We start from the raw sequence: 110,832 nt of genomic DNA, 5'->3' as shown, positions 1-110,832 counted from the left end.
TGAAGCGTGCCTTGTTCGCGGCTTCTGGCCGTTATATCGCACAACTAGCTGCCACACTTGTTTATGGGGAACCCATGCGCATCTCTGAAATGCAACTGACGAAACGCCAGCTTCTGGGCGGTGTCGCCGCCGCAACCGCATCCATGGCGGTATACGGTACGGCGCAGGCGCAGGCAGCAGTCGAAATCCCGAAGCCGGATGGCGATGTTGACATGGCCAAGGTCATGACCCCTGGCGCGCTGCCGGAAATGGCGCTCGGTAAGACCGATGCCCCGGTCAAGATCGTCGAATATATGTCGATGACCTGCCCGCACTGCGCCCACTTCCACAACACCACCTTCGATACGATCAAGCAGAAATACGTCGACACCGGCAAGGTCGAGTTCGTCCTGCGCGAATTCCCCTTCGATCCGCGCGCTGCCGCCGCCTTCATGCTCGCCCGCTGCAACCCGCAGAAGCCTGAAGAGCTCGCAACGCCCGAGCAGTATTTCCCGATGGTCGCCATGCTCTTCAAGCAGCAGCAGGTCTGGGCTGCCGCCGATGACGGCCGCGCCGCGCTGCTGCAAATGTCGAAGCTTGCCGGATTTACTGAGGATAGCTTCACGAAGTGCTTGACGAACCAGAAACTGCTGGATGAAGTGAATGCCACGCGGGAACGCGGTTCCAAGGACTTCGGCGTCAATGCCACGCCGACGTTCCTCATCAATGGCAAGCGCTACTCTGGAGACATGCCGGTTGACACCATGTCGGCCCTCATCGACAGCCTCCTCTGATCCGTACCGTTTTGCGAAGGCGGGCGACGGCGAAAGCCGTGCGCCCGTTTTTTGTTTTGTGCAGCGTGAGGCTGCGGCATGAAGTTCAACAAGCTCCGCCTTGTCGGCTTCAAGTCTTTCGTGGAACCGACCGAATTCTTCATCGAGCGCGGGCTGACGGGCGTGGTCGGGCCGAACGGTTGCGGCAAGTCCAATCTCGTCGAGGCCCTGCGCTGGGTCATGGGCGAGAATTCCTACAAGAATATGCGCGCGTCCGGCATGGACGACGTGATCTTCTCCGGCTCGGGAAACCGCCCTGCGCGCAACACTGCCGAAGTCGCGCTCTATCTCGACAACGGCGAGCGCACGGCGCCGGCCGCCTTCAACGACAGCGATGAAATCCAGGTCACCCGCCGCATCGAGCGCGAGCAGGGATCGATCTATCGCATCAACGGCAAGGAAAGCCGTGCCAAGGATGTACAGCTGCTTTTTGCCGATGCCTCCACCGGTGCGCGCTCGCCCTCCATGGTTGGGCAGGGGCGTATCGGCGAATTGATCGCCGCAAAGCCGCAGGCCCGCCGTCAGTTGCTGGAAGAGGCCGCGGGCATTTCCGGTCTGCATTCGCGCCGCCACGAGGCCGAGCTTCGCCTGCGTGCCGCCGAAAGCAATCTGGAGCGGCTGGATGACGTCACCTCGCAGCTCGAAAGCCAGATCGAGAGCTTGAAGCGCCAGGCCCGCCAGGCAAACCGCTTCAAGACGCTCTCTGCCGATATCCGCGCCCGCGAGGCGATGCTCTTACATATCCGCTGGGTGCAGGCGAAAGAGGCCGAAGCCGAGGCCGATAGCGCGCTCAACCAGGCAACCGTCGCCGTCGCCGAGAAGGCGCAGATCCAGATGGATGCGGCAAAGAATCAGGGCATCGCTGCCCTGAAGCTGCCCGAACTGCGCGAAGGCGAGGCGAGGGCGGCTGCCGCACTCCAGCGCCTGCAGATCGCCCGCAGCCAGCTCGAAGAGGATGCCAACCGCATCCTGCGACGCCGCGATGAACTCACTCGCCGTCTGGCGCAACTTGCCGAAGATATCAGGCGCGAGGAACGGCTTGTCGCCGACAATGCCACGATCCTTGCAAGACTCGACGCCGAAGAGGCCGATATTGCTGAAATTCTGGCCGATTCCGGCCGTTATGCCGAAGAGACACAACAGGCTTTCGAAGAGGCCGCCGCTAAGCTTGCCGACAGCGAGCGTATCTTCACCACCCTGACCGCCGAGCGCGCTGAAGCTGCTGCCGGACGCAATCAGCTGGAACGCGCCATTCGCGATCTCGCCGATCGCAAGCTGCGGCTCGAGCGCCAGATGGACGATGCTAATCGCGAACTTTCCGGCATCGAGCAGAAGATCGCAACGCTGCCCGACCCGGACGAGAAGCGGGCCATGGTCGAGGCGGGCGAAGTCGCCTTGGCCGAAGCCGAGGCGACAATCCAGTCCATCGAGCAGGCGCTTGCCAGGGCTCGCGAGACGGAGGCGCTTTCCCGTACCCCTGTCGAGCAGGCACGCAGCAAGCTCAACGCGCTGGAAACGGAAGCCCGTACCATCCAGCGCATGCTGGCAGGTGCTGCGGCAGGCGAATTTCCGCCGGTTGCCGAAGAGTTGAAGGTCGATCGCGGTTTCGAAACGGCGCTGGGTGCCGCACTCGGAGACGATCTCGAATCCCCGCTCGATCCGAATGCGCCTGCCCACTGGTCGGAAAACGGCGATGGCGCGGGCGATCCGCCACTTCCTGCCGGCGCCGAGGCACTGCTGAACCACGTCCGCGCACCCGCCGCGCTGATCCGCCGACTGCGCCAGATCGGCCTGGTGGCTGATGCCGACGCGCCACGTCTGGTGAAGGAACTCAAAGCTGGCCAGCGCCTGGTCACCAAGGAAGGCGCCGTCTATCGCTGGGATGGCCACGTCGCCGGCGCGGATGCCCCGAGTGCCGCGGCGTTGCGCCTTGCGCAGAAGAACCGCCTTGCCGAGCTGGAAGGTGAGGCGGAGCTTGCCCGCGACGTTCTGGCCGAGGCTGAGGAGCGTCTTGCCGCCGCCGCCGATACCATTCGCGAGCAGGAGCGCAGGCTCACTGAAGCCCGCGACATGAGCCGTTTGTCCGCCCGCCATCTGGCCGAGGCGCGGGAAGCGCTCGCCGCCGCCGAGCGTGCCTCCGGTGATCTCATTCGCCGCCGCGATGTCATTGCCGAAGCCGTCAGCCAGTTGCAGGCGCAGCTCGAGGATGTCGCTGTTCAGGAAGAAAATGCCCGTATCGAGCTGGAAGATGCCCCCGATCTGACCGCGCTCGACGAACGGTTGCGCTTTCAGCAGGCCGAGGTCGCGACGGATCGCGGTGCCCTTGCTGAAGCCCGCGCCCGCCACGAGAGCCTGAACCGTGAGAACGACGCGCGCCAGCGCCGCATCGTTGCCATCGGCCAGGAGCGCGAGACCTGGCGCCAGCGCGCTGCAAGTGCTGAGGATCACATTGCCACGCTGCGTGAGCGCGAGGAGGAGGCCCGCGAGGAGGCCGCCGAACTCGAAATGGCGCCTGATGAATTCGACGACAAGCGTCGCGCCTTGCTGACGGAGCTGCAGAAGGCCGAGGAAGCCCGCCGCGGCGCCGCCGATCTCCTGGCGCAGGCCGAACTGCTGCAGCGCGATGTCGACCACAAGGCAGCGACGGCGCTCTCCGAACTCGCCGAAAGCCGCGAGCGCCGCGGCCGCGCCGAGGAGCGCCTGGTCTCTGCACGCGAGAAACGGCAGGAGAGCGAACAGCGCATTCGTGAGACACTGAATGTGCAGCCCCATGAGGCGATGCGCCTTGCCGACCGGCCGGGACTGCAGACGCTGCCGGATCCGCGCGAGGTCGAACGCGAGGTGGAGCGGCTGCGGATCGAGCGCGAGCGATTGGGCGCCGTCAACCTGCGCGCCGACGAGGAACAGAAAGAGCTCAGCGAGAAGCTGGAAGCGCTTATCAAGGAACGTGACGACGTCATCGATGCTATCCGCAAGCTGCGCGGCGCGATCCAGAGCCTGAACCGTGAAGGCCGTGAGCGCCTGATCGCCGCCTTCGATGTCGTCAATGCCCAATTCCAGCGCCTCTTCACCCACCTCTTCGGCGGTGGCACAGCGGAATTGCAACTGATCGAATCCGATGATCCGCTGGAAGCTGGTCTCGAAATTCTTGCCCGCCCGCCCGGCAAGAAGCCACAAACCATGACGCTGCTCTCGGGCGGCGAGCAGGCGCTGACGGCAATGGCTTTGATCTTCGCCGTCTTCCTCACCAATCCCGCGCCGATCTGCGTGCTGGACGAGGTGGACGCGCCGCTCGACGACCACAATGTCGAGCGCTACTGCAATCTGATGGACGAGATGGCGGCCTCCACCGAGACCCGATTCGTCATCATTACCCACAACCCCATCACCATGGCCCGCATGAATCGCCTCTTTGGCGTCACGATGGCGGAGCAGGGTGTTTCGCAACTTGTCTCGGTCGATTTGCAGACCGCAGAGCGTCTCCGTGAGACGGCTTGAGGCAGCATTTTAATTAAAGACCAAAAAAGGTCACCCTGACATCGGGTACGTACCCCATTTGGGTGATGCTCTTTTGCGCGCATTGCATTAGAAGTTGTTTTATCGCAACCGCGCCGTTACGGATAAGTAGCAATCGGTCGTTGTGATCTGTTGAATTTGCAATGCTGTCTTCGGGTTGGGGATTGGCCCCGAAGATCACAAGGCATAAGTGGACCCCCCGTCCGGTTTTCCTGGCCGGACGGAAACAAGGCTTTGCGGGACCGTTGTTGCAGTCCCGCAAAGCTTTTTTTGTGCGCCTTCGCTGCGACCTATCAGTTTCAATCGTTTGATTTTGCATCCTGTTAGGGATTTATTGTGCGGCGCAACATTTCGCCGCATTTGTCGATTTTCATTTCAACACCAAGGGATTAAGCTGGTCCCCGAAATGGTGTTGGGGGGAAGATGACCAAGTGGGTCTATACGTTCGGCAATGGGCAGGCTGAAGGCCGGGCGCGAGACAAGGAGATCCTTGGCGGCAAGGGGGCTAATCTTGCCGAAATGTGCAGCCTCGGCCTCCCGGTTCCTCCCGGCCTCACCATCGTCAGCGAAGCCTGCAGCACCTATTACAAGAACGGCCGCAAGATCGATCGGGCACTGAAGGAGCAGGTGCTCGCAGGCATTGCGGGTATCGAGGAGATCACCGGCCGCCGTTTCGGTGCGGGCAACCAGCCTCTTTTGCTCTCCGTTCGCTCAGGTGCCCGTGTTTCCATGCCGGGCATGATGGATACGGTGCTCAACCTCGGCCTGAATGACGAGACGGTGCAGGCGCTCGGCCATGATGCCGGCGACGCGCGCTTCGCCTGGGACAGCTATCGCCGCTTCATCCAGATGTATGCCGATGTCGTCATGGGTCTCGGCAATGACCTCTTCGAGGAAATCCTCGAGGACGAGAAGGGGCGCCTCGGCCACGAGTTCGATACCGAACTCAACGCTTCCGAATGGCAGCATGTCGTTTCGCTCTACAAGGCGCTGATCGAGGAAGAGCTGGATGAGGCTTTCCCGCAGGACCCCGCGGTACAACTCTGGGGCGCTGTCGGCGCGGTGTTTTCCAGCTGGATGAGCGCACGCGCCGTTACTTACCGCCAGCTTCACAATATTCCGGAAGCCTGGGGTACGGCGGTCAACATCCAGGCGATGGTCTTCGGCAATCTCGGCAATGCGTCTGCCACGGGGGTCGCCTTCACGCGCAATCCCTCGACTGGGCAGAAGCTGCTTTACGGCGAGTTCCTTGTCAATGCACAGGGTGAAGACGTCGTCGCCGGTATCCGCACGCCGCAGAGCATCACCGAGGAGGGGCGTATAGCCTCAGGCTCCGAAAAGCCCTCGATGGAAAAGCTGATGCCGGAAGCCTTTGCCGAGTTCGGCCGCATCTGCAACGAGCTCGAAGCTCATTACCGCGATATGCAGGACATCGAATTCACCATCGAACGCGGCAAGCTCTGGATGCTGCAGACACGCTCCGGCAAGCGCTCGACACGGGCAGCCATGAAGATCGCCGTCGACATGGTGGACGAAGGTGTCATCACCGAGGACGAAGCCGTCCTGCGCATCGAGCCATCGTCACTCGACCAACTCCTGCATCCGACCATCGATCCGCGCGTCACCCGCCAGGTGATCGGCTCCGGCCTGCCGGCCTCGCCGGGGGCGGCCACCGGCGAGATCGTCTTCACGGCGGAAGAGGCCGTTGAGGCAGAGTCGGAAGGTCGTAAGGTGATCCTGCTGCGCGTCGAGACGAGCCCCGAAGACATTCACGGCATGCATGCCGCCGAAGGCATTCTCACGACGCGCGGCGGCATGACCAGCCACGCAGCCGTCGTTGCCCGCGGCATGGGCATCCCCTGCGTCGTCGGCGCCGGCACCATGCGTATCGACGCCCGCAATGAGCGGCTGATCGGCATTGGTGTGACGCTGAAGAGGGGCGATATCATCACTATCGACGGTTCCGCCGGTCAGGTGCTGAAGGGCGAGGTGCCCATGATCCAGCCGGAACTGTCGGGCGATTTTGGTCGCATCATGGGCTGGGCAGACCGCGCCCGCCGCATGACCGTGCGCACCAATGCCGACACGCCGGCCGATGCCCGTGCCGCCCGCTCCTTCGGTGCCGAAGGCATTGGGCTTTGCCGCACCGAGCATATGTTCTTCGAGGGTGAGCGCATCCATGCCATGCGCGAGATGATCCTGGCGGAAGACGAGAAGGGCAGACGCAGTGCGCTCGACAAGCTCCTGCCCATGCAGCGGGGTGATTTCACCGGCCTCTTCACCGTCATGCACGGCCTGCCGGTAACGATCCGTCTGCTCGATCCGCCGCTGCACGAATTTCTGCCGAAGAGTGATGAGGAGATCGCCGAGGTCGCCTATGCCATGGGCATGGAGCCTTCGGCCCTGCGTCAGCGCGTCGACGCACTGCACGAGTTCAATCCCATGCTCGGCCATCGCGGCTGCCGGCTTGCCATCTCCTATCCTGAAATCGTCGAGATGCAGGCTCGCGCCATCTTCGAGGCTGCGATTGCTGCAGCACAGGAAACGGGGGCCGCCGTCGTTCCCGAAATCATGGTGCCGCTTGTCGGTCTGCGCTCCGAGCTCGATTACGTGAAGGCGAAGATTGATGCTGTGGCACTGGATGTCATGTCGGAAGCCAGGATGCGCATCGATTATCTGGTTGGCACGATGATCGAGCTGCCGCGTGCCGCATTGCGCGCCCATGTCATTGCCGAGGCAGCCGAATTCTTCTCCTTCGGCACCAACGACCTGACGCAGACCACCTTCGGCATCTCGCGCGACGATGCCTCGGCCTTCATTCCGACCTACCAGCGCAAAGGCATCATCGAGCATGATCCCTTCATATCGCTGGATTTTGATGGAGTAGGCGAATTGATCCGCATCGCCGCCGAGCGCGGCCGGCGCACGCGAAACGACATGAAGCTCGGCATCTGCGGTGAACATGGCGGCGATCCCGCCTCGATCCATTTTTGTGAAACGATCGGCCTCGACTACGTCTCCTGCTCGCCCTTCCGCGTGCCGATTGCGCGGCTTGCAGCCGCGCAGGCGGTGATTTCAGGCGCTCAGTGACGGTAGCGATAGTAGCGCGGATAAACGTAGGGACCGTTCAGATTATAGGCCATGTCGGCCATCACCCAGTCGCTGTCGTAGCGGGCCTGGGCGCGGCGGTCGAGATCGATGCGCTGCAGGCAGTTGGCAAAGCCGTCCGTTCCGCGCTTGAAGCCGTAGCCGAAGCAGGTCTGTTCGTCACGTGCCCGGCGCTCCTCGGGCGTCAGGGTCTGGCAGGCGGCAAGTCCGGCGGCCAGAACGGCAAGAAGCGGCAGAACATATGGGCGCATCGGTCTATTCCTTGAGCATGAATGTGCGACCAAGAAAATCCATCTGCAAGGCATCGTCAACCTGACTGTGATATCAAGCCGCTCCCGCCGGGTCGCCAATCGGCAGCAGCGCCGGGTCAAGCGGCCGGCCTTCCGGCTTCTTCGTGTCGCTCGGGTCCTGTGCCGGCGCCAGCGGCGGTTTTTCCTGAATGCGGTCAGGAATATCAGGGGCCGGCTGCGGGCCAACCGGCGTCTCTGCGCCGGGCGTCTGAATCGGATCTTTGTTCGGCATGATTCGCCTCCTTCACTGAGGAAGGAACGGCAGGATGCATGCTTGGTTCCACTTTCGCAGCCATGCGTTCCTATGTAAGAGCAAAGACAGCAGCACTGGAAAGAGCACCATGGCGATCCGCGATCGATTCTCGAAGAAACTCACCTGTCCGCAATGTGGCAATAGCGGTTTTGCCGAAGCCTCCGAGATCGACGATGCCAAGCGCAAGAATCCCGACTTCAAGGTGGATCAGCTGCCGCGCGGTTTCTTCGTGCAGCGCTCCTCAGTCCATCAGGAAACATTCATGCTGAAATGCGAATGCGGCCGCAAGTTTCCTTTCCGCTCGCTGGCGGAAGCTGCAGCAGGCCGCGATTAAAGCAAGCCGCGCAAAAGTGTGCAGCGGTTTTGCGACAACGACATGCGCAAAACAAAGAGCTAAGGCGTGGCGAGCGAATCCTAGCGATCGCGGCGCGCTTTAGAATTCAGATCCGCTCGAGAACCTCGATGAAGGCATCGGCGAAACGCACCAGATGTTCGGTATCCTCATCGGGCGCCTGCATGCGGATTTCCGTGCCGTTCTGGTCGAGCAGAGCCAGAACCACCCGCATCTTCTTGTCCGATGTCGGGATGCGCAGAACCGCGATCCGCCGGCAATCCTCCACGAGCCCCGCCGCCGGCAGGTCGAAGAGAAATTCGCCACGGGTTTCGGTAGCCGCCTTGCGCACCACCTCGCAGAAGCCGGCTTCGCCATCGGCGTAGCCTTCCAGCGAAAGTTCGAGTTCGAGCAGTTCCAGTGGCAACAGCGGCTCGGCGCGGTCGATGCCGCCAAGCGAGGAAGCTCGCGGCCTTTCCATCGTCTCGGATGAGATCATCTGTCTCTCCTGTTTCGTGGGAAGTGCATGAGACTCCGGTAGAATGGCCTTTTTACGGCATATCAGCAATAGCTTATGGAGATCGTATGCTCTTTGATTTGGCCTTTGAAGTGGATTGCTTTGGCAATGCTCAGACAAGAGTTTCAATTTAAACGAATCTTGCACTAGAAAAGTCGTTGGCAGCAGGTGCATTCGATGCATCGCTGCCGACCAACTGGTAAGTTTGATGGCCATCCGTTTCGATCGTCCCGTTTCCAGCGCTGCCCGCTTTTCGCGGCATTTCGGGGCGTTTGCGCTTGTGCTTTCGGTGGCGGTGCTGATCGCTCATCGCTTCGGCGGGCTGGCGACACCCTATCTCGTTCTGGTGCTGCTCGTTTCCGTCGGCTGCGCGATTCTCGCGACCCTGTTGGCTGCTATCGGCCTTCGCAGCCTTTGGATGACCGGTGCTGAAGGCGGGTTGAATGCGCTGGCGGCACTCATTTACGCTGCCTTTCCGCTCGGTATCGGCGCCTTTGCAGCGGAGCGCTATTTCACTCTGCCGGCAATCTATGACGTGACCACGGATACTGCCACCGCACCCGACTGGCTGTCGACGCCGCAGGCAGACCAGATCTGGCTGCCGCGCGATCCCGTCGTCACACCCGCCGACCGCGAAAGGCAGCTTGTCGCCTATCCGGAACTCACGGGCCGCCGCTACGACGGTGCGCTCGACCGTGTTCTCGAAGCCGTCAAGAAGGTCGCCAAGCAGAACGGCATCACCATCACCAAAAGCCAAGGCGACACGACGCCGGGCCGCGAACTGGAAAACAAGCCCGTTCCGGCGCAGCCCGAAAGCGGTGTCGCCGATTCGCCCGATATTATCCCCGTGCCGACACCGCGCCCCTATGAGGACGATGTGGCGAAGCTGATCCGCGGCGCCAATGGCGTGATCCTGCAGGGCACGACGCGTACCTTCATCCTCGGTCTGCGTTTCGACTTCATCATCCGTCTGCGCGAAGAGGCCGAAACCACCTTCGTCGACGTGCGCGTCGCCTCCCGCTACGGCCAGCACGACCTCGGCTTCAGCGCCGAAGAGGCCGAGCAATATCTTGGTGCCCTCGATTCAGAACTTCTGGGGATCGCGGGTGGGTGAGGCCCGGTGCTGCGGAGCAGCAGCAATCGATCCAGTGAATCGATTGCAGGGCCGAACGCCCTGAGCCACGCGAAGGGCCGGGATACGGTGAGGCAAACGAAAACACTTACCGCAAAACTATCCGATAAAATGCGAAGAGCCGTAACCGCCAAACCTACCCCAGAAACCGCTCCCGCACCTCAGCCGTCGGCACCATGCAACTCTCCCGTCGCCCCGCTATCCTCAGCCTGTTCCGCGCAACAACGCCATAGGCGACATCCGCAATTCGCCGCGGCACGATCCGCAACATTCCTGCCAGAGCCCATGGCATGCCGAGCCCCTCCAGCATACGGATCGTCGCATCGGATTTGTAATAGGCGCGACCCCTGTCGAGCAGCAGGTTGGTCTCGTAGTCCCGCGTCTCCAGCCCGTAATGCCGGTAGAGCGCCTCGCCGAGCGGTGTCTGGGCGACGATGAAGCGGTAGCGTTTTTCCTTATCCCGCTTCAGCAGGAACTGCACCCAGCCGGAGCAGAAGACACATTCGCCATCGAAGAGGATCAGCGGCCTGTCGTCCGCGAAAGCGGGTACGGAAGGGTCGCCGCGATAGCTGTAATCCGAATGCGCGGCCATCCTCAGCCTCCTGCCAATCGATAATGCGCAACGAGGGAAGGCGGCCTGTCGGCTGTTACCTCGCCGCGCTCCATCAGGTCCTCGATATGTGCCAGCACCGAAAGGGCTGCCGCACCATGCAGCCGCTTATCGGTATCGCGGTAGATCACCTCGACCATCCTAGGGATGGTGCTGTCCCCCGCCCGGATGCGCCCGATGATAGAGCGCTCCCGCAGGCGCCGATGCGTCTTCAGCCCGCGCAGGAAAGGCGCAGGCGACGTCACCGGCCCTCCGTGGCCGGGCAGCAGCAGGTTGTCGTCACGGGCGATCAGCTTGTCGAGCGAGGCCATATAGTCGGCCATGGAGCCGTCCGGCGGCGCCACGATCGTCGTTGCCCAGGCCATCACATGGTCGGCCGAAAACAGGATGCCGCTGCCCTCAAGCGCGAAGGCCGCATGATTGGCGGTGTGGCCGGGCGTCAGCACCGCCGTCAGCGCCCAGCCATCGCCCGAAATCGTCTCTCCGTCGCCGATGGCGATGTCGGGTACGAAATCCGTATCCGAGCTCTCGGCAAAGGGATTGATCTCGCCCTCGCGCAGCGGCCGCGACGGACGGTGGGGTCCTTCGCCGACCGTCAGCGCCCCCGTTTTTTCTTTCAGCCGTTTTGCAAGCGGCGAGTGGTCTCGATGGGTGTGGCTGACGAAAATATGCGTCACTTGCCGGCCGGAAAGCGCTGCCATCAGCGCATCGAAATGCGCCTCATCCTCCGGCCCCGGATCGATGACGGCAACTGACGAGCCGCCGACGATATAGCTGTTCGTGCCGCGGAAGGTGAAGGGGCTCGGATTATTCGCCGTCAGGCGCTGGATGCCGGCTGTAACCGGAACCGCCCGGCCGTAAGCCGGATCGAAGAAAAGATCGAAGTTCGCGCCGGACATGTCTATTTATATTCGATCTCGATGAAGGACATGGGCTGGTCGCCCGCATTGACGACATTGTGCTCGGTGCCGGCCTCGCGGCGATAGGCAGCGCCCTTGGCAACATCCACCCGCCGGCTTCCCTCGGCATCCTCGATCAGGAACTGGCAGTCGGTCATCGGCACGACCACATAGCCGAACCCATGTGTATGAACGCCGGTATCGGCACCCGGCTCGAAATCCCATTGGGTGATGCGCACGACGGCATCATCAAGGATCAGCGTCGCAAGCGCCGGCGGACGGGCGCGATATTGGCTCAACGGTGTCTCCATTGGCTGTGTCGATGCTTCAAGTCCTACCATGCCGGCGTGACAGCGCATACAAATATGACGTCGCAGTGAACTTAGTGATTGTGGGGCAGACAGTCCTTTGCTAATCAGGCGACGTTTTGGCGAAGCGGCATTCGCTTCAGCTCTGGTGGGGCGTAGCCAAGCGGTAAGGCAGCGGTTTTTGGTACCGCCATCCCCTGGTTCGAATCCAGGCGCCCCAGCCACATCTCTCGGACAACCCGTTCACCTGTTCGCTGCCCCTGCGGCAATCGTCAGCACAAGCTCATCTACCTCGCGCGCAAGGCGCTCGGGGGGCAGGCCGACGAAGCGGCCTTCGAGACTGATGCTGACGACGCCGTGAACGGCGCCGAACAGGGTGCGGGCGCGGATGGCTCTGTCTTCCGCCGGCATATCGGGTTGCAGTTCGGCAAGCGGGTCGGCGATCACGTCCATCAGGAAGAGATGCTCATCGAGATGCCATTGCGGCGTCGGGCTGGTTTCGGGCGGAAAGTGGTCGAACAGCGCCTTCCAGAGATTTCGGTTTTCGACCGCAAAACTTAAATATCCCTGCGCCAGCTTACGCAGCCGGTCTGTCGGCGTCCTGTCCCTGGTTTCGGGTAGCGTCAGCCTTGCCTCCAGCGCCTTTAGCGTTGTGGAGTTCACGTGGATGACGAGTTCGGAGAGATCGGCGAAGACCGTATAGAGCCCACCGAGCGCACACCCGGCATCCTGTGTGATGTCGCGCGCCCTGAGATTGGTGAGCCCTTCCTGGGCAATCCGGTTTCGCGCCGCATCGATCAGCCGTGTCTTCAGATCCTCGCGTTTTTCTTCTCTTTTGCCGGCCATTAACCATCTCGCTTCGATTTTATGAACGGTGTTCAAAATTATTCTTGAACACCGTTCACGATTCTGCCATAACTCAACTCATGAACAACGTTCATAAACCGGAGGAAGGAAATGTTCAAACTGATTTCGACTTTGCTGCGGGGCAGGGCTCACGATGCCGAACAGGCCTTTGCCGATCGCAATGCTGTACCTCTGCTCGCCCAGCAGATCCGCGATGCCGCACAATCGATCCAGTCGGCCCGTCGCAGCGTGGCGATCGCCATTGCCCAGAACGAGCAGGAGCGGATCCAGCATGCGACGATCATCTCCCGGATCGATGACCTCGAAACCCGTGCCTCTGCTGCACTTACCAAGGGCAATGAAGCGCTGGCCCGGGAGGCCGCCGAAGCGATCGCTTATCTCGAAGCCGAGCGTGATCAATCCGAAAAGGCCCAGGCCCAGTTCACCACCGCAATCGATAAACTGAAGGGAATTGTCCGCGTCTCAGAAACGCGGCTGCAGGAACTCCAGCGTGGCGAGCGCCTGGCCCGCGCCACCGAAGAGGCCCAGAAGCTCGATGTCGCCGTGGCCAATCCAGGTCTTGCGACGCTTGACGATGCGGAGGAGACCCTTGCGCGCCTTCGCATCCGCCAGAACCAGAATGAGATGACTGCCTCGGCCCTGAAGGCGATGGAGACATCAACTGTTCCCGCCGGCATCATCGAGAAGCTTGCCAAGGCCGGATGCGGCGCGCCTCTGCGCTCCTCCGCCGACGATGTGCTCGCGCGTCTGCGCAGCCGCATCAATCCCGCCGCTTAAAGTCAACACCATCAAACCTGAGGGAATCACGACAATGAACGACAGTTTCCAGAAACATTCCGCCAGCTGGGTCAGCTTCTCCTACATCTCTTTCGGTGCAGCAGCCTTCATGCTGGCTCTCGGCCTCTATATGATGCCGCTCGATCTCTGGGGCAAAGGCTATCTGGCGATGGGCATTCTGATGCTGGTGCAGACGACGGTGAATATAACCAAGACGCTGCGCGACAATGCCGAATCCGAAAAGCTGATCCGTAAGGTTGAAGACGCCCGCACCGAGAAGCTGCTCGTCAAGTTCAATCGTAACGGTGAAGATTGATCTTCGTTAACTACACCATAGGGTTGTTATCGTGCTCAACTTTTGCGTAACAACTCTATGGCTTTGTCTGTGGATCGCACAAGGAGCCAGCCTATGCAACGCAGCCTGATGACTTCGAGGAAATTCGCGCCGTTGTTCTGGACGCAATTCCTGACCGCCTTCAATGACAACTTTCTCAAGAACACCCTTGTGTTCCTGATCCTGTTCCAGATGTCGGCCAATGAAGGTGCCGCACTCGTCACGCTAGCCGGCGTCATCCTCATCGTACCGTTTCTGCTGCTTTCGGCCATCGGCGGGGAACTCGCCGACAAGCACGACAAGGCACGGATCGCCGAACTTCTGAAACGATGCGAGATCGCGGTCGCCGCCCTTGCCGTCATCGGTCTTGCATTCTCGTCCATCTGGATACTGATGGCGGCGCTGTTTGGCTTTGGCGTCGTCTCTGCGCTTTTCGGACCGATCAAATATGGCATCCTGCCCGACCATCTGGAGCGCCGCGACCTGCCGAAGGCCAATGCCTGGATCGAAGGCGGCACCTTCATTGCCATCCTTGCCGGCACGATCGTTGCTGCATTCGCCTTTTCCGGCGGCGACAATGTCCTCGTCTTCGGCACGATGATGATAGGGCTTTCGGTGATCTGCTGGCTTGCCAGCCGGATGATCCCGGCGACCGGCTCCAAGGCTCCCGATCTCAAGATCGACACCAACGTCATCCGCTCCAGCTACAATCTCGTCATGGAAATCCGCAGCGACAAGCGCCTCTGGCGTTCGGCGCTGATGAATTGCTGGTTCTGGCTGGTTGGCGCCTTTGTCCTGTCCATCCTGCCGACCATGGTCACCGAGTTGCTTGGTGGTTCGGAAATCGTCGTGCCGGCCTATCTGACGGTCTTTGCCGTCGCTGTCGCTGTCGGTTCGGCAATCGCTGCCTGGATGTCATCGGGTCGCATCGTGTTGCTGCCGGCGCCGATCGGCACGGCCTTGCTCTCAATCGTCAGCCTCGATCTCGCCTGGAACCTCTGGGGTCTGCAGTCGACCAGCCATGCGACGACCATCCTCACCTTCTTCGCGGGCCAGAACACCATTCGAGTCGCAATCGATCTCGCCGGGATGGCGATCTCCGGCGCCTTCATTGCCGTACCGACCTTCGCTGCATTGCAGACCTGGGCGCATGAAGACCGCCGCGCCCGCGTCATCGGCGCTGCCAATGTCCTATCGGCGCTCTTCATCACCGTCGGCCTTGGTGTCGTTGCCGTCGTCCAGGCTCTGGGCGCCTCCATTCCTGAGATCCTGATCGGCCTCGGCATCATCAATTTCGCCGTTGCCTGGCTGATGCTTAAGACGCTGCCGACCAATGCCTTCCGCGATTTCGTCTCGATCCTCTTCCGCGCCTTCATGCGGCTGGAGGTCGAAGGGCTCGAAAACATCAAGAAGGCAGGTCGCGCACCGATCATCGCGCTCAATCACGTCAGCCTGCTTGATGGTGCGCTGGCACTCGCCATCACCGAGGAAGAACCGGTCTTTGCGGTCGACTACAAGATCGCCCAGGCGTGGTGGGTGAGACCCTTCCTAAAGATGTGCAAATTCCTGCCGCTCGATCCGACCAAGCCGATGGCGACGCGTTCGCTGATCAAGGTGGTACAGGACGGCAGCCCGATCGGCATCTTTCCCGAGGGACGCCTGACAGTGACCGGCACGCTGATGAAGGTCTATGACGGTGCCGCCATGGTCGCGGATAAGACAGGATCGATGGTCGTGCCTGTGCGGATCGACGGCCTGGAGAAGAGCTATCTCTCCTATCTTGACAACGGCAAGATCCGCCGCCGGCTGTTTCCCAAGGTCAAGGTCACCATTCTCGAACCGGTGAAGCTGGAAGTCCCGCCTGAACTCAAGGGTCGCAGGCGCCGCACGGCGGCGGGCGCTGCCCTCTATCAGGTCATGTCGAACCTGATGTTCAGGACCGCCGATACGTCCTCGACCGTCCTTGATCGCATCATTGAGGCAAGCCACGAATTCGGTATGAGCAAGCTCGCCGTCGAAGATCCGGTCACCGGCAAGCTCACCTACGGCAAGCTGCTGACGGGTGCTGCCGTTCTCGGCGCCAAGTTCCGCACCATGTTCCCGGAAAACAACCTCGGCGTCATGCTGCCGAACGCCAATGGCGCTGCCGCCACCCTTCTCGGCGTGATGACGGCGGGCAAGGTGCCGGCCATGCTGAATTTCACCGCCGGTGCGGCCAATATCCTGTCCGCGTGTAAGGCGGCGGAAGTGAAGCATGTCCTCACATCCCGCGCCTTCGTGACGCAGGCCAAGCTCGGCCCTGTTATCGAGGAGATGGAAAAGCAGTTGAAGATCGTCTGGCTTGATGATCTGCGCACCGAAATCGGTCTGGTCAGCAAGATCAGGGGCTATCTGCACAAGGCAAGGCCGCTGGTGAAACGCCAGCCTGATGATCCGGCCGTCATCCTGTTCACCTCGGGTTCCGAAGGCACGCCGAAGGGCGTGGTGCTGACCCATCGCAACATCCTGTCGAACGCCGCCCAAGCCGCCGCCCGCATCGATTTCCACAGCGGCGACAAGGTGTTCAATATCCTGCCGGTCTTCCACTCCTTCGGGCTGACGGCCGGCACCGTGCTGCCGCTGATCTCGGGCGTTCCGGTCTATTTCTATCCGTCGCCGCTGCATTACCGCATCGTGCCGGAACTGATCTATGTCTCGAACGCCACAATCATCTTCGGCACCGACACCTTCCTCAACGGCTATAGCCGGACAGCGCACCCTTATGACTTCCGCTCCATCCGCTACATTTTCTCCGGTGCCGAGCCGGTGAAAGCCTCGACGCGCGCCACCTATATGGAGAAATTCGGCTTGCGCATTCTAGAAGGCTACGGCGTCACCGAGACCGCGCCTGTCATCTCCATCAACACGCCGATGTACAACAGGTCGGGCACGGTCGGCAAAATCCTGCCGGGCATGGAATGGAAGCTCGAACCGGTACCCGGTATCGACGAGGGCGGCCGGCTCGTCGTCCGTGGCGCCAACGTCATGGCGGGTTATCTGCGCGCCGAAAATCCTGGTGTCCTCGAACCGCTCGTCGACGGCTGGCACGATACCGGCGACATCGTCACCATCGATGAGGACGGTTTCGTCAAGATCCGCGGCCGCGCCAAACGCTTTGCAAAGATCGGCGGCGAGATGATCTCGCTCGCAGCCGTCGAGACCCTTGCCGCAGAGCTGTGGCCAGGCGCGCTCTCGGTCGTCTCCTCGATACCCGACGCCAAGAAGGGCGAGCGGCTGGTCCTCCTGACCGATGCGCCGACCGCCACCCGCGCCGAATTCCTCGCTTTCGCCAAATCGAAGGGAGCGATGGACATGATGGTGCCGGCTGAGGTCAACATCGGTGCGGTGCCGGTGCTCGGCTCGGGCAAGGTGGATTTTGTGACGGCGCGAAAAATGGCCGAAAGCGCGGCCCAGCCGGAGCAGGCGGCGTAAAACCGGTCTTCACCGGTCGAACGGCAAGCGCGATGTCTCTGAAAATGAAAACAGGCGGCTCGAAGGCCGCCTGTTTCTGTGTCTCTGAGAGACCGCGCGTTACTTCTGGGCCGGAGCCAGGAATTCTGCGCAGTAGGAAGGACCGTCCACGCCCGGGATGTCGTTGACGGTGCGAATGTCGCGGATCGTGTAGTCGGAATTGGTGGTGATTTCGGCCTGGCAACGCAGGTAGAGCGAGCGGGCCGGGGCAATCTGCTTGCCGCGCTTGCCATCGGCGCCTTCGGCATATTTCGCGGGAACGCGCACCGTCTTGTAACCGCCCTTCCAGCTGTAGATCGTCGACGAGCCTTCGTCGCGATCGCTGAGCGGCGGGCCGTAGGCGGCAAAGAACTTGCCGGCAGACTGGCCGACCCAGCGTCCCTCGACCGGATCGCCGGGAGTGGGTATGGAGGTGCACCCGGCAAGCGCAACGGCAAGTGCCGCGGCCGCGGTCGTGATACGGAGTTTCATCGTGTCGTCCCTGATATCTAGCCAGTGGCTGCGAAGCCGCCTTCGCGACGGTTTCGCCTGTCCCGTCAAGCCCTTTAGCGCGTAACCCGGCAAAAGAAAATTGCCTGTTCGGCGCTTGTGAAGAATTTGCCGGAGGTGTGGCTTTTTGCTGCACGGCCGGCGGGAAGGCGCCGTCATTAGCCTGTCAAAAATTCAGACGACTTTTTGAATTTTGGCGCTTGCGCAACATGATAGGCCGGTCTATAGAGGCGCCGCTGGTCACGGAGTGTAGCGCAGTCTGGTAGCGCACCACGTTCGGGACGTGGGGGTCGAGTGTTCGAATCACTCCACTCCGACCAGCCGAAAAGCCCGCGAAAGCGGGCTTTTTTCTTTTCTGGCATTCTCTCCGCCTGGCACGTCTTTTTATTCCCTCCCTGGCAGCCCGCTCGCAGGAGCCTGACGGGTTCTGTTCCTTCCTTTGCCCACCGATTTGAAATAGCCAAAACGTTAAATTTTAGATGTTGCTAACGAACAAATTGGCGCTAAGCTGGTTTCCTTCGGAGGAGGAAGCATCAATGAAGAAGATGAACAATCGACAAGTTCGAATTCCCGGCCCGAAAGATCAGGATATCACGGAGCATTGCCGAAAATTCGGGATAGGCCCGGCCGAGGAGAAGAAGCTGAAGAAGCTCCTGGGCCATCGGGCGCCACTCCACGAGATCCAGGCGAACGCTTCCACGCCTCAGCCGAAGTGGCGTTAGAGCGAAAGCTTTTCCACCTGAGCTATGAATGTGATGTTGGCGTCAGCCCGCTCTGACACGGCCAAGAGATTTCCCAGATGCTTGAAATAAAAAGCCCCGCCGGTGGCTTTCGGCGGGGTAGATGGGGAAAGCTCTCCGAAAGGTGGCAGGAGAGCTTGGGCATTTCAGCAAGACTGGAAGAATGAGGCGAGGGCACTTTTGCCGGATTCGGTACAGTTCGCTTAAAAACCCATAATTTTTAGTGGGAAAATTTGCGATTTCGGCCTGGCGCCGTTTTTTGGCAAGGGCAGGCACGCCGTCGTAACGGCGAGCCTGCCTTTCTGATGTCGTCAGCCGGCTACCTGCAGCTTGTCCTGCGTCTTCGTGTCGAAGTCGCTGGCGTCATGGCGTTCGTGGAGCTGGCTGGAGGGCTCGCCGCTGAGGCGGTTGACCATGCGGCCGCGCTTGACGGCGGGACGCTCGCCGATCAGGTCGGTCCAGCGCTTCATGTTCTTGTATTCCTGCACCTGCAGGAATTCGGCGGAATCACCATACATCCAGCCCTTCACGAGGCCGCCATACCAGGGCCAGATCGCCATGTCGGCGATGGTGAACTCATCGCCGGCAATATATTCGCTTTCGGCCAGACGCCGGTCGAGCACGTCGAGCTGGCGCTTGGTCTCCATGGCGAAACGGTTGATCGCATATTCGATCTTCGTCGGCGCATAGGCATAGAAATGGCCGAAGCCGCCGCCGAGATAGGGCGCGCTGCCGACCTGCCAGAACAGCCAGGAGAAACACTCGGCGCGCTTGGCCGGGTCGGTCGGCAGGAAGGCGCCGAATTTTTCCGCGAGATAGGTGAGGATCGCGCCGGATTCGAAGATGCGCACCGGCTTTTCGCCGCTGCGGTCCATTAGCGCCGGGATCTTGGAGTTTGGGTTGACCTCGACGAAGCCGCTGCCGAACTGGTCGCCATCGCCGATCCTGATCAGCCAGGCATCATATTCCGCGCCGCTATGGCCAAGCGCCAGCAACTCCTCCAGCATGATCGTCACTTTCACGCCATTCGGTGTTCCAAGCGAATAAAGCTGCAGCGGGTGGCGGCCGACCGGCAACTCTTTTTCACGAGTCGGCCCAGCAATCGGGCGGTTGATGCTGGCGAACTGGCCGCCGCTTTCCTTGTCCCAGGTCCAGATCTTGGGGGGCGTATACTCGGACGAACTGGTCATATGAGCTCCTGACAGAATAACTTCGTGCTTTGCGTGAAAGGCCCAACCCTTAACCTCAATTGGGACCCATGAACATATTGGTAGCAATGAAGTTATTGTCATCGGGGCGGCGGCTTTTTAATTGCCGCCGCCAGAGCCGCGTTAGAAGCTGAGCTTGCTTTTTTGCTGTCCCTCGGCATCGAAGTTTTCGGGTGCCAGCCATGCCTCATAGCCGGCCTTCAGCTTCGGCCAATCGCCGTCCGTCATGGCAAACCAGGCGGTATCGCGATTGCGGCCCTTCTGCACCATATGGTGGCGGAAGATGCCTTCGAAGGCGAAGCCGAAGCGTTGTGCTGCGCGCTTGGACGGTTCGTTGAGATTGTTGCACTTCCATTCGAAACGCCGGTAGCCGAGCGTGTCGAAGACATAAGCGGCGCAGAGATAGAGCGCTTCGGTCGCAACGCGCTTGCGGGCGATCTCAGGTCCCCAGAGGATATTGCCGATCTCGATGACACCGTTGGCGGTATCGATGCGCATCAGTCCCTGTCGGCCCTCGGCGCGTCCCGTTGCCTTGTCGATGACGGCAAAGAACAGCGGGTCTTCGCTTGCGACGGACCTTTCCAGCCAGGGCGTGAAGGCTGCCATATCAGCAGGTGCTGCTTCGAAGAGATAGCGGAAGCGGTCCTCCGCGCCCGGCTGCTGCGCCGAGCGGAGCAGATCGGCGCCGTGCTTTGCGGCGTCCAGCGGTTCCAGGCGGGTGTAGCGGCCTTCAATCGGGGCGCGGGCGGGGCGGGCAACACCCTTCCAGTCGGCAAGATCTTTTGTCATATCCGTCATTCCATTGAACTTATGCATTGAACTCCGACTGCTCTTGCCTTGCAAATGGACTGGAGTAAAAGTCCAGTTCTGAACTTTCTGGCAGACCAGTTGACGCATGACATCGGCACCCACATGGCTGAGCCTCGATCGAAACGGCGGTGACCTGACCGGCCAGATCTATCGAAGCCTGCGCGACCGTATCCTGCTCGGCCAGCTTCCGGCCGGCCATAAGCTGCCATCGACCCGTGCCTTTGCGGCTTCGCTCGGTGTTGCACGCTCCACGGCGGTAGGGGCCTATGACCGCCTGAGATCCGAAGGTTATATCGAGGCGTCTGCCGGTGCTGCGACGCGGGTTGCCGCGCTTGAACGCATGCGGCCCGAGCACCAACGGGACGACCGTGCTCCCGTCGAGGAAAAAAGATCGGACCAGCCTTCCTATCGTGGCCTGTTCCGGCCCGGTGTGCCCGATGTATCAGATTTCCCGCATGCCGCCTGGAGCCGTCATCTTGCCGCACGCAGCCGCTCGCTGCGCATCCATCACCTCGGCTATGAGAACCCGACTGGTATCCGCGAGCTGCGCGAAGCCATCCTTGAGCATATTTCTGCGACGCGCGGCGTGCTCGCCGAGTCGGAGCAGGTCATGATCATGCCCTCCACGCGCGCGGCGATCGACATGCTGGCGAGAACCATGCTGAGAAGGAACGGGCGCAAGACCGCATGGATGGAAGATCCTGGCTACCCTGCTGCGCGCTTGCTGCTCGGCGATGCCGGCGCCGACATCGTGGCGGTTCCCTGCGATGAGCACGGCATTGACGTATCGAAGGCAGAAGGCCCGCAGCCGTCGCTGATCTATGTGACGCCATCCCATCAATATCCGACCGGCGCCACGCTCAGCCTACCGCGCCGGCTGGCGCTGCTGGAGGCGGCGCGCCGTCACGAAAGCCTTATCGTCGAGGATGATTACGACAGCGATTTTCAATATGGCTCCCGGCCGATCGCAGCCTTGCAGGGCATCGACAGGGCGGAGGTCGTGGCCTATGTCGGCACCTTCTCGAAGGTACTGGCACCCGGCCTGCGTGTCGCCTATGCCGTCGTGCCGCGCTGGCTGGTATCAGAGGCTTCGGAGGCGCTGCATCGCAGGGGCGTCGCCGTCTCCACCCATATCCAGGCAGCACTTGCCGATTTCATCAATGAGGGCCGTCTGCGCGCCTATTTGAGGCGCATGAACCAGCAATATGCCGAGCGCATGGCCCGGACGATCGGGATGCTGGAGGGTCATTTTGGCGGAAGGCTTGTCGTTTCGGGTGGCAATGGCGGACTGCAGCTTGCGGCCTGGTTTCGCGATGAGACGGTGGATGACCGGGCGGTCGTCGCGAAGGTGAATGCATCAGGATATGGTCTGATGCCGATGTCGGGTTTCTTTATCGGCAAATCTGCCCCCGGCATTCTCTTCGGTATCTCGCAAGCAGAAGCGGCTGCCGTTCAAAGATTAGCAACCGATCTCAGAGCGATGCTCTAGCCATTTGTTTTCACGCAATTCCGGACGCAAAACCGCTGCGCATTTTTGCCGGAATTACTCAGAAACGCATGCGCCCGGAACTGGTCCGGGCGCAGCGCTCACGTGGATGCCCTTCAAGCGGCGGCGAAGGGCACGGCCACGAAGGTCTTGTTGCCGCCACGTTCGATCAGGAGCAGCACCGACTTGCGGCCAGACTTGCCGGCATCGGCGACGGCGGTCTTGACGTCGTGGGCGTCATGCACCGGCTTGTCGTTGACCGAGACGATCACGTCACCGGGCTGGATGCCGGCCGCAGCGGCCGACTTGTCCGGGTTGACGTTGGCAACGACGGCACCGTTGACGCCGTGGGGCAGGTTGAGCTGCTGGCGGACATCAGGCGTCAGGTCGGCAAGGCCGATGCCGAGGCTCGGCTGGCCGGCAGCCTGGCCCTGGTCGTCGCTGCTTTCGGCGGCGGCCTGCTTCTGCGTGTCTTCATTGCCGCCGACGGTGACGTTGAGATCGACCGTCTTGCCGTCACGCCAGACAGCGAGCGTTTCCTTTGCACCTGGGGACAGATCGGCAACGAGGCGCGACAGGTCCTTCGGCGTCTTGACATTTTCGCTGCCGACGGCGGTTACGATGTCACCCGTCTTGATGCCTGCATGGGCAGCAGGCGTTCCGTTGGTAACGGCGGCAACCAGCGCACCTTCAGCCTTGGAGAGGCCGACAGCATCGGCGACATCCTGCGTGACCGGCTGGATCTGCACGCCGAGATAACCGTGATCGATCGAACCGTCCTTCTGCAGCTTGGCGACGATCGTCTTTGCTTCAGACGAAGGAATGGCGAAGCCGACGCCGACACTGCCGCCGTTCGGCGAATAGATGGCGGTATTGATGCCGACGACATTACCGTCACGATCGACCAGCGGACCGCCGGAATTGCCGTGGTTGATCGGTGCATCGATCTGGATGAAGTCGTCATAGGGGCCGCTATGCAGGTCGCGGCCGCGGGCCGAGACGATGCCGGCCGTCACCGTCGTGCCGATGCCGAACGGGTTGCCGATGGCAAGGATCTGGTCGCCGAGCTTCAGCTTGTCGGAATCGCCCCAGGCGACGGTCGCAAGCGGATGCGGAGCCTGAACCTTCAGAACCGCGAGGTCGGACTTGGCATCGGCGCCAAGCAGCTTGGCCGGCAGTTCGGTGCCGTCATCGAGTGTGACCTTGATGTCGATGGCATTATCGATGACGTGGTTGTTGGTGACGATCACGCCGTCGGGGCTGATGACGAAGCCGGAGCCGAGCGCCATGGCATGCTGCTGCGGTTGCTGCTGCTGTGGTGCCTGGTGCGGCAGAGGAATACCCTGCTGTTCGAAGAACTGGCGGAACTGCTCGTCCATCGGTGAACTGTCGGCGCTGGCGTTGGTCGCCTTCATCGTGGTGGTAATGGTCACCACGGCCGGCTTGTCGGCATCGACGATGGAAGCAAACGAGCCGCTGGAGGCAAGAACGCCGCCGGTCTCGGCCGGTGCAGCAAGAGCCGCCGAGGAAGAGGAGATGGCGAAGGGTAGGGAGGCCGCGCCGAGAACGATGGCCGCTCCGACAAGTGCTGCGGCCCGATGCTTGCGAAGAATGTTTGACATGGTGGAAGTCCCTTGCGAGAGCGTTGGCATTGAGTGGCGTCTTGGTTCCGTGCCATGGACCTTGGCGTCGATAAGTATTGCCGTCAGTTTTTACCGTATATTACCTGGGTTTCGCCTGTATGATGTGGCGAATACTGTGTTCGGGAAGAACTGGCGCTTGATACCTATATGACCCGTTCCTCGGGATTTACAAATTAAACATTGATCATGTTTGTGTTACGGTATTGTAAGACATTACTATAATTTAATCTTGGCTGACCAAGCATTGCCGCAATTCTCCCGGCGCCTGCTGTTGCCCGCACCGCGGGGTGCCAGAATAGTAAAATATATCCCACTTTCCCGTGATCCGCCGGCCGCCAGCCGCGTATTAAATCGAACCATTCGCAACGTTTGTTCATGTTTTTTCGCGGTTTGGTTGAGGCGGAACATTAAAATGTTAGTAGACTCTAAATTAATTTTTCTTCAGAAAGAGGAAACTGCGAATCGGCAGAGGGCCAGGCTCGCGGCGGCATGCGGGAAGCGATGAGGGATTCAGTGAAGCCGGGGCGGGAAACGAAGCGCGGTTCCCATGTAAAGCTGAGTGATGTTGCAAAGAGGGTAGGGGTCAGTCCGATCACCATCTCGCGTGCGCTTCGCAATCCCGAAATTGTCTCTGAAGAGCTGCGAGAGGTCATCCTGCGCACAGTCGACGAGATGGGCTACATCCCCAATCTTGCCGCCCGCGCGCTTGCCGGCCGCCACAGCGGCATCGTCGGCGTCATCACGCCGTCGCTTCATCATCCCTGCTTCACCGGTGTGATGATGGGCATCGAGGAGCGTTTGCGCGCTACGGATCTGCGGGTGCAATATGCCAACACGCTCAACGACGTCGATCAGGAGATCAACCAGTTCAAATCCTTCCTGGCGCAGAAGCCGGCCGGGATCATCCTCGTCAACGCGGAATATTACGACGGCCTTGCGACGCTGATGGATGCGGCCGCCTTTCCGGTCGCCCACGTCGCCGATCTCAGCCAGCCGCCGGAAACGCTGCTTGTCGGCATGTCGCATCATGTCGCCGCCGCTGCCGCCACCCGTTTCCTTCTGTCGAAAGAGTACAAGCGGATTGGTTTCATTGGCGGGCTCGGCGATATCCGCTCGCGCCGCAGTCGTGCGGGATATGAGGAGGCCATGCGCCAGGCCGGTCTCGACAATCCATCGCTGACACATGGCGAAGACGGTTCCACCAGCATCGGTCTTGGACGGCGCCTGTTCAGCGAATTGCTGGAGCGGGTTCCGGATCTCGATGCGATCCTTGCGCAAAATGATGATCTCGCCCTCGGCGCGCTGATCGAATGCAATGAACGCGGTATCAGCGTGCCCGATGATTTCGGTATCTGCGGCTTCAACGATCTGGAATTCGCGCAGTTCACCTCGCCATCTCTGACGACGGTGCATGTTCCGCGTCATGATCTTGGCCGCCGCGTCGCCGATTTGCTGCTACGCGCCATCCGCGAAGAGCCGGCAGAGGAACACAGGGTCGATCTCGGCTTTTCGATCATCGAGCGCGGATCGACGCGCTCGATGCCGAAGCAATAAAAAGGGGCCGATTGGCCCCTTTTTTTTTAGATATCGCTGGCCGCGCTCGACCAGAGCTCGGCTGCTTCCGAGGCCGTCATGCGGCGCACCTCCGCTTCGTGGCTACGCTTGGCGAACAACTCGCTTGCCATGATCTGCTCGGCAAGGTCCGCCGGAAGCGACAGGATCACGCGGGCATCATTGCCATGCAGGCCGCTGACATCGGCGCGCTTGCTGGTCACCATGCCGCCGGCGATGGTGTTGTTGGTCTCGGGGTCGATCAGGATGAAGGAACCGGTGGCGCGGTTCTGCTCGTAGGGATCGAAGATTGCGGCTTCGTCGAAAACGAGACGCACCTTGCCGATGGCATTCATATAAAGCCGCTGGGCGGAGTTCCACGCGCCGGTCTTCAGCTCCAGCTGGCTGACGGGCTCGACCTGAACACGCTGGCGGCGCGAGCCGCTCTTCAGCCAGTAGCGCTTGCCGGCTTCGATGCCTTCCGGCTGCAGGGCAACGACCTGCGCATCGAAGGAAAGGCCGGTCTGCGGCTGCGAGTCGATCGAAACGATCATGTCGCCGCGTGCCACGTCAACCTGACGGTCGAGCACGAGCGTGATCGCATCACCGGCAACAGCCGCATTGCGCACCAGATCGAAGGTGACGATCTTGGTGACATTGGCGACCATGCCCGAGGGCAGGATCATGACGCTGTCGCCCGGCTTCACAGAACCGCCGGCAACCGTGCCCTGATAGCCGCGGAAGCTTTCGCCCGGACGGGAGACGCGTTGTACCGAGAGGCGGAAGCCGGTCGTCTGGCCGGAGCGCACTGTCGCATGTTCCAGCGTCTCGACCAGCGTCGGGCCGCTGTACCAGGGCATTGCTGCCTGGCCGGAATAGACGACGTTTTCACCCTTCAGCGCAGACATCGGGATCGCGGTGATCTGCTTGACGCCGAGCGACAGAGCAAATTCCTTGAACTCGTGGGTGATCTTGTCGAAGCCGGCGCGGTCGTAATTCGTCAGGTCGATCTTGTTGACCGCGAGTACGAATTGCTTGATGCCGAGCAGCGAGGCGATCGTCGCGTGGCGGCGCGTCTGTTCGAGGATGCCGGCGCGGGCATCGACCAGCAGCACGGCGAGATCGGCTGTTGAAGCGCCGGTCGCCATGTTGCGGGTATACTGCTCATGGCCGGGCGTGTCGGCAACGATGAAGGAGCGCTTGTCGGTCGAGAAATAGCGATAGGCGACATCGATGGTAATGCCCTGTTCGCGCTCGGCCTGCAGACCATCGAGCAGCAGCGCGAAGTCGGGCAGGCCGAGATCGTTCTGCTTGCCAGTGGAATCGCGACGAAGCGTTGCCGCCTGGTCTTCCTTCACTGCCTTGGTGTCCCAGAGCAGGCGGCCGATCAGGGTGGACTTGCCGTCATCGACGCTGCCGCAGGTGATGAGGCGCAACGGGCGCGAGTCGCGCACGGCCTTCAGGGGCTCGGCGGCGGGCACGGCGACGACGTTTGCGGGAACTGCTGCAGTCATCTCAGAAATATCCTTCACGCTTCTTCTTTTCCATGGAACCGGACTGGTCACGGTCGATGGCGCGGCCCTGGCGCTCGGAAACCGTGGCGATCTCCAGCTCCGCGATAATCTCTTCAAGGGTGGTGGCGGTAGAGCGGATCGCGCCCGTCAGCGGGAAGCAGCCGAGCGTGCGGAAGCGGATGAAGTCTTCCTGCTTCGTTTCGCCGGGCAGCAATTCGAGGCGCGGATCGGAGGCCGCAATCATCATGCCGTCACGCTCGACATAGGGGCGCTTGGCCGCGAAATAGAGCGGCACGATTGGGATATCCTCGGCCTGAATGTAGCGCCAGATATCGACCTCGGTCCAGTTGGACAGCGGGAAGACGCGCACGCTTTCGCCCTTGCGGATTTGGCCGTTATAGACGTTCCAGAGCTCCGGGCGCTGGTTGCGCGGGTCCCAGCGATGGTCGGGCGTACGGAAGGAATAGATGCGCTCCTTGGCACGGGAGGCTTCCTCGTCGCGTCGCGCGCCGCCGAAGGCCGCATCGAACTGGCCGGCATCGAGCGCATTGCGCAGCGCTTCCGTCTTCATGATGTCGGTGTAGCGAGCAGAGCCATAGGTGAACGGCGTGATGTTTTCAGCCGCACCGCGCGGGTTGATGTGCTCGATCAGGTCGAGATCGTATTCCTTCACGATCTGGTCGCGGAAGGTGATCATCTCCGCGAACTTCCAGCCGGTGTTGACGTGCAGCAGCGGGAAGGGGATGCGGCCGGGATAGAAAGCCTTGCGGGCAAGGTGCAGCAGCACGGATGAATCCTTGCCGATCGAATAGAGCATCACGGGGCGCTCGAATTCGGCGGCAACTTCGCGGAAGATGTGGATCGCTTCGTTTTCCAGCGCCTTCAGATGCGGGTCGAGCGGCGGCTTGGCGCTCTGCGGATTGTTCAGTTCCGTATCCTGACGGGTATCGGGCATTTCGTACTCCAAACTTCTTATTGCTGCACGGCGATCGCGGCCGCCTCTTCGGCGACATGCAAACCGCATTCGCGCGTCTCATCCTGTTCCCACCACCAGCGGCCAGCGCGTTCCGGCTCACCGGGCTTGATGGCGCGGGTGCAGGGCTCGCAACCGATCGAGGGATAACCGCGGGCATGCATCGGGTTCACCGGCACGCCGTTGTCGGCGACGAAGACCTTGATCTTGTCGATGTCCCAGTCAGCGAGCGGGTTGACCTTCAACAGGTGGCGTTCGGCGTCATATTCGGCAAAGGGCGTCTCGGCGCGATTGGCCGACTGGCCGCGGCGCAGGCCGGTGATCCAGATCGTGGCACCTGCCAGCGCCCGCGCAAGCGGCTTCAGCTTGCGCACGCCGCAACAGGCATGTCTGGCTTCGACGCTCTCGTAGAAACCGTTCATGCCGTATTTCGCCGCGTAAGCGTCGATGTCGGCCTGCTCCGGTTCATAGCGGGTGATGTGAATGTCGTACTGGCTCTCGGTCTCGTCGATCAGCGCAAGCGTTTCAGGGAAAAGCCGCCCTGTCTGCAGCGTGACGACGTCGATCGGCAGGCGATGCGTGCCGATCTCGGCGGTGATGACCTGGTCCTCGATGCCGAGCGAGGTGGTGAAGACCACACGCCCGCCAAGGCCAGCGACAAACGAAAGCCGGCCGGCGAGGTCGAGACCCGAAAGCTTGTCAGCCAAAGCCTCGGCTTCTTCGATCGGATTGATAACAGTCATGGGGGATCCTGTCCTTGATATTGGCCGGAGTATTACAGCTGAAGGACGGATCGGACAGAAAAAGGGATTTCGAAAGGACTGCTTAGCGGAGCAAATATCTCTCCCATCCTGCCGCAATGCAGAAAAGCAGCCGCAGGCGCAGAAATGGCGCCTCGAACTTAATGTCTATAGAAATAGTAGTGTTACACGGCGCCTGTCAATTGGAAATCTGAATTGATGGCGGCGATGATGAAAATTGTCCTCTTTTGACATAGATTATCAGCTGTTGGCCGAGGGTGAAAAACAGGGCCAAAATACTTGTCTCTCAAGGCTTTTTCCGGCTTGTTCAAATTCCGTTCATGCTGGCCGTGCAATAGAGGCAATCAGCTTTTTTGGCGATGTCGGGATTCGACACCGCTCTGTGTGTGTCGACGGTCCGAGATGATTACGCAAAAGGCAAAATATGCGCTGCGGGCGCTGACGGTTCTGGCGGAAGCTGTGGCCGACGAACCCGTCATGATTTCCGACATTGCCGTGCAGCAAAAGATCCCGAAGAAGTTTCTGGAACAGATCCTGCTCGACCTCAAACATCACGGCATCGTCGTCAGCCGCCGCGGCAAGCAGGGTGGCTACCTGCTGCTGAAGCCGGCTCATAGCATCACCTTCGGCGAGATCCTGCGCATCATCGATGGCCCGATCGCGCCGCTGCCCTGCCTGTCGATCACCGCCTACCGCAAGTGCGATGATTGCGACGGCGAGCAGACCTGCCAAATTCGCCACGTCTTCGCCAAGGTAGCGGACGCCACCCGCAAGGTGCTGTTCTCCACGACGATTGCAGACGCCGTCAGCACCAAGCGTGGTGCGGAAGTCACCCGTCTGCTTGCCTGATCCCCTCTCACCGGCCCTCAAGATTCGGTGAGTGACCTTTCCATCTGTCTGACATGCTCCACCTGCCCGTGCATTCGGGTAGGGAGAAACATCATGTTCGCACCTTCGGGAAAGAGAGCGCTGGCGGCTGTCCTGCTGTCGGCTACAGTTGCAACCGGTGCTGCGGCCCATCACGGCTGGTCATGGGCGGAAGCCGACCAGATCGAGCTTCGCGGCATCATCCAGCAAATATCGATGGGCGGGCCGCATCCGACGCTCGATGTCGCAACCGTCGATGACGGTGTCTGGCGCGTCGAGCTCGGCAATCCGCGCCAGACAGAACGCGCAGGTTTCGTGGAAGGTGTCGCAAAGCCTGGCGATCAGGTCATGGCACTCGGAAACCGGTCGCAGGACCGCACAGAGAAACGGCTGAAGGCGGTGCGCATCACCATTGGTGAAAGGCGCTACGATATTTATCCGGAACGCATCCATACGAACTGACGCCTCGTCATGGAGCTTCTCGAATGGCTGGCTGCCATGACGCTTGCGGTCGAGCTTCGGGGCTCCGTGACGCTCTACATGTTCGTCAATGCCGCGCATATCCTGGCGATCGGTCTTCTGGTCGGCGCCATCCTGCCGCTTGATCTCAGGCTCGCCGGTTTTTTCGGTAAGGTGCCGGTGGAGGTCGTTGCGCCATTCCTGTCCCGTTCGGCCGGCATCGGCCTCGCCCTGGCTTTGCTCACCGGCTTCTGCCTCTTCAGCGTCCGCCCGGGCGAATATGCCGCCAATCCCGCCTTCCTTGCCAAGCTCGGACTGATCGCTTTCGGCATCCTCAATGTGCTCCTGGTTCATGCTGGGCAGGGATGGCGAACCGCAATCACGATCGGCATCGTTCATCCCGCCATGCGGTTCTCCGCAGCTCTTTCTGCGATGATATGGATCGCGGCCGTGGTGGCCGGCAGGTGGATCGGTTTTCTCTGACCTGATCGTCCGCCAGATGTCGCTCAGCCGCGCCCACGCACGAATTGCAGCGTTGTTTCGGCAACCCGCTGGCCGAGGTGGCGGGCAGTTGCGAGGTCCGCTTCAGGCGGCGCGATGTCAGGGGCTTCGTCGACATTCGATTGCGCGGCCGCACCGAGCCAGAAACCCAGCCGGTTGAGCTCTTCCTTCGAGCCGAAGGAGGAATTGTTGGCCGGCGGCAGGTCGAGATTGATCCAGTGCATGCCGTGTTGGGCGGCAAAAAGGGCGATCTGCATCAGGGTGGCGAGCTTGTCGCCCGCCTGGGAGCCCGAATTGGTGAAGCCGGCAGCGATCTTGTCCTTCCAGTGATAACCTCTCGCCATGACCGCGTGCGAGCTCGCCTCCTGAAAGGCCTTGAAGGCGGCAGACGGTCCGGCGACATAGGTCGGCGCGCCGAAGACGATCGCCTCCGCCGCGGCGAGATCGTCCCAACGGTTCGGCGCTTCCTCTACCGTCAGCAGCAGACAGCTAACGGCGGCGACCCGGTCAATACCGGCTTTCACTGCTTCTGCCTGCCGCGCCGTATGGCCGTATCCGCTGTGGTAGACGATGGCGATACGTATCTCTGTCATGGGTCGATCTCCTCTGATTTGAAATACAGATGCCCGCCTCCGCAGTGGGGCTGCGGATCGTGAAATGGGCGGGTTGTGAGTATGATGCGCCCTAGTGCAGGGCGTTCTGTTCCAGATGCGCGAGCTTTTCGGGATTGCGCGTCACATAGATCGCGGTGATCCTGCCATCTTCGATCTGGAGAGCCGTGGTCTGCAGCCAGCTGTCTTCCTCGATGCTGACAAAGCCCGGCAATCCGTTGATCAAGCCGTAATGCAGCAGTCGCGACATATGCGCGGTGAAGATCGGCGCCAGCGCTGCAAAGAGCTTGGTTACCTTGTCGCGACCGATGATCGGCCGCCTTGGCGCCACCGCCTTGCCGCCACCGTCCGTATAGACGGTTGCATCCTTAGCAAGCAGCGCCCGCAATGCCTCGATATTGCCGCTGCGCGACGCCGTGAAGAAGGCAGAGGCGATCTGCAGGCCGTGTTCCGGCGGTAGGGCATAGCGCGGCCGCGCGCTCCGAACATTGGCCCGTGCCCGGCTGGCAAGCTGACGGCAGGCCGCAGGTTTGCGTCCGATGGTGGCGGCGATCTCCTCGAAACCGACGCCGAAGACATCATGCAGCACGAAGACGGCTCGTTCGAGCGGCGAAAGCCGTTCCAGCGCCAGCATCAGCGGCAGCGTGACATCGTCGACTTCCTCTTCCGGCGCGACCACGATCGGCTCCGGCAGCCACGGTCCGATATAGGTCTCGCGCCGGCGCCGCGCCGATTTCAACTGATCGAGGCAAAGTCGCGTCACGATCCGGTGCAAAAAGGCGGCCGGCTCACGAACCTCATCGCGATCGGCATCGAGCCAGCGCAGGAAGGCCTCCTGCACGATATCTTCGGCTTCCGTGACTGATCCCAGCATGCGGTAAGCAATCCGCATGAGGCGCGGCCGTAGCGGATTGAAGACGGAGGCAGTGTCTGTTCCTACCGTCGCCGTCATCGCTCGGCCTTTCGCTGGTCCAGCTTCGCCATCGCCATCTCCTTCACCTCGTCCGTTCGAGAAGGCTGGACGAGATGAGGTGGTCATTTGTGACATGCTGTCCAGTTTTTTGTGCAGCCTTACCGGTCGCTCACCGCCGCGCGCGGATTGATCCACGGCTCCTGGTTGGATCGTGCCATCAGCTGTCTGCCGAGAATATGGTCTGCGGCCTTCTCGCCGGTCATGATCGACGGACCATTCAGATTGCCATAGGTGACATGCGGGAAGATCGAGCTGTCTGCGACCCGCAGGCCGTCCACACCGATCACCCGTGTATCGGGATCGACCACCGCCATCGGATCGTCCTTCGCCCCCATCCGGCAGGTGCCGCAGGGGTGGTAGGCGCTTTCCAGATGTTCGCGCAGGAAGGCGTCGATCTGTTCGTCCGTCTGAACCTTCTCGCCCGGCTGGATTTCCGGGCCGCGATAATGGTCGAAAGCCTTCTGGCCGAAGATCTCGCGCGTCAGGCGCACGCAGTGGCGGAATTTCTCCCAGTCTTCGGCATGGCTCATATAGTTGAAACGCAGCACCGGATCTGCCTTCGGATCGGCGGAGCGCAGCGTGACGTTGCCCCGTGATTTCGATAGATTGTAGCCGACATGCACCTGGAAGCCGTGCGTGTTGGCCGCCGCCTTGCCGTCATAGCTGATGGCGACCGGCAGGAAATGATACTGGATATCTGGCTGCTTCAGCCCCGGTGCAGAACGCAGAAAGGCGCAGGCCTCGAACTGGTTGGAAGCGCCAAGGCCGCCCTTAGAAAGCAGCCATTGTGCACCGGCGACACCCTGCCAGAACCATGGCAGCCAGGAATAGAGTGACACCGGCTTGGTCGAGATCTGCTGGAAATAGAATTCCATATGGTCCTGCAGATTGGCGCCGACGCCCGGCCGATCGACCTTTACCTCAATGCCCATGTCCTGCAGATGCCCGCCGGGGCCGATGCCGGAGAGCATCAAGAGTTTCGGAGAGTTGAAGGAGGAGGCCGAGACGATCACCTCGCGATTAGCCTTGACGATCTCGGTTGCGCCGCCGCGCTCGATTTCCACGCCCGTCGCGCGGCCGTTCTCGATGATGATCCTGCGCGCAAAGCCTTTGACGAGCTCAACGTTCGGCCGCTTTAGCGCCGGCTTCAGATAGGCGCTTGCCGCCGACCAGCGCCGGCCGCGATGGATGGTCTGTTCCATCAGCCCGAAGCCTTCCTGCTTGGAGCCGTTATAATCCTCGGTCGTCTCGAAGCCCGCTTGTTTTCCGGCATCGATGAAGGCGTGAAACAGCGGGTTCTTCACCACGCCGCGCTGCACATGCAGTGGGCCATCTGTACCGCGCCAGCCTTCCTCGCCGCCGTGCGAGTTCTCCATACGCTTGAAATAGGGCAGCACATCCGCGTAGGCCCAGCCATTCGCGCCGAGCTCTTCCCATCGATTGTAGTCTTCCGCATGGCCGCGCACATAGACCATGCCGTTGATCGAGGAGGAGCCGCCGATCACCTTGCCGCGCGGCGCGGTGATGCGCCGGTTGTTGAGATTCGCCTCGGGCTCGGAAAGATAGCCCCAGTTATAGCGCTTCATGCTCATCGGCCAGGCAAGGGCCGCCGGCATCTGGATGAACGGCCCGAAATCCGAGCCGCCCGCCTCGATGACGATGACCGTGTTCTTGCCGTCTTCCGAGAGCCGGTAGGCCAGCGCCGAACCTGCCGAGCCGGAGCCGACGATGACGAAATCTGCCTGTTGCATGCTGTTCCCTTTGGATTGTCGTGTGCAACGGATGCGTCGGTTTTGGATGGGCTCAGTAGGGCGAGGCGACCGGCCCCATGCCGACATAAACCGTCTTCAGCTCGCTATAGTGCTCAAGCGCTGCCAGCGAATTCTCCCGTCCGAAGCCCGATTGCTTCGATCCCCCGAAGGGGATTTCCACCGGGCAGAGATTGTAGGTGTTGATCCAGAGCGTGCCGGCCTCTAGCTGGTCGACGACGCGGTGAGCGCGTGTCAGATCGGCAGTGAAGACGCCGCCGGAGAGGCCGAACTCCGTCGTATTGGCGCGCTTGATCACCTCGGCTTCATCGTCGAAATCGAGCACACACATGACCGGGCCGAAGATCTCTTCGCGCGCGATCGTCATCCCGTCGGTCACATCGGCAAAGACGGTCGGCTGCACATAATAGCCTTCGCCCGTCACATGGTTCGGGATACCGCCGCCGGTCACCAACGTCGCACCCTCGGCCTTGCCCTTCTCGATATAGGCGAGCACCTTCTCGCGCTGTGCCCAGGAGACCATCGGACCGAGCTGCGTGGCCTCATCCATCGGGTCGCCGATGAGGATCGCTTCGGTCCGCGTCTTCAGCCGTTTCAGGAATTCACCCTTGATCTTCTTTTGTACGAAGACGCGCGTGCCGTTGGAGCAGACCTGGCCCGTCGAATAGAAATTGCCGAGCATCGCGCCGCCGACGGCGCTGTCGAGATCGGCGTCGTCGAAGACGATCAGCGGCGACTTGCCGCCAAGCTCCATCGTCACGTGCTTGAGCTGGCCTGCAGCCGCAGCAGCCACCTTGCGCCCGGTCGGGACCGAGCCGGTCAGCGAAACCTTGGCGACGTCGGGGTGGTTGACCAGCAGCGGCCCGGTATCCCGATCGCCCTGGATGACATTGTAGAGCCCCTTCGGCAGGCCGGCCTCGTGCAGGATCTCGGCAATCTTCAGCGCGCCGAGCGGCGTGGTTTCCGAGGGCTTGAAGACCATGGCATTCCCGGCAACCAGTGCCGGCGCGCCCTTCCAGCAGGCGATCTGCTGTGGATAATTCCAAGCGCCGATGCCGACGCACACACCGAGCGGCACGCGCTTCGTATAGGCGAAGTCCTGACCAAGCGGGATATGCGAACCGTTCAGTCCCGCCGGTGCGATACCACCAAAGAATTCGAGCGCATCGGCACCCGAAGTCGGGTCGGCGACAACAGTTTCCTGGATCGGCTTGCCGGTATCGAGCGTTTCCAGCTCTGAAAGCTCGCGGTTGCGCTCGCGCATGATCTCGGCCGCGCGCTTCAGGATGCGCCCGCGCGCCATCGGGCTCAAGGCCGCCCATTCCGGCTGCGCGCGCTTGGCAGCCGCGATTGCCTTTTCGACGATGGCAGGCGTTGCGGCATAGAGCCGGGCGATCACTTCACCGGTTGCCGGATAGATGCTCTCAATGAGGGTGCCGCTGTCATCCTCGACATATTCCCCGTCGATGAAGTGCGATGCTTTCGGCTGGGCTTTCATGTCGCTGGTCCCTGGCTGGTGGTGATGGTGTTGTTCATTTGCCGATGCGGGCAAGCTGCATCGTCACATAATCCTCCGTCAGCGCGATCGAGGCTGCAATGCCGATCGGCGCCGATTTCAGACTTTGCCGGATATAGAGCCCGTCGATCATCGCGGCCGCGCCCTCCGCGATGCGTTCTGCGGCATCGTCAGGGCAAAGCGCTTTGAGGGCCGCAAGCAGGTTGGAGCGCAGGCGCCGCGCATAGATGACGAGGAAACGCCGTGTCTCTTCGGATCGCTGCGCCTCGGCATAGAAGGCAAGCCAGGCGGCAATCGTCTGCGGCGCGAACTGGTCGGCGTTAAAGCTGACGCGGATGATGGCCGAGATCCGCTCTCGCGGCGTTGCCGCTTGCCCCAGTGCCGTCACCACGTCGTTGCGCAACTGGCGCAAAAGGAAACGGATTGTCTCGATCAGCAGCTGTTCCTTGCTGCCGAAATAGTGGTGGGCAAGGGCAGGCGACACCCCGGCCCGCCGGGCGATATCGGACATGGTGACGGTCAGCGAGCCGTGATCGCCGATCACCCGCAGCGCTGCATCCACAAGCGCCTTGCGGCGCACCGGTTCCATTCCGACCTTCGGCAAGCTCAGTTCTCCCGAGAATGCATTGAAGCGTATTTTTGATTGACTGATCAATCAACAAAAATCTTTCGCCGGATTGATCCGGATCACCTCTTTTCGCGAGAAATTGCTGCAGCATATCTCCAGCAATCAGGAGGTGCGCCAATGGCCAATATTTACGACGGAATGCCCGAATCCCCGTTGCGGTCGAAATGGGTATGGTTCGTCGGTCTCGGCGTGCTGCTTCTCATCTGCGGCCTCATCGCTCTCAGCAACCTGCTGATGGCGACCGTCGCTTCGGTCTTTTATGTCGGCATGCTGATGCTGGCAGGCGGTGTTATCTATCTGATCCACGCTTTCCAGGTGCGCGGCTGGGATCATGTGCTCTTCTGGGCGTTGAGCGGTGTGCTTTATGTGCTCGCCGGCATCTGCGCCTTTATCAACCCCATCCTTACGTCCGCTGCTTTGACCCTGTTTCTGGCCATAGCGCTGCTCATTGCCGGTGTCTTCCGCCTTTTCGTCGGCATGCGCATGCGGCCGCTTAAGGGTTGGGGCTGGATTGTTGCGAGCGGCCTCATTACCGCTCTCGCAGGTTTCGTGATCGCGCTTGGCTGGCCCGTCAACAGCCTCTGGATTCTCGGCCTCTTCCTGGCGGTCGATCTCGTCGTTCAGGGCTGGACAATGCTCGCCTTCGGCCTAGGTATCCGTTCTTGAAACTGTGGAGAGAGGCCGCCGGATGGTCCGTTTCGACCGTTTCTTTTTTGACAAGAACATGACGGGGTACTAAAATTCTGCGATTGAAGGCCGGCTCCGCAGAAGAGCCGCCTCCTGTGCTAAGGCACTTCGGCATTGGCGCTTGTCGCCCCAGAAGCCGAAAATAGACCCCCGAGGCAGTCTCTGCCGAATAGAATGGGAGGAGAATTCCATGCCGATGGTCACCGTTTCCATCTCACCGCTCCAGGCAGCCGGCATTCGCGATGCTGTTGATCAAGGCGGATATGCGTCGAGCAGCGAAGTCGTACGCGAGGCGCTGCGCCTGTGGGATGCCGCCCGCAAATTGGGCGAATATCGCAGCGAAGTCCTGGCCGATGAAAGCGCACCCAGCGGCGGCAGATGCGTCGCCGATATGTTCGCCGATCATGAAGCCGAGCATCGCCGTTCGGCCTGAATAAGCTGTTGATTGTAAACTCGAAAATCTAATAAGCGCTTGGCGTGCATGAGCGGTTGCGCGTTCATGAAAGTTTCATACTGAGGAAAGGGTTCGTTGACCCTTCTGCTCCATTGTCCGGCCGAAAAAGAAAAGGTCACAGTGGAGATTGGCATGTCTTTGGCTGCCAGCGTCGAACCGGGTGTCGTGCGTCGTTATGCCAGCGATCAGATCGTTACCCTCGCCAAACTTGTCGTTGAAAATGCGTTTCAGCCGATTGTCGAAGCCGGTACCGGCACGGTCTTCGGTTATGAATCCCTCATGCGCGGGCAGGAGCGTATCGGCTTCGAAACGCCGATCGAAATCCTCGACGAAGCCCATGAGACCGGCCAGCTCCTTCAGCTTGAGCAGATGGTCGCGAACCGCGCGCTCGCCAAATTCTCGACGCTCTCGAACTTCGCGACGGCCACGCTTTTCCTCAATCTCGACGTTCGCCTCATCCCGCATGGCAATCGTCTTGTCGAGAGCCTGCTGCTGCAGCTGAAAACGGCGAATATCCCGCCATCTTCCGTCTGTTTCGAGTTTTCCGAGCGCTTCGACAATACCAGCGTACCCGAATTCGCCGATCTCGTCTCGCGCCTGCGCAAGGCCGGCTTCAAGCTGGCGATCGACGATTTCGGCGTCGGCCATGGCGAGATGAAGCTGCTCTGCGACTATTCCGTCGATTACCTGAAGATCGACCGCCATTTCGTCGCCGATATCGACCGCAGCCCGCGTAAGCGCCACCTGCTGAAGAGCATCGTCAACATGGCCCACGTGCTCGGCACCCGTGTGATCGCCGAGGGCATCGAGACGGAAGCCGAATTCATCGTCTGCCGCGATTATGGCGTGGACCTCGTGCAGGGTTGGTTCATCTCGCGTCCGTCCACACATCTCTCCGAACTCGTGCCTGCCTTCCCGCACCTGCAGGAACTCGGCAAGAACAAGGGCAACAGCCAGTCGCTCGACGAGATCCTCATCCGCAAGCAGATCGAAATGCTGCCGACCGTCTATGAGAGCGATGGCATCGATACGGTCTTTGAACTGTTCCGCCGCAATCCGCGCCAGGCCTATTTCCCGGTTCTCAATGCCAATGGCGAGCCGCGTGGCATTATTCACGAGCATCACCTCAAGGAATATATCTATCAGCCCTTCGGCCGCGATCTTCTGAAGAACAAGGACTATGAGCGCACCATCTCGCATTTCGTCGAGCGTGCGCCGATCGTCGGCCTCGACAGCGATGCTGATCAGCTCATGGTGATCTTCGCCAATATGGAAGGTAGCAACTGCCTGATCCTCACCGACAACATGCGCTATGCCGGCGTCGTCTCCGCCGCCTCGCTGATCAAGGTCATCAATGAGAAGCAGCTGAAGACGGCACAGGACCAGAATCCGCTGACCGGCTTGCCGGGCAACCGTGCCATCCGCGATTTCATGCGCCATTCCGGCCGCGACGGCGATGAAGTGCGCCATTTCTGCTATTGCGACTTCGATAATTTCAAGCCCTTCAACGATGCCTACGGCTTTCATCTCGGCGACCATGCGATCTCGCTCTTTGCCGCGCTGATGCGCCGTTACTTCTTTGCCGAGCGTCACTTCCTCGGCCATGTCGGCGGCGACGATTTCTTCGTCGGTGTCGTCGGCTGGACGAAGGAGGAACTGACGGAAATCCTCGATCGTCTCATCAGCGATTTCCACGATGACGTGCTCGATCTCTATTCGGATGAGGACCGTGCCGCCGGCCGTATCCGCGGTCACGATCGCGCCGGCGCGGAAGCCTTCTTCCCGCTGATGCGCTGCTCGATCGGCGTTCTCGAACTGCCGGAAGGTCTCGTTATCGACGATATCAATCGCGTCAGCGCCGAAATCGCCCAGGTGAAGTCGAGCGCCAAGGAGAGCGACGAAGGCCTCGTATTCCATACGTTAGGCGAGGCGAATTGACGCCTCTGGCACTTCCGGCCTTCCCAAGTCCCAGACCCTGAATTATCTCCAATGCTTCGGAATAGGGAGAGCCGGGCCATGTCGTTGCCGTCGCATATGCGTTTTGTCGATCTGCCGTCTTTCGGCGGGCCGGAGGCGATGGTCATTGCAAGCGGACCGGTGCCGTCGCCCTCAGAAGGCCAGATCCTCGTCCGTACCGAAGCGGTTGGCGTCAACCGGCCCGATATTTCCCAGCGCCAGGGCAGCTATCCGCCGCCAAAGGATGCGAGCCCCATTCTCGGCCTGGAACTCGCGGGCGAGGTCGTCGCGATCGGCCCCGGCGTGACCGGCTATTCGCTGGGCGACAAGGTCTGTGGCCTCGCCAATGGCGGCGCCTATGCCGAATATTGCCTTCTGCCGGCCGGTCAGGCGCTGCCTTTCCCCAGGGGTTATGATGCAGTGAAGGCCGCAGCTCTTCCGGAGACCTTTTTCACCGTCTGGGCAAACCTCTTCCAGATGGCCGGCCTGACGGAAGGCGAGAAAGTGCTGATCCATGGCGGCTCCAGCGGCATCGGCACGACCGCTATCCAGCTCGCCAAGGCTTTCGGCGCCGAGGTCTATGCGACTGCCGGCTCGAAGGAAAAATGCGAGGCCTGCGAGAAGCTAGGCGCCAAGCGCGCCATCAACTACCGGGAAGAGGATTTCGCAGCCGTCATCAAGGAAGAGACCGGCCACGGCGTCGATATCGTCCTCGACATGATCGGCGCAGCCTATTTCGAGAAAAACCTCGCCTCGCTGGCGAAGGACGGCTGCCTCTCGATCATCGCCTTTCTGCAGGGCGCGGTTGCCGAAAAGGTCAATCTGACACCGATTATGGTCAAGCGCCTGACGGTGACCGGCTCCACCATGCGCCCGCGCACGGCGGAGGAGAAACGGGCGATCCGTGACGATCTCTTGTCCGAGGTCTGGCCGCTTCTGGAAGCCGGCACAGTCGCGCCCGTCATCTACGAGACCTTTGCCTTTGAAGACGTGGTAGCTGCCCATCGGCTGATGGAAAGCAGCAACCACATCGGCAAGATCATGCTGAAACTCAGCTAAAGCGCCGTGCGTCCGTTCGGACGCACAAAACACGCTCTAACTCTTTGAATCTACGCATCAGGCTTTCCGAAAATCGATTCCGATTTTCGGGCCGATGCTGTAAGCGACAGCGCCGCGCCGACGGCGATCAGCCCCGGCAAGGCCATGATCACATAGAGCCAGCTCGCCGCCGAAAGCGCGCCCGCAATGCCGCCCGGGTCGACCAGTCCCGCGCCGTTGGCGATGACGCCGGCAAAGGCCGCTCCGAAGGCGCTGCCGAGCGAGCTCATCGTCGGAATGGCTGCCGAAGCCTTGTCCTGCTCGCTGTCGGCCACCAGCTTCAGCACCTTGGCGACGAGATGCGCCCAGCCGAGGCCGACACCAAAACCCATCATGAACATGGCGACCGCTGCCGGTCCGAGGATGATAAGATGCGCTTCAGGGTTCTCGCGGCCAAGGAAGACGGCGAGCACGGCTGTCGCTGCGGCTTCGGTTGCACAGCCCGCAACGATCGCGGCGTTGGCTTTCCTGCCGGAGAAGGAGCCGCTGAAGAAGGCGGCCACCGTCCAGCCGAGGGCGACGAGAGCCACCAGATAGCCTGAAATCAGCGGCGTTATCCCGTGCAGAACCTGCAGGAAATAGGGAATGAAGATATCGCTGACGAGAACGAAGTTGAGGCCGATCATTGTCAGATAGACCCGTGATATCGGCTGGCTCAGCGTCACCGCGCCTAACGGCAGCAGCCGGTTGTTTCCCTTGCGTTCCAAAACGAGCATGACGCCGACGGCGACGACCGAAACGGCGATCAGCCCGATCTTGGCCGTCGTCATCTCGGTTGTCCCTGCGGTGCTGACCAACAGCACTGCCCCAAGCAGCAGGCAAATCTGCGCGACAGGCATCTTTGCCTGTTCGCGGTCGTCCTCGGCCTGCGGCAAAAGCCGCGGCGCCAGCACTGCCATCAACACGCTGAGCGGGACGAGCACGGCAAAGGCGTAGCGCCAGGCGCCGTCATGCGCGAAGAAGCCGCCAAGCGTCGGGCCGATGACGGTCGACACGCCCCAGATCGCCGCATAGAGCGTCGACGCCTTGGGCCAGAGCGGTTCGGGATAGACGAATCGGATGAAGGCGTAGCAGAGGGCGGCGAGTGCGCCCGTGCCGAAACCCTGCACCGTTCGGCCGATCAGCACGACAGGCATCGAGGGTGCTGCGGCGCAAAGCAGGCTGCCGACGCCGAAGATCACTGCCGCGATTACGTAAACACTGCGCAGCCCGATATTCCTCGGCCGCATCGCCATGAAGATCGAGCCCAGTATGGTCGCGGCGATATAAAGCGTCGTCACCAGTGAGAAAAGTTCCAGCCCGCCGACATCGCGCACGATGCTCGGCGCGATCGTCGCCGTGATGTAGCTTTCAACGGCAGAGATCGTCATGCCGCCGCCAAGCATCAATGTCGCCGGCAGCAGCGCAGGGGAAAACAACTGGAAGACGGAAGTTGAAGAGCCTGATGGCTCCAAGGCGGTCTCGGACATGATGAATCCTTGCGTTTTTCCTGACCCGTTATTATTTTCCAAGTTATGAATTGGAAAATTGCATGAGCGTCGGATTAAAACAAGAGGTAACTTGGAAAATTATGCGCCAGTCTCCTGTCAACCGCATCCTGATCCTGTTGAAGACCGAAGGGCCGCAGCTTGCCGCTGCGATCGGCGATGCGCTCAGCATATCAGGTGAGGCGGCCCGTCAGCAGCTTGCCAAAATGGCGGAAGAGGGACTTGTGGAACCCGCAACGGTCGCCCCCAAGGGCAGGGGACGTCCGAGGCAGCTCTGGCACCTGACGGCTGAGGGTAACAGCCATTTCCCGGATGGCCATGCCGAACTGACGGCCACCCTGCTGACGACTGTTGTCGCGCAACTCGGCCCCGCCGCGCTGGATACCGTCATCGCCGCCCGCGAAAACGAAACACTGCAGCGCTATCGCGCCGAACTCTCAGACAAGTCGGATCTGGCTGCCCGCGTCGAGGGGCTGGCCGCCATCCGCAGCCGTGAGGGCTATATGGCCGATAGCTGGCAGGAGGACGATGGATCATTGATGCTGGTCGAAAACCATTGTCCGATCTGTGCTGCGGCGACCGCCTGCGCCGGCTTCTGCCGTTCCGAGCTCGAAACCTTCCGCAGCGTGCTCTCGGCCAATGTCGAGCGTAGCGAGCATATCCTGCTTGGCGCGCGCCGCTGCGCCTATCGCATCACTCCAAGGTAATTTGGGCCGGCTGACGCATGCGGCTGCCGCTTTCCAGATAGAGCAGGATCACAATGGCGACGATGCCGACAGCGGCGCCGACGAAAGCCGTGCCGGAATAGTCCGTCACCGCCGTTCCAAGCGCAAAAACACCTGCGGCCACGCCGATGCCGATGAAAGTGTTGAGCGAGATCAGCGAGCTGCCGAGCCCCGGCCGGTCGGCGATGAGATCCTGCAGATAGGTGATCGGCAGGCTGAGGATCGCAGCCGCCCCGCAGGCGTTGAGACCGAGCAGCGCATAGAGCTGCCAGGGTGCTGTGGCAAAGCCGAGCAGCACCAGATAGAGGCAGTAGAGCACCGTGCCCGATGCCAGCACATGCACGGTATGGAAGCGCCGCTGCACCAGGCCCCACATCATCATGAAGGGCATTTCGAGGAAGGCCGTCAGGCCCGAGAGAAAGCCGACGTCAACGACGCTGCCGCCGATCGAGTGCACGACGATGAGCGGCGAAACCATGCCGTTCAGCCGCTGCAGGCCGAGCAGCAGAGACATGACGAAGACGCGGATGAAAACATCGGGCGCAAAGACCCGCTTCAGTGAGGCGAAGAAGCCCGGCTGGTTGGGGATAGTCTCGCGCAGCGGGCCGTTGCCGGGCGCGAAGAAGAAATAGAGGCAGAAGCAGATGAGGCTTGCCACCGCCGCCACCCCATAAGCCGGCCTCATCGAGGGCGAAGTGACCAGAGCAAGCCCGACCAGCCCCGGCGCCACCGCCCAGGAACCGGAATAGAGCGCGCGCACCGTCGAGGTGATGGCGACCGCTTCACTGCGGGCCAGTTGATTGGTGCGCGCCCGCACGCTGGCAAAGAGCAACGAATAGGTGGAATTGCTCATCGGCACGAGGAACAGCACCGAGAAGATGAAGATCGCGGGACTGTGGATGAGCGCGATCGATCCGAAGCCGATGATGCCTGCAATGGAAAGCGCAAGCACCAGTGGCCGTCTTTCCGTCAGCCTGTCCGACCATATGCCGAGCGTCAAACTGATCGCGACATTGACGACGGCAGCAAAGAAGACCAGCGCCGAATAGGCGCCGTCACTCATTCCAAGTTCGCTGATGCCGATTATCGACTGGTAGGGAACCGTGGAGGCGTAGGTAAAGGCGAGCGCCACCAGCGTGACGGTTGGAATGCGGATGCGGCTGTCGCGGATGATGGAAGAAAATGAGGATGGCATGAGTATGAGTCCTGACACACAACCTTTAGCCCCATCGCGCCTGCACGGAAAACGATAGTTTGCCGCACCAACAGTCACTTCATGTGATGGCTGTTTAGATGCGGTGATCGGCAGGCACGTGGCGCAAATTCCATTGGCTTTCAGAGAGCGAGAGGCTATGCCTGCAGTCTCCTTGCCCACAATCCGGATTATTGCCCATGTCCAATCCCGTCCTCGTCGAAGTCACCAGGGGCTCGCTTGTCGAAAGCCGCCACAGCGGTTCGGTTGCGGTCGTGGATGGCGATGGCCGTGTCGCCTTTTCGCTCGGCGATATCGCGGCAAATGTCTTCCCGCGCTCGGCCTGCAAGGCCATGCAGGCGTTGCCGCTGGTCGAAAGCGGTGCGGCGGATACCTACGGTTTCGGCAACAAGGAGTTGGCGCTCGCCTGTTCCTCGCACAATGGCGAGGATGAACATGTGGCGCTTGCCGCCTCCATGCTCTCGCGTGCCGGCCGTGACGTGGAGGCGCTGGAATGTGGCGCGCACTGGTCTTCGGACCAGAAGACGTTGATCCATCAGGCGCGCACGCTGGAGAAGCCGACCGCGCTTCACAACAATTGCTCCGGCAAACATTCCGGCTTCATCTGCGTCTGCTGCCATCAGGGCATCGATAGCAAGGGTTATGTCGGCTACGACCATCCGCTGCAGCAGCAGATCCGTGACGCCATGGAAAACCTGACGGGCGCCGCACTCGGTCATGACGTCTGCGGCACCGACGGCTGCTCCATTCCGACCTACGCCGTGCCGCTGAAGGCGCTCGCTCATGGCTTTGCGAAGATGGCGACCGGTAGTGGCCTCGGCCCCGAACGTGCGAAAGCTTCTCGCCGGCTCATCGAAGCCTGCATGGCCGAGCCCTTCTATGTGGCCGGCACCGGCCGTGCCTGCACCGAGCTGATGCAGATCGCCCCCGGACAGATCTTTTGCAAGACGGGCGCGGAAGGCGTCTTCTGTGCCGCCATCCCGGAACAGGGCATTGCGATCGCATTGAAGTGTGACGACGGCACCACCCGCGCTGCCGAAGCGATGGTTGCGGCGACACTTGCCCGCTACTTCGAGAAGGGCGGCAAGGAGCATGCCGCGCTGACCGCTCTGGCAAATAAATCGATGCGCAACTGGAACGGCATCCATGTCGGCGATATCAGCGTGACAGGCGCCTTTGCCTGATCGCTGCCCCGATCGCTGCATTGTTAGATATATAAGTTATAAAAAAATAAGAGTTGCCTAATATAAATGGAGGCGCGTCCGGCGATCGGTCATGTCTTTCGCCGTGACGGAGCGCGTGGATACGGTTCCTCCGAAGCTGCGAGGGCAGAACATGTTCGCAGGCCGCTATTTGTGGTGGATGCTGACTGGCATCACCCTCCTGATGTTCCTTACGATCTGCTTCGATTACTTCACCTGGCTTGCGGTGCAGCTCTCCAATTGTGTGGAGATGGCGGGCTCCTGCATGCCGGTGGTGCAATTCATGGCTGGTACGTTGAAAACTGCAGGCGTCTGGACTGCGATCGGCATTCTGTTTGGCGCTGCGGTGCTGCGGCTGAGCTACCTCTCGCTTCTGCGGCTTTGGGGGCTGCTGGTGGCCCTGTGGTTTATAGCCTCCACGCCCTTCCTGCTGTTCATCGCAACCGGCGAACGCCTGCAATGGGCCTCTATATCTGAAGCGCTTCCGCTTGCTTTCCTGTTTCTCGCCTCCCTGCTTGCCTATCTTGCCATTCCCTTCGAGGTCGATGACACGAGGCCCTTCGGCGCCTCCGCTATCCTTCGCGGGATTGTTTATGCCGCGGCCCTCTATGGCGCTCTCGCCGCCACCTCTGAAATGAATTGGCTCTCATCGATGGTGGCTAAGCTTCTAGGCATGCCGGCGCTCGCGGCCATCATTGCGAATGTCCAGCCACGCCTGCAGGAGGCGCTGACGCTTGGGCTCGGCAATGTCCTGCCCGGTATTTTCGTGCTTGTGGTTTTTATCGCCGCGCTGCTCCTCAGCCTGCTGCCGCCGGGCCTTGTTCCTCCGCTCCGCCGCAAGCGGGTCAAGCTGCGGCAATTGCGACATTGAGATCCGCGTAGGGCTGAAGCCGTTCCGCCGGCATTTCTGCGGGCACGATCAGTCCCGCCACTTCGCCTGCGGCAAGCACCGTGCAGGGTGAAACGAGATCGAATTTCTCCGCCGTCAGCAGCACGTGCGTCTCCGCCGAACACCGGGCGATATGCCGCTTGATCGCCGCCTCCTCGAAATCCCCGGTCGAAAATCCGTGCACCGGATGAACGGCCGTCACCCCGAGGAAGAAGATATCCGGCCGCAGAGCGGAGATCGTCGCCATCGCGACCGCGCCTGTCGCCACCATGGAATGCTTGTAGAGCCTGCCGCCGCAGAGGATCACCTCGGCCGTCGGGTGATGCTCCAGCTCGGCGGCGATCGTCGGGCTGTGGGTGGCGATCGTGAAGGCAATGTCGCGCGGCAGATGACGGGCAATTTCCGCCGTGGTCGTGCCGCCGTCGAGAAACACCATCTGGCCGGCCTTCACCATCTGCGCCGCCCTCGCGCCGAGCCGCGCCTTGACGTCAGAAGCGACGTCGCGGCGGGTCGTGAAGTCGGGCAGGTCAGGGGCAATGGGCAAGGCCCCGCCATGCACGCGCTTCAGCAGCCCTTCCGCGGCCATCTCCCGCAGATCGCGGCGGATCGTATCCTCCGAAAGTTCGAAATCCTCCGCCACACGCTTGGCGATGACCTGCCCGTCGCGGCGCAGGATGTCGAGGATGAGGGCCTTGCGTTGGCTGGTCAGCACGAATGCTCCTACACGATGATTTACGAAATATCGTGAATATGCACGAATTGACTCGACATTCAAGAAATATCGTGCATTTTCGCGAAATCCCGTGCATGAGGCCGGGAGTTGATGGAGTAGATCATGTTGATTTTGATTGCCGGGCCCTACAGGTCCGGAACGGGCGATGACCCGACAAAGATGGCTGCCAATCTCAAGCGCCTCGAGGCGCCGTCGCACGCGCTCTTCAAAGCTGGCCATGTGCCGATGATCGGCGAATGGGTGGCATTGCCGGTCTGGCATGCAGCCGGCGGCAAATCGGTGGGTGACGATCTCTACGAGGRGATCTTTCATCCTGTCGCCGGCCGCCTGCTGCAGCTTTGCGAAGGCGTGCTGCGCCTGCCGGGCGACTCCAAGGGGGCCGATAATGACGTGCGCATCGCCACCGAGCGTGGCATTCCCGTCTGGTACCGGCTGGAGGACGTTCCGGGTTGCGCTTGAGGCGCTGCCCGTTCTTTCCGGCGCAGAGAACGGAACACGCCGCGGTGTCTTTCGCTGGCCCTGAAACTCGCGCTATAAGGCTCCCCGAAAGGGGAGTCTCACCATGCTCACACTCTATTTCGCACCGGGAACCTGCGCGCTTGCAAGCCTGATTACCCTGGAGGAATCCGGCCTTTCCTTCGATACGACGAAGGTCAATACGCGGGAGAACGAGCAGCGCTCGGAAGCCTATCTGAAGATCAATCCGAAGGGCCGCGTTCCCGCACTCACCACCGATCGCGGCGTGCTGACAGAGTCGACGGCGATCCTCGCCTATATCGCCCAGGTGGCACCCGCCGCCAAGCTCGCCCCGCTGGACGACCCGTTCGAGTTTGCCCGGCTGCAGGCTTTCAACGGATATATCTCTTCCACCGTGCATGTGAACCATGCGCACCGCCCGCGCGGTTCCCGTTGGGCCGATGATCAAGCGGCGCTGGAATCCATGAAGGCCAAGGTGCCGCAGACCATGGGCGAAAGCTTCGAGCTGATCGAGGCAACCATGTTCAAGGGACCATGGGTGATGGGTGACAGCTATACGGTCGCTGATCCCTATCTCTTCGTCATGACCGGCTGGCTGCCATCCGATGGCGTCGATCCCGCGCGCTTCCCCAAGATCAGCGAGCATCACGCCCGCATGCTGGAGCGTCCTGCTGTTCAGCGTGCATTGGCACGCGAAAAAGCCTAAGCGCGGTAGGCGGATATCAGCTTCTTCGGCGCCCGGTAGGTCCAGGCGTCGATCAGCCGCTGCTTGAGTTCATCGTCGCCAACAGCTGCGATGCGGACCGGCAGATGCGGCCATCCGACATAATGGTTCGTCTGAAAGTAGATGTCGGGCGCCATCGTCAACAGGTGCTCCTTGTGGTCGATCGGGATCGAGATGACCACCGTTTCGTCGTCCTTGACCGCGACGAAACTTTTGCCCCCGACCTTCAGCGCCAGGTTGCCATAGGATGTACTTTCCTGGATGCCGGGCAAGCCGGCTTCCTTCGCCAGCCGCTTCAACCGAGCTAGAATGCCGTCCACGCTCTCCGTCATGTTATCCGCCCTGAGTGTTCCCCGGCGGAAAACCTATCATATATTCAGGCGCATTTCTCTAGTTGTCGTTGCAGAGGACGTTTTGGCGCCGTTACCGGCAGAGGCAGGTCCGCAAGCTCCCTCTGTGACATGGAGGCGATGTCGGGATGATCGAGAACATCTTCGTCCCTATCATACTCGCCCTGCGAAACCCCGGCGGCAGGGCTTGGTCGGCTTAAGAAAAACTTCAGCAGTGACATCTTGCTCTCGCTTTCTGAGGGCTCGGCTCGCTTTTGGCGCAAGGGATTTCAATTCTCCCCGGGCTTTGTTGCCTACTGCGCTATGAAGATCAGCGTCTTATGATGCCAATATCGGCGGCGAACGCTTGCTTTTCAATTGAGATTACCAGTTTCCTGCTGTAGGAAAACTATATGAGAAATCTCAACTCCGTGCATCTCAACGGCCTTCGCGCGCTGGAAGCCGTCGGCCGGCTTGGCTCGCTTCAGGCGGCGGCGGATGAACTTGGCGTTTCCGTCGGCGCCGTCAGCCAGCAGGTTATCAAGGCCGAAGCCCAGCTTGGTCGGCTGCTCTTCGAGCGCACGCCGAAGGGCATGCTGGTAACCGAAGCAGGCGCTCCCGTTCTTGCCGCCCTGAACGAAGGCTTCCTCCGTCTTGCGGAAGCCGTCTCGATGGCACAGCGCACGGACGAATGCATCCTCACCATTTCGGTAGCCCCCGTTCTCGCCGCCCGCTGGCTGGTCTGCCGGCTGGACCGTTTCATGGAGCGCCACCCGGAAATCAACCTGCGCCTCGACGCGACCACCAAGCTCGTCAATCTGGCCGCCTCCGATATCGATGTCGCCATCCGCGTCGGCAAGGGCCATTGGCCGGGCGTCAAGGTCGAGCATCTCCTGGATCAGCTGGTGTTTCCCGTCTGCTCTCCCGAGATGGCCGCGAAGCTGAAGAAGCCGGCCGACATCCTGAAGCTCCCGGCCGTCATCGATGCCCATGCCATGTTCACATGGGATGTCTGGATGCAGGCAGCGGGGCTTTCAGGCGCTCCGCCTGCCATACGCCACAGCTTCAACGATGCCTCGCTTTGCCTCGATGCGGCGATTGCCGGGCAGGGCGTGATGCTTGCCTGGCAGACGCTCGCGGGCTTTTCGTTGCAGGAAGGCCGGCTGGTCGCACCCTTCGGCATCCGCGCCAATACAGGCGACGGCTATTATTTCGTGAGTGCCGAAGGCGGCCGCGAGCCGAAGAAGGTACGCGACTTCAAGGCCTGGATCCGCGAGGAAATGGCTGAAACGGCCGCGATCTTCGGCTGATCCTCAAATCTCGATCGGCTCCAGTGAGCGCTTGCGCTGCATCTCCAGATAGGCCGGGCGTGACTGGCAACGCTTGATCCAGGCATCGATGTTCGGATGTGCCTCGAAGAGCGAGGCTTCGCTCTGGGCGTAACGCAGCACTTCCGCGATGTTGAGGTCGACGACCGTGAAGCGTCCGCCGACGATCCAGTCCTTGCCGTCAAGATGCTTTTCGAGAACCGAAAGCGGACGCTTCATGGTACGGCAGGCGACATCGATCACCGCGCGCCCCTCTTCGGTGTTTCCCTTGCCGTCATCATAGGTCGAGACGATCTTGCCGGTGTTGCCGTCGAGCTCGGAAATCGCCCAGATCGTCCACATCGTCATCAAACCGTCTTCTTCGACGGTATTGCCGCCGAGGTCGCCACCATACTTGCGTGCAAGGTAGAGGTTGATCGCCAGAGACTCGTTCAACACGAGATCGCCATCCTTTATGGCGGGGATCAGCGCCATCGGATTAAGCGCAAGGAAATCCGGCGAGAGCGTGTTAACAGGCGCATCCGGCGAGAGCGGGTTGGCAAGCCGCTTGGCCTGCAGCACCGGCACCGACTGGAATTCGATCCCCAGCTCCTCGGCCATCCAGTAAACGCGTGCGGCACGCGAGCGATAAACCCCGTAGATTGTCAGCATGGCATGTCCCCTTCCGTTTCGCGCCGACCCTAAAGCCAGCTCAGGCGTGAAGAAAGCACCTGCGGATGATATGTCGATGAAAGCTTTTGATAGCGCTCAGGAAATCCGGTTCCGGCCGACGGTCAGTTGTCCGTAGCGGGAGCTATCGTCCRCAAGTTCATCCGAGACCTGTTTCTCCCACTCGAAGCCTAGCACTGCGCCCCTGCCCATCTCCTGGAAGATGTTGTCGGTGATGACGGCTGAACCTGCACCTTCGGCAACCGAGACCGCGCAGCCGACTGGGGACTTGCGCACGACATTGCCGTTGACGACGACATTGCGCAGATAAGGACCCCATCCGATCTGCAGCCCCCAGCGCGGCGCATCCTCGATGACATTGCCTGACACCAGCGTATCGGCCTCCGCCGCAATGCCGATACCGAAGCCGACCTCGTGTTTGTAAGGCCCTTTGAGCGTCAAGTTGCGGATGATGTTGCCCGTCACACTTGCCAGCCTGCCGCCCTGGTCGAAATTGGCAATCGATATGCCGTTTGCCGCCCCGTCGATCACGTTGCCTGACACGACCGCGCCGACGAATTCGAACTCCACATAGATTGCCGTCTCGCCGGAGCGGCGGCACTGGTTATTGTTGATCAGGATGTTGGAGCCGGAATTGGCACGAACCGCGGTAAAGGCGCAGTCGGAGATCTGGTTATCAGTCACCGTCACGCCATCGGCGCGGAAGATATTGATGCCGTTGCCGTTTTCACCGGTGCCGCCGTCATTGGCACGGATATTGAAAACACGGTTCCCCGAAACAATCGTGCCATCCTCGGCCTTCTTCCAGCGATGCACCAGAATGCCGCCATTGCCGCAGTCCGAAACCGTATTGCCTGATATCGAAAGCCCCGCAGATTCCACCGCATAAATACCGGACTGCCCTGCGCCGGAGATCTTGCTGCGCTCGATCCGCCCGCCGCAGCGCTCGAGCTGCAGCGCGTGCTTGCGGCTGCCGACGATCTCACAATTGTCGAGCAGCACCTCACCGACACCGGTGAACTGGACGAGGGCGCCGGCATAGTCGGCGAGCCAGCGGTTCGATCCGTCGATCACGAGATTGGAAAGCTCGATACGGCCGACATTGTCAGCTGCAAAGAGGTGGCCTTCACCGGTATAGACGATCCGCGTCGCACCGGGCACGCCTGATATGCGCGTATTGTCCGGCAACGTCAGGTTGGAGATGCGATAGGTGCCAGGCGGCAGAAAGACCGGCACGTTCTCGCGCGCCGCTTTCTCGATCATCTGCTGCAGGTTGCGGTTTTTCTTGTCGCCGCTTCCGGGAATGGCGCGGTACTGCACCGCATCGATCGGGCCGCGCAGGTCGGGCTGCTCCGCACTGACGGGACCCGCAAAACTGCGCGGCGCAATCAGGGCCGCTGCAGAAGCGGCTGCTATGCCAAGTATATCCCGCCGGGAGACTTTGCTGAAATCCTTCTTCATAGCGGTGTCCACGCAGGATTCATGCCAGCAGAAATGCCTCTTTTCGACACATATCCGCAGAAAAAGAAGAACCATCGGTCGAGTAGCAAACGCAACCTCTCGAATATTGTCGTCTCGTTCACCTTTCCATTTAAACACCCCGAAGGAAATGCTCGCTATTTTAGAAAGCGGTTTCAATTATGACTATTGTGGGCAGGCCTGCGGTTACCGGGAGAGAACAGCGTCATGAATGGAATGGGTGTCCGACGTTGGGAATCTGGTGATAACTTCAGTGCCGAGACACAACGTATCGTAGCTGCCACGGAGGCAATGATGGCGGCGACTGCCCATCATCTTTCCGAAGGCATTGAGAACCTCCGCCTCAAGGCGATCGTCCACGAGCTTCCCGATTTTCTTTACGTCAAGGACCGCGACGGCCGCTTCGTCTTCGCCAATGCTGTCATGGCACGCAGCCACGGGCTGGAGAACGCTGCCGAGGTCGCCGGCAAGCGTGACTTCGACCTGTTCGATTTTGAGACGGCACGCCGGTATTTCGATGTCGAGCAGGAGATCATGTCGAGCGGCGAGCCCCGCATCGACATGGAAGAACTCGTGCCGCAGCCGGATGGCGGCATCATGTGCCGCCTGACCTCCAAGATACCGCTGCGCAACGATCGCGGCGAGGTTGTCGGCCTCATCGGTGTGTCCCGCGATATTACCGAGCGCAAGCGGCAGGAGGAGCTCTATCGCGGCCAGGCGAACCTGCTGGAAATGATCGCCCGCAATGAACCTCTGCCGATGATCCTGGAGGCGCTGGTGCTGATGATCGAGCGCCAGATGACCGGCATTTCCGGCTCCGTGCTGCTGCTCGACAGCGAGGGCACGCGGCTTTACCACGGCGCGGCTCCCAATTTGCCCGGCGCCTACAGCCGCATGATCGACGGTGTTGCCATCGGCCCGAAGGTGGGCTCCTGTGGCACGGCAGCCTGGCGTAGCGAAACCATCATCGTCGAGGACGTCATGGCCGATCCGCTCTGGGAGGATTTCCGGGCGATGGTCAGCCAGTTCGGCTTCCGCTCCTGCTGGTCCACGCCGATCTGCACCTCGCAGAAGAATGTGCTCGGCACCTTCGCGCTTTATTCGAAAGAGACGCGACGCCCGACTGAACACGAGATGAAGCTGGTGGCGCTCGCCACCCATATCGCCGGCATCGCCATCGAGCGTAAGCGCGTCGACGACCGCATCCATTTCATGGCCCATCACGACGATCTTACGGGCCTGCCGAACCGCGCCTTCCTGAAAGAGCGCATGGCGAAGATCCTCGATCAGGCCCGGCGCAACAACCGCAAGGTCACGGTCGCCTATATCGATCTCGATAATTTCAAGGAGATCAACGATACGAGCGGCCACGCCGCCGGCGACGAGGTGCTCAAGGAGACCGCTGCCCGCATGGCGAACTGCGTGCGCGCCTCTGATATGGTCGTGAGGCTCGGCGGCGATGAATTCCTCGTCGTGCTCGTCCACCAGTCCGGCCACGATGCCGGCATCATGCGGCGCCTGCGTGACCTGCAGAAGGCAATTTCCAAGCCAGTGCGTTTCGAGGTCAGCGAGATCGCCGTCACCTCGAGCATCGGCATTGCAGCCTTCCCGTGGGATGGTGCGACGCCTGAAGAGTTGCTCGCCAATGCCGACCGCGCCATGTACCGTGCCAAGCAGCTCGGCCGGAACACGCTGCAATATCACGACGGCGTCGTCAGCAGTTCCGTCGACCTGCCGCTCAGCGAACAGGAGGAGCTGCGCCAGGCGATCATCGCCAATCAGCTTTTCCTGCTCTACCAGCCGCAGGTGGATGTGGCCACCGGTCGCATCACCGGCCTCGAAGCCCTGGTGCGCTGGAACCATCCGATGAAGGGCGTGATACCGCCCGTCAATTTCATTCCGCTTGCGGAAGAAACCGGTCTCATCGTGCCACTCGGCCTCTGGGTGCTGAACGAGGCCTGTCGCCAAGCTCGTGCCTGGCAGGACATGGGCCTGACGCCACTGACCATTGCCGTCAATGTCTCGCCCAAGCAGTTTGCCGATCCGGATTTCGCCTCCCACGTCGCCGAAGCGATCGGTAGCCATAGGCTCGATGCGCGCTGGCTGGAGCTGGAAGTGACCGAAAGCGTCATCATGCATGATGCCGCCCGTGCGCTCGCCATCATGCTGTCGCTGCGTGCGCTCGGCGTGCGCCTGTCGATCGATGATTTCGGCTCCGGCTATTCCTCGCTTGCAGCGCTGAAAACCTTTCCTTTCGACCGGTTGAAGATGGACCGCTCATTGGTCGAGGCATTGCCTGCCGATAAGACCGCCGTCGCCATTGCGTCCGCCGTCATTTCGCTCGCCCAGACTTTGAAGCTCTCGGTGCTCGCCGAAGGGGTGGAAACCGATGCGCAACTGGAATTCCTGCGCCATGCCAGATGCGAGGAGGCGCAGGGCTATCGCTTCTCGAGGCCTGTCGCGCCGGAAGAGATCGTCGTCATGCTGCTGGCGCGAGGCGCCTGATCACTTCGCCAGGTCGGCGATCGTCTCGATCTCGTTCGTCCATATGCCGCCGGAATAATTGGCGGGCAGTTGCGCGAAGCGTTCGGCATTGTCGATACCGGTTGAGAAGCCGCCGCCGTGATAGGGGCCGATGACGAAGACCTGCGTATTTGCGTCCTGCATGCGGTTGAGGAACCTGTCCGGCCAGCCCCACAGCCATGGCGCATAATTGATCGGAACCAGCATCATCACATTCTTGCAATCATCAGGCAGAATGCCCGTCCAACCGTAGCCGATATAGCCGGTTAGGCAGCCCATCAGGCTGGCGCGTGAAGCCGTGCGGATATCGGGCGCCAGCTGCCGGATCCGGTCGATCGGCTCATCGCCGCCATAGACGATGATCTTCGCGCGCCGTTCAGCCGGCAGGCCGTTCAGCACGACCGCGAGCTTTTCGCCTTCCGAGGGGTCGCGGCTTTTGACGTTGATGAGCAGATGTTTGTCCGGGAAGGTGGAAAACACCTCATCCAGGGTCGGCATCTGACCGATGCCTTTGCCGCGGAATGGGAAACTCTTGCCACCGTCGGCGGTATAGCCGTAGCCGATGTCGAGTGTCTTCATCTCGGCCATCGAATGTTGGCGCGTGACGCCATGTCCATCCGTGCGGCAATCGAGCGTCCAGTCGTGGAAGACGGCGAATTGCCCGTCGGTTGTCGGATGCACGTCGACCTCCACCACATCGGCACCTGCATCGAATCCCGCACGCATGGAGCGGATCGTATTCTCCAGAAAATCATGCTTCGGTGGCAGCATGCGCGTGGCCGTGCAGGTATCGTTCTTCAGATCCGTCTCGTCGAAACGCTGGGCGATGCCGCGATGCGCCAGAAGCAGAGGCTTGCCCTCGCGATGTTCGGCTAAAAAGCTGGTATTATTGAGATAAACTGCGGCGGCAAAGGCGAGAACCGCCACGCCTGCATATGTGAGCTTCCGTCCCATCATCCCCTCCGGTCATGCCTCGGCAAATGGCTAGAAAGCGATTCTGGTGGTTCTTTGGCTCATTTGGGGCTTTTGTGCGTTAAGGCTCGCCTTCACGTTGCAGAAACCCTATGTTGACCCCGCAAAACAGGGAGGTAGCGATGGCGGCGATTGCACTTTTTCATTCGGTCTATGGATTTCGGTCTCTTGAACGAAGTGCCGCGGAACTTCTGCGCGCAGCGGGCCATCAGGTCGTAACGCCCGATCTCTACGGAGGCAGGGTAGGGCAGACGCTTGAGGAAGGGTTCTCCATTCGCAAGGAGATTGGCTGGGCCGAACTTTGCAGGCGCGCCGAAAAGGCGGTCGCCGACTTGCCGGCATCCGCCGTCCTCGGCGGCTTCTCCATGGGCGCGGGCATCGCCGCAAGCCTCTGGCCGGGCCGACCGCAAGCAGCCGGCATTCTCTTGCTGCACGGTATTGCAGACATTCCGGCCAATGCGCGCGAAGGCATTCCCCTTCAGGTCCATCTGGCAGAGCCCGACGAGTTCGCGCCAGCGGACGAGATGTCGGCATGGCGTGCGCATGCTGCGAGAGCCAATATCAGCCCGGAGGTCTTCCTCTATCCCGGCGTCGGTCATCTCTATACCGATCCGTCGCTGCCTGACTACGATGCAAAGGCGGCGGAGGCCACCTGGAGCCGCGTCGACGCTTTCCTCGCCGCGCTCTGAACCGGTCAGGGACCGTTCACCAGCTTCAGGATGAGCTGCTGGATGTTGCCGCCCTCGCTCATTTCCACGCGGTCGAAATCCCGGCCGCGTTGGCGCTGCTTGTTGGAGAGCTCCCCGAGCCGTACCGTCAGTTCAGGCCTGATCTTCTTGCAGCCGGGGTCATCGGCCACGGAGAAGCCATTGCTCAGCGTCTCGATCTCCTTGACCATCTCGATGATCGTCTCGCCATGCCAGCGCTCATGAATGCGCACGCCGGCGATGAAGCTATCCCAGCTTGCCTTGGTAGCCGTCGGCAGGTCATTCGGCGCTTTCGGCAGCGTGTAGATGATGGTGAGCTTCGGCTTTGCGAAAGTCAGCGTGCAGGCACTGCCCCGCTGTTCATATTTGCGCGTCCAGGTCAGCTTGAAAGTCGTATGCGCGATCACCCGACCCGGCCCAGCCTGCGGCCCGCGTTCGCCGATGGACCGGTAAAGTTCCATGCCGGTGCGGCCGGTAATTGCGTAAGCCTTCACTTCCTCGCTTGGCTGCCAGCCGGTTGCCGAGGCCGCGGCAGGCAGCATCAGCCCCAGCGCCGCCAATGCATATCCGAAAATAGTCCTCATACGCCTCTCATTTGCTTCCTTGCTGCAGCGCGGGCGAAGCTAACGAGGCTTGTGGGCGGATGCAATGGACGGAGGCTCGCATAGCCCGCCTTCACTGCTGAATTTGGCGCTGTGTATCCCTCTGGCGCAAAACACATTTCCCACTATCTTTGCTGTCATGAGACCAGACGCGCTGCTCTATCCCGCCCCCGAGGGGCTCTATTGCCCGGAAGGCGGCTTCTATGTCGATCCGGTGCGGCCGGTGGAGCGGGCGCTGATTACCCACGGCCATTCAGATCACGCGCGCCCAGGCCATGTGAATGTGCTCGCCACCCGCCAGACGCTCGACATCATGCGCATCCGTTACGGCGACGGCTTCTCAGCCAGCGAACAGCCGGTCGCTTTCGGGGAGGAACTCGTCGTCAACGGCGTGAAGGTGAGCTTCCATCCAGCCGGCCATGTGCTCGGTTCGGCTCAGATCGCCATCGAGAAGAATGGCACACGCATCGTCGTATCGGGCGATTACAAGCGCCGCCCCGACCCGACCTGCGAAGCCTATGTGCCGGTGCCCTGCGATGTCTTCATCACCGAGGCGACCTTCGGCCTGCCGGTCTTCCACCATCCCGATCCGATCGACGAGACCGGCAAGCTTCTCGCCTCGCTGCGCCAGTTCCCCGAACGCACGCACCTGGTCGGCGCCTATGCACTCGGCAAGGCGCAGCGCGTCATCCGCCTGTTGCGCGATACAGGTTATGGCGAGCCGATCTATATCCACGGCGCCATGGAACGGCTCTGCGATTATTATATCAGCCAGGGCATCGATCTTGGCGAACTGTTGCCGGCCACCATCGAAAGCCGCGACAAGTCCATCTTCAAGGGCGCCGTCGTCATCGGCCCGTCCTCTGCCTTCGCCGACCGCTGGGCCCGCCGCTTCAACGATCCGCTGCCGTCCTTCGCCTCCGGCTGGATGATGGTGCGCCAGCGCGCCAAGCAGCTCGGCGTTGAACTGCCGCTCGTCATTTCCGATCATTGCGACTGGCCGGAACTGACCGAGACGATCACCGAGCTCGCCCCGCAGGAGGTCTGGGTTACCCACGGCCGCGAGGAGGCGCTGGTGCGCTGGTGCGAGCTGCAGGGCATCAAGGCCAAGCCGCTGCATCTGGTGGGCTATGAGGATGAGGGGGATTGAAGCATGAAAGCCTTCGCCGACCTCCTGGACCGCCTGGTTCTCACCCCCAGCCGCAACGGCAAACTGAAGCTCCTGACCGACTATTTCCGCGACACACCGGACCCGGACCGCGGCTATGGCCTTGCCGCCATTGCCGGCACGCTGGAGGTACGCAACGTCAAGCCCGCCATGCTGCGCGAGCTGGTGCTGGAGCGCATGGACGACGTACTCTTCCGTTACTCCTACGACTATGTCGGTGACCTCGCCGAAACCATCTCGCTCGTCTGGGACAATGAGCGCGATATCGACCGCTCCGCACTCGCCCAGCCGCGTCTCGGCGAAGTCGTCGTCAGGATGAATTCGCTTGGCCGCACCGAGGTGCGCAGCTTCGTGCGCGACCTGCTCGACCGCTTAGATTCTTCCGGCCGTTTCGCCTTCATCAAGCTTGCGACCGGGGCGCTGCGTATCGGCGTGTCTGCGCGCCTTGCCAAGCAGGCGCTCGCCGATCTCGGCGGCAAGGACGTCACCGAGATCGAGACCCTGTGGCACGGCCTGCAGCCGCCTTATGAATCGCTCTTCAAATGGCTGGAGGGCGGCGAGGAAAAGCCGGTGCTTGCAACGCCTGCCATCTTCCATTCCGTCATGCTTGCCAATCCGGTGGAGGAGGGTGATCTTGATAGTCTCGACCCCGCCGATTATGCCGCCGAATGGAAATGGGACGGCATCCGCGTGCAGCTGTCCCGCTCCGGCGAGACGCGCAGGATCTATTCCCGTTCGGGCGATGATATCTCCGGCGCCTTTCCTGATATTCTGGATTCCATCAGCTTTTCCGGTGTCATCGATGGCGAGCTTCTGGTCGGCGGCACGGCGCGTTCGAATAATCCGACCCGCACCTTCTCCGACCTGCAGCAGCGTCTGAACCGCAAGACGGTGACGGCAAGGATGCTGGAGGAATATCCGGCTTTCATCCGCGCTTACGACATGCTTTTCGACGGCGAGCGGGACGTGCGCGGCAAGAACTATGTCGAGCGTCGCGATCGGCTCTCGGAAATCATCGACCGCGCTCCGCATGACCGCTTCGACCTTTCGCCTCTGGTGCCTTTCTCCACCTGGGAGCAGCTAGACGATCTGCGCGCCGCCCCGCCTGATGCCGTTATCGAAGGCGTGATGATCAAGCGCCGCGACAGCATCTATCAGGCCGGCCGCATGAAGGGGCCGTGGTTCAAGTGGAAGCGCAATCCCTACAATGTCGATGCGGTGCTGATGTATGCCCAGCGCGGCCACGGCAAGCGCTCCAGCTATTATTCGGATTTCACCTTCGGCGTCTGGGCGGATGACGAGGATGGCGAACAGCTCGTCCCCGTCGGCAAGGCCTATTTCGGCTTCACCGATGCCGAGCTCGAAGTGCTGGACAAGTTCGTGCGTAACAACACGACCGAGCGTTTCGGTCCGGTCAGGGCAGTGCGGGCGGATAAGGAGTTCGGCTTCGTGGTGGAGGTCGCCTTCGAGGGAATCAATCGCTCCACTCGCCACAAGTCGGGCGTCGCCATGCGCTTCCCTCGCATTGCGAGATTGCGCCCCGACAAGCCCTCCTACGAGGCCGATCGGCTGCGGACGCTCATTGCTATGATCGACGCCAAAGCGGGTTGACGATATCTGCCTGCGCAAAAATGACGCAGGCCCCCCGTTTTCAACAGCATGTGTATTGGCGGCAACGCTCTTCCGGTGCAGATTTTTTGAGCCGGGGAAATGATGGGTGCCGCGTATGAGCTCGCAAGAACGAAATGCCTTTTTCCGTCAACGCCGCGGCCTGCTTGCAGGCATGGCAGGCTCTCTTATGCTGCCTCGCCTTGCGAATGCCTTCGATGTTCCCGATGTTCCGAGGCTCGCCAAGCATGACTATGCCGGTGTCCGCCATCACTTCCGCACCAAGCTGCTGCAGAAGGGGCCGGCGCCGGACAATTACGAGCCGCTGACAGCACCCGCCGATGCCGACCGGATCTTCTACCGCTCCGGCTATGGCGGCGAGCTGGAACTGACGGCCTGGGTGTCCAAATTCAAGCGCGAGAGCAAGCCAAAGCCCGGCATCCTCTTCCTTCACGGCGGCAATGCCATGGGCATGGGCCACTGGCAGCTCATGAAGCCCTACATCGATGCCGGTTATGTGGTCATGATGCCGTCCATGCGCGGCGAAAACGGCCAGATGGGCAATTTCTCAGGCTTCTATGACGAGGTGGACGACGTGCTCGCCGCGACCGAGCGCCTGCGCCATCTGCCGGGCGTCGATCCCGAGCGCCTCTTCATCGCCGGCCACAGCGTCGGCGGCACGCTGACCATGCTGACGGCGATGAGTACGCATCATTTTCGGGCGGCCGTGCCGATTTCAGGTAATGCAGATGCCTTCCGTTTCTTCAACCGCTATCCTGAAGACATCCGCTTCGACGATTCCAACACGCATGAATTCGAGGTGCGCACGGCGCTTTGCTACGCGCACAGCTTCAAATGCCCGGTGCGCGTACTGCACGGCACGGAAGAGTCTCACTTCAACGACCGCGCCGATCTGCTCGTCTCGCGCGCCCGTGCGGCAGGCACGCATATTGAAGCAGATACGGTCGCCGGCAACCATACCTCGGCGCTGCCGGCCGAGATCGAACAGAGCATCCAGTTCTTCCACGGTGTGGCGGCCTGATGGCTGCCGGATGCGGGTCCGGCAAGGACCTGCATCATCAGTCTTTTTCAGCCGATTTCAGCTTCGGCCACCAGCCTCGCGCCAGCCGCGAATGCCATCTTGCGAGCAGATAATGCTGTCTCTGTTGTCGCTGATGAGGGTGGTTTCATGAATTTTCTGCGCCGGGCTTTCCCGTTTGCCGGGCTCGCGGCTGCCGCAATGACGCTCAGCGGCTGCAACATTCTCGTGCCCGATGTCGCAGCCGATTCGCCTGCGCGCTTCGTGCAGGAAATCTCGCCGGTCTTCTACGAGCCACCCGGCGTCGATCCGCGCCGCGTCAAGCCGATCCCAGATCAGCCGGTGCCGCAGACGCGCGAACTCTACAAGACGCAGTTCCACCAGACTTACGGTCTGCCGGTCAGCAACCCGCTGAACCTCGACATGGGCATGTATGGCCAGTTGAAGGACGGCGATTTCACGTTACCGGCTATCCCCGCCACTCGCATCCATCCGGAATATCTGCGCCAGGAGGTCGATTACCAGACCAACGAGCGCCCGGGCACGATCGTCGTCGATACCAAGGACCGCTTCCTCTATTTCGTCGAGGGCAATGGCAGGGCGATGCGCTACGGTGTTGGCCTCGGCCGCGAGGGTTTCGCCTGGAAGGGCCGCGGCGTCATCCAGTGGAAGCAGAAGTGGCCGCGCTGGACGCCGCCGGTCGAAATGGTCTCCCGCCAGCCGGAAGTTCGTCCCTTCTCTGCGGAAAATGGCGGCATGAATCCGGGCCTCGCAAATCCCCTCGGCGCCCGCGCCATGTATATTTTCAAGGACGGCCAGGACACGCTCTATCGTATTCACGGCACGCCTGATTGGCAGTCGATCGGCAAGGCGGTTTCCTCCGGCTGCGTGCGTATGCTCAATCAGGATGTGGTCGACCTCTACGACCGCGTGCCGGCCAAGTCCGAGATCGTGGTGATGTAGGGCTGCAACAGGGCAGGCGAGATCGTCTGCCTGGAGTTGGACACGTCTGCGTGATGCTATGGTTTATTTAGTATAAGCCGATAGATTTTTTCCTTGTCGATTTCGGCATTGGACGAATCAGGGGTGAGCTGCATTTATGGCAAGCCCCGTATCACGAAGGAAATCAGTCCCGCGTCATGAGCCTCGATAAACCCCTCTCCCGTCGTAGCTTTCTTTCCTTTTCGGCTTTGACAGCGGCTTCCGCGCTGGCAGGCTGTGCCTCCACTTCGAATACGGTCGAAAATGGCGGCATGTCGATCAGCTACCGTTCGCCCTTCCGCGCGTTCCAGACGACGAGCGTGCCCGGCGAAGCAGAACTTGCCGTCATGTACGGCCCAATCGAAGACGGCGGTTTCCTCATCCCCGCCGTTCCCTATCAGCAGATCGATCCGCGCTACTATCGCCAGCAGGTCGTGGATCCGACGGGTCAGCCGCCCGGCACCATCGTCGTCGATACGCCCTCGCGCTTCCTCTATCTCGTCCAGCCCGGCGGCATGGCGATGCGCTACGGCGTCGGCATCGGCCGCGAAGGCTTCGCCTGGTCGGGTAACGGCGTGATCCAGTGGAAGCAGAAATGGCCGCGCTGGAAGCCGCCGAATGAGATGGTTGCCCGCCAGCCGGAGCTTGCGAAATATTCGATCGACCGCGGCGGTATGGAGCCAGGCCTCCTGAACCCGCTCGGTGCGCGCGCCCTCTACATCTTCTCGAACAACGAAGATACGCTCTACCGCCTGCACGGCAATCCGGAATGGCGCTCCATCGGCAAGGCGGTCTCGTCGGGCTGCGTGCGCCTGCTCAATCAGGATATCATTGACCTCTACGATCGCGTTCCCAACAAAACCCCGATCGTTGTTTGGCAGTGAGGAGAGGTGCCGCGCAGCGGCAACAATCGATCCAGTGAATCGATTGTAACGACGAACGCCCGAAGCGTAAGCGCAGGGCTGGAGTGGTGCCTAGCCCAAAACAAAAACCGCCCGATCGGGCGGTTTTCCTTTTTCATTTGGGGAATTCTCAAGCCGCCTCAGCGCAAATCCCAGCTCTGCATCCCGAAGCAAGCAGCGCCTTATCCGCCACCTCGACAAACAATCGCCGAAACCACGACGCCCGCTCGTCCGCCCTGTCCACCCGCCGATACAGCATCGACACCGGATCGGCCGGCAGCTCGATCGGCGGCATCGACACCTCGAGATTGTGAAGCTGCGCCATGCAACGGCCCAGCGATTCCGGCACGACGGCGATCGACGGCATGGCTCTCAGCGCCGGCGGCACGGCCGAATAGCGGGGAACGGTCGCCACCACGTTGCGGCTCAGACCCACTTTGTCGAGCGCGGCATCGACCGCCGTTGTCGCGCTGCCGACAAAGGAGATGGCGATATGCGGCGCGGCGATGAAATCCTCGACGCTGATCGGCGGCTTCAGCTTCAACTGCTGCGGATCGTAGATGGCGATCGAGCACTGCTCGAACAACGGCATGCGGATATGCCAGGAGGCCGGTTCGCCATGAACGGAGATGCTGAATTCATACGCGCCGTCATCGAGCATCTGCGCCGCATCGCGCTTGTCGGCAGCGACACCCACGAGCCGTGCGCCCGGCGCAAGCTGGCGCAGCCGCGCGACCAGAGGGCCGAAGAAGGCCGTTTCCAGATTGTCGCACATGCCGACGCGGAATTCGCCCTGCCAGGTTGATGGATCGAAGCCAGTGGGCGGGCGGATCGCCCGTTCGATGCCGGAGAGCGCATCCTCGATTGCCGGTGCGATGGCCAGCGCCCGCGCCGTTGGCTGCAGGCCGCGGCCGACGCGCACGAACAACTCATCATCAAGTGCCTCGCGCAGCCGCTTGAGAGCGGCCGAAAGTCCGGGCTGGCCGAGCAGCAGCCTTTCGGCAGCACGGCTGACATTGCGCTCCTGCATCAACACCGAGAAGGCGAGCAGAAGGTTGAGATCGATTTTGCGAAGGATAGCGTCATTCATCATTATCAGTAATACCTGACATGGGTACTATCAATTTGCAATAGGGTCGGAAGCTGTACATTTTCTCGTTCCCTGCCGCCCGCCAGCCTCCCGGCGAAGGCGTCAGCAAAGAAGGAACTGAGATCGATGACAAATTCCCCATCTCCACGCGGAGCCGGCCTGGCGTTGCTGCTGCTCTGCGCTGCGAATTTCCTTGACGCCATGGATGTGTCCACCATCGGGGTCGCCCTGCCTGCCATCCAGACCGAACTTGGTATGCCGGCAACCTCGCTTCAATGGGCCGTCAGCGCCTATGTGCTGGGTTACGGCGGATTCCTGCTGCTCGGCGGCCGTGTCGCCGACCTCTTCGGCCACCGCCGCGTCTTCCTCTGGTCGCTCGGCATCTTCGCGGCCGCCAGCATTGCCGGCGGCTTCGTGGATAGCGGGCCGACGCTGATCGCTGCCCGCCTGGTGAAGGGCATCGCCGCAGCCTTCACCGCCCCGGCGGCCCTTGCCCTGCTGCTCTCCGTCTTCGGCGAGGGCGAGAAGCGGGCAAAGGCGCTCGGCGTCTTCGCCTCCACGGGCGCCACCGGCTTTGTGCTCGGCATGGTGCTCGGCGGTGCCGCCACCCTGGTGAGCTGGCGGGCAACGCTCGTCATGGGCGCTCCGGTCGCAATCCTCACGCTGGCGATCGCTCCCTTTGTCCTGCCTCCGGATGCGCGGCGCGGCGAGGGACGCAAGCATTTCGACTGGGCGGGCGCCTTGACGATCACCCCCGGCCTGCTGCTCTTCGTCTTCGGCATCACCAATGCTGCCGCAGCCGGCTGGAATGACTTCTTCACCTGGGGTTCGCTCGTTGCCTCCGTGGTGCTGATCGCGCTCTTCTTGATCGTCGAATCGCGCCATGCCGACCCCATGGTGCCGCTGCATATCTTCCGCAGGGCAAAACTCAGCCATGCCAATGCCATCGCCGCTTTGTTCCAAGGCGCCTATGTCGGCTTCCAGTTCATCGCGACGCTCTATTATCAGGATGTCATCGGCTGGTCGGCCTTTGCCACCGGCTTCTGCTTCGCCTTCGGCGGCGTCTGCGTCATGTTCCTGGCACCGCGTTTTGCCACTGTCGCGCAGAATCGCGGCACGACGGGCCTGATGGCCGTCGGTGTCGGCCTGCAGGCGACGAGTTACATCCTCTGGGTCGCTCTGGTCGGCCACATCGATCCGATCATCCTGGTTGCCCTCAACCAGATCCCGCTCGGTGTCGGTTATGCCATTACCTATCCGGCGATCCAGGTTGCAGCACTGTCTGATGTCGAAGAGGACAAGTCCGGCCTTGCCTCCGGCCTGCTCTTTGCCTCCTTCCAGATCGGCGGCGGCATTGTGCTGGCGGCCGCTTCCGCGATCTTCGCCGCAGCTCCGCACTTCGGCTGGGATCCCTATGTCGGCGGTATCGTCTTCGTGGCGCTGCTGGCGATCCTGATCACCCTGCTTGCCGCTGTCGGCCCGAAGACCTCTACGCTTCGCCCGCAGGCCTATCAGGCAGCAGAATAATGCAAATTGCCCGCGCCGGCGTGGCGCGGGCATCCTCTTTCAGCCGATGATCAAGTCACGGCCTATATGCTTGCGTTGAGATTTCCCCTGAGCCGGGTCAGCATGTCGCGCATGACGGCCATTTCCTCCAGCGTGCAGCCGATCGCCTCGCCTATCGAAGACATGATCGTATTGACCTCGCCCCTCATCGCCTGACCTTTCGGCGTCAGCGACACGATGACCTGCCGCTCATCGCGGGAATCGCGGGTGCGCTTGATGAGGCCGTTCTGCTCCAGCCGTTTGAGGAGAGGGGAGAGCGTGCCGGAATCGAGATCGAGCTGCTCGCCGATCGTCTTGACAGGCAGTTCGGCCTTTTCCCATAGCACTAGCATGACGAGATATTGCGGATAGGTGAGCCCCACCTTGTCGAGTATGGGCTTATAGGCGCGGGTAAAGGCATGCGCTGTCGCATAGACCGCGAAACAGAGCTGCTTCTCCAGCCGCTTTTCCTCTTCCGGTATTTCCATCACTTTCGCAGGTCTCGCTTTCATCGCCGCCATCCCTAGAGGACTTCATTGTCCTCCTTTCAAATTCCGAATGCAATTTGCAAAATTCACTTGCGTACAATTTAATTGGGCATTATTAAAAACTCAACCCGAACGAACGGGGCCAACCAAAGGAGATTGTCATGCCTATTCTCTATACGACCAAAGCTTCCGCCACCGGTGGCCGCGCAGGCCGCGCCGTTTCCGAAAACGGTGTTCTCGACGTCACGCTGACCGTGCCGAAGGAACTCGGCGGCGACGGCGCAACGGGCACCAATCCCGAACAGCTCTTTGCGGCCGGTTATTCGGCCTGCTTCCTCGGTGCTTTGAAATTTGTGGCCGGCAAGGAAAAGGTCAAGATTCCCGAGGAAACCACCGTCTCTGCAACCGTCGGCATCGGCCCGCGTGAGGATGGCGGCGGCTTCGGGATCGAAGTGGCCCTGACCGTCAACATCCCGGGCGTCGACCGCGAAACTGCCGAAAAGCTCGCTGCGGCCGCTCACATCGTTTGCCCCTACAGCCACGCCATGCGCACCTCGACCGAAGTTCCGGTCACGGTTGCCTGATTATTCTGCAGCATCAGTCGAGAAGGGCCGGGGTATTGCTCCGGCCTTTTATTTTGCGCTCAGTGCGCGGCCTGCTGTGTCGGACTAGGCAGCTGGTCCGCATCGGTCAGCGTGCCGAGGAACGCGACGATGTCGTCGATTTCCGATTCCGTCAGCGCCGGCGGGTCGCCGGGCTTGCGGCCGAAAGGCGGATCCTGATTGAGGTTGTCCCAATAGGCTTGCGGAACATCGTCATATTTGCGGATCGTGCCGTCGGCATTTTTCGGATACCAGCGACCGGGATCGCTGTCGCGCGTAGCGTAGAAGGAGACGACGTCACGCAGCGAATGGAAGTAGCCATTGTGGAAGAAGCTCTTCTTCACCGCCGCGTTGCGCAGCGTCGGCGTGCGGAACAGGCCGCAATAGTCCGGCCGGTCCCTGAAGTCGGTACGCTGAGGGCCGCAGAGGCCGAGATCGTGATAATCAGGGTCGCTGTTGGCGGGGATCGCCATGTTGCGCGGCACCGCCAGCCCCAGGAAGCCGAAGTCGGAAAACTGCGGCGGCTCGCCGTCATTGGCGGGCTCGCTCAAATGACAGCTCGAACAGTTTCCCTTGGCCGGATCCTCGAAGAGTTCACGCCCATGCAGCTCCTGCGCAGTCAGTGTTCCCTTGCCGGCAAGGAAGGCGTCATAGCGGCTGGAATAGGGGTAGAAATCCGCACCGCTCTGCTCGAAGGTGCTGAGAGCCTCGACCGCACCCTGGAAGGCATCCCTGGTATTGCCGAATATATCCTGGCCGAAAATCTCCCGGAAATCCTCCGCATAGACCGCCTTGCGGAGCGAGGCGACAACTTGGGCCTCATCCTTGTTGCCCATTTCGAAAGGCGAAAGCAGGGGGATCTTCGCCTGGTCGTAACCGTGGTCCACGCGCCCGTCCCAGGTCAGGCCACCTGTTGGCCCGTTGTCGACGCTCTCGTCGCCTTCGTCTTCGGAATCGTAGAAATGCTCTGTGAACGAGGGTATCGCCTGCAGGTAGCGCAAGGTTGGCACGGCGCGCTGTCCCGGCTGGTCCATATGCGGCCCGCCCATTTCGACCGGTGTCGCGCTAGTAGGTGCAAAAGCATGATGCGGATCGTGGCAGGAGGCGCAGGCCTGCACGCCGGAGGCGGAAAGCGAAGTGTCGGAGAACATTTTCCGGCCGAGTTCCGTCAGCGCTTCGGCGCGGGCATAGGCTTGCGTCCGTGACATCGGGCCGGGATGCACACCGCCGACAACGGCCGCGCTGCTTTGCCGCAGGGGCAAGATGGCAAAACCGAGCGCTGTCGCCGCCAAACCGAGCGCCATACCAGACCGGAGGAGCCAGATAATCTTCGTCGCCATGTCAGGGATTCCAATGGGTTAACATTGTGGGCCCTCATGATCGAACCTGACTGCAACAGATTGATGACGCGCGCGTACCGGCCGCAGGCCCAACCCGCCCGATGTCACAAAGTTGATAGATGGCGGGAATAGCGTCTCGCCTGCGCTTGGCCATTCCACGTCCGCCGGGCGCCCCTCTAGCCACGCCCCCTTAGCCATGAGGTATCCCGCCATGACCAGACTGAATCTCCTCCGCAATCTTTCGCTGGCCGGCTCGGCCATGCTGCCGCTGGTATCAGCCGCGGCCGCCTATGCAGCACCCGCCGGTATGGACAAGATCCAGAATATCGTCGTCATCTACGCTGAAAACCGCAGTTTCGATAACCTCTATGGCAGCTTTCCGGGCGCCAACGGCCTTGCCAATGCAAGCGAAAGCCAGGCACGGCAGCTTGATCGCAACGGCGCGCCTCTCGCCGAACTGCCGCCTTCCTGGGGCGGCCTGACCGCCAAGGGTGTCACGCCCGCCGTCACCGAGGCCCAGTCCGCTCACCTCGCCAACGCCGTCTTCTCGATCGACGATCCCAAGGGCTTCGCGCAGACGACAAACGTCATCACCCGCGACCTCTGGCATCGTTTTTATCAGGAGCAGATGCAGATCGACGGCGGCAAGAACGATAAGTTCGTCGCCTGGGCCGATTCCGGCGGCCTCGTCATGGGCCATTATGACGGCTCGATCCTGCCCATGTGGCAGGTCGCCAAGAAATACGTCCTCGCCGACAACTTCTTCCAGGGCGGTTTCGGCGGCTCTTTCTTCAACCACTTCCAGCTGATCTGCGCCTGCGCGCCCTATTATGCGGATGCCGACAAGAGCCCGGCCAAGCCGACGATCGCCAAGGTCGATGCCGACGGCATTTCGCTTACCGTTGCCGACAACGGACCGAAATCCGCCCTCGATGGCGCTCCGAAGTTCGTCTCCGACGGCAACCTCACGCCGGATTTCCATGCGGTCAACACCATGCAGCCGCCTTATCAGCCGAGCGCTAACGCCCCGGCCAAGGACGGCGATGCAACCTATGCCGATCCCTCGCAACCGAACACCCTGCCGCCGCAGCACGAGATTACCATCGGCGACCTGCTGTCGCTGAAGGGCGTCACCTGGGCATGGTATAGCGGCGCCTGGCAGGCAGCACTCGATGGCAAGAATGCCACGCCGGTGCCGAACTTCCAGTTCCACCACCAGCCCTTCAACTACTTCGCCAACTATGCGCCGGGCACGCCCGCCCGCGCCGAGCACCTGAAGGACGGCGGCCTCGGCGGCGAAGCCTTTATCAAGGATATCGACGACGGCAAGCTGCCGGCCGTTTCCTTCTACAAGCCGCAGGGCAACCTCAACGAACATGGCGGTTACGCCGATGTTTCGAGCGGCGACCAGCACCTCGCTGACCTGGTTTCGCATCTCGAAAAGAGCCCGCAATGGGAGCACATGCTGGTCATCGTCACCTATGACGAAAACGGCGGCTTCTGGGATCACGTCGCACCGCCGAAGGCGGACCGCTGGGGCCCGGGCAACCGCATCCCGGCCTTCATCATCTCGCCCTATGCTAAAGGCGGCATGGTCGACCATACCCAGTATGATACGACTTCGATCCTGCGCCTGATCACCGCCCGCTACGACCTGCCGGTGCTGCCGGGCCTGCTCGCCCGCGAYAAGGCGYTGGCGCTGAACAGCGAGCCGCCGATGGGCAACCTGACGGCAGCGCTTGATCTGACGCGCTGATCGTCGCGACAACGCTACGTCTTCTCCCCACAGGTTGGGGAGAAGACTTCGACTTTCCGGATGTTTATCCGTTGAGCGCCCGCATGCCGATTTCGCCGTAGCGATCTCCGACGGCGCGGGGCAGGGCCTTGGCGATTTCCTCGAGATCCTGCGGTGTAAGATCAACGCCAGCCGCTCCAAGATTCTCGTCCAGTCGCGCGCGGCGGCGGGTGCCGGGAATGGGCACGATATTTTCGCCCTGAACCATCACCCAGGCGAGAGCCAGTTGCGCCGGTGTTGCGCCCTTGCGGCGCGCAATCTCTTCGAACACGGCGACGAGCTCGAGATTGCGCTTAAAATTGTCACCCATGAACCACGGTGAGGTCCGCCTGTAGTCATCAGGTGCGAGTTCATCGACGGACTTGATCGCGCCGGACAGGAAGCCGCGTCCGAGCGGCGAATAGGCCACAAGCCCAATCCCGAGTTCACGAAGCGTCTGCAACACGCCGTCTTCCGGATCGCGTGACCAGGGCGAATATTCGCTTTGAACGGCGGTAATGGGATGTATGGCATGCGCCCGGCGGATTGTGTCAGCGCGGGCTTCCGACAGACCGATATGTCTGACCTTGCCGGCTTCGACGAGTTCCTTCATCGCGCCCACGGTCTCTTCAATCGGCGTATCGGGATCGACACGGTGGAGATAGTAGAGATCGATATGGTCGACGCCGAGCCGCCGTAGAGACCCTTCGCAGGATGCCTTTGCATATTCGGGCCGTCCGTTGGCCGTCTGGGCGCTGACGCCTGGTATCGCTCCAGCTGCCCGCACTATGCCGAACTTGGTTGCCAGCACCACTTGGTCACGCCGGTCCTTGATCGCCTCCCCCACGAGTTCTTCGTTGGTGTGCGGGCCATAGCTATCGGCCGTATCGAGCAGGGTTACGCCACGATCAAGCGCATGGTGGATCGTGGCGATCGCCTCGCCCCTGTCGGCGGCGGTCGCGCCATAGGCCCAGTTCATACCCATGCAGCCGAGGCCGATCGATCCGACCTCAAGTCCTTGCCCGAGCCGGCGTGTCCGCATTGTTGAGTCTGTCATCTCTCATCCTTTCTTCCGCCTCTTCATAGGAGGCGATTTTGCCGTCGAGGACGCGAAGGCAGGTTTCGAGATCGGCCACATGGGCCCGGACACGCTCACGATGCTCCCTAAGCATCTCTCGACGCTCACTGAAAGTGGCTTTCCCGTTATCGGCAAGCTTCGCATAAAGCAGCATGTCGCGGATCGGCATGCCGGTCGTCTTCAGACGGCCGACAAACTCGATCCAGGAAAGGATGGAAGCGTCGTAGTCGCGTTGTCCGGATCGGTCGCGATCGGCATAGGGGAGCAGGCCGATACGCTCGTAATAACGCAGCGTATGAGCAGACAAACCCGACCGTTTCGCGAGGTCACTGATCTTCATGAAACACCTGTTTTCGTCACGACGCCAAGGAAGCTACGGCTTCGAGTGCACTCTAAGTCAATAGGCTTTTTGTGGCTAATTTCGCGACCAACCATGCGGACTCTGCAGGGTCACGTCAGGTACTGCAGGTCGCGTCTCAGGTGATCGCCGTTGCCCTCAGGCAATTTCGTCTCGAGTGCCGCATGCGTGCTTTCCCAGATCGGCAGCGCCCGTTGCAGGACTGCCCGCCCGTCATCCGTCAGGCGCAGAAGACGGCCACGCCGGTCCCTCGGGTTCGGTACTATATCGACCAAACCCTTGCGCTGCAGCGGCTTCAGTGCCGCCGTCAGCGTTGTCTGATCCATGGCGAGCAGGCTTGCGACCGGTCCCATCGGTGGCGGTTCCGGCCGGTTCAGGGACATCAGCAGGGAGAACTGGCCGTTGGTGAGGCCGACGGGCCGCAGTGCATCGTCGAACAGCCTTGCGAGCGCACGGGCGGCGCGCTGCACATGCAGGCACAGGCACGTATCCCGCACCATAAGCGTCGTCGAAAAAGGAATCGCGATCGAGTTTGACATGATCTATTTCTATTGATATCAATGTATTTAGTCAAGAAGAGGAGACTATCTGCCGGAAAATGCCGGCCGCGCCGGAGGAGGGCGTAGATCATGTTGAACAAAGTTACCCAAAATCCCGTCGTTTCCCGCGAGGAATGGCTTGAAGCCCGCCGAGCCTTGCTCTTGAGAGAGAAAGAGGCGACCCATCTGAGAGACAAGGTGAATGCCGAGCGCACGGCTTTGCCCTGGGTGAAAGTCGACAAGGACTATACGTTCGACACGCCTCAGGGGCCGAAATCGCTCGCCGACCTATTCGATGGCCGCAGCCAGCTCATGGTCTATCACTTCATGTTCGGCCCTGAATGGGAGGCCGGTTGCCCAGGCTGTTCGTTCCTCGCCGATCATCTCGACGGCACGCTGCCGCATTTGAACCACCACGACGTTACTCTTGTTGCCGTCGCCCGCGCACCGCTTGCCAAGATCGAGGCCTACAAGCAGCGCATGGGCTGGAAATTCCCGTGGGTCTCGTCCTTCGGCAGTGATTTCAACTTCGATTATCACGTATCTTTCACGCCTGAGGACCTTGCCAAAGACAAGGTCTTTTATAATTTCTCTCCGACAGCGCCCTCTGACGCCAATGACGAGCTGCCCGGACTTTCGGCCTTTTACCGGAATGAGAAGGGCGAAGTGTTCCATACCTATTCGAGCTATGCTCGCGGCGCGGAAGAAATCCTCGGTACGCTCATGATCCTCGATCACGCACCCAAGGGCCGCAACGAAGATTCGACCATGGATTTCGTGAAGCGCCACGACGAATATGAGGAAAGCCCGCAGGCCTCATCCTGCTGCCACTAACGCAATTCCAGCAAAAGAGCTGCGCGGTTTTGCGTGCGAAATTGCGTGAAGCATCTAGCCAGCCATCCATCATCCGGAGGAGAAGGACGATGAAGACTGCAGAAGTGCTGAAGGAGCATGCTTTCCTGGAGAGAATAGTCGGTCACTGGACCGTCGCCGCTTCAGACATGACCGGCGACAAGCCTTGGGATGAGACAGTGCGCTCCCTGCAGGGCATCTGGTTCGTTGCCGAAGGAGCCGGTGAAATGACCGACGGCAAGCAGGCAACGACGATCCTGACCCTCGGCTACGACCCGAGCAAAGGCAAATATGTCGGCAGCTGGATCGGCTCGATGATGGACTACATGTGGACCTATGAGGGAGAGATCGAACCCTCGGGCAATGTGCTGTCGCTCTACACCAGGGGCCCGGCATTCGAAGGCGATGGCCTTGCCGACTATCGCGAGCAGATCGCCTTTCTCGACGACAACGTCAGAACCTTCACATCGAGCGTCAAGGAAGCTGACGGCACCTGGAAGCAGTTCATGGAAGTCAAATATACCCGCAAGGGCTGAAATCGCCGGGGCACATCAAGAGCAATTCCAGCAAAAGTGCGAGAGCGGTTTTGCGTTCGGAATTGCGTAGAAACAAAGAGATAGAACTCAAGCGTGGACCGAGGAGAACACGATGTCCAATACGCATGGCAAGTTCATATGGTGCGAACTGATGACGCCGGACCCTGATGCGGCGGCGAGATTCTATGGCTCGGTCGTCGGCTGGACGTCGAGCAAAATGCCGGCGGCAGACCAGCCGGAATACACCATCTTCGAGGCAAACGGCGTCAGGGTCGCCGGCATGATGCCCTTTCCCGCAGAGCTGGAAGGGCAGGGCATTCCACCGAACTGGACCGGTTATGTCGCCGTCGACAATGTCGACCAGTCTGCACGCGACTTCACGGCAAACGGCGGCACCGTCCGCCGTCCGCCGGCGGATATTCCAGGCATAGGCCGCTTTGCCGTAGTGGCAGATCCTGACGGAGCGGTGCTCTGCATCATGACGCCGCTGCCGATGGAAAATCCGCCACCGGAGCTGCCCTTCGACACGCCCGGCCATGTCGGCTGGCGCGAGCTCTACGCCAAAGATGGCGCAAAGGCCTTCGACTTCTATGCCAAGCTCTTCGGCTGGACGAAGGATCACGACTTCGACATGGGTCCGATGGGCATCTACCACCTCTTTGCCGAGCATGGAAAACAGACCGGCGGCATGATGACCCGCCCGCCTGAGGTCGGCATGTCCTTCTGGTCCTACTATTTCACAGTGCCGGCGCTCGATGCCGCCATTGACCGCATCAACGCCGGCGGCGGCAAGGTGGTCCACGGCCCTATGGAAGTGCCAGGCGCCTGGATCTGTCAGGCGATAGACCCGCAGGGAGCGTTCTTCTGCCTCTCGGCGGGTGTGCGGTAGCACCGATGACAAGGGGCGCAAACACCGTCGTTTGCGACCCTTTGTTTTTCTATCCCACACTCGCAAAGAACCCTTCCGGGCTCTCCACCTCCACCAGCTTCTTGCGCTCGATCAGCCAGAAGCGATTTCCTACCGCCCGCACGAAGCTGCGGTCGTGGGAGACGAGCAGGCAACTCGCCTCATGTGCCATCAACTCGCTTTCCAGCGCCTCCTGCCCCTCGATGTCGAGATGGTTGGTGGGTTCGTCGAGCAGGTAGAAGTTCGGCTGCGTCAGCCGCAGTACCAGCATGCCGAGCCGCGCCTTCTGGCCGCCGGAGAGGAGCTTCACCGGCTTGCCCTGCATCTCGATCGTCATGCCGGCGCCGGCAAGCAGCGAGCGTGCCCGCTGGTCGCCGACATCGAAGCGGCGGATGATCGTCTGTAGCGGTGTGTCGGCATCGCTGAGATCGGCAAGCAGCTGATCGCCATAGCCGAGCACCAGCGAGGGCGTGGCCTTGATGCCGGCCTTTGCCGTTTCCGGCTCGGCGATCGCCGCACGCAGCATGGAGACGAGCCGTGACTTGCCGGCGCCGTTGAGGCCGAGCAGCACGATGCGGTCGCCCTGGCAAATGAACTGCTTTCCCGTGCGGAAGAGCAGCGTGCCGTCAGGCGTCGTGACCTCGGCATCCTCAAGCGTCACCAGAACCTTGGCATGCGTGCCGCGGTTGGCGAGACGGATCGCGCCTGCCGAACGCTCCAGATGGGCAGGCTTTGCGGTTTCCTCCAGCTTTTCGGCGCGTTGCTTCAACTGCTTTGTCTTGACGACCAGCAGGTCGCTGCCGGAATTGATGCCGATATTGTTGAGTTTTGCCGCCTGCTTGCGCAACTGTTCGACCGTCTTCATATCCTTCTCGTAGCGCCGCGCATCGGAGGCATCCGCCTCGTCGAGTGCCGCTCTCGCCCGGCTATAGGGCAGGGAGAAGACCGGCGATTGCTCCGGCCGCAGGAAGAGCGTTCGGTTGGTCGTCGCATCGAGGAAGGCGCGGTCGTGGCTGGAGATGATCACAGGCGTATCGCGCGGCAGTGCGTTCAGCCAATTTTCCACCTGCGCGATCTTTTCGAGGTCGAGATGGTTGGTCGGTTCGTCGAGCAGCAGCACGTCGGGTTCGTTCACTGAGGTGCGGGCGATCAGTGCCAGCCGCTGCCAGCCGCCGCTGAGCTGTCGGAGCGGCCGCTCGCGCAACTCTTCGGGCACTTCGAGCGATTCCAGCACGACATCAGCACGCCAGCTTTCGCCGTCAGCCTGGTCAGGAGGAAGAGCGAGAAGCACGGCTTCACGGAGGGTCACGTCGAGAAGTGCTGGCGGCACATTCTGCTCCATATGGCCGATGGTGAGCCCGCGCGCCCTGGTGATCTCGCCTTCGGTTGGTTCCAGCTTGCCCGTCATGAGGTTGAGCAGGGTGGATTTGCCGCGCCCGTTCGCCGCCACGAGGCCGATCCGGTCGCCGGCATTGACGACGATATTGAGCTTCGAAAACAGCGGCGCGGACAGCACGATGCCGAGATTGCGGATATTGATGAGGGTCATGATCGTATCCTGGTCTTGCCAAGCGATCGCGCATATCCGGGGCTTCCAGCCATCAACGGAAAAGCGCGTTATGCTTGGCGGATTATGAAATGCTTGCAGCTTGAACGGCGGGCATTCAGGTGCAGCAGTGCCACTAGGGGCGGACCAGGAAGAGATTTGCGAGAAACGGTCTCTGGTCAGCCCTGCAAACGCATCTGCAGGGCGTTGACTGGGCCACGCTGGCGATGATGCCGGAAATACATATTCACGCGCAGCCCTCCTTTTTTCTCAGTTACAGGAAGGAAATACCATTGCTCGCGGCTGGAGACAAGGGATCACGATGGCAGTAAACACGCTCAGATGGTATGAAAGGCCTTCATCATCCGGGATCAGGGGACGCGGGATGATTTCCATTTCAAGGGCAGGCAGCACAGAGGATTTCGTCGTCGCCGCCGGTTTCTGCGAGGCGCTCGGCGCCCTGGATGTGGAACTCGGGCGTGACCATGGTATCCCCGCCGAGATTGTCATGACGCTTTTCCACAGCGAAAATCATGAAAGCCTCGCCCGGAAATATAGCTCCGACGAAGCGATGATGTTCCTCGCCAGATGGGAGGGAGCGCCAGCAGGCTGCATCGCGCTCGCACCATTCGAGGCTAACGCGATGGAGATCCATAAACTCTACGTGGATCCCGCCTTTCGCGGTCGGGGCATCGCCAATGTGCTGATGCGGCGGGTGTTCGAGGAAGCAAAAAAGAGCGGCCGCCCCACCATGCTCGTCAATACCGCCGCCTATCTGAAAAGCGCGCTTTCCCTCTACGAAGCCTTCGGCTTTACCCATTGCCTGCCTTTTCACAGCGTGCCAGCTGAAATCAGCCACACCGAAGTCTTCATGTCGCGGCCGCTTTGATCCCGACACAATCGCTTCTTAGCGATGTCGGATGTCACAGGGAGACACGGCATGCTCATCGCTCATCTGCCGGCAGGCTATATTCTCGGAACTGCCGCGCGACGCAGGGCTTCGTCTACTGCGGTCATGGCGGCAGCGCTGATCGGCAGCGTCATGCCGGATTTTGACATGATCTATTTCTACGCCTCCGGCGGCCGGGTTCATCACCATGCCTATGTCACGCATTGGCCGCTCTTCTGGCTGGTCTCGGCGATCCTGATGCTGCCGCTCTTGAAATGGCTTCGTCCGGCCTGGCTCGCTGCAGGTTGCGTCTTCTTCGCCGCCGCCATGCTGCATATGGTCATGGACACGACCGCGGCACCGCTCTTTTGGTTGGCGCCTTTTTCCTTTCATGAATTCGAGCTGGTTCGAGTTCCCGCAACCCATGCCAGCTGGATCATGAGCTTCCTGCTTCACTGGACATTCCTGCTGGAAATCTCGATCTGCCTTTCAGCCCTGGCACTCTTCCTGATGCGCCGCCGACGCGCCGAACCTGGTCGATCTGCGGCCTGACTACAGGGAGAATGGTGCGCAGGTCAGCGGTTATCGCAAAGGCTGGAACTCCTTGATCGTGGCCGGACACATTTCGCCTGCCTGTTTGCCACTATAGTTGCACAGCATCGTGTGATCGTTATAAGCGGCCGTCTATGGACTGAGGAAATTCCTGATCGAGGGCGAAGTGATGGCAGGCGGTGACGACGAATATGTTTATGACGAGGCGACAGGCGAATGGCGCTCTCCCTCCGAGATGGCTGCGGCCGCACAGGCTGCGTCCGAGGTTCGCGACGCCTCTGGAAACGTGTTGAAGGACGGCGATTCCGTCACGCTTATCAAGGACCTGAAGGTAAAGGGCGCCAACCAGACCCTGAAGCAGGGCACGGTCATCCGCTCGATCCGTCTGACGGACAATCCCGAAGAAATCGACTGCCGTCACGATACGATCAAGGGTCTCGTCCTGCGCACGGAATTTGTCCGTAAGCGGTGACTAAAGCATGTCGCGCAAGAGTGTGAAGCGGTTTTGCGATAACGACATGCGTAAAAACAAAGGTCTAAAGCGTGGCGCGAATCTGAAAGATCGCGCCACGCTTTAGACTTACCGCTTCAAGCTTCCCAATATGCCGCGTACCAGCGCCCGGCCGACCTGCGTCGCCACCGTGCGCGCCACGCTCTTCATCGCCGCTTCCACCACCGTTTCACGCTGATAACCGGAGCGGCCGCGAGGCTGTGCCTTGTCGTCGTCACTGCCGCCAAAGCCGGGCAGCGTCCAGCCTGACGTGGTGCTGCCCTCCTGTGGCGCCGGGGCCTCTTCCTGCGCCCGCTTGGCGGCGTCGGAATCGGCGGCCTTCTTGGCGCGTGCCGCCAGCATCTCGAAGGCGGATTCGCGATCGACGTCTTCGTCATAGACGCCGAGTACGGGGCTGTGGTCCATGATCTGCTGGCGCTCGACGTCGCTCACCGGTCCGACGCGGCCGGATGGCGGGCGGATCAGCGTGCGCTCGACGATCGAGGGCGCGCCCTTGGCTTCCAGCGTCGAAACCAGCGCCTCGCCGGTGCCGAGATTGGTGATGACGGTGGCGCAATCGAAGGCCGGGTTGGGGCGGAAGGTATCGGCGGCCGTCTTCACCGCCTTCTGTTCGCGCGGCGAATAGGCGCGCAGCGCATGCTGCAGGCGGTTGCCGAGCTGGGCGAGCACCGTTTCCGGCACGTCGAGCGGGTTCTGCGTCACGAAATAGACGCCCACACCCTTGGAGCGGATGAGGCGCACCACCTGCTCCACGCGCTCGGTCAGCACCTTCGGCGCATCGTTGAAGAGCAGATGAGCCTCATCGAAGAAGAAGACAAGCTTCGGCTTGTCGGGATCGCCGACCTCAGGCAGTTCCTCGAAGAGCTCGGAGAGTAGCCACAGCAGGAAGGTGGCGTAAAGGCGCGGGTTCATCATCAGCTTGTCGGCGGCAAGCACGGAAATCTGTCCGTAGCCATTGTTCGACGTGCGCATGATGTCTGAAATCTTGAGCGCGGGCTCGCCGAAGAAATGTTCGGCGCCCTGCTGTTCCAGCACCAGCAGCGCACGCTGGATGGACCCGACGGAGGCCTTGGAAATCAGCCCGAACTGGTTGGAAAGCTCTGACGCATTCTCGCCCATATAGTTGAGCAGCGCCGTGAGATCCTTGAGGTCGAGCAGCGGCAGGCCGGCCTTGTCGGCAATCTTGAAGGCGATGTTGATGACGCCTTCCTGCGGCTCGGAGGCATCCATCAGCCGTGCCAGCAGCAGCGGCCCCATCTCGGCGACGGTCGTGCGCACCCGATGGCCCTTCTCGCCGAAAAGATCCCAGAAGATAACCGGGAACTGCTCGAATTCGTAGTCGGTAAAGCCGATCTGCTCGGCCCGCTTGGTGAGGAAATCCTTCGGCTCGCCCTTGGCGGCGATGCCCGAAAGGTCTCCCTTGATGTCGGCGGCGAAGACCGGCACGCCGGCTCTCGCAAAGCCCTCGGCCAGCACCTGCAGTGTCACCGTTTTGCCGGTACCGGTGGCACCCGTCACCAGCCCGTGGCGGTTGCCGAATTTGAGGTCGAGATATTCGCCCTTGTTGATGCTGTCATCAGGATTGCGGCTTGCGCCGATGAAAATCTTGCCGTCCTCGAGCATGTAAGAATATCTCCCTCGGGCGATGCCGCCGCTTCATTCCAGAATATGCGATAATCCTCTTTCCGCACATTCATGCAAATATCGTTTGTCTGTTATAAGCAGGCGACAGGAGACGGACAACTGTCTGCGTTAAAAGGGAAAGCAGGAAAGAGGCGCCTCACAAAGCGCCGCTTGAGTTGCCGCCTCGATTCGATTACGTTGACGTTAACGTCAAAACAGGAGGCAGACGATGAATGAGATTGTGACTGAAATCGCCAATCGTGTGGGCATTGCGCCTGATCTGGCCGAGAAGGCACTCGGCATGATGCTCGGCTTCCTGCAGCGTGAAGCAGCCGACGGCCCGGTCGCCGTAATGATTGAAAAAATCCCTGGCGCTACCGAACTTGTCGCCCAGTTCAACGGCGAAGGCTCCAGCAGCGGCGGCGGTCTGCTCGGCGGCCTCATGAGTGCGCTCGGCGGTGGCGGCATTATGGGCCTCGGCCAGCAGCTGATGAGCGAAGGCCTCGGAATGAGCGAGATCACCTCGCTCGCCAAGGAAACCATCGCCATCGCCAAGCAATATGCCGGCGAAGAGGTGGTCGATCAGGTCGTCGCCTCCGTGCCCGGCCTCAGCCAGTTCGTCTAAGACGGTCCATCATTTCCTTAAGCCCCCGGCATTGTCCGGGGGCTTTGTTTTTTAAGATTTTCCCTCTTTTTCGTGTGTTTTCATGACCGACACATCCCCGATCAAAGCCTTGCTGCCCAAGTCAGGCGGCCATCAATTCGTGCTCTACGGCGATTCCTGCTCGGGCGTTGCCGGCGCTCTGCACGAGCGCACCTTCGCATCCGTGAATGCTGTCCTTCGCAGGCTTGAGCCCCAGCCTCAGTTCATTCTCTTTCCCGGCGATGAGATCATCGGCCTGACGGCGGATGAAGTCTCGCTTCGCGCCCAGTGGCGGCACTGGTTCGATGTCGAGATGGCCTGGCTCGACCGAACGAATATTCCAATGTGGCATACGACCGGCAATCATACGACCTATGATGAGATGAGCGAGGCCGTGTTCCGCGACACGCTCGGCCTTCCGGCAAACGGGCCGGCGGGGCAGGAAGGGCTGGCCTATTGGGTTCGCCGCGGCGATCTGCTCATGGTTTTCGTCCATACGCTCTGGAGCGGTCTCGGCGGCGAGGGCCACGTCGAAACGGAGTGGCTTGAGACGACCCTGAAGGCCCATGCCGATGCCCGCTACAAGCTGGTGCTCGGCCATCACCCGGTCTTTCCGATCAATGGTTACGCCGGTGCCTATCAGCGCGAGATCGGCCGTGAATATGCCGATCGCTTCTGGGATATATTCGTAGAAGCCGGCGTTTTTGCTTATTGCTGCAGCCATATCCTGGCTTTCGATGTGCAGGCCCATCGCGGTGTGCTGCAGATATGCACGGCGGGGGCGGGAACCGCGCACAGAATGCCCGAGGGTGTCGAATATCTCCATTGCATCCAGGCAACCCTCGATGACGACGGCCTGCGCTATCAGGTTCTCGATACCGAAGGTGTAGCGCGGGAAAGCCTGCAATGGCCGCCTATCCTTGCGAGCGAGGATAAATGGTGCAGCCTTGCCCATGGCGTCAGCGACGCTCTCTGGGCCGGTCCGATGGGATCCGACCGGATCGTCGAACTCCGCCTGAGCGGCCGGACGGCTACGGACGCCTGCACGTCCCAGCAGACGATCTTCTCGGCTTTCGGAGATGAAGGGCTGGCGCCCCTATGGCTTGGCCTGCGCGGCAGGCAGCAGCAACTGGCGCTCATCCTCGGCCGCGATCCTGGTCGCAGCCCCTATTATTTCTTCGGTCCGGACCTGCCGCCGGGCAAGGAATTCGATCTCCACATCCTTCTCCATGGCGGCGTGGGGCCGGGCGGCGTGCTCTGGCGCACGGAAGGTAGCAAGGCCTGGTCCTCCTTCGAGGCTATCGCCTCGACGGGGCTTCAGCGCCTTGTCTGGCCGTCACGCTGGAGTGTGGGCCATGGCCAGAAAGGCGAGGGCGACCGGCCGTTCATGGGCGGGAGCCTGAGCCTTGATATTGCAGGTTGAGAAACGCCTGATCGGTTTCTTGTTTCGCTATGCACCAAAGTCGGTTATTCGGCCTTCTGAATATTATCTAGGGAAGGGCGGATGAACGGAAGCGATCGATCGTCATCGGTGCTCAGAGAGCATTTCGAAGAGCACAGGACAAAGCTCAGCCGATCGGAACTCGCCGTGGCGGAGCATCTGGTGAAGCTGCCGATCGATGTGCTGATTTTCCGGAGTGCCGAGGAGATCGCCGTCGAGACCGGCACCAGCGATGCGACAGTCATCAGAACCGCTAAGCGCCTCGGCTTTTCCGGCCTGCCGGAGCTGAAGCGAGTATCGGGCCGGGTCATGGCGCGTACCATTTCTACCAGCGAGCGTCTGGAACAGCGTTTCCGCGCCACCGGCGACGATCTGGAAAAGGTCGCGACGCAGATGTTTGCGACCGCCCGCGAAGTGCTGACCTCCACCGAGGAGCAGATGGACGGCGCAATGCTCGCCACCGCCATCTCGCTCGTCGAAGAGGCCGATACAGTCTGGTGCATCGGCATGGGCACGGCGGAGGTCGAGGCGCGCCATTGCTCGATTGCGCTCAGCCGCGCCGGCGTGCGCACGCGCTGTTCCGGCGCCTCGGGTTTTACGCTTGCCAATGAGCTGATCGATCTGCGTCCCGCCGACGTCATCGTCATGTTCCATGCCGTGCGCGAGACCGCTGAATTCAAGCTCGTCGTTCGGCAGCTCCGGGATATTGGTTGCAAGGTCATTCTGGTTTGCGGTGTGCAGCTCCGCGCCAACTATGCCGACAAGGTTTCGGCCATTTTGACCTGCATCGGTTCGCCCTCCAAGCTCGCAAGCTGGAGCATCGGCGCCATCGTTGTGGCCGATCTCCTTGCCTATGGTGTAGCGGTGCGCAACAAGCAGCAGGCGACTGACGCCAAGAAGCGTCTTGCCGACCTTCGCGACCAGGCACTGCGCAACGACTGACCTCCACGGCAATATCTTTGCAATTCCATCCGCATGAAAATAAACATGAGAAATTCAGTTATGTTTATTGAAATGCAAACTACAATATTGTAGTCACCACGACATGACGTCGTGCAGCAGCGGCGTTGACTGTCGGGGTTATTGCATGACGCGCCTGTTTCATCGCAGCAAGACGGCTGAAGTCCGTCCCTTCTCCCATAAGACCGTGCCCAGACGCCGATACCGGCGTAACGGCTGATATTATCCAATAATTATTCAACAAAAACAGTATCTTGCACCGGAATGCCCAGGGCACTTCCGGCAAGGTTCCCTGTTGCCCGGATTTCTCGAACGCCTACGGAAAACTCCTATGATTGCCCCCAAATTCCAAGGAAAGCAGCTCGCTCTCACCGTCGTACTTCTGGCATCCGCCACATCGGCGCTCGCGCAGGAGGCCGTTAACGGCCCTGTCACCCAGCTCGAGACGATCAAGATCACCGGTAATTGGCTGGAAGAGCCGAACGAGGAGAAGGTTCTGAAACATCCCGGCGCCCGCACGATCCTCGATCGCGAACAGTTCGAAGAGCGCGGCGCGCAGGATATCCGCGATGCGCTGAACCAGATCCCCGGCGTCCAGGTGCAGGAGGTCAACGGCACAGGCGGCAGCGATGTGTCGCTGAACCTCGGCGTGCGCGGCCTAACCTCGCGCCTGTCGCCACGCTCCACCGTGCTGATGGACGGCATCCCGCTCGCCTATGCGCCCTATGGCCAGCCGCAGCTTTCGCTCTTCCCGCTGACGCTCGGAAATGTCGAAACGATCGACGTCGTCCGCGGCGCCGGTTCGGTGCGCTACGGGCCGCAGAATGTCGGCGGCATCATCAATTTCGTCACCCGTCCGATCCCAGAGGATTTCACCGCGCGCTTCTCCTCGGGCGCGGAGATCGCCGGCAACAACGGCCACGTCAAAGCGACGCCGAACTTCCTGATCGGTGGCACCAATGATGACGGCCTTGGCGCCGCCATCCTCTACTCGGGCATCCATGGCGAGGGCTATCGCGACGCCAACGACCGCACCGATATCGACGATATCATTGCCAAGGGCGCTTATGAGTTTTCGGATACTGACAAGCTCGGCATCCAGTTCCATCATTATGAGGGGGAGGGCAAGATGCCCGGCGGCCTGACGAGCGCCGAATATGATGCCGATCCCTACCAATCCACCCGCCGCTATGACGATTTCAGCGGCCGCCGCAACGACATCTCGCTGCGCTACCAGCATGACGACGGCGACAACAATTTCGAAGTGCTGACCTATTACGTGGATTCCTTCCGTGGCAGCCATGTGGAACAGCAGGGCACGGGTGCGAGCTCTGGCCTCTACCGCCTGACGTCCGCCCCGCGCAGCTACAGCTATTTCGGTATCGAGCCGCGCTATTCCCGCCTGATCGAGCTCGGCGGCATTACCCAGGAGGTGACTGTCGGCTATCGCTATCTTTGGGAAGAAAGCTCGGAAGTCGCCGCCCGCACGGCCTTCTACAACAGAGCCTCGGGCATCGATCCGACCAACCTTGCCTCGCCGACCTACCAGACGAGCGACGGTGGCACGATCGCTCATGCTTTCTACATCGACGACAAGATCGAGATCGGTGACTGGACCATTACGCCCGGCATTCGCTACGAGATGATCAGCACGCATAACGATGTCGTGAATTTCGGCACCAGCGGTGCGGTCACCAGCATGCTCTCTCCCTCGGTCGAGGCGAACGAAGCCCTGCCGACATTGTCGGCTTCCTACCGGCTCACCAATGAGTTGACCGTCTTCGGCAATGTCGGCGTCTCCTTCGGCCCGCAGCAATACAGCCAACTCGCATCCACCACGGATGGCCTGCATCCCGAAAAGGCAACGACCTACGAAATCGGCCTGCATTATGAGGGCGATAACTGGAACGCTGAGCTGACTGCCTTCAATATCGATTTCGACAAGGAGCTTTATCTCGGCCGCACCATCGTCGGCGAGGGCATCTGGACCGATCTCGGCGCCACCCGCCACCGCGGCATCGAATCCGCCATCAACTACGACATCGGCGATGTAATGCCTGCGCTCGACGGCCTGTCGCTGTCTGCGAGCTACACGTATACGGAAGCGACCTATCAGGCCGGCGCCTTCGAAGGCCGCGACCTGCCGTTCTATTCGCGTCAGGTCGCCTCGCTCGGCGCGCGCTACCGCTACAACGACTGGATCTTCAATGCCGACCTGCAGGCGCAGTCAAAGCAGCATTCGCCGGGATCTGCCGATGCCGGCGCGACCTATGTGACGGAAGAGGATGCGACGGGCCGCCTCGGCGATATTCCCGGCTACGGCACCGTCAACCTGCGCGTCGCCTATCAGCCGGAAAACAAGAAGAATGCCCCGCAATTTGCCTTCGGTGTGAAGAACCTGTTCGACAAGGAGTATCTCACCCGCTCGACGGACAATAATGGCGGCAAGTTCGTGGGCCAGCCGCGTACCTTTTTCGTCAACGCATCGATCGCGTTCTGATATCTGATCAATCCATCCGGCGGCATCATCTGCCGGATGGAAATCCGCGCCGGACTTCCTAGATTAGATAAAGCCGGATTTTTCACCGATGGCCGGATCGGCTGGAACGTTGGATGCCCAAATCCCGTTTCATATCCGCCAGATAGGAAGGAATATGGTCATGCGTAAGGTCATTGCAGCAGCCTCGATCATTCTCCTCGGTTTCGCCGCTCCGGCCTTCTCTCAGGCCCTCGGTGATATGGACTATTCCGGCCGCTTTGGCGGCATGCCGCCCGGCACCGTGCCGGACGCGGAATCAAGTAATGCTTTTTCGATTCCGCTCGATCCCGTCGAGAGCGACAATATCACTGTCGTCATTCCGTCCGATCGGACGGCTTGCCCGCGGCATGGTACGCGCGCCTATCGCACGGCCGAGCGTGATCGCACGCTGGCAGCCGCCTGCCGCTGACGGGATGAGTAAAAATTCCAGTGCAGGAACGGCTATTTGCCGTTCTTGTGCAGGATCACGCCAAGCTCATGCCACTCACGCCCGTCTCGCTGGATAAGCTCATCGGCGCAGGCCGGTCCCATGCTGCCGGGTGCGTAAGGGTCCGGAATGCTCTGATCCTTTGCCCATTCGTCTAGGAATGGCTGCACGGCCGCCCAACCCGCTTCGATGCCATCGGCGCGCTGGAACAGCGTCTGATCGCCGATGAAGAGGTCGTAGAGCAGCGATTCATAACCGGTCGTCTTGCCGATATCGAATTTGTCGGCATAGCGGAAATCCAGCGAAACCGGCACGGTGTCGACGGATTGTCCCGGCGACTTGATGGAAATCTCCATGCTCATGCCCTCATCGGGCTGCACCTGGATGACGAGCCTGTTCGGCGGCAGACGGCGGTTGACCTCCGTTTCGCGAAACTGCGCGAAAGGAACGGGCTGGAAGGTGATGACGATTTCCGTGTCGCGTGCCGTCATCGCCTTGCCGGTGCGCAGATAGAAGGGAACGCCGGCCCAGCGCCAGGTATCGGCATAGAGCTTCAGCGCCACATAGGTCTCTGTCTTGCTGGCGGGCGAAATATCCTTCGTATCGCGATAAGCGGGTAAGTCGGTGCCGTTGAGCGGACCGGCGGTATAAGCCCCGCGTACGCCATTCGCCTTCGCTTCCTCTGGCGTGTAGATGCGCAGAGCCTTCAGCACCTTGCTCTTCTCGTTGCGGATCGCCTCGGCGTCGAAACTGTTCGGCGGCTCCATGGCGATCATTGCCAGAAGCTGGAAGAGATGGTTGGGGATCATGTCGCGCAACGCGCCGGTCGCATCGTAGAACTTCCCGCGCGTGCCGACATCGACGATCTCCGAGGCGGTGATCTGTACGTGGTCGATATAGCGATTGTTCCACAGCGACTCGATCATCATGTTGGCGAAACGCGCCGTCATCAGGTTCTGCACTGTTTCCTTGCCGAGGAAATGGTCGAGCCGGTAGACTTGGCTTTCCTCCACGCGGGCGAGGATGCGTGCATTCAAAGCGCGGGCGGAGGCGAGATCGGTGCCGAAGGGCTTCTCGATCGCAACACGACGGAAGCAACCGCCGCTTTCGTCCATCAGTCCGAGATCCGCAAGTTTCTCGACGATCGGCCCGAAGAAGCTTGGCGGCACGGCGAGATAGAAGGCTGCATTGCAGGTCGTGCCAAGGCGCTTGCCGATTTCGAGGAAGATATCGTCCTTGGTGAAATCGCCCTGCAGATAGGAGATGCGCGACCGCAAGCTCCCCCAGACCTCGTCCTTGCCAGTTGCTTCCTCGCCATCGAGATGGGTGAGGAAAGCATCCAGCCGCTGGCGCAGGAATTCATCGTCGCCCGGTTCGATGCCGACGCCGAGAATGTTCAAGTCTTGGCCGACGAGGCGGCTGCGGGTGAGATTGATGATGGCCGGAACCAGCAATCGCCGTGTCAGGTCGCCGGTGGCGCCGAAGATGACGAGAGTGACGGGCGGGGTGGGGTGAGCGTCCATGCGTGTCATCTCCAGCTTAATTCTCCCGGCCGAATATAAAGCGCTCCGGTTCTGCCGCAAGCACCTTGCAGTTCAATGATAACAAGCGTTTGACATGGTGTCGAAAATATATAAAGACATAAAGATATCATTATGTCTTATGGTGGCCCATGATCGATCTTGTCAGCGCTGGCTTCTTCCTCATGGCGGCTCTCGCCCTTCTCGGTTCGCCCGGCCCCGCCATCGCTGCGCTCCTGGCAATCGGCCGCCTCCATGGTATGGCGACCGGCCTGCGTTTTTATGTCGGGCTGCAGATCGGCCTGGCAATTGCAGCCGCCGCAGCGGCAGCCGGCCTGCTGTCGCTGATCGAAGCAATCCCGCTGGCGATGATGGTGATGACGGTCGCTGCCACCGTCTATCTCGTCTGGTTGTCCTGGAAGATCGCATCGGCGCCAGTCGGTGCGGATCTCTCCGCCGCACGGCGGCAAGCCTCGCCAACCATCGCCGGCGGTGTCGTTCTAGGCCTCACAAATCCCAAGGCCTATATCGCCTTCGCCTCGCTCTTTGCCGCTTACCGGCTTTCGCAGGATGGCGCGCTGGACATGCAGGCCAAATGGGCGCTCTGCGTCCTCATCATGATCGTAGTCGATATTTTCTGGCTGTGGCTCGGCGTTGTTTTGGGCAAGGTGAAGCTGGAGCCATCGAGGGAGCGGGCGCTCAACATCTGCTTTGGCCTCGTCATTCTCGCGACTGCGATACTGTCGCTGATCGAGCTTGTCGGCGCCTGAAACGATATGGCCATTGCTGAAGGTCTTTCCGCAATGGCCGTTTTAAGATGATGGATAACTTACGCCTTGGAGGCGGACTTGTCCGGTGTTGTACCGGTGGCCGGCTTCGATGCGCCGGCATCACTCGCAGGCTTGTCGGTTGCGGGCTTGTCACCTGTGCCATTCGCTGGCTTCGTGTCGGTCTTCACCGGCCAGGTAATGTAATAATTCTGCGAGCCAACCTGGCCGAAATAGACTTCGTTGCCGGTGCCCTTTTCGATGAAGCTGCCGTTTTCGCTTCGGACGAGGCGCCCGTGGGAATCGCGCTGCAGATGGTCGCGCAGGAAGTCGTTCCAGTCTTCCGTCTTGATCGCCGTACCCTTCTTCTGGTCGACATCGGCTTCCTTGGGATCGGTCACGTCCCAGGCCTTGATCGAAACGCCCTTGGTCGGATCGGTGACCGTCAGCTGGCCCTTCTTGAAGGCGGCAAGCATGGCGGCTTCCTGGCTGCCGGCGCCCTTGGCATCTGCCGCAGCCGTCATGTTCTGGCGCAGCAGCGCCATGAAGGAGGCAGTGGTGATATCGGTGCTGGCGGTGGTGTTGCCGGAGGTATCCGTCGATCCGGCCTTGCCGGCATTGATCCTGTCGAGCATGACCGACAGCGCCGAGCGCGTCTGCGAGGGAAGGCTGGAATAGTCGTGATCGGTGGTGCTGCCGGAGCTGCTCTCCGAGGAGCCTCCCTTGATCGTCTGCAACGCTATCTGCGCCGTCATAAGCCTCATGGTGGAAACGGAAGAAACCATCTGAAAATCTCTTTGTCGGGCCTCGCACTGTTGGCGCAAAGGCGTTTAAAGGATAGCGATCGACGCTGGCGGCGTCGCGAAAGCACGTCTGGATTGAGAAATCCCAGGGCGAACCGCTACACTTCAAACTTTGCGTGTGGCTTGCGGATGGCTGACAAAGTTTCGCCGGCAGCGATCAAGCGGACTGCTGCCGGCGTCATGGAAATCAGAATTTCCGGTCAGGCCTTCACCGCCACCATGAACAAGCGCGGGAACTTGAGCAGCACCTTGCCGTCGGCGGCCTTCGGATAGACCCGGTCGATACGTTCGAGATAATCGGCCAGAAACGCCTCGCGATGTTCTTCGCCGGCATGGTCGAGGTAGGGGCGCAGGCCCGTTCCCTTGACCCATTCGACGATCGCGGCCGCATTGTCCATCGGGTGATTGTAGATCGTGTGCCAGATGTCGACGCGGGAGGATTTGGCGATCAGCCGGCTGTAATAGGTCGAGGGTGGCGGAAGCACATTGCGGCGCACGTTCTTCCTCTCGAAAGTCGTCTTCCACGGGCCGGCATGCGCCGTTTCCTCCATCATCAGATGGCTCGGCTCGCCGAGATTGTCGGGCATCTGCACGGCGAGCACGCCGCCCGGCGCCAGCCCGTCCATCAGCCTGTCGAAAATGTCGAGATGATTGGGCAGCCACTGGAACACGGCATTGGCGAACAGCAGGTCTGCCGGTTCTGAGGGCTGCCAGGTCGAAAGGTCAGCCTCCACGAAAGCCGTGCCCGGCAGGCGCTTGCGGGCCGCCTCCAGCATGTTCAGGTCGCTGTCGAGACCCGATACATTTTGCGCACCGTAGCGCTCGATGATCAGCTCGGTCGAATTGCCCGGCCCGCAGCCGAGATCGACCGCGTGGCGCAGTTCAGTCAGCGGCACCTGCGCCAGCAGGTCGCGCGCCGGGCGGGTGCGTTCATCCTCGAATTTCACATATTGGCTGGCTGACCATGCCATCGTCTTTCTCCTGAAGTCAGGCCACGTCCTCGACGCGGCAGATGCGAACTTTGTCGATACCGGCCGACCGGTTCAGGCAGTCAGGATCGCAGCGCCAACGCTTGAAAGTATCCGGTCCTCGACATGATTCAGCGGGTTCAACAAAGGTTTTCCTATATCGGTTTTTAACAGACTTCAGTGTCGCCGATCGCAGTCTTGCTGATGGGCTTCCACTTATTGCCGTCGATGTAGAAGAACACGATGAAACATTTGTTGGCGTCGTCGTTCAGTCACTGGGCAATGACGATCTCTTCGCTAGCCGTTGTGTGGCATCAGAAGAAACTGACGGCGCTTACGCCGCCAGGATCGTGATTCCATGGGCATTTGCCGCTGCCCGCATACGCGCCACCGTTTCCGGTGACGGGCTGCCTTGCGGCTGTTCGGTGACGCCCTCGGTCTCAATGAATTCTGCCATGTCACGATCGACGATGGCAGAAAAGACTGCGGGGACAGTTCCACTGTTGGAATAGCCATGCACCATGAAAGGCGCGATGGTGACGATATCGCCCGCGCTGGCCTCGATCTCTTCCGGCCCGGTATCGGAGAGCCGCCAGATCGTGAGCGTACCCTCGATGATCCGGAAGACTTCCGGGCTTGCATGGGCGTGGCGCGGCGTCTTGCCGCCGGGCTCAACGGTCACGTCGAAGATGTTGAGCCAGTTGCCTGTAAGGCGAGCCCGTCGCTCGACCTTGTCGCCCAGCACGAAGAAGCTTTTTGCCTCCGTCCGGGCATCTGTTTTCACAAATGAGTTGGACATGATGTCTCTTTCTTGTTCTTGCGGGGCGGTCCGATAGACCTTTGCGGCCGTTTTGGCAACCGCCGCAAAAGCAGGGAAGGGCGAGCGGAGATGGCTTTTGCGCGTTCCCAGGCCCTGAAACCGACGACGATCATATCGGTATGGCTTCTCCGCTTCGCAAGTGCGACAGGTTGGCAGCCGCTGTTTCCATGATACCGGCCTGTAATATCGGCGACACAGAAGAGGCGCATAGAACGCGCCGATCCTTCCCCGCCAATCAGGCATACCATCAGCGGAGCAACCCCATGTCTTCACTTCCCGTCGTCGGCGCAGCCATGACGATCGATGAACTCGAAACCCATCGTGACTGGCTCTTCGAAAAGCCCCGCGATCTCGAGCTGCAGAGCTTCGTCAACGCCGAGGTGCTGAACGGCGACTGGACGCCACGTGCCGATCACGTCAAGAAGCTGCTCGACGGTTACAAGGGCCGCGTCGGCATCCATGGCCCGTTCTGGGGCTTCATCATCGCCTCGCAGGATCCGGATATCCGCGCCGTCGTCTCCCGCCGCATGCTACAGGGCCTCGATGTCTGCGCAGCGATCGGCGGCACGCACATGGTCATCCATAGCCCTTACACGACCTGGAGCTACAACAACCTCGACAATAACGAGGGCGAACGCGAAAAGATCGTTGAATATTCCCATCAGACGATGCGCGAAGCGGTGAAGCGCGCCGAGGAAATCGGCTGCACCCTCGTCATCGAGAATATCGAAGACAAGGACCCGCATATCCGAGTAGCCTTGGCTGAAAGCTTCAACTCGCCGGCCGTCTCCGTCTCCATCGATACCGGCCATGCGCATTACGCCCACGGCTATACCGGCGCTCCGCCGGTCGATTATTATGTCCATGCGGCCGGCAACCGCCTCGGCCACGTCCATCTGCAGGATGCCGACGGTTATGCCGACCGCCACTGGGCGCTCGGCGAAGGCACCGTCAACTGGCGTGCGGTTTTTGCTGCGCTTGCCAAGGTCGAAAGCAATCCGCGCCTGATCATCGAGATCAAGGACAAGTCGAAGATCATCGCTTCGGCCGAATACCTGGCCTCGCTCGGCCTCGCCCAATAACAGCGTCAAGCAATCGGAACAGGCGGCGGGATGATCATCTCGCCGCCCTTCACTTTCAGGCCGTTGCACCCTTCGGCCGCCGCGTGAAGGCAACCGGCAGGCAGAGCACATAGAAAGCCGCGCCCAGCACCCAGACAAGTCCCGGAAAGACATCGCGCGAGGCGAAGTAGATGGTGCTGATCGCCAGCGGCCCGATGATCGAGGCAAGGCTCGTCATGCTCGCAAGCAGCCCCTGCGCACGCCCCTGATGATCGTTATCGACGCGCCCCGTCACCAGAGACTGCAGAGCGGGCGCACCGATTCCGCCGAGGCAGAAGAGCGGCATGAGCAGGAAGGCCATCCAGCCCTCCGTCAAAAGCGCGATGATGATATAGGCCGCGCTATCGGCAATGATGCCGATCAGCAGCGCCCGGTGCTCACCCCATCGCTCGCTGATCGGCCCGGCAATGAAAGCCTGCACGACGGCATGGAAAAAGCCGAAGGCGGCAAGCGAGATTCCGATCATCATCGGCGACCAGGAAAACTTGTCCTGCCCATAGAGAACCCAGATCGTGCCGCCAACTTCGCCGACGAGCGCCAGGATGAAATAGGCGCCGGCAAGCGGCAAAAGCAGACGATAGCCCATCAACCAGCGGAAATGCGCGAGTGGTGAAAATTCCTGCTTTTCGGCCTCCGTGCCGGTCTTGCGCGTCTCAGGCAGCAGGAGCAGCGCCATCAGCAGGTTAGCCGCATTGAGCACGGCAGCAGCGATAAAGGGCAGCCGCACGGAAAATTCGCCGAGCACGCCGCCGATCGCCGGCCCGGCAATGAAGCCGATGCCGAAACAGGCGCTGAGCTGGCCGAAGCGGCGCGTGCGCTCGGCATCTTCCGTAATGTCGGTCACGCAGGCGGCGGCCACTGCATTGCTGGCGCCGGTGATACCAGCGATCGCCCGACCGATGAAGAGCAGCCAGAGCGACGGCGCAAGAGCCATGAAAACATAGTCGAACGCCGCACCGGCAAGTGACAGCATCAGCACCGGCTTGCGGCCGAAGCGGTCCGACAACGAACCGAGCGCCGGCGAGAAGATGAACTGCATCAGCGCATAAAGCGCCAGGAAGGCCCCGAATCGCCAGCCGAGATTATCGGTATGGCCGACATCCTGAAGCAGCCGCGGAAAGATCGGCAGGGTGAGCCCAATCCCGGCGGCATCGAGGATCACGGTGGCATAGATGACGGTAAGTGCTTTTTTCATGGGATCGTCTGAAAATTTATCACTGATAAGTTCCTTATCGCTGATAAATTGGAATGGCAACAGCGAATGGAAACAGGATGAAGGTGGACCGGGCGCAGATCGTCAACGAAGCGCTGAAGCTCTTGAACGAGGTAGGCATCGACGCGCTTTCCACGCGGCTGTTGGCCGATCGGCTGAATGTGCGCCAGCCTGCGCTTTATTGGCATTTCAAGAGCAAGCGGGCGCTTATAGAAGCCATGGCCGAGGAGATCATGGCGCGCGGCCACACCCACGACTGGCCGGTCGTGCCCGAGAATTGGCGCGACTTCATGCTCGAAAACGCCCGTGATTTCCGTCGCACGCTCTTGAGCTATCGCGATGGCGGCCGCGTTCATGCCGGCACGGAAACCAGTCCGCAGGATCTTCCCAATGTCGAAGCCCATATCGCCGTCCTTGTCGGAGCAGGCATGGAAGCGGAATTCGCCATGGAACTGCTCGTCGCGATCGCCCGCTACACCGTCGGCTGTGTCATAGAGGAGCAGGCCGAGCCGCCGCCGGAGCGGGAAAAGCTCGATGCTGCAGCCGCCGATTTCCCGCTGACGCGCCGGGCGATCACGCATTATCGCAACTGCGGCCACGAGGCCTTCTTCGAGGCCGGCCTGGCGATGATGATCGACGGCGCCGCCCTTCGGTTGTCGCAGGACGCCTAAGTCTCAGTCGCGCATCGCCCAGCGAATGCCGGCGGCGACCGAAAGCCCCAGCAGCGGCCATATTGCCCAGAATGTCCCGTGCCATGTCAGCATGTTGATAGCGACGATGCCGACCCCGATGACGGCAAACGCGGCGACGCGCTGATCGAACCGGTCCTGCCTCCGCACCCATACCATTGCCGCCACGAAAGCGAAGGCAAGCATCGGCCAGACGGCCCAGAACTCGCCTTCCCAAGTGGCAATGTTGATGAAGACGAGCACGGCGCCGATAACAGCAAGAATGCCGCCGAGCTTGCGCAGCCTGCCGCGCGGGCGCAGCGCCGGGGTCGGTCTTGGCGCCGGCATTTCGACGGGCCGTTCGGGAGCGGCTGCCGGCTTCCGCGGCTCCGCGCTGATATCGCCGATGCGCACGGCATAGCTCGGCACGGCATCGGCAACGTTCTTCATCTCCAATGCCCCCAGAAAGTCGAACCCGACAGCCACCTTGTTTCGCACCTGGTCATAGACCGTGTTCGAGATCACGATCCCTCCGGCCGGCGCGGAGGCCTGCAGGCGGGCAGCGATATTGACGCCGTCGCCATAGATATCCTCGCCTTCGACGATGACGTCGCCGAGATTGATGCCGATGCGGAAGAGCATGCGCCCATCCATGGGCCGCGCTGCATTCTTGCCTGCTAGCTCGTTCTGCACGTCGATCGCCGCCCGCACCGCTTCGACCACGCTCGGGAAATCGGCAAGCAGCCCGTCACCCCAGGTATTGACCACGCGTCCGCCATGCGAGGTGATGAGGCGGGACATGGCATCGCGATAATGCTTGAGCATGGCGAGCGTGCCTTCCTCATCCGCGCCCATCAAGCGCGTATAGTCCTGCACGTCGGCTGCAAAGATCGTCGTCAGCTTGCGTTGTGTCTCGCTCATGAAATCCCCCCATCGCCGCCGGCCGAAGCTGGCTTCGTCATTCTATTAAGTGGGATCGCAGTCTTGTTTCCGGTAGTCCGCCCCAGCGCGGGCTACCATCCCACGTTGCTAGAATTGCGTAATAACGCTGATGCCCGTGCCTTCGGCCTTGTCGAGCGTCATCAGCGCCGGCACTGCCTCCGCAAGGCTGATGCGCCGGCCGATCAGCTTCTGCGGCGCGATCTTGCCGGCGGCGAGCATGGAAAGCATCGCGTCATAGCGCCATGCCTGCATGCCGTGGCTGCCGTAGATTTCCAGCTCATGGCCGATCACCTGCGCCATCGGGATCTGTGGCGTGGAATGCTCGCCGAGCATCAGCCCCACCTGCACATGCCGGCCGCGCCGACGCAGATTCTTGATCGAGTTGAAGCAGGTGACGGGGTGGCCGAGCGCATCGATGGAAACATGCGCGCCGCCCTTGGTGATCTCGCGCACCGCTTCGGCCACATCGGCGACCGTGGAGGCGTTGATCGTCGCGACCGCTCCGCATTCGCGTGCAAAGGCAAGCTTCTCCTCGGATATATCGACGGCGATGGCGTTGGCCCCCAGTGCAGTCGCGATCATGATCGCCGAGAGCCCGACACCGCCGCAGCCATGCACGGCGATCCATTCACCGGGGCCGGTGCGTGCCTGATCGGCGACCGCGCGGAAGGAGGTGGCAAAGCGGCAGCCGAGGCTCGCTGCCGTGGCGTCATCCACACTCGCGGGCAGATGCACCAGATTGGTATCGGCATAGTCGATGCCGACATATTCGGCGAAGGAACCCCAATGGGTAAAGCCCGGTTGGAACTGGTTGGGGCAGACCTGCTGGTTGCCCGAATGGCATTCACTGCAATGGCCGCAGCCGGAAACGAAGGGCACCGTCACGCGGTCGCCGACCTTGAAGCGCACGACACCTCTGCCGGTCGCGACGATCTTGCCGGCAAGCTCGTGGCCTGGGACATGCGGCAGGTGGATATCCGGATCATGGCCCATCCAGCCGTGCCAGTCGCTGCGGCAAAGCCCGGTTGCGCCGACTTTGATGACCACACCGTCTTCCGTCGGCGTCGGGTCCGGCACGGTGCGTATATCAGGCGCCTGTTCGAAAGCTTCGTAATACATGGCTTTCATCTGTCTTCTCCTGGGCGGGATATGCGTGTCTTCATCCATGATGGCATGCGGCGAGGGTTTTCATCCAGTCGCCTTTCCATCATTTTCCTTTATGGACCCATCGTTTTAGAACCATGACACACGCATCAATATTTCAATCCTAGCGCACTATCGGGCATTTTGTTGCTTCGATGTTTCAACCGTCAATTTGCGCTTGACCGGCCTCGACAGGGAGGATTTTGCTTTGCCGACTTCATAAGGAGAGCCGCAAATGCCCGTCGATACGTCACCTCGCACGACCACCTGGACCTATGTCGACGGAGAGTGGATTGCCGGCAACCCGCCGCTGATCGGGCCGACCTCGCATGCCATGTGGCTGGGCTCCACCGTCTTTGACGGCGCCCGCTGGTTCGATGGCATCGCGCCCGATCTCGACCTTCATTGCCAGCGTATCAACCGTTCCGCTGTCGCCATGGGCCTGAAGCCGGTGAAGACTGCTGAAGAGATCGAGGCGCTCGCCTGGGAAGGCGTGAAGAAATTTGACGGCAAGACGCCGATCTACATCAAGCCGATGTATTGGGGCGAGCATGGTTCGCCTGGCAGTGTCGTGGCCGTTGATGGCGAATCCACACGCTTCGCGCTCTGCCTGTTCGAAGCCGCGATGGGTGGCCATGGCGGCTCTTCGCTGACCGTCTCGCCCTACCGTCGCCCCACGCCGGAAACCGCGATGACCGATGCCAAGGCAGGCGCGCTCTATCCGAACAGCGGCCGGGCGATTGCCGAAGCGCGAAGCCGCGGCTTCGACAATGCGCTGATGCGTGACATGAACGGCAATGTGGTCGAAACAGCTTCCTCGAACGTCTTCATGGTCAAGGACGGCGTCGTCTTCACACCGATTGCCAACCGTACCTTCCTCGCCGGCATCACGCGGCTGCGCGTCATCGGCTTGCTGCGCAAGGCCGGCTTCGACGTGCGCGAGGCGACACTTTCTGTCGAAGATTTCATGGGCGCCGACGAGATTTTCACGTCCGGCAACTATTCGAAGGTCGTCGGCGTCAACCGGCTCGACGGCCGCAATTTCCAGGAAGGCCCGATTACCCGCAAGGCGCTGGAGCTCTACATGAACTGGGCTTATGGGCGCGGGGGGAATGAGGAGTAATGCGCAGCGACCTAGCGTCTCACCGCATAAAGCTCTACGCCATCTGCGAAGCCTTTTAATCTGTGGCTTCCCACTGACACGGCATCCTCAGGGCGGATCTCATTGAAAAAGTCCTGTGACATCAGCAGGGCTTCCCCAAGCTCGCTGCACACGCCCTGAATACGACTGACGAGATTCACATCCCCGCCGATCAGCGTGAAATCCAATCGCCGGCCTGATCCGATATTGCCGTAGCTGACCTCGCCGTGATGCAGCGCGATACCGGCCTTCGCGCCGATCCCGTCGTAGTTGAAACCGTCCAGCGCCTCGATGATCGCCCGGGCAGCCGAAAGCGCTGCGTTGCAGGCTCGGGTCGCGTCATAGCCGGGGAAGAAGGCGAGCACCGCGTCACCCATGAATTTCAGCACTTCGCCGCCTTCGCGCGTGATCGCCGGAATGACGCGGTCGAAATAAGCGTTCAGCAACCCGAGCACGGTTTCGCCCGGCAAGCGGTTGGAGAGTTCAGTAAAGCCGCGCAGGTCGCATAGCAGGAGAGCTGCCTGCATGGATTCGATCTCGCCCTGGCGGATGCGGCCAGAAAGGATGCGGCTCGCCGTCAGCGGCCCGATATAGGTGTCGAGCAGGCTGAGTTCGACCTGGCGCAGAATGCGGAGTTCGCTGGTATTGCGCAGAGCCGGCACGATACGTTCGATCACCTGCATCTCCGAAGCGGTGAAGCCGCCCGGCCGTTTGGTGCCGAAGACGGCGGCACTGACTGGACCGTCGGCATTGCAGAGCGGCGCGATCATCAGCTGCACGAGGCCACGCCCGGCGAACACGTCGATATGCTGCCAGCGGCCATGCGGGCTCTGGCCAGGGCCGACGACGAGCATTTCACGGCTTTCGAAAACCTTCTGCAGCGGGGTATTGGCAATGGCGAGCCGTGTGCCATGCTCGCGGTCATGGATTTCCACCGGTTCGCCCGGCGCCCAGGCGATGGTGCGGCCGATATATTCCGGGTGCAGCGTCATCAGATGCAGCGTCAGCCGGTCGACTGGAACACCGAGCGCCCGAAGGCGGCGCCCGAGGCCGGAGACGAGGCCCACCTCGTCGAGAGCATGACATTCGTCGCCGGTCAGCCATTCGATGAGGCCGAGCACCGCAGTCGTGTTGAGGCTCTTGGCGGGTGCCCTGGTTTCAACGGCGTAGTCGATGTCGAGCAGGTTATTCACGAGTGTTCTCCTTCGCTGGGGCGGTGCGCTCAGTGAGCGCCGCCGCCGGAGACCTGGCCGGGTTTTTTCAGAAGCAGGGAGGCGAGCAGGGCGATGACAAGGGCGACGCCGAGCAGGAAGAACGTGTCGCTGAAGGCCATGATATTGGCCTGCTTGCGCAGCTTCAGTGCGATGGCGACGACCGCCTTGTGCGTGGCGAGGGCCTGATCGCTGACGCCGTGGCTCATGAAATAGCCCGTGAGCTTTGCGACGCGATCGCGCGTGGCCTCCTCGAAGACGGAGACCGAATTGGTCAGGATATTCGAGTGGAACTGCTCGCGCTTCGACAGGAAGGTCTGCAGCGAGGCAATGCCGACGGCGCCGCCGAGATTGCGCATCATGTTGAAGAGCGCAGAAGCCGAACCGGCGTTTTCCGGCTCGATGCCTGCGGTGGCGATGGCCGACAGCGGCGTGAAGACGAGGGCCTGACCGACGGCACGCACGACATTCGGCCAGAAGAGCTGATCGCTCGCATAGTCGCCCGTCATATGCACGTTCATGAAGTTCGAGGCGGCGAAGAGAACAAAGCCGACGATGATCAGCAGGCGGATGTCGAAGCGCTTCATCAGCCGCGGTACCAGCGGGATCAGCAGCAGCTGCGGGATGCCGGTCCAGGCAAGCACCAGGCCGATCTGCTCGGAATTATAGCCCTGGATGCGGGTCAGGTAGATCGGCAGCACGAAGACGGAGCCATAGAGCGCGATACCCAGAAGGAAATTCGCGAGGATGCCGAAGCCGAAGTTCCGGCGCGCGAACAGGCGCAGGTTCAGCAGCGGATGGGCGACTTTCAGCTCGATGACGAGGAAGAGCGTTAGCGAGACGACGGCGATAATCGTGAGGCGGACGATGAAATCCGAGCCGAACCAGTCTTCCTTATTGCCTTCTTCCAGCACGGTCTGAAGTGCGGCCAGACCGATCGCCATGGTGATGATACCAGGCCAGTCGCCCTTGGCGAGCAGGCCGAGATTCATCGGCGCACGGTCGAGCGAAGCCCAGAGCATGCCAACCATCAGCGCGCCGGGCACGAGGTTGATATAGAAGATACATTCCCAGCCCCAGTTTTCGGTGAAGTAACCGCCGATAGTCGGGCCGATTGCCGGGGCAAAGGTGGCCGAAAGGGCAAAGAGCGCCAGGCCGATCGGCTGCTTGGGCTTGGGCAGCAGCGTGATGATGATGGTGAAGGCCATCGGGATCAGCACGCCGCCGGAAAAACCCTGGATGGCGCGCAGAATGATCATCTGCTGCAAGTTGACTGCAAAGGCGCAGGCTACCGAAAAGACCAGGAACAGGACGGCATTGACCAGCAAATAGTTGCGGACGGAAAAGACCCGGGCAAGCCATGCGCTGAGCGGAATGACGACGATCTCGGCAATGAGATACGAGGTCGAGATCCAGCCGCCATCGTCGGTACCGGCGCCGATAGCGCCCTGAATGTCGGCAAGCGAAGCATTGACGATTTGGATGTTGAGGATCGCCATGAAGGCGCCGAGCGTGGAGCCGACGACGGCTGTCCACATGCGAAGCGGGCTCATGACGGATTCGGCAGCGGGGACGGTCGCTGCGGCGGGGCGCGCGACCGAATTGCTGTTTGCGGCGATCTGAAGCGTAGCCATGACTTATCTCCTTCCGGCTCTGCGGAAAACTGTCTCATGACGCTGTTCGGGTGATAATCGGGGAAGAAGCGGAAGGATCATCCAGCAGGAGTGGATAATCCTTCCTCCGCGGCCGCGGAGGTCTGAGCGGCCTTGGTATCGATATCGGGAATGACGGACATGCCCGAGCGCAGCAGGCCCGCAAGGCGTTCGTCATCGATGACGATCTTGACCGGGATGCGCTGGACGATCTTGGTGAAGTTACCGGTGGCATTGTCGGGCGGCAGCAGCGAGAATTCGAGGCCGCTGGCCGGGGAGACGCTGTCGACGTGGCCCTTGATCGCAACATCCGGGAAGCTGTCGACCTTGATTTCCACGGTCTGGCCGGGGCGCACGAAGGTCAGCTGCGTTTCCTTGAAATTGGCAACGACATAGACCGCATGCAGCGGCACGACCGCCATCAGCTGGGTACCCGAGGTGACATACTGGCCGACGCGGATCGAGCGGGCGCCGACCGTGCCATCAACGGCAGCGACGATATCCGTATAGGAGAGATTGAGTTTGGCTTGGCTGGCGGCAGCGGCAGCGCGGTCGCGCTGGGCGAGCAGCTGCTCGCGCTGCGTCTGCAGCACCGGCACCTTGTTCTCGGCGGCAACGAGTGCCGCCCGATCGCGTTCGACAGCAGCGGCAGCCTGATCCTTCAGCGACTGGCTCTGTTCAGCACGAGATTGCGTGCCGGCGCCGTTGGTGATCAGCCGACTGGCACGGTTGGCATCGGACTGGGCGAAGGTTAGCGAGGCCTGCGATGCATCGAGCGTTGCGCGGGCTTGGGCAATGATCGACTGCTGCAGCGAGATCTGCGCATCGAGATTGGTGACGGCGGCCTCGGCAGCTTTCACATCGGCCTTGGCCTGCGACAGTGCAGCCTGGAAATCGCGGTCGTCGATGCGGGCGATAACCTGCCCGGCCTTGACCGTGTCATTGTCGTTGACGAGGACCTGCTTGATATAGCCGGCGACCTTCGGGGCGACGGTCGTGTAATCGGCCTTCACATAGGCATCGTCGGTGGATTCGATGAAGCGGCCGACCGTCCAGTAGCGGTAGCCGAAATCACCGGCGAAGGCGACGCCGGCAAGCAGCGCTGCGGTGATGACGGCGCGCTTGATCAGCTTGCGGCCGGTCTTCTTCGGGGTCTCTACGGCCGCCGCGGCTGCAGCCATCGCTTCTGCAGCCGGTGCTGCAGCTTCGGCGGTAGGGGCGGTTCCGGCCTGCTGGACGTTCTTGAAAACTTCGTTGCGGGGCAGTTCGACCATTGTCCTTCTCCATTCGTCTCGGCTTCATCAGTGCGAAGCCCTGTTCGATGGGAGGAAGATGGACCCAGCAATACTTTCTGATAATCTGCTGTTTTCGGGAAGGATCATCAACTCTCGGCGGATAATCGAGAAACAACATGGATCGGCTGACCAGCCTCACAGTTTTCGGTCGGGTGGTGGAATGCGGCGGCTTTTCCGCGGCTGCGCGGCGGCTCAACATGTCCGTCACCATGGTGGGTAACCATGTGCAATCATTGGAAGATCGCCTCGGCGTACGGCTCTTGAACCGCACGACGCGCAAGGTGAGCCTGACCGAAACTGGCAAATATTATTACGAGCGCTCGTCGCAGATCCTGGCCGATCTGGAAGAGGCGGACCGCGCCGCTGGCGCCTTGAGTTCCACACCGCGCGGCACGCTGAGATTCTATACGAGCAGCGCCATCGTCCGTTTCCTGCTGCCGGTCATCAACGAGTTCATGACGCTCTATCCGGCTGTCCAGATCGATTTCAACATCGGCGAGCGCGCGGTCGACATGATCGAGGATGGATACGATCAGGTGATCCGCACCACGCCGTCGCCGGATTCGAGCCTCGTGGCGCGCAAGCTGACGCCGTGGCGGCATTTCCTCGTCTGCTCACCGGACTATCTCAAAACCCACGCCATGCCGACAACGCCGGCGGAGGTCGCCGAGCACAATTGCCTGCAATATGCCTACTATCCCTTTGGCGAGGAATGGCGTTTCGAGGGTGCCGAGGGACAGCTGGAGAGCGTCAAGGTTGGCGGCAGCATCATCTCCAACAGCGCCGAGACGCTGCGCTATCTGGTGCTGAACGGGCAAGGCATCTTCCTCGCGCCGAGTTTCGTCGTTTTCGAGGATCTGGAGGCCGGCCGGCTGGTGCGCATGATGCCGGATTATCGCGGCGTCGAGATCCATATCAACGCCGTCTATCCGAACCGCAGCCACCTGCCGACCAAGGTGCGGCTGTTCCTCGACATGCTGGTGGACCGTTTCGCCGAACACCGAAAATGGATGGCATGAAAAGCGTCCGGCGGGACTGTTTATCTCGCCGGGCGCCCCTTGAGGTCATTGTCAGATGACTTTCAGCACGATCTTGCCTTTGGCATGCGGGCGTTTGCCTTCCAGCATCTCATGCGCCGTGATCGCCGCATCGAGCGACAGTACATCGCCGACATTGGTTTCGAGCTGACCCGCATCGACCATTGCGGCGATTTCACTGAGTTCCCTAGTCGTGACATTGACGAGGAAGAAGAAAGCTTCGACGCCCTGCGTTTTGGCTAGGTCCTGATCCGGCTGCGAAACGGCGGAAACAAGCGTGCCGCCGCGCTTCAGCACCGCAAAGGAGCGTGTCTGCGTCTCTCCGCCGGCAAGATCGATGACGGCATCGACCTCATGGGCAAAGTCCTCGAAACGCTGGCTGCGGAAGTCGACGGCGACATCGGCGCCGAGTCGCTTGACGGTCTCGATATCGCTTCCGCTTGCCGTGGCGATCACCTTCAGCCCGGCCTTGTGGGCGAACTGCACGGCATATGCGCCGACATTGCCCGCCGCGCCATGAATGAGCACCGTCTGTCCAACCGTCAGCTTGGCGTGGTCGAACAGCGCCTGCTTTGCGGTCACGGCGATGACCGGGATCGAGGCGGCCTCGATATGGCCAATGCGTGCCGGCTTCACGCCAATCATGCCAGCTGCGGCAATCGCATATTCGGCATAGGCGCCGATGAAGCGCGGATTGGTGACGCCATAGACCGCATCGCCGCGGGCTACATGGGTGACACCTTCGCCGACCGCTTCCACCGTTCCCGAGAGATCGGACCCGAGCGTCAGCGGCAAGGGCTGGGGCAGGGCGCTGTTGCCCGAACGGATCCAGCCATCCCAGGGGCCGACCCCGGCCGCGTGCACCTTGATCAGAACCTCATCCTTGCCGGGTGCGGGGATCTCGACATCCTCGGCAATGATGGCATCCGGCGGTCCGAATGCATGAACCCTGTAGGCTTTCATGGTCGTCTTTGTGGCGCTCTCGGTAATCGTGGTCATCTTCTGCTCCTTCGTGTGAGCCGGCTCTCCGGTTTCGATGGAGTGAAGATGCCGCCATCGAAGGCTTTCGATAATCCTGCTGTTCGGGAAGGATTATCAAGCATCAGAGGATAATCCGGTCCGGCCGCGCTTTCTGCCGGACCACAACTCTATCACGGACGAACAGGCGAGCCGACATATCCGGCAGACTGGATATAGGCGATGGGCGCGAAGAAATTGCCGCCGGCGTCGAAAGCCATCAGCCCTTCCTCGCTCAACGCTTCCTGCACCGCTGGACGGGCAGCGACACGCTTCATGAAGGCAGGAAGGGCGGGAAAGTGATCGAGGTCGATCGCTATCCAGGGCGACCAGTTAAGGCAGACGAAAAGATAGGCATCCGCGACCGTGAAATCCTCACCGGCAAGATAGGGGCCGGTGAGCCGTCCGTTGATCCAGTCGAGGCGCTTGTTGACCACCATTCGCATCGCCTCATGGGCGCTGGCATAATCGGCATTGAAAAGCATCGCCATCGGCTTGTGCAGTTCCGATGTGATGAAGTTCAACATGGATTGCACCTGATTGCGGCCAAAACTGCCGATTTCGGGCAACATCCTTCTTCCGTCAGGCGCGCTATCGGCAAGAAACTGCACGATCGCCGGCCCCTCCGTCAGCACCTTGCCATCGTCGAGCATCAGCGCCGGCACATAGCCGTTGCCGTTGATGGCGAGATAGTCCTCGCCGTTGCTGGTGCGATGCGTCTTTCGATCGACCGTAATGAGCTCGATATCGATATCCAGCTCGCGGCAGACGATATGCGGCGAAAGCGAACAGGCGGCAGCATGCATATAGAGCTTCATAGGTTCCTCCTTCTGCGGCGGCGTGAAACCGCCTGCATCAATTCGTTGGACATTTGTACTATTTCGCATAAAATTCTGGTGGTCAATTATTTTATGCGAAACGGTACAAAATGAGCGAGAAGAAGCGCGGCCGCCCGAGGGCCTTCGATGCGAAGGTGACATTGGAAAAGGCGAGGGAGGTGTTCTGGGATCGCGGTTTTGCTGGCACGTCGCTGGACACGCTGAGCGCCGCCACCCAGCTCAACCGCCCGAGCCTCTATGGTGCCTTCGGTGACAAGGAGGCTCTCTATCTCGATACTCTCGAGGGCTATCGCGCCGAAAGCATGGACGTGCTGGCAGATGCGCTCGACCCGTCGCTGCCGCTGCGCGAAAACCTTGCGCGTGTCTATCAGCGTGCTCTGGCCATCTATCTCCACGGTGAAACCGCCGCACGCGGCTGCTTCCTCATCGGCACAGCAACGGCTGAAGCGATCCAGCATGAGCGGGTCCGGGAAGTATTGAGCCGCAGCCTCGACGATTTCGACGGGGAGATCGAAAAGCGCATGAAGCTCGCGATAGAACGGGGCGAATTGCCCGGCGGAAGCGATCCTCACACCCTTGCAAGGCTCGCTTCCGCCGTCATGCATTCGCTTGCCGTCCGCGCGCGGGCCGGCGATAGCCGCGAAACGCTGGAGGCCCTGGCGCAGTCCGGCGTGGACATGATCTGCGGAAAAGCCTGAGGTTCAGGCTTCCTCTTCCTTCGTGCGCACCAGCCATGTGAAGGCCGCGCCCGCAAGTAGGAGGGCGCTGGTGCCGAGAAAGACCGCTGGCATGCCGATATGCCCGCCGACAAAGCCGCCGAGAACAGGCCCGACGACCTGGCCGACATATTGCGAAGAGATGGACAGGCCGAGAATGCTGCCGGCTGCACTATCGGGCACACTGTGCCGGATGACCGCGGTAATGCAGGGCAGGAGCCCGCCGAGCGCCAGGCCCATCAGGAAACGCAGGGCAATCAGCTGCCAGGAGTCCGTTACGAAGGCCTGTGGGATGAGCAGCAAGCCCGCAACCGCAAGCGCGCCGGCAATGACCGGCCAGTGGCCGATCCGGTCGGCAAGCTTGCCGAGCCGCGAGGCTGAGAGAATGCTGCCGAGCGCTGCCGCCGACATGACGATACCGGCGACCATCGTCACCTGTCCCTGATCGGGCACCAGCTGCGCCACATAGACAGTGATGATCGGCTCGATCGACATATTGGCGAGCATCAGCAGCAGCCCGGTCGCAAGCATGGCGACCACCGGCCCCTTGTCGGGAATGGATTTCCAGCCGCCGGACGCCTTTGCCGCCTGTTTGCGCGCTGCCGACTTTTCCTCCTTGATGAGGAAGGTGGTGGCGARAAAGGCGAGGAAGATCATGCCGCCGGCGGCCATGAACGTGCCGCGGATACCGATTATGGGCGGCAGCGCCCCGCCGATCAGCGGGCCGACCAGATTGCCGGCCATGATGCCGGATGAGAGTACGCCAAGCGCCCAGGCAGAGCGGTCCTTCGGTGTCTGTGTCGCGACCAGCACCATCGAGCCGGAGGCATAGCCGCCCGCCAGCCCGACGAAGAGGCGCAATGCCACCAACTGCCAGACGCTGCCGGCCATGCCCATCAGCGAGATGGCGACGGTCATGCCGAGGCTGGCGCGCACCAGCATCAGCTTGCGCCCGTAGATATCGCCGAGCCGGCCCCAGAGCGGTGCCACGCAGGCGGCAGCAAAGAAGGTTGCGCCATAGGCAATGCCCGACCACTGGACGATTGCCGCATGGTCGCCCACGCCGAGTTCCTCCACGTAAAGCGGCAGGAAAGGAAGAAGCAGCGTCATCGCCACGATGGTCGTGAACGACCCGAGCAGAGAGATCACGAGATTGCGTTTCCAGTAGGCGGAGCCGGGCGCCACCTTTGCGGCGTCCCATTGAGTATCGGTCATGGCGGATCTTCTTCGGTACAGTCTGGCCACAGTCAAGATGAGGCGATCCTCACTTTACGCACCACATCGCGGCCTGCCAAGGACGGATTCGGCTCGATTCGACCTGCCTTCAGCGCCAAAAGCAACTTGAAACCCGTGATCCTTTCGCTAACTGATTGCAATATGCAATCGGAATGATGAAGGAGGAATGACCGTGACCAACAGGGATGAAGCCCGCGCGCGGATGCTGCGCGACCTCTACGCAGCCTATATTGACCACCGGAAGGATATCGTCGGCGCGATGCTGTCGGAACATTTCACCTTTTCCAGCCCGCAGGACGACCATATTGACCGCGTCACCTATTTCGAGCGCTGCTGGCCGAACGAACCGGCGCTGAACGCCTTCGACATCGAGTTCCTTGCGGTCGAGGGCGACGAGGCGGTGGTGCGCTATCGGGCGGAGATGACCGACGGCAAGGCCTTCCGCAACATGGAAAGCTTCCGTTTCGACGGTGAGAAGATTGCCAGTGTTGACGTCTATTTCGGCCGCAACACTGACTGAAATCTAGAAAAACCGGATCGCCGATGTCGTGATGATGATGATCGAAACCGCAATCATCAGCGGTTTCAGCGGCAGCCGCTTGACGAGGATCGCGCCGAAGGGTGCAGCGATCACGCCGCCGATGATCAGTCCCACCGCCGAACCGAGTTCCGACCAGCCAAGCGTCAGCACGAAGGTAATCGAGATGATCAGCGTCACCGCGAATTCGGTGAAATTGGTCGAGCCGATCACCCGTTTCGGATCGTGACCGCGACCGACAAGCGAGCTGGTGACGATCGGTCCCCATCCGCCGCCGCCGATCGCATCCAGCACGCCGCCGCAAAGCCCGACGGGCGGCACCATCCAGTCGCGAACATCGCGTTTCGGCATCGGGTGGAAGGCTTTCCAGAAGATCACGAGACCGATGGCGATCAGGTAGGCCGAAATGAAGGGCTCGATGATCTTGCCATCGACATTGGCAAGCAGGAAGGCGCCGACCGCCCCGCCGATCATGCCGGCGGGCGCCAGCCGCGCCACCAGCTTCCAGTCGACATTGCGGTGCCAGGCATGGGAAATGCCGGACGCTGCCGTCGTGAACAGCTCAGTCACATGCGTCATGGCGCTGGCATTGGCGGCCGGCACGCCGAGCGTCAGCAGGCTGGTCGTGGAGAGCACGCCGAAGGCCACGCCGAGTGCGCCATCGATGATCTGCGCGCAGAAACCGACGACGATGAAGAGGAAGAAATCCGTGGTCATGAAGATCCCTGGTGAGCAAAAGCTCGACTGAAAACACGCCTGGCGCATGTCGCGCAAAACTGTGCAGCGGTTTGCGACTACGACATGCAGAAAACAAAGACCTAAAGCGTGGCAGCGAATCTGAAAGATCGCGACACGCTTTGAGGGTGAAAAAAGTTCCGTTTCAAGCGTCAGGAGCGCTCCGTTTGAGGCGGATGACCTTGAAGAAGCCGTTCGGGAAAACCGGCAATATTTCAATGGCATCGAAACCGCTCGCGCGCGCCCAGTCGGTGATCCGGCTGATCCGGAAGGAGGAGCTCCAGCCGATGCGCCGGGCAAGCGGCGCCACGGCCTCCTCGATCGCGCCCTGCAGGCCGGCGCTGTCGCCGAGCTTGCTGGCCAGAATGATTTCGCCACCTGGCCGCAGAACACGGGCGCATTCATCGAGCGCCCGTTCCGGCTCGGGGATGAGCGTGATGACGAAAGGCAGGCAGACAGCATCGAAAGACTGGTCCTCGAAGGTCAGCGCGTGCGCGTCCATCACCTGCAATTGCCGGATATGGAAGAGCTTCTGTCTTACGACCTTTTCCCGCGCCCTGGCGATCATATGCTCGGAAATGTCGATGCCCGTCACCCGGGATCGCCGGGGATAGTGGGAGAGCACCAGCCCGGTGCCGACGCCGATTTCCAGAATGTCCGTACCGGCGTCAGCGGCAAGTCGCGCCAGCGTGCGATGCCCGTCGCGCAGGAGACCGCGATAGACCTGATCATAGACCGGTGCCCAGCGCTGATAGATCTTCAGCTGGTCTTCCGCCTGATTCTGAATTTGTCCCCGATTTCGAACTTGTCCCATGAGAGCGCCTCCTCCAGACCCTGCCTTCAAACTCGTAAAGGCAGGCTCCGGTTCCGGCGACACGACAAGGGAGCCGTCAGATGTGCTGCTTTCGCCCTCGGCGGAAAGTTTTTTCCCGCCGAAGAGCGCTTCGATCACTCCGCCGGCGTGCGCAGATTGGTTTCGATGGCCGCGAGTTCGTCACCGACCGAGCCGGCGACCACGCCGTTGCCGCGCAGCGACTTGTTGGAAATGTCGATCATCGGCGCGAAGGTGGCGGCCGGCATGCGGACCTCTTCCTTCACGGGCTCTTCGACGGGCAGGGCGTCTGCGAGGCTCGGCCGATCGCCGCGCGCCACTTCGAGCTGTCCGCTGAGGATCGCGCGTTCGGCGCGGAGCTGGCGGATTTCCGACTTGGCGATTTCGAGGCTCGTCCGCAGCTGGCTGATTTCATAGCGGTCGGTATCGAGGCGCGTATCCAGATCGTGCTTGAAAGCTTCGATCTCGCGGTCACGCTTGCTGCGCTGGCTTTCGGCCTCACGCAGCTTCATCACCAGATCGTTGCTGTGGGCAGCGAGCTCGCGGCGGGCGGCTTCGCTTTCCGTGCCGTTGAGACGAACGCGGTTGATCTCGTCGGTCATCCGCTCCAGGCGCGCCAGCGCTGTGGCGAGCTCACCCTTCGTACGCTTCAGTTCCGCACGGCTCGACTGCAGTTCCTCGTCCGTCATCTTGTTGCGGCTATTGGCGGTCGACAGCAGCTTCTCGACGAGCTCTGACTTCGAACCGATCGCCTCGTGCCTGGTGCGGAGGTTTGCGATTTCGAGCGTCGAGGAGGTTTCCAGCGTCTCGAATTCGGCTTCCAGGCGGCGATAACGTTCCTCGGAAGCGACCAGATCCTGCTTCAGGTTGGCGACGGAGGACTGCAGACCGCGTGTCAGCGCCTCATGCTCCGAGAGATTGGTCTTGAGGTGGCTGCGCTCCTCGTTGAGACGGGCGATTTCGCGAAGCTGGATGCTGTTTTCGCGGCGCGAGCTTTCGACGAGCAGCTGATGGGCCGTGGTTTCCAGCTCCAGCTTCTCGCGGGTGCTCGCCAGTTCGCGGCTGCGCGCATCATGATCCTGCTGGGTGCGGCGAAGCTGTGAGGAAACCTCGTCGAACTGCAGCGCCCGGTCGCGGATCTCGCGCTCGGCATCGATCAGCCGCGCCTCGACGACGGTGAATTCTTCCCGGGTCAGCTCGTGCACGCCCTGCAGCTTCACCAGTTCTTCGCGGTAGGTGCCGGCCTCGACGCGCAGCTGGCTGCCGTCGAGCTTCAGCTCCTTGTTGTCGGCCGTCAGGCGCTGGTTTTCCTGGTCAGCCTTGCGCCGCGCATTGCTCTCATAGTCGAGCAGCGAGCTTAAACGCGAACATTCGGCCCTCAGCGCGCCCGTTTCATTGAGCGAGTGGCTGTGCGCACCGAGCAGCGAGGAAACCCGCTCCTGCAGCGACGTCAGGCTGACGAGCAGCTCCTCCGAGGACTGCTTGTTTTCCTCGATGGCCGTGCCGAAAGCCTGGAAATCATCGACTTCCGAAACGCTGTACTGCACTGGCGGCCTGTCCACGAGACCCGTCTGTTCGGTGACGGACAACATCTGGCGATGGCTGGATACTCTCAAACCCGGCTTGACGGGTTCTTCATTACGACGAAAAAAGCTCATGACCATCACACGCCCCGAAGTTGATGTCAGAAGTCCCTGAAATGATTTATGCAATGCTAATTAAGCGATTCCTATCAAAGGTTGCGCTAACGCTCTTTGATAGCCCTGGATTGCATCTAAGACGCGCTATTCATCGCCTGTCAAAAGCGCCCAAAAGAAATTAACAGTTTTTTATTGAAATAACGGCCGCCGCCCCTAAGCGCGGCTGCCGGACCCGAGCGTGCCTCATCTTCCTGGGGGCGATTACGGGAAAGTGAGCGCCGCGAGGAGAGGGATTTTATTCCTGTGCATGGCAATCCCCGTCTTGTCGTCACGCCGCTTTCATATCCCTGAAAGCGCGACATCTCCGGGTGATTTATGCGTGTGGAGAAAGCCCGTGACGAGAGGCAATTTTTCCTCGAAGCGGTTGTTTTTTGATAATTCGCCGGTTGCCTCTCAATGCTTCCCCTCCTATGTTCCGCCTCACCTGCCGATGACGCAATCTATTGCCAAGAGGAGATCTGATATGGCTTTCGAATTGCCTGAACTTCCCTATGACTACGAAGCCCTTGCTCCCTTCATGTCGAAGGAGACGCTGGAGTTCCATCACGACAAGCACCACAAGGCTTACGTCGACAACGGCAACAAGCTCGCAGCGGAAGCCGGCCTTGCCGATCTCTCCCTGGAAGAGGTCGTCAAGAAGTCCTTCGGCACCAATGCCGGCCTGTTCAACAATGCTGCCCAGCACTACAACCACATCCATTTCTGGAAGTGGATGAAGAAGGGCGGCGGCGGCAACAAGCTGCCGGGCAAGCTCGAAGCTGCCTTCAATTCCGACCTCGGCGGCTATGACAAGTTCAAGGCCGATTTCGCCGCTGCCGGCGCCACCCAGTTCGGCTCCGGCTGGGCCTGGGTTTCCGTCAAGAACGGCAAGCTCGAAATCTCCAAGACCCCGAACGGCGAAAACCCGCTCGTTCACGGCGCCATCCCGATCCTCGGCGTCGACGTCTGGGAACACTCCTACTACATCGACTACCGCAACCTGCGTCCGAAGTACCTCGAAGCCTTCATCGACAGCCTGATCAACTGGGACTACGTCCTGGAGCGCTACGAAGCGGCTACGAAGTAAGCATTCCGAGCATATGATTTTCAGCACCCGGCGCCGCAAACGCCGGGTGTTTTCGTTTCTGCGGCAATCCTGTCCGCCCGGCAATTTCTCCCTTCGAAGACCGCTTGACTCATTCATACCTGTTTGGCTATAAATCGATCCATAGCCAATCGGGTATGAATTCACATGTCGAATGCCCATGACGCGCTTTTCAGGGCGCTTTCCGATCCGACCCGAAGGGCGATCTTCGAGCGTCTGTGCCGCGAAGGCGAGAAGACGGTCGGCGCTCTGACGGCGCGGGCCGGCGTTTCGCAGCCTGTCGTATCGAAACATCTGGCGGTGCTCAAAACCGCAGGCCTGGTGCGCGACCGCCACGAAGGCCGCCAGACCCACTATACCGCCGAGATCAAGGCTCTTGCCCCTCTGGCGGACTGGACGACAGAGATGGCCGGCTTCTGGGAGAAGCGGTTCGACGATCTCGAAGATCTGCTCAAAAGGATGGACCAATGAACGAGACCCTGCCTGAAATCCGCTCCGTCATCGTCGAGCGGGAGATCGCTTTCCCGCCCGAGAAGATCTGGCGCGCGCTGACCCAGCCGCATCTGATCGAGGAATGGCTGATGAAGAACGACTTCAAGCCCGTTCCGGACCATCGCTTCAAGCTTACCGCTGAATGGGGTTCCGTCGATTGCCGGGTGCTGGAGATCGAGCCGAACAGGACGCTTGCCTACACCTGGGATGCCTACGGCCTCGAAAGCACGGTCACGTGGACACTGACGGCCGCCGGTTCGGGCACGCATCTGCGCATGGAACAATCGGGCTTCCGCCCGGATCAGGAACAGGCCTATCAGGGCGCCAAGTTCGGATGGCAGCGCTTCTTCGAAAATCTGCAGCAGGTTCTGGCGCGTGCGGATTGAGATGAGACGCATCGGCCTATTTGAGGAGGAATACCAATGAATTGGAACAAGTCTATCCGCCAGCTTCACCGCTGGCTGTCGATCATCTTCACGGTGACAGTCATTGCCAATTTCGCCACGATGGCACTCGGCACACCGCCGGCATGGGTGGTCTACTCGCCGCTGCCGCCGCTTTTCCTGCTTTTGTTCAGTGGCCTCTACATGTTCGCGTTGCCCTACTTTACGGGCCGGCGTGAACAGGCATCGGCCGCAGGCTGAGGCATCGCAGGGGTTTCCTATCGAAAGGTCGCGGCTGGCAGCGCCGTCACATCGCTGTCATCCGCCGCCTCTACATCACGCCGCATGTCTTCCGCCGATCTTCCCCTTTTCCGCTTCGGCATCATCGCCGATCCGCAATATGCCGCCCTCGAACCGCAGGTCGAGATGGCGCGCTACTACGCCAACAGCCTTGCCAAGGTCGGTGCCGCGATCGAGACCTTCAATGGCGAGGAGCTGAGCTTCGTCATGACGCTCGGCGATATCATCGACCGCGATTTCAAAAGCTTCGACGATATCCTGCCGGTCTATGACACGCTGCATCATGAAGCGTTCTTCCTGCTCGGCAATCACGATTTTGGCGTGGCCCCTGAGCATCTGGAAAAGGTCGCGGAACGGGTCGGCATGCCGGCGCCCTATTACAGCTTCCAGCGCCACGGTTTCCGTTTCATCGTGCTCAACGGCAATGAGGTCAGCACCTTCGCGCCGCCGGAAGGCCATCCCCACCGTGCGCTTGGCCGCGAGCGTCTGGCGGCTCTGCTGGCTGCCGGCGCCGATAACGCTCATGAGTGGAACGCTTCGCTGAGCGACGAACAGTTCGCATGGCTGGCAAATGAGATCGAGCAGGCGAAGGTGGCGGACGAGAAGGTGATCGTCATGAATCACTTCCCCGTTCATCCGCCCTGCGAGCACGACATGTGGGACCGCGAGCGCATCGTCGAGCTTCTGTCCTCGCAGGAAAACGT

At 61.0% G+C, this 110,832-nt stretch carries 108 protein-coding genes and 2 tRNA genes (1 of these 110 running past the window's edge); 59 read left to right on the top strand and 51 right to left on the bottom strand.

The features are described from left to right. Positions 1 to 74: 74 nt before the first annotated feature. From AC1DM5_RS20560 to ppdK, 3 genes are all read left to right on the top strand, one after another. Complete coding sequence (locus AC1DM5_RS20560) at positions 75 to 773, top strand: DsbA family protein (RefSeq protein WP_007818069.1); 699 nt, start codon at positions 75 to 77, stop codon at positions 771 to 773. Positions 774 to 851: 78 nt separating this feature from the next. Further along, on the top strand, positions 852 to 4,310 hold the full coding sequence (locus AC1DM5_RS20555) for a chromosome segregation SMC family protein (protein ID WP_477821856.1): 3,459 nt from the start codon (positions 852 to 854) through the stop codon (positions 4,308 to 4,310). Positions 4,311 to 4,751: 441 nt separating this feature from the next. Beyond that, positions 4,752 to 7,418: a pyruvate, phosphate dikinase gene (ppdK, locus tag AC1DM5_RS20550; RefSeq protein WP_477821855.1), complete on the top strand. Its 2,667-nt coding sequence runs from the start codon at positions 4,752 to 4,754 to the stop codon at positions 7,416 to 7,418. Here the strand turns inward: ppdK and AC1DM5_RS20545 are convergent. Continuing rightward, complete coding sequence (locus AC1DM5_RS20545) at positions 7,412 to 7,687, bottom strand: hypothetical protein (protein ID WP_477821854.1); 276 nt, start codon at positions 7,685 to 7,687, stop codon at positions 7,412 to 7,414. The genes ppdK and AC1DM5_RS20545 overlap by 7 nt on opposite strands. A gap of 73 nt (positions 7,688 to 7,760) precedes the next feature. Continuing rightward, positions 7,761 to 7,958, bottom strand: a complete 198-nt coding sequence (locus AC1DM5_RS20540) for a hypothetical protein (protein ID WP_477821853.1) — start codon at positions 7,956 to 7,958, stop codon at positions 7,761 to 7,763. Between the two features lie 109 nt (positions 7,959 to 8,067). Between AC1DM5_RS20540 and AC1DM5_RS20535 the strand changes: the two genes are divergently transcribed. Continuing rightward, the gene (locus AC1DM5_RS20535; protein WP_025669523.1) at positions 8,068 to 8,313 is read left to right on the top strand and encodes a hypothetical protein; all 246 of its coding nucleotides are present in this window, start codon (positions 8,068 to 8,070) and stop codon (positions 8,311 to 8,313) included. Positions 8,314 to 8,419: 106 nt separating this feature from the next. Here AC1DM5_RS20535 and AC1DM5_RS20530 read toward each other — a convergent pair whose 3' ends face one another. Next, complete coding sequence (locus tag AC1DM5_RS20530; protein ID WP_477821852.1) at positions 8,420 to 8,809, bottom strand: hypothetical protein; 390 nt, start codon at positions 8,807 to 8,809, stop codon at positions 8,420 to 8,422. A 226-nt stretch (positions 8,810 to 9,035) separates the two neighbouring features. Here AC1DM5_RS20530 and AC1DM5_RS20525 point away from each other — a divergent pair, with 226 nt between their 5' ends. Continuing rightward, positions 9,036 to 9,941 (top strand): DUF1499 domain-containing protein, encoded by a 906-nt coding sequence (locus AC1DM5_RS20525; protein WP_477821851.1) that lies wholly within the window; start codon positions 9,036 to 9,038, stop codon positions 9,939 to 9,941. Between the two features lie 154 nt (positions 9,942 to 10,095). Here AC1DM5_RS20525 and AC1DM5_RS20520 read toward each other — a convergent pair whose 3' ends face one another. From AC1DM5_RS20520 to AC1DM5_RS20510, 3 genes are read right to left on the bottom strand one after another with little or no spacing between them, the layout of a single operon-like run. Next, positions 10,096 to 10,551 carry a thiol-disulfide oxidoreductase DCC family protein gene (locus AC1DM5_RS20520; protein ID WP_477821850.1) on the bottom strand — a complete coding sequence of 152 codons (456 nt, stop codon included), beginning with the start codon at positions 10,549 to 10,551 and terminating at the stop codon, positions 10,096 to 10,098. 2 nt (positions 10,552 to 10,553) lie between these two features. Beyond that, complete coding sequence (locus AC1DM5_RS20515) at positions 10,554 to 11,468, bottom strand: MBL fold metallo-hydrolase (protein WP_477821849.1); 915 nt, start codon at positions 11,466 to 11,468, stop codon at positions 10,554 to 10,556. Between the two features lie 2 nt (positions 11,469 to 11,470). Continuing rightward, the gene (locus tag AC1DM5_RS20510; protein ID WP_007818089.1) at positions 11,471 to 11,767 is read right to left on the bottom strand and encodes a cupin domain-containing protein; all 297 of its coding nucleotides are present in this window, start codon (positions 11,765 to 11,767) and stop codon (positions 11,471 to 11,473) included. Positions 11,768 to 11,925: 158 nt separating this feature from the next. Between AC1DM5_RS20510 and AC1DM5_RS20505 the strand changes: the two genes are divergently transcribed. Further along, positions 11,926 to 12,000: transfer RNA gene (locus tag AC1DM5_RS20505), tRNA-Gln, on the top strand. A gap of 19 nt (positions 12,001 to 12,019) precedes the next feature. Here the strand turns inward: AC1DM5_RS20505 and AC1DM5_RS20500 are convergent. Continuing rightward, positions 12,020 to 12,622, bottom strand: coding sequence for a TetR/AcrR family transcriptional regulator (locus AC1DM5_RS20500; RefSeq protein ID WP_477821848.1), 603 nt, complete (start codon positions 12,620 to 12,622; stop codon positions 12,020 to 12,022). Between the two features lie 111 nt (positions 12,623 to 12,733). On the opposite strand from AC1DM5_RS20500, the gene AC1DM5_RS20495 reads away from it, so the two are divergent. The 3 genes from AC1DM5_RS20495 to AC1DM5_RS20485 all read left to right on the top strand — a co-directional run bounded on the left by AC1DM5_RS20495 (position 12,734) and on the right by AC1DM5_RS20485 (position 17,225). Further along, on the top strand, positions 12,734 to 13,420 hold the full coding sequence (locus AC1DM5_RS20495; RefSeq protein ID WP_477821847.1) for a PspA/IM30 family protein: 687 nt from the start codon (positions 12,734 to 12,736) through the stop codon (positions 13,418 to 13,420). Positions 13,421 to 13,454: 34 nt separating this feature from the next. Continuing rightward, positions 13,455 to 13,736, top strand: a complete 282-nt coding sequence (locus AC1DM5_RS20490; RefSeq protein WP_008529123.1) for a YiaA/YiaB family inner membrane protein — start codon at positions 13,455 to 13,457, stop codon at positions 13,734 to 13,736. A gap of 93 nt (positions 13,737 to 13,829) precedes the next feature. Then, a complete protein-coding gene (locus AC1DM5_RS20485; protein WP_477975500.1) occupies positions 13,830 to 17,225 on the top strand; it encodes an acyl-[ACP]--phospholipid O-acyltransferase in 3,396 nt (1,131 codons plus the stop codon). A gap of 99 nt (positions 17,226 to 17,324) precedes the next feature. Here the strand turns inward: AC1DM5_RS20485 and AC1DM5_RS20480 are convergent, their stop codons facing one another. Further along, positions 17,325 to 17,735, bottom strand: coding sequence for a hypothetical protein (locus tag AC1DM5_RS20480; RefSeq protein WP_477821845.1), 411 nt, complete (start codon positions 17,733 to 17,735; stop codon positions 17,325 to 17,327). Between the two features lie 261 nt (positions 17,736 to 17,996). On the opposite strand from AC1DM5_RS20480, the gene AC1DM5_RS20475 reads away from it, so the two are divergent. Both AC1DM5_RS20475 and AC1DM5_RS20470 read left to right on the top strand, forming a co-directional pair. After that, a tRNA-Pro gene (locus AC1DM5_RS20475) sits at positions 17,997 to 18,073 on the top strand. Between the two features lie 216 nt (positions 18,074 to 18,289). Then, positions 18,290 to 18,475 carry a hypothetical protein gene (locus AC1DM5_RS20470; RefSeq protein ID WP_310378195.1) on the top strand — a complete coding sequence of 62 codons (186 nt, stop codon included), beginning with the start codon at positions 18,290 to 18,292 and terminating at the stop codon, positions 18,473 to 18,475. A 329-nt stretch (positions 18,476 to 18,804) separates the two neighbouring features. On the opposite strand, the gene yghU is transcribed toward AC1DM5_RS20470, so the two are convergent. Further along, positions 18,805 to 19,683 (bottom strand): glutathione-dependent disulfide-bond oxidoreductase, encoded by an 879-nt coding sequence (gene yghU / locus AC1DM5_RS20465; RefSeq protein WP_477821844.1) that lies wholly within the window; start codon positions 19,681 to 19,683, stop codon positions 18,805 to 18,807. Positions 19,684 to 19,824: 141 nt separating this feature from the next. Then, positions 19,825 to 20,490, bottom strand: coding sequence for a GNAT family N-acetyltransferase (locus tag AC1DM5_RS20460; RefSeq protein ID WP_477821843.1), 666 nt, complete (start codon positions 20,488 to 20,490; stop codon positions 19,825 to 19,827). A gap of 106 nt (positions 20,491 to 20,596) precedes the next feature. Here AC1DM5_RS20460 and pdxR point away from each other — a divergent pair, with 106 nt between their 5' ends. Then, complete coding sequence (gene pdxR / locus AC1DM5_RS20455) at positions 20,597 to 22,000, top strand: MocR-like pyridoxine biosynthesis transcription factor PdxR (protein WP_477821842.1); 1,404 nt, start codon at positions 20,597 to 20,599, stop codon at positions 21,998 to 22,000. Positions 22,001 to 22,113: 113 nt separating this feature from the next. Here the strand turns inward: pdxR and AC1DM5_RS20450 are convergent, their stop codons facing one another. Next, positions 22,114 to 23,619, bottom strand: coding sequence for a DegQ family serine endoprotease (locus AC1DM5_RS20450; protein WP_477821841.1), 1,506 nt, complete (start codon positions 23,617 to 23,619; stop codon positions 22,114 to 22,116). 522 nt (positions 23,620 to 24,141) lie between these two features. On the opposite strand from AC1DM5_RS20450, the gene AC1DM5_RS20445 reads away from it, so the two are divergent. After that, positions 24,142 to 25,194 carry a LacI family DNA-binding transcriptional regulator gene (locus AC1DM5_RS20445; RefSeq protein ID WP_477821840.1) on the top strand — a complete coding sequence of 351 codons (1,053 nt, stop codon included), beginning with the start codon at positions 24,142 to 24,144 and terminating at the stop codon, positions 25,192 to 25,194. A 26-nt stretch (positions 25,195 to 25,220) separates the two neighbouring features. On the opposite strand, the gene cysN is transcribed toward AC1DM5_RS20445, so the two are convergent. The 3 genes from cysN to AC1DM5_RS20430 are packed head-to-tail and all read right to left on the bottom strand — an operon-like array spanning position 25,221 to position 28,421. Next, positions 25,221 to 26,705 carry a sulfate adenylyltransferase subunit CysN gene (cysN, locus tag AC1DM5_RS20440; RefSeq protein ID WP_477821839.1) on the bottom strand — a complete coding sequence of 495 codons (1,485 nt, stop codon included), beginning with the start codon at positions 26,703 to 26,705 and terminating at the stop codon, positions 25,221 to 25,223. Between the two features lies 1 nt (position 26,706). Then, positions 26,707 to 27,660 carry a sulfate adenylyltransferase subunit CysD gene (cysD, locus tag AC1DM5_RS20435; RefSeq protein WP_477821838.1) on the bottom strand — a complete coding sequence of 318 codons (954 nt, stop codon included), beginning with the start codon at positions 27,658 to 27,660 and terminating at the stop codon, positions 26,707 to 26,709. A 17-nt stretch (positions 27,661 to 27,677) separates the two neighbouring features. Further along, complete coding sequence (locus AC1DM5_RS20430; protein ID WP_477821837.1) at positions 27,678 to 28,421, bottom strand: phosphoadenylyl-sulfate reductase; 744 nt, start codon at positions 28,419 to 28,421, stop codon at positions 27,678 to 27,680. A gap of 420 nt (positions 28,422 to 28,841) precedes the next feature. On the opposite strand from AC1DM5_RS20430, the gene AC1DM5_RS20425 reads away from it, so the two are divergent. From AC1DM5_RS20425 to AC1DM5_RS20415, 3 genes are all read left to right on the top strand, one after another. Then, a complete protein-coding gene (locus AC1DM5_RS20425; protein ID WP_477821836.1) occupies positions 28,842 to 29,288 on the top strand; it encodes an RrF2 family transcriptional regulator in 447 nt (148 codons plus the stop codon). A gap of 93 nt (positions 29,289 to 29,381) precedes the next feature. Then, on the top strand, positions 29,382 to 29,768 hold the full coding sequence (locus AC1DM5_RS20420) for a DUF6152 family protein (RefSeq protein WP_477821835.1): 387 nt from the start codon (positions 29,382 to 29,384) through the stop codon (positions 29,766 to 29,768). A gap of 9 nt (positions 29,769 to 29,777) precedes the next feature. Further along, positions 29,778 to 30,248, top strand: a complete 471-nt coding sequence (locus AC1DM5_RS20415) for a DUF6644 family protein (protein WP_477821834.1) — start codon at positions 29,778 to 29,780, stop codon at positions 30,246 to 30,248. 23 nt (positions 30,249 to 30,271) lie between these two features. On the opposite strand, the gene AC1DM5_RS20410 is transcribed toward AC1DM5_RS20415, so the two are convergent. From AC1DM5_RS20410 to betI, 5 genes are all read right to left on the bottom strand, one after another. Further along, positions 30,272 to 30,859 (bottom strand): flavodoxin family protein, encoded by a 588-nt coding sequence (locus AC1DM5_RS20410; protein WP_477821833.1) that lies wholly within the window; start codon positions 30,857 to 30,859, stop codon positions 30,272 to 30,274. A 91-nt stretch (positions 30,860 to 30,950) separates the two neighbouring features. Beyond that, positions 30,951 to 31,829, bottom strand: a complete 879-nt coding sequence (locus AC1DM5_RS20405) for a sigma-70 family RNA polymerase sigma factor (RefSeq protein ID WP_477821832.1) — start codon at positions 31,827 to 31,829, stop codon at positions 30,951 to 30,953. A 119-nt stretch (positions 31,830 to 31,948) separates the two neighbouring features. Then, entirely contained in the window at positions 31,949 to 33,601 is a 1,653-nt protein-coding gene (gene betA / locus AC1DM5_RS20400; protein WP_477821831.1) for a choline dehydrogenase, read from the bottom strand. A 52-nt stretch (positions 33,602 to 33,653) separates the two neighbouring features. Beyond that, on the bottom strand, positions 33,654 to 35,117 hold the full coding sequence (gene betB / locus AC1DM5_RS20395) for a betaine-aldehyde dehydrogenase (protein ID WP_477821830.1): 1,464 nt from the start codon (positions 35,115 to 35,117) through the stop codon (positions 33,654 to 33,656). Between the two features lie 34 nt (positions 35,118 to 35,151). Further along, a complete protein-coding gene (gene betI / locus AC1DM5_RS20390; RefSeq protein WP_477821829.1) occupies positions 35,152 to 35,739 on the bottom strand; it encodes a transcriptional regulator BetI in 588 nt (195 codons plus the stop codon). Between the two features lie 141 nt (positions 35,740 to 35,880). On the opposite strand from betI, the gene AC1DM5_RS20385 reads away from it, so the two are divergent. The 4 genes from AC1DM5_RS20385 to AC1DM5_RS20370 all read left to right on the top strand — a co-directional run bounded on the left by AC1DM5_RS20385 (position 35,881) and on the right by AC1DM5_RS20370 (position 39,919). Next, positions 35,881 to 36,429, top strand: a complete 549-nt coding sequence (locus AC1DM5_RS20385) for an HdeD family acid-resistance protein (protein ID WP_477821828.1) — start codon at positions 35,881 to 35,883, stop codon at positions 36,427 to 36,429. Positions 36,430 to 36,640: 211 nt separating this feature from the next. Beyond that, positions 36,641 to 36,883 carry a ribbon-helix-helix domain-containing protein gene (locus AC1DM5_RS20380; protein WP_037105511.1) on the top strand — a complete coding sequence of 81 codons (243 nt, stop codon included), beginning with the start codon at positions 36,641 to 36,643 and terminating at the stop codon, positions 36,881 to 36,883. Between the two features lie 153 nt (positions 36,884 to 37,036). Next, positions 37,037 to 38,842, top strand: a complete 1,806-nt coding sequence (locus tag AC1DM5_RS20375) for a GGDEF domain-containing protein (RefSeq protein ID WP_477975498.1) — start codon at positions 37,037 to 37,039, stop codon at positions 38,840 to 38,842. A gap of 78 nt (positions 38,843 to 38,920) precedes the next feature. Beyond that, positions 38,921 to 39,919, top strand: a complete 999-nt coding sequence (locus tag AC1DM5_RS20370; protein ID WP_477822140.1) for an NAD(P)H-quinone oxidoreductase — start codon at positions 38,921 to 38,923, stop codon at positions 39,917 to 39,919. A 50-nt stretch (positions 39,920 to 39,969) separates the two neighbouring features. Here AC1DM5_RS20370 and AC1DM5_RS20365 read toward each other — a convergent pair whose 3' ends face one another. Further along, positions 39,970 to 41,427, bottom strand: a complete 1,458-nt coding sequence (locus tag AC1DM5_RS20365; RefSeq protein ID WP_477822139.1) for an MFS transporter — start codon at positions 41,425 to 41,427, stop codon at positions 39,970 to 39,972. A gap of 101 nt (positions 41,428 to 41,528) precedes the next feature. Here AC1DM5_RS20365 and AC1DM5_RS20360 point away from each other — a divergent pair, with 101 nt between their 5' ends. Further along, positions 41,529 to 42,152 (top strand): helix-turn-helix transcriptional regulator, encoded by a 624-nt coding sequence (locus tag AC1DM5_RS20360; RefSeq protein WP_477822138.1) that lies wholly within the window; start codon positions 41,529 to 41,531, stop codon positions 42,150 to 42,152. Here the strand turns inward: AC1DM5_RS20360 and AC1DM5_RS20355 are convergent. Beyond that, the gene (locus AC1DM5_RS20355; protein WP_477822137.1) at positions 42,139 to 43,365 is read right to left on the bottom strand and encodes an MFS transporter; all 1,227 of its coding nucleotides are present in this window, start codon (positions 43,363 to 43,365) and stop codon (positions 42,139 to 42,141) included. The two genes, AC1DM5_RS20360 and AC1DM5_RS20355, sit on opposite strands and share 14 nt — an antisense overlap. Positions 43,366 to 43,562: 197 nt before the next feature. Here AC1DM5_RS20355 and AC1DM5_RS20350 point away from each other — a divergent pair, with 197 nt between their 5' ends. Further along, a complete protein-coding gene (locus tag AC1DM5_RS20350; RefSeq protein ID WP_477822136.1) occupies positions 43,563 to 44,567 on the top strand; it encodes an asparaginase in 1,005 nt (334 codons plus the stop codon). A gap of 91 nt (positions 44,568 to 44,658) precedes the next feature. Beyond that, positions 44,659 to 45,456: a hypothetical protein gene (locus tag AC1DM5_RS20345; protein WP_477822135.1), complete on the top strand. Its 798-nt coding sequence runs from the start codon at positions 44,659 to 44,661 to the stop codon at positions 45,454 to 45,456. Here the strand turns inward: AC1DM5_RS20345 and AC1DM5_RS20340 are convergent. Next, positions 45,431 to 46,186 (bottom strand): DeoR/GlpR family DNA-binding transcription regulator, encoded by a 756-nt coding sequence (locus AC1DM5_RS20340; protein ID WP_477975496.1) that lies wholly within the window; start codon positions 46,184 to 46,186, stop codon positions 45,431 to 45,433. The genes AC1DM5_RS20345 and AC1DM5_RS20340 overlap by 26 nt on opposite strands. A 123-nt stretch (positions 46,187 to 46,309) precedes the next feature. Between AC1DM5_RS20340 and AC1DM5_RS20335 the strand changes: the two genes are divergently transcribed. Next, on the top strand, positions 46,310 to 46,666 hold the full coding sequence (locus AC1DM5_RS20335; RefSeq protein WP_477975494.1) for a DUF4406 domain-containing protein: 357 nt from the start codon (positions 46,310 to 46,312) through the stop codon (positions 46,664 to 46,666). A gap of 103 nt (positions 46,667 to 46,769) precedes the next feature. After that, entirely contained in the window at positions 46,770 to 47,390 is a 621-nt protein-coding gene (locus AC1DM5_RS20330) for a glutathione S-transferase family protein (RefSeq protein WP_477822132.1), read from the top strand. Here AC1DM5_RS20330 and AC1DM5_RS20325 read toward each other — a convergent pair. After that, a complete protein-coding gene (locus AC1DM5_RS20325; protein ID WP_007818838.1) occupies positions 47,387 to 47,740 on the bottom strand; it encodes an MmcQ/YjbR family DNA-binding protein in 354 nt (117 codons plus the stop codon). The genes AC1DM5_RS20330 and AC1DM5_RS20325 overlap by 4 nt on opposite strands. A 410-nt stretch (positions 47,741 to 48,150) precedes the next feature. On the opposite strand from AC1DM5_RS20325, the gene AC1DM5_RS20320 reads away from it, so the two are divergent. Then, on the top strand, positions 48,151 to 49,047 hold the full coding sequence (locus AC1DM5_RS20320) for a LysR substrate-binding domain-containing protein (RefSeq protein ID WP_477822131.1): 897 nt from the start codon (positions 48,151 to 48,153) through the stop codon (positions 49,045 to 49,047). A 3-nt stretch (positions 49,048 to 49,050) separates the two neighbouring features. Here AC1DM5_RS20320 and AC1DM5_RS20315 read toward each other — a convergent pair whose 3' ends face one another. Together AC1DM5_RS20315 and AC1DM5_RS20310 are read right to left on the bottom strand one after the other, a co-directional pair. Further along, on the bottom strand, positions 49,051 to 49,716 hold the full coding sequence (locus tag AC1DM5_RS20315; RefSeq protein ID WP_477822130.1) for a glutathione S-transferase family protein: 666 nt from the start codon (positions 49,714 to 49,716) through the stop codon (positions 49,051 to 49,053). A 96-nt stretch (positions 49,717 to 49,812) separates the two neighbouring features. Next, on the bottom strand, positions 49,813 to 51,195 hold the full coding sequence (locus AC1DM5_RS20310; protein WP_477975492.1) for a TIGR03808 family TAT-translocated repetitive protein: 1,383 nt from the start codon (positions 51,193 to 51,195) through the stop codon (positions 49,813 to 49,815). A 225-nt stretch (positions 51,196 to 51,420) separates the two neighbouring features. On the opposite strand from AC1DM5_RS20310, the gene AC1DM5_RS20305 reads away from it, so the two are divergent. Continuing rightward, entirely contained in the window at positions 51,421 to 53,718 is a 2,298-nt protein-coding gene (locus AC1DM5_RS20305) for a putative bifunctional diguanylate cyclase/phosphodiesterase (RefSeq protein ID WP_477822128.1), read from the top strand. Here AC1DM5_RS20305 and AC1DM5_RS20300 read toward each other — a convergent pair whose 3' ends face one another. Further along, positions 53,719 to 54,690 carry a glycerophosphodiester phosphodiesterase family protein gene (locus tag AC1DM5_RS20300; RefSeq protein ID WP_477822127.1) on the bottom strand — a complete coding sequence of 324 codons (972 nt, stop codon included), beginning with the start codon at positions 54,688 to 54,690 and terminating at the stop codon, positions 53,719 to 53,721. It lies immediately after the preceding gene. A gap of 110 nt (positions 54,691 to 54,800) precedes the next feature. Between AC1DM5_RS20300 and AC1DM5_RS20295 the strand changes: the two genes are divergently transcribed. Then, a complete protein-coding gene (locus tag AC1DM5_RS20295) occupies positions 54,801 to 55,397 on the top strand; it encodes a dienelactone hydrolase family protein (RefSeq protein ID WP_477822126.1) in 597 nt (198 codons plus the stop codon). A gap of 5 nt (positions 55,398 to 55,402) precedes the next feature. On the opposite strand, the gene AC1DM5_RS20290 is transcribed toward AC1DM5_RS20295, so the two are convergent. Beyond that, positions 55,403 to 55,999, bottom strand: a complete 597-nt coding sequence (locus AC1DM5_RS20290) for a DUF922 domain-containing Zn-dependent protease (protein WP_477822125.1) — start codon at positions 55,997 to 55,999, stop codon at positions 55,403 to 55,405. A gap of 157 nt (positions 56,000 to 56,156) precedes the next feature. Here AC1DM5_RS20290 and AC1DM5_RS20285 point away from each other — a divergent pair, with 157 nt between their 5' ends. The 5 genes from AC1DM5_RS20285 to AC1DM5_RS20265 all read left to right on the top strand — a co-directional run bounded on the left by AC1DM5_RS20285 (position 56,157) and on the right by AC1DM5_RS20265 (position 61,697). Next, entirely contained in the window at positions 56,157 to 57,167 is a 1,011-nt protein-coding gene (locus tag AC1DM5_RS20285; protein ID WP_477822124.1) for a ligase-associated DNA damage response exonuclease, read from the top strand. 3 nt (positions 57,168 to 57,170) lie between these two features. Then, positions 57,171 to 58,796: a cisplatin damage response ATP-dependent DNA ligase gene (locus AC1DM5_RS20280; protein WP_477822123.1), complete on the top strand. Its 1,626-nt coding sequence runs from the start codon at positions 57,171 to 57,173 to the stop codon at positions 58,794 to 58,796. A gap of 115 nt (positions 58,797 to 58,911) precedes the next feature. After that, positions 58,912 to 59,835: an alpha/beta hydrolase family protein gene (locus AC1DM5_RS20275; RefSeq protein WP_477822122.1), complete on the top strand. Its 924-nt coding sequence runs from the start codon at positions 58,912 to 58,914 to the stop codon at positions 59,833 to 59,835. Between the two features lie 147 nt (positions 59,836 to 59,982). Continuing rightward, positions 59,983 to 60,795: a L,D-transpeptidase gene (locus AC1DM5_RS20270; RefSeq protein ID WP_477822121.1), complete on the top strand. Its 813-nt coding sequence runs from the start codon at positions 59,983 to 59,985 to the stop codon at positions 60,793 to 60,795. A 176-nt stretch (positions 60,796 to 60,971) separates the two neighbouring features. Further along, the gene (locus AC1DM5_RS20265; protein WP_113323165.1) at positions 60,972 to 61,697 is read left to right on the top strand and encodes a L,D-transpeptidase; all 726 of its coding nucleotides are present in this window, start codon (positions 60,972 to 60,974) and stop codon (positions 61,695 to 61,697) included. Between the two features lie 148 nt (positions 61,698 to 61,845). On the opposite strand, the gene AC1DM5_RS20260 is transcribed toward AC1DM5_RS20265, so the two are convergent. Then, positions 61,846 to 62,808 (bottom strand): LysR family transcriptional regulator, encoded by a 963-nt coding sequence (locus tag AC1DM5_RS20260; RefSeq protein WP_037105460.1) that lies wholly within the window; start codon positions 62,806 to 62,808, stop codon positions 61,846 to 61,848. A 123-nt stretch (positions 62,809 to 62,931) separates the two neighbouring features. Here AC1DM5_RS20260 and AC1DM5_RS20255 point away from each other — a divergent pair, with 123 nt between their 5' ends. Next, positions 62,932 to 64,332 (top strand): MFS transporter, encoded by a 1,401-nt coding sequence (locus AC1DM5_RS20255; RefSeq protein WP_477822120.1) that lies wholly within the window; start codon positions 62,932 to 62,934, stop codon positions 64,330 to 64,332. A gap of 62 nt (positions 64,333 to 64,394) precedes the next feature. Here the strand turns inward: AC1DM5_RS20255 and AC1DM5_RS20250 are convergent, their stop codons facing one another. Continuing rightward, entirely contained in the window at positions 64,395 to 64,871 is a 477-nt protein-coding gene (locus tag AC1DM5_RS20250) for a MarR family transcriptional regulator (RefSeq protein WP_037105455.1), read from the bottom strand. A gap of 128 nt (positions 64,872 to 64,999) precedes the next feature. Here AC1DM5_RS20250 and AC1DM5_RS20245 point away from each other — a divergent pair, with 128 nt between their 5' ends. After that, positions 65,000 to 65,422, top strand: a complete 423-nt coding sequence (locus AC1DM5_RS20245) for an organic hydroperoxide resistance protein (RefSeq protein ID WP_007818814.1) — start codon at positions 65,000 to 65,002, stop codon at positions 65,420 to 65,422. 59 nt (positions 65,423 to 65,481) lie between these two features. On the opposite strand, the gene AC1DM5_RS20240 is transcribed toward AC1DM5_RS20245, so the two are convergent. Continuing rightward, positions 65,482 to 66,780 (bottom strand): cytochrome-c peroxidase, encoded by a 1,299-nt coding sequence (locus AC1DM5_RS20240; RefSeq protein ID WP_477822119.1) that lies wholly within the window; start codon positions 66,778 to 66,780, stop codon positions 65,482 to 65,484. Positions 66,781 to 66,991: 211 nt separating this feature from the next. Here AC1DM5_RS20240 and AC1DM5_RS20235 point away from each other — a divergent pair, with 211 nt between their 5' ends. Further along, positions 66,992 to 68,536: an acid phosphatase gene (locus AC1DM5_RS20235; RefSeq protein WP_477822118.1), complete on the top strand. Its 1,545-nt coding sequence runs from the start codon at positions 66,992 to 66,994 to the stop codon at positions 68,534 to 68,536. A gap of 64 nt (positions 68,537 to 68,600) precedes the next feature. On the opposite strand, the gene AC1DM5_RS20230 is transcribed toward AC1DM5_RS20235, so the two are convergent. From AC1DM5_RS20230 to AC1DM5_RS20220, 3 genes are all read right to left on the bottom strand, one after another. Next, positions 68,601 to 69,596: an aldo/keto reductase gene (locus tag AC1DM5_RS20230; protein ID WP_477822144.1), complete on the bottom strand. Its 996-nt coding sequence runs from the start codon at positions 69,594 to 69,596 to the stop codon at positions 68,601 to 68,603. After that, positions 69,565 to 69,972, bottom strand: coding sequence for a MerR family transcriptional regulator (locus tag AC1DM5_RS20225; protein ID WP_113323172.1), 408 nt, complete (start codon positions 69,970 to 69,972; stop codon positions 69,565 to 69,567). The genes AC1DM5_RS20230 and AC1DM5_RS20225 overlap by 32 nt, the downstream gene beginning before the upstream one ends. Positions 69,973 to 70,082: 110 nt before the next feature. Further along, positions 70,083 to 70,529, bottom strand: coding sequence for a MarR family winged helix-turn-helix transcriptional regulator (locus AC1DM5_RS20220; RefSeq protein WP_477822117.1), 447 nt, complete (start codon positions 70,527 to 70,529; stop codon positions 70,083 to 70,085). A 90-nt stretch (positions 70,530 to 70,619) separates the two neighbouring features. Between AC1DM5_RS20220 and AC1DM5_RS20215 the strand changes: the two genes are divergently transcribed. The 3 genes from AC1DM5_RS20215 to AC1DM5_RS20205 all read left to right on the top strand — a co-directional run bounded on the left by AC1DM5_RS20215 (position 70,620) and on the right by AC1DM5_RS20205 (position 72,806). Next, entirely contained in the window at positions 70,620 to 71,363 is a 744-nt protein-coding gene (locus AC1DM5_RS20215) for a DUF899 domain-containing protein (RefSeq protein ID WP_477822116.1), read from the top strand. A gap of 89 nt (positions 71,364 to 71,452) precedes the next feature. Next, positions 71,453 to 71,917, top strand: a complete 465-nt coding sequence (locus AC1DM5_RS20210) for a DUF1579 domain-containing protein (RefSeq protein ID WP_477822115.1) — start codon at positions 71,453 to 71,455, stop codon at positions 71,915 to 71,917. A 112-nt stretch (positions 71,918 to 72,029) separates the two neighbouring features. Next, a complete protein-coding gene (locus AC1DM5_RS20205) occupies positions 72,030 to 72,806 on the top strand; it encodes a VOC family protein (RefSeq protein ID WP_477822114.1) in 777 nt (258 codons plus the stop codon). A gap of 49 nt (positions 72,807 to 72,855) precedes the next feature. Here the strand turns inward: AC1DM5_RS20205 and AC1DM5_RS20200 are convergent, their stop codons facing one another. Then, positions 72,856 to 74,373 (bottom strand): ABC-F family ATP-binding cassette domain-containing protein, encoded by a 1,518-nt coding sequence (locus AC1DM5_RS20200; protein WP_477822113.1) that lies wholly within the window; start codon positions 74,371 to 74,373, stop codon positions 72,856 to 72,858. A gap of 382 nt (positions 74,374 to 74,755) precedes the next feature. Here AC1DM5_RS20200 and AC1DM5_RS20195 point away from each other — a divergent pair, with 382 nt between their 5' ends. The 3 genes from AC1DM5_RS20195 (at position 74,756) to AC1DM5_RS20185 (ending at position 76,283) form a co-directional block, all read left to right on the top strand. Continuing rightward, positions 74,756 to 75,259 (top strand): GNAT family N-acetyltransferase, encoded by a 504-nt coding sequence (locus tag AC1DM5_RS20195; RefSeq protein WP_477822112.1) that lies wholly within the window; start codon positions 74,756 to 74,758, stop codon positions 75,257 to 75,259. 51 nt (positions 75,260 to 75,310) lie between these two features. Continuing rightward, complete coding sequence (locus AC1DM5_RS20190; RefSeq protein ID WP_477975489.1) at positions 75,311 to 75,811, top strand: metal-dependent hydrolase; 501 nt, start codon at positions 75,311 to 75,313, stop codon at positions 75,809 to 75,811. 169 nt (positions 75,812 to 75,980) lie between these two features. Continuing rightward, positions 75,981 to 76,283 (top strand): alkylphosphonate utilization protein, encoded by a 303-nt coding sequence (locus tag AC1DM5_RS20185; RefSeq protein ID WP_037105427.1) that lies wholly within the window; start codon positions 75,981 to 75,983, stop codon positions 76,281 to 76,283. Positions 76,284 to 76,391: 108 nt separating this feature from the next. Here AC1DM5_RS20185 and AC1DM5_RS20180 read toward each other — a convergent pair whose 3' ends face one another. Beyond that, positions 76,392 to 77,945: a helicase HerA-like C-terminal domain-containing protein gene (locus tag AC1DM5_RS20180; RefSeq protein ID WP_477822109.1), complete on the bottom strand. Its 1,554-nt coding sequence runs from the start codon at positions 77,943 to 77,945 to the stop codon at positions 76,392 to 76,394. Between the two features lie 229 nt (positions 77,946 to 78,174). Here AC1DM5_RS20180 and AC1DM5_RS20175 point away from each other — a divergent pair, with 229 nt between their 5' ends. The 5 genes from AC1DM5_RS20175 to AC1DM5_RS20155 all read left to right on the top strand — a co-directional run bounded on the left by AC1DM5_RS20175 (position 78,175) and on the right by AC1DM5_RS20155 (position 83,937). Then, entirely contained in the window at positions 78,175 to 78,570 is a 396-nt protein-coding gene (locus AC1DM5_RS20175) for a hypothetical protein (RefSeq protein WP_477822108.1), read from the top strand. 82 nt (positions 78,571 to 78,652) lie between these two features. After that, on the top strand, positions 78,653 to 80,011 hold the full coding sequence (locus AC1DM5_RS20170; RefSeq protein ID WP_477822107.1) for a metallophosphoesterase family protein: 1,359 nt from the start codon (positions 78,653 to 78,655) through the stop codon (positions 80,009 to 80,011). A gap of 81 nt (positions 80,012 to 80,092) precedes the next feature. After that, a complete protein-coding gene (locus AC1DM5_RS20165; protein WP_477822106.1) occupies positions 80,093 to 80,971 on the top strand; it encodes a MurR/RpiR family transcriptional regulator in 879 nt (292 codons plus the stop codon). Between the two features lie 349 nt (positions 80,972 to 81,320). After that, positions 81,321 to 83,489: a TonB-dependent receptor family protein gene (locus AC1DM5_RS20160; RefSeq protein ID WP_477975487.1), complete on the top strand. Its 2,169-nt coding sequence runs from the start codon at positions 81,321 to 81,323 to the stop codon at positions 83,487 to 83,489. A 160-nt stretch (positions 83,490 to 83,649) separates the two neighbouring features. After that, the gene (locus AC1DM5_RS20155) at positions 83,650 to 83,937 is read left to right on the top strand and encodes a hypothetical protein (protein ID WP_477822104.1); all 288 of its coding nucleotides are present in this window, start codon (positions 83,650 to 83,652) and stop codon (positions 83,935 to 83,937) included. A gap of 32 nt (positions 83,938 to 83,969) precedes the next feature. On the opposite strand, the gene zwf is transcribed toward AC1DM5_RS20155, so the two are convergent. Next, a complete protein-coding gene (zwf, locus tag AC1DM5_RS20150; RefSeq protein ID WP_477975485.1) occupies positions 83,970 to 85,478 on the bottom strand; it encodes a glucose-6-phosphate dehydrogenase in 1,509 nt (502 codons plus the stop codon). Between the two features lie 149 nt (positions 85,479 to 85,627). Here zwf and AC1DM5_RS20145 point away from each other — a divergent pair, with 149 nt between their 5' ends. After that, the gene (locus tag AC1DM5_RS20145; RefSeq protein ID WP_113323187.1) at positions 85,628 to 86,245 is read left to right on the top strand and encodes a LysE family transporter; all 618 of its coding nucleotides are present in this window, start codon (positions 85,628 to 85,630) and stop codon (positions 86,243 to 86,245) included. Between the two features lie 59 nt (positions 86,246 to 86,304). Here the strand turns inward: AC1DM5_RS20145 and AC1DM5_RS20140 are convergent, their stop codons facing one another. The 3 genes from AC1DM5_RS20140 to AC1DM5_RS20130 form a co-directional block, all read right to left on the bottom strand. Further along, a complete protein-coding gene (locus tag AC1DM5_RS20140) occupies positions 86,305 to 87,027 on the bottom strand; it encodes a hypothetical protein (protein WP_477822102.1) in 723 nt (240 codons plus the stop codon). A 218-nt stretch (positions 87,028 to 87,245) separates the two neighbouring features. Further along, positions 87,246 to 88,016, bottom strand: coding sequence for a trans-aconitate 2-methyltransferase (gene tam, locus AC1DM5_RS20135; RefSeq protein ID WP_477822101.1), 771 nt, complete (start codon positions 88,014 to 88,016; stop codon positions 87,246 to 87,248). A 331-nt stretch (positions 88,017 to 88,347) separates the two neighbouring features. Further along, the gene (locus AC1DM5_RS20130; protein WP_477822100.1) at positions 88,348 to 88,812 is read right to left on the bottom strand and encodes a cupin domain-containing protein; all 465 of its coding nucleotides are present in this window, start codon (positions 88,810 to 88,812) and stop codon (positions 88,348 to 88,350) included. Positions 88,813 to 89,096: 284 nt separating this feature from the next. Between AC1DM5_RS20130 and AC1DM5_RS20125 the strand changes: the two genes are divergently transcribed. After that, a complete protein-coding gene (locus AC1DM5_RS20125) occupies positions 89,097 to 89,915 on the top strand; it encodes a sugar phosphate isomerase/epimerase family protein (protein WP_477822099.1) in 819 nt (272 codons plus the stop codon). A gap of 55 nt (positions 89,916 to 89,970) precedes the next feature. Here AC1DM5_RS20125 and tet read toward each other — a convergent pair whose 3' ends face one another. Beyond that, positions 89,971 to 91,149 (bottom strand): Tet(A)/Tet(B)/Tet(C) family tetracycline efflux MFS transporter, encoded by a 1,179-nt coding sequence (tet, locus tag AC1DM5_RS20120; protein WP_477822098.1) that lies wholly within the window; start codon positions 91,147 to 91,149, stop codon positions 89,971 to 89,973. Positions 91,150 to 91,226: 77 nt separating this feature from the next. Between tet and tetR the strand changes: the two genes are divergently transcribed. Then, positions 91,227 to 91,838, top strand: coding sequence for a tetracycline resistance transcriptional repressor TetR (gene tetR / locus AC1DM5_RS20115; RefSeq protein ID WP_477822097.1), 612 nt, complete (start codon positions 91,227 to 91,229; stop codon positions 91,836 to 91,838). 3 nt (positions 91,839 to 91,841) lie between these two features. Here the strand turns inward: tetR and AC1DM5_RS20110 are convergent, their stop codons facing one another. Then, a complete protein-coding gene (locus AC1DM5_RS20110) occupies positions 91,842 to 92,756 on the bottom strand; it encodes an adenylate/guanylate cyclase domain-containing protein (RefSeq protein WP_477822096.1) in 915 nt (304 codons plus the stop codon). A 108-nt stretch (positions 92,757 to 92,864) separates the two neighbouring features. Further along, positions 92,865 to 93,905, bottom strand: coding sequence for a zinc-dependent alcohol dehydrogenase family protein (locus AC1DM5_RS20105; RefSeq protein ID WP_477822095.1), 1,041 nt, complete (start codon positions 93,903 to 93,905; stop codon positions 92,865 to 92,867). Between the two features lie 250 nt (positions 93,906 to 94,155). Here AC1DM5_RS20105 and AC1DM5_RS20100 point away from each other — a divergent pair, with 250 nt between their 5' ends. Further along, positions 94,156 to 95,043, top strand: coding sequence for a branched-chain amino acid aminotransferase (locus tag AC1DM5_RS20100; RefSeq protein WP_477822094.1), 888 nt, complete (start codon positions 94,156 to 94,158; stop codon positions 95,041 to 95,043). A gap of 11 nt (positions 95,044 to 95,054) precedes the next feature. Here the strand turns inward: AC1DM5_RS20100 and AC1DM5_RS20095 are convergent, their stop codons facing one another. The 3 genes from AC1DM5_RS20095 to AC1DM5_RS20085 all read right to left on the bottom strand — a co-directional run bounded on the left by AC1DM5_RS20095 (position 95,055) and on the right by AC1DM5_RS20085 (position 99,198). Continuing rightward, positions 95,055 to 96,236, bottom strand: a complete 1,182-nt coding sequence (locus AC1DM5_RS20095) for an adenylate/guanylate cyclase domain-containing protein (RefSeq protein WP_477822143.1) — start codon at positions 96,234 to 96,236, stop codon at positions 95,055 to 95,057. Positions 96,237 to 96,283: 47 nt separating this feature from the next. Continuing rightward, the gene (locus AC1DM5_RS20090; protein ID WP_477822093.1) at positions 96,284 to 97,906 is read right to left on the bottom strand and encodes an MDR family MFS transporter; all 1,623 of its coding nucleotides are present in this window, start codon (positions 97,904 to 97,906) and stop codon (positions 96,284 to 96,286) included. 77 nt (positions 97,907 to 97,983) lie between these two features. Further along, a complete protein-coding gene (locus tag AC1DM5_RS20085) occupies positions 97,984 to 99,198 on the bottom strand; it encodes an HlyD family secretion protein (protein ID WP_477822092.1) in 1,215 nt (404 codons plus the stop codon). A gap of 137 nt (positions 99,199 to 99,335) precedes the next feature. Between AC1DM5_RS20085 and AC1DM5_RS20080 the strand changes: the two genes are divergently transcribed. Further along, positions 99,336 to 100,238 (top strand): LysR family transcriptional regulator, encoded by a 903-nt coding sequence (locus AC1DM5_RS20080; protein ID WP_477975483.1) that lies wholly within the window; start codon positions 99,336 to 99,338, stop codon positions 100,236 to 100,238. 51 nt (positions 100,239 to 100,289) lie between these two features. Here the strand turns inward: AC1DM5_RS20080 and AC1DM5_RS20075 are convergent, their stop codons facing one another. Then, entirely contained in the window at positions 100,290 to 101,255 is a 966-nt protein-coding gene (locus tag AC1DM5_RS20075; protein WP_477822090.1) for an NADP-dependent oxidoreductase, read from the bottom strand. A 152-nt stretch (positions 101,256 to 101,407) separates the two neighbouring features. After that, positions 101,408 to 102,091 (bottom strand): glutathione transferase GstA, encoded by a 684-nt coding sequence (gene gstA, locus AC1DM5_RS20070; protein ID WP_477822089.1) that lies wholly within the window; start codon positions 102,089 to 102,091, stop codon positions 101,408 to 101,410. Between the two features lie 110 nt (positions 102,092 to 102,201). Between gstA and AC1DM5_RS20065 the strand changes: the two genes are divergently transcribed. Continuing rightward, complete coding sequence (locus AC1DM5_RS20065; RefSeq protein ID WP_477822088.1) at positions 102,202 to 102,810, top strand: TetR/AcrR family transcriptional regulator; 609 nt, start codon at positions 102,202 to 102,204, stop codon at positions 102,808 to 102,810. A 3-nt stretch (positions 102,811 to 102,813) separates the two neighbouring features. On the opposite strand, the gene AC1DM5_RS20060 is transcribed toward AC1DM5_RS20065, so the two are convergent. After that, positions 102,814 to 104,043 (bottom strand): MFS transporter, encoded by a 1,230-nt coding sequence (locus AC1DM5_RS20060; RefSeq protein ID WP_477975481.1) that lies wholly within the window; start codon positions 104,041 to 104,043, stop codon positions 102,814 to 102,816. A gap of 223 nt (positions 104,044 to 104,266) precedes the next feature. Here AC1DM5_RS20060 and AC1DM5_RS20055 point away from each other — a divergent pair, with 223 nt between their 5' ends. Continuing rightward, positions 104,267 to 104,584 (top strand): nuclear transport factor 2 family protein, encoded by a 318-nt coding sequence (locus AC1DM5_RS20055; protein WP_477822142.1) that lies wholly within the window; start codon positions 104,267 to 104,269, stop codon positions 104,582 to 104,584. Between the two features lie 3 nt (positions 104,585 to 104,587). Here AC1DM5_RS20055 and AC1DM5_RS20050 read toward each other — a convergent pair whose 3' ends face one another. From AC1DM5_RS20050 to AC1DM5_RS20040, 3 genes are all read right to left on the bottom strand, one after another. Further along, positions 104,588 to 105,319 (bottom strand): sulfite exporter TauE/SafE family protein, encoded by a 732-nt coding sequence (locus tag AC1DM5_RS20050; protein ID WP_477822086.1) that lies wholly within the window; start codon positions 105,317 to 105,319, stop codon positions 104,588 to 104,590. Positions 105,320 to 105,482: 163 nt separating this feature from the next. Continuing rightward, positions 105,483 to 106,151 carry a class I SAM-dependent methyltransferase gene (locus AC1DM5_RS20045; protein WP_477822085.1) on the bottom strand — a complete coding sequence of 223 codons (669 nt, stop codon included), beginning with the start codon at positions 106,149 to 106,151 and terminating at the stop codon, positions 105,483 to 105,485. Positions 106,152 to 106,285: 134 nt separating this feature from the next. Then, positions 106,286 to 107,827, bottom strand: coding sequence for a hypothetical protein (locus tag AC1DM5_RS20040; RefSeq protein WP_477822084.1), 1,542 nt, complete (start codon positions 107,825 to 107,827; stop codon positions 106,286 to 106,288). Between the two features lie 505 nt (positions 107,828 to 108,332). Here AC1DM5_RS20040 and AC1DM5_RS20035 point away from each other — a divergent pair. The 5 genes from AC1DM5_RS20035 to AC1DM5_RS20015 form a co-directional block, all read left to right on the top strand. Continuing rightward, entirely contained in the window at positions 108,333 to 108,935 is a 603-nt protein-coding gene (locus AC1DM5_RS20035) for a superoxide dismutase (RefSeq protein WP_477822083.1), read from the top strand. 165 nt (positions 108,936 to 109,100) lie between these two features. Continuing rightward, positions 109,101 to 109,424: an ArsR/SmtB family transcription factor gene (locus AC1DM5_RS20030; RefSeq protein ID WP_477822082.1), complete on the top strand. Its 324-nt coding sequence runs from the start codon at positions 109,101 to 109,103 to the stop codon at positions 109,422 to 109,424. Next, complete coding sequence (locus tag AC1DM5_RS20025) at positions 109,421 to 109,831, top strand: SRPBCC family protein (RefSeq protein WP_477822081.1); 411 nt, start codon at positions 109,421 to 109,423, stop codon at positions 109,829 to 109,831. The genes AC1DM5_RS20030 and AC1DM5_RS20025 overlap by 4 nt, the downstream gene beginning before the upstream one ends. A 36-nt stretch (positions 109,832 to 109,867) precedes the next feature. Beyond that, a complete protein-coding gene (locus AC1DM5_RS20020; protein ID WP_113323205.1) occupies positions 109,868 to 110,089 on the top strand; it encodes a hypothetical protein in 222 nt (73 codons plus the stop codon). An 84-nt stretch (positions 110,090 to 110,173) separates the two neighbouring features. Continuing rightward, positions 110,174 to 110,832, top strand: the 5' portion of a protein-coding gene (locus tag AC1DM5_RS20015) for a metallophosphoesterase (protein WP_477975478.1). The gene runs 187 nt beyond the window's last position; 659 of the gene's 846 nt are visible here — the first part of the coding sequence; its start codon is at positions 110,174 to 110,176; its stop codon lies off the right edge, out of view.

The sequence above is a fragment of the Rhizobium sp. 01T437 genome, from assembly GCF_056398505.1.
This window is presented reverse-complemented; position numbering and strand designations above follow the sequence as displayed.

Bases quoted from the DNA above. Each gene is read 5' to 3' on its own strand.
- AC1DM5_RS20560 (WP_007818069.1), top strand. From the start codon at position 75: ATGCGCATCTCTGAAATGCAACTGACGAAACGCCAGCTTCTGGGCGGT.
- AC1DM5_RS20555 (WP_477821856.1), top strand. From the start codon at position 852: ATGAAGTTCAACAAGCTCCGCCTTGTCGGCTTCAAGTCTTTCGTGGAA.
- ppdK (WP_477821855.1), top strand. From the start codon at position 4,752: ATGACCAAGTGGGTCTATACGTTCGGCAATGGGCAGGCTGAAGGCCGG.
- AC1DM5_RS20545 (WP_477821854.1), bottom strand. From the start codon at position 7,687: ATGCGCCCATATGTTCTGCCGCTTCTTGCCGTTCTGGCCGCCGGACTT.
- AC1DM5_RS20540 (WP_477821853.1), bottom strand. From the start codon at position 7,958: ATGCCGAACAAAGATCCGATTCAGACGCCCGGCGCAGAGACGCCGGTT.
- AC1DM5_RS20535 (WP_025669523.1), top strand. From the start codon at position 8,068: ATGGCGATCCGCGATCGATTCTCGAAGAAACTCACCTGTCCGCAATGT.
- AC1DM5_RS20530 (WP_477821852.1), bottom strand. From the start codon at position 8,809: ATGATCTCATCCGAGACGATGGAAAGGCCGCGAGCTTCCTCGCTTGGC.
- AC1DM5_RS20525 (WP_477821851.1), top strand. From the start codon at position 9,036: ATGGCCATCCGTTTCGATCGTCCCGTTTCCAGCGCTGCCCGCTTTTCG.
- AC1DM5_RS20520 (WP_477821850.1), bottom strand. From the start codon at position 10,551: ATGGCCGCGCATTCGGATTACAGCTATCGCGGCGACCCTTCCGTACCC.
- AC1DM5_RS20515 (WP_477821849.1), bottom strand. From the start codon at position 11,468: ATGTCCGGCGCGAACTTCGATCTTTTCTTCGATCCGGCTTACGGCCGG.
- AC1DM5_RS20500 (WP_477821848.1), bottom strand. From the start codon at position 12,622: ATGGCCGGCAAAAGAGAAGAAAAACGCGAGGATCTGAAGACACGGCTG.
- AC1DM5_RS20495 (WP_477821847.1), top strand. From the start codon at position 12,734: ATGTTCAAACTGATTTCGACTTTGCTGCGGGGCAGGGCTCACGATGCC.
- AC1DM5_RS20490 (WP_008529123.1), top strand. From the start codon at position 13,455: ATGAACGACAGTTTCCAGAAACATTCCGCCAGCTGGGTCAGCTTCTCC.
- AC1DM5_RS20485 (WP_477975500.1), top strand. From the start codon at position 13,830: ATGCAACGCAGCCTGATGACTTCGAGGAAATTCGCGCCGTTGTTCTGG.
- AC1DM5_RS20480 (WP_477821845.1), bottom strand. From the start codon at position 17,735: ATGAAACTCCGTATCACGACCGCGGCCGCGGCACTTGCCGTTGCGCTT.
- AC1DM5_RS20470 (WP_310378195.1), top strand. From the start codon at position 18,290: ATGAAGAAGATGAACAATCGACAAGTTCGAATTCCCGGCCCGAAAGAT.
- yghU (WP_477821844.1), bottom strand. From the start codon at position 19,683: ATGACCAGTTCGTCCGAGTATACGCCCCCCAAGATCTGGACCTGGGAC.
- AC1DM5_RS20460 (WP_477821843.1), bottom strand. From the start codon at position 20,490: ATGACAAAAGATCTTGCCGACTGGAAGGGTGTTGCCCGCCCCGCCCGC.
- pdxR (WP_477821842.1), top strand. From the start codon at position 20,597: ATGACATCGGCACCCACATGGCTGAGCCTCGATCGAAACGGCGGTGAC.
- AC1DM5_RS20450 (WP_477821841.1), bottom strand. From the start codon at position 23,619: ATGTCAAACATTCTTCGCAAGCATCGGGCCGCAGCACTTGTCGGAGCG.
- AC1DM5_RS20445 (WP_477821840.1), top strand. From the start codon at position 24,142: ATGAGGGATTCAGTGAAGCCGGGGCGGGAAACGAAGCGCGGTTCCCAT.
- cysN (WP_477821839.1), bottom strand. From the start codon at position 26,705: ATGACTGCAGCAGTTCCCGCAAACGTCGTCGCCGTGCCCGCCGCCGAG.
- cysD (WP_477821838.1), bottom strand. From the start codon at position 27,660: ATGCCCGATACCCGTCAGGATACGGAACTGAACAATCCGCAGAGCGCC.
- AC1DM5_RS20430 (WP_477821837.1), bottom strand. From the start codon at position 28,421: ATGACTGTTATCAATCCGATCGAAGAAGCCGAGGCTTTGGCTGACAAG.
- AC1DM5_RS20425 (WP_477821836.1), top strand. From the start codon at position 28,842: ATGATTACGCAAAAGGCAAAATATGCGCTGCGGGCGCTGACGGTTCTG.
- AC1DM5_RS20420 (WP_477821835.1), top strand. From the start codon at position 29,382: ATGTTCGCACCTTCGGGAAAGAGAGCGCTGGCGGCTGTCCTGCTGTCG.
- AC1DM5_RS20415 (WP_477821834.1), top strand. From the start codon at position 29,778: ATGGAGCTTCTCGAATGGCTGGCTGCCATGACGCTTGCGGTCGAGCTT.
- AC1DM5_RS20410 (WP_477821833.1), bottom strand. From the start codon at position 30,859: ATGACAGAGATACGTATCGCCATCGTCTACCACAGCGGATACGGCCAT.
- AC1DM5_RS20405 (WP_477821832.1), bottom strand. From the start codon at position 31,829: ATGACGGCGACGGTAGGAACAGACACTGCCTCCGTCTTCAATCCGCTA.
- betA (WP_477821831.1), bottom strand. From the start codon at position 33,601: ATGCAACAGGCAGATTTCGTCATCGTCGGCTCCGGCTCGGCAGGTTCG.
- betB (WP_477821830.1), bottom strand. From the start codon at position 35,117: ATGAAAGCCCAGCCGAAAGCATCGCACTTCATCGACGGGGAATATGTC.
- AC1DM5_RS20385 (WP_477821828.1), top strand. From the start codon at position 35,881: ATGGCCAATATTTACGACGGAATGCCCGAATCCCCGTTGCGGTCGAAA.
- AC1DM5_RS20380 (WP_037105511.1), top strand. From the start codon at position 36,641: ATGCCGATGGTCACCGTTTCCATCTCACCGCTCCAGGCAGCCGGCATT.
- AC1DM5_RS20375 (WP_477975498.1), top strand. From the start codon at position 37,037: ATGTCTTTGGCTGCCAGCGTCGAACCGGGTGTCGTGCGTCGTTATGCC.
- AC1DM5_RS20370 (WP_477822140.1), top strand. From the start codon at position 38,921: ATGTCGTTGCCGTCGCATATGCGTTTTGTCGATCTGCCGTCTTTCGGC.
- AC1DM5_RS20365 (WP_477822139.1), bottom strand. From the start codon at position 41,427: ATGTCCGAGACCGCCTTGGAGCCATCAGGCTCTTCAACTTCCGTCTTC.
- AC1DM5_RS20360 (WP_477822138.1), top strand. From the start codon at position 41,529: ATGCGCCAGTCTCCTGTCAACCGCATCCTGATCCTGTTGAAGACCGAA.
- AC1DM5_RS20355 (WP_477822137.1), bottom strand. From the start codon at position 43,365: ATGCCATCCTCATTTTCTTCCATCATCCGCGACAGCCGCATCCGCATT.
- AC1DM5_RS20350 (WP_477822136.1), top strand. From the start codon at position 43,563: ATGTCCAATCCCGTCCTCGTCGAAGTCACCAGGGGCTCGCTTGTCGAA.
- AC1DM5_RS20345 (WP_477822135.1), top strand. From the start codon at position 44,659: ATGTCTTTCGCCGTGACGGAGCGCGTGGATACGGTTCCTCCGAAGCTG.
- AC1DM5_RS20330 (WP_477822132.1), top strand. From the start codon at position 46,770: ATGCTCACACTCTATTTCGCACCGGGAACCTGCGCGCTTGCAAGCCTG.
- AC1DM5_RS20325 (WP_007818838.1), bottom strand. From the start codon at position 47,740: ATGACGGAGAGCGTGGACGGCATTCTAGCTCGGTTGAAGCGGCTGGCG.
- AC1DM5_RS20320 (WP_477822131.1), top strand. From the start codon at position 48,151: ATGAGAAATCTCAACTCCGTGCATCTCAACGGCCTTCGCGCGCTGGAA.
- AC1DM5_RS20315 (WP_477822130.1), bottom strand. From the start codon at position 49,716: ATGCTGACAATCTACGGGGTTTATCGCTCGCGTGCCGCACGCGTTTAC.
- AC1DM5_RS20305 (WP_477822128.1), top strand. From the start codon at position 51,421: ATGAATGGAATGGGTGTCCGACGTTGGGAATCTGGTGATAACTTCAGT.
- AC1DM5_RS20300 (WP_477822127.1), bottom strand. From the start codon at position 54,690: ATGGGACGGAAGCTCACATATGCAGGCGTGGCGGTTCTCGCCTTTGCC.
- AC1DM5_RS20295 (WP_477822126.1), top strand. From the start codon at position 54,801: ATGTTGACCCCGCAAAACAGGGAGGTAGCGATGGCGGCGATTGCACTT.
- AC1DM5_RS20290 (WP_477822125.1), bottom strand. From the start codon at position 55,999: ATGAGGACTATTTTCGGATATGCATTGGCGGCGCTGGGGCTGATGCTG.
- AC1DM5_RS20285 (WP_477822124.1), top strand. From the start codon at position 56,157: ATGAGACCAGACGCGCTGCTCTATCCCGCCCCCGAGGGGCTCTATTGC.
- AC1DM5_RS20280 (WP_477822123.1), top strand. From the start codon at position 57,171: ATGAAAGCCTTCGCCGACCTCCTGGACCGCCTGGTTCTCACCCCCAGC.
- AC1DM5_RS20275 (WP_477822122.1), top strand. From the start codon at position 58,912: ATGAGCTCGCAAGAACGAAATGCCTTTTTCCGTCAACGCCGCGGCCTG.
- AC1DM5_RS20270 (WP_477822121.1), top strand. From the start codon at position 59,983: ATGAATTTTCTGCGCCGGGCTTTCCCGTTTGCCGGGCTCGCGGCTGCC.
- AC1DM5_RS20265 (WP_113323165.1), top strand. From the start codon at position 60,972: ATGAGCCTCGATAAACCCCTCTCCCGTCGTAGCTTTCTTTCCTTTTCG.
- AC1DM5_RS20260 (WP_037105460.1), bottom strand. From the start codon at position 62,808: ATGATGAATGACGCTATCCTTCGCAAAATCGATCTCAACCTTCTGCTC.
- AC1DM5_RS20255 (WP_477822120.1), top strand. From the start codon at position 62,932: ATGACAAATTCCCCATCTCCACGCGGAGCCGGCCTGGCGTTGCTGCTG.
- AC1DM5_RS20250 (WP_037105455.1), bottom strand. From the start codon at position 64,871: ATGGCGGCGATGAAAGCGAGACCTGCGAAAGTGATGGAAATACCGGAA.
- AC1DM5_RS20245 (WP_007818814.1), top strand. From the start codon at position 65,000: ATGCCTATTCTCTATACGACCAAAGCTTCCGCCACCGGTGGCCGCGCA.
- AC1DM5_RS20240 (WP_477822119.1), bottom strand. From the start codon at position 66,780: ATGGCGACGAAGATTATCTGGCTCCTCCGGTCTGGTATGGCGCTCGGT.
- AC1DM5_RS20230 (WP_477822144.1), bottom strand. From the start codon at position 69,596: ATGCGGACACGCCGGCTCGGGCAAGGACTTGAGGTCGGATCGATCGGC.
- AC1DM5_RS20225 (WP_113323172.1), bottom strand. From the start codon at position 69,972: ATGAAGATCAGTGACCTCGCGAAACGGTCGGGTTTGTCTGCTCATACG.
- AC1DM5_RS20220 (WP_477822117.1), bottom strand. From the start codon at position 70,529: ATGTCAAACTCGATCGCGATTCCTTTTTCGACGACGCTTATGGTGCGG.
- AC1DM5_RS20215 (WP_477822116.1), top strand. From the start codon at position 70,620: ATGTTGAACAAAGTTACCCAAAATCCCGTCGTTTCCCGCGAGGAATGG.
- AC1DM5_RS20210 (WP_477822115.1), top strand. From the start codon at position 71,453: ATGAAGACTGCAGAAGTGCTGAAGGAGCATGCTTTCCTGGAGAGAATA.
- AC1DM5_RS20205 (WP_477822114.1), top strand. From the start codon at position 72,030: ATGTCCAATACGCATGGCAAGTTCATATGGTGCGAACTGATGACGCCG.
- AC1DM5_RS20200 (WP_477822113.1), bottom strand. From the start codon at position 74,373: ATGACCCTCATCAATATCCGCAATCTCGGCATCGTGCTGTCCGCGCCG.
- AC1DM5_RS20195 (WP_477822112.1), top strand. From the start codon at position 74,756: ATGATTTCCATTTCAAGGGCAGGCAGCACAGAGGATTTCGTCGTCGCC.
- AC1DM5_RS20190 (WP_477975489.1), top strand. From the start codon at position 75,311: ATGCTCATCGCTCATCTGCCGGCAGGCTATATTCTCGGAACTGCCGCG.
- AC1DM5_RS20185 (WP_037105427.1), top strand. From the start codon at position 75,981: ATGGCAGGCGGTGACGACGAATATGTTTATGACGAGGCGACAGGCGAA.
- AC1DM5_RS20180 (WP_477822109.1), bottom strand. From the start codon at position 77,945: ATGCTCGAGGACGGCAAGATTTTCATCGGCGCAAGCCGCAATCCTGAT.
- AC1DM5_RS20175 (WP_477822108.1), top strand. From the start codon at position 78,175: ATGAATGAGATTGTGACTGAAATCGCCAATCGTGTGGGCATTGCGCCT.
- AC1DM5_RS20170 (WP_477822107.1), top strand. From the start codon at position 78,653: ATGACCGACACATCCCCGATCAAAGCCTTGCTGCCCAAGTCAGGCGGC.
- AC1DM5_RS20165 (WP_477822106.1), top strand. From the start codon at position 80,093: ATGAACGGAAGCGATCGATCGTCATCGGTGCTCAGAGAGCATTTCGAA.
- AC1DM5_RS20160 (WP_477975487.1), top strand. From the start codon at position 81,321: ATGATTGCCCCCAAATTCCAAGGAAAGCAGCTCGCTCTCACCGTCGTA.
- AC1DM5_RS20155 (WP_477822104.1), top strand. From the start codon at position 83,650: ATGCGTAAGGTCATTGCAGCAGCCTCGATCATTCTCCTCGGTTTCGCC.
- zwf (WP_477975485.1), bottom strand. From the start codon at position 85,478: ATGGACGCTCACCCCACCCCGCCCGTCACTCTCGTCATCTTCGGCGCC.
- AC1DM5_RS20145 (WP_113323187.1), top strand. From the start codon at position 85,628: ATGATCGATCTTGTCAGCGCTGGCTTCTTCCTCATGGCGGCTCTCGCC.
- AC1DM5_RS20140 (WP_477822102.1), bottom strand. From the start codon at position 87,027: ATGGTTTCTTCCGTTTCCACCATGAGGCTTATGACGGCGCAGATAGCG.
- tam (WP_477822101.1), bottom strand. From the start codon at position 88,016: ATGGCATGGTCAGCCAGCCAATATGTGAAATTCGAGGATGAACGCACC.
- AC1DM5_RS20130 (WP_477822100.1), bottom strand. From the start codon at position 88,812: ATGTCCAACTCATTTGTGAAAACAGATGCCCGGACGGAGGCAAAAAGC.
- AC1DM5_RS20125 (WP_477822099.1), top strand. From the start codon at position 89,097: ATGTCTTCACTTCCCGTCGTCGGCGCAGCCATGACGATCGATGAACTC.
- tet (WP_477822098.1), bottom strand. From the start codon at position 91,149: ATGAAAAAAGCACTTACCGTCATCTATGCCACCGTGATCCTCGATGCC.
- tetR (WP_477822097.1), top strand. From the start codon at position 91,227: ATGAAGGTGGACCGGGCGCAGATCGTCAACGAAGCGCTGAAGCTCTTG.
- AC1DM5_RS20110 (WP_477822096.1), bottom strand. From the start codon at position 92,756: ATGAGCGAGACACAACGCAAGCTGACGACGATCTTTGCAGCCGACGTG.
- AC1DM5_RS20105 (WP_477822095.1), bottom strand. From the start codon at position 93,905: ATGAAAGCCATGTATTACGAAGCTTTCGAACAGGCGCCTGATATACGC.
- AC1DM5_RS20100 (WP_477822094.1), top strand. From the start codon at position 94,156: ATGCCCGTCGATACGTCACCTCGCACGACCACCTGGACCTATGTCGAC.
- AC1DM5_RS20090 (WP_477822093.1), bottom strand. From the start codon at position 97,906: ATGGCTACGCTTCAGATCGCCGCAAACAGCAATTCGGTCGCGCGCCCC.
- AC1DM5_RS20085 (WP_477822092.1), bottom strand. From the start codon at position 99,198: ATGGTCGAACTGCCCCGCAACGAAGTTTTCAAGAACGTCCAGCAGGCC.
- AC1DM5_RS20080 (WP_477975483.1), top strand. From the start codon at position 99,336: ATGGATCGGCTGACCAGCCTCACAGTTTTCGGTCGGGTGGTGGAATGC.
- AC1DM5_RS20075 (WP_477822090.1), bottom strand. From the start codon at position 101,255: ATGACCACGATTACCGAGAGCGCCACAAAGACGACCATGAAAGCCTAC.
- gstA (WP_477822089.1), bottom strand. From the start codon at position 102,091: ATGAAGCTCTATATGCATGCTGCCGCCTGTTCGCTTTCGCCGCATATC.
- AC1DM5_RS20065 (WP_477822088.1), top strand. From the start codon at position 102,202: ATGAGCGAGAAGAAGCGCGGCCGCCCGAGGGCCTTCGATGCGAAGGTG.
- AC1DM5_RS20055 (WP_477822142.1), top strand. From the start codon at position 104,267: ATGCTGCGCGACCTCTACGCAGCCTATATTGACCACCGGAAGGATATC.
- AC1DM5_RS20050 (WP_477822086.1), bottom strand. From the start codon at position 105,319: ATGACCACGGATTTCTTCCTCTTCATCGTCGTCGGTTTCTGCGCGCAG.
- AC1DM5_RS20045 (WP_477822085.1), bottom strand. From the start codon at position 106,151: ATGGGACAAGTTCGAAATCGGGGACAAATTCAGAATCAGGCGGAAGAC.
- AC1DM5_RS20040 (WP_477822084.1), bottom strand. From the start codon at position 107,827: ATGAGCTTTTTTCGTCGTAATGAAGAACCCGTCAAGCCGGGTTTGAGA.
- AC1DM5_RS20035 (WP_477822083.1), top strand. From the start codon at position 108,333: ATGGCTTTCGAATTGCCTGAACTTCCCTATGACTACGAAGCCCTTGCT.
- AC1DM5_RS20030 (WP_477822082.1), top strand. From the start codon at position 109,101: ATGTCGAATGCCCATGACGCGCTTTTCAGGGCGCTTTCCGATCCGACC.
- AC1DM5_RS20025 (WP_477822081.1), top strand. From the start codon at position 109,421: ATGAACGAGACCCTGCCTGAAATCCGCTCCGTCATCGTCGAGCGGGAG.
- AC1DM5_RS20020 (WP_113323205.1), top strand. From the start codon at position 109,868: ATGAATTGGAACAAGTCTATCCGCCAGCTTCACCGCTGGCTGTCGATC.